Origin of the sequence: Paenibacillus rhizolycopersici, from assembly GCF_014947195.2 — a bacterium.
Lineage (GTDB): Bacteria > Bacillota > Bacilli > Paenibacillales > Paenibacillaceae > Fontibacillus > Fontibacillus rhizolycopersici.
Genome location: NZ_JADCNN020000019.1, coordinates 1 through 88,269, shown reverse-complemented (window position 1 = coordinate 88,269; position 88,269 = coordinate 1). Strand labels below are relative to the sequence as shown.

Below are 88,269 nucleotides of genomic sequence, written 5' to 3'. Positions count from 1 at the left end.
CGCCCGCCCCGAACAGACTCGGGCCGGGCAAAAAAGACCCTCCCTATGAACGCTAGGGAGGGTTAATGTTAACGGAGGTTGCATATCCAAAAGGTTAGAATTAGCTAATTACATGTTTTTGATGACATGGTCGGCAAACTCGGAGCATTTCACTTCCGTTGCCCCATCCATCAAACGGGCGAAGTCGTAAGTGACTGTTTTATTGTTGATTGAAGTTTCCAGACCCTTATAGATCAGGTCCGCCGCTTCTTGCCAGCCCAGATGCTCCAGCATCATAACGCCGGATAAGATAACGGAGCCCGGATTTACCACGTCAAGGTCAGCGTACTTCGGCGCCGTACCATGCGTTGCTTCGAAAATGGCATGCCCCGTTACGTAGTTGATGTTGGCGCCCGGCGCAATACCGATGCCGCCAACTTGCGCTGCCAAAGCGTCGGACAGGTAGTCGCCGTTCAAGTTCAACGTAGCGATAACTTCGAAATCCGTTGGCCGCGTCAACACTTGCTGCAGTGCGATATCGGCAATCGCATCCTTGATGATGATTTTTCCTTCGGCTTCCGCCGCCTTTTGTGCTTGGTTTGCTGCGTCAGCGCCGGATTGTTCCTTGATCCGGTCGTATTCGGCCCATGTGAAGACTTTATCGCCGAATTCCGCTTCCGCGACCTCATAACCCCAGTTCTTGAAAGCACCTTCGGTAAACTTCATGATATTGCCCTTGTGCACTAAAGTGACGCTCTTACGGCTATGTTTGATCGCATATTCGACCGCGGCGCGGACGAGGCGTTTCGAACCTTCTTCTGAAACCGGCTTAATGCCAATCCCGGATGTTTCTGGGAAGCGAATTTTGTTGACGCCCATTTCATTTTGCAAGAATGCCAGGACTTTCTTAACTTCCTCGGAGCCTTCTTTATACTCGATGCCGGCATAGATGTCTTCGGTATTCTCACGGAAAATCACCATATCCACGAGTTCCGGACGTTTAACAGGAGAAGGCACACCTTCGAAATAACGAACTGGACGAAGGCAGACGTACAGGTCTAACTCCTGGCGGAGCGCTACGTTTAGCGAACGGATGCCACCGCCGATCGGCGTAGTCAATGGTCCTTTGATGGCCACAATATATTCGCGAATCGCGGTCAGCGTATCAGCTGGCAGCCATTCCCCGTATGTATTGAAGGCCTTCTCGCCGGCAAACACCTCGTACCAGGCAATTTTCTTTTCCCCGCCGTAGGCTTTGTCCACGGCGGCATCCAATACGCGTTTCGAGGCTTTCCAAATATCGCGGCCCGTACCGTCACCTTCGATAAAAGGAATTACAGGATGGTTAGGCACCTGAAGCTTCCCATCCTGAATCGTAATTTTCTCGCCTTCAGTAGGAAGATCGAACTTTTCCAGTTTCAACATTTTAACGGTTTCCTCCTTCAGTCTGTTTGCTGCATCTCACGGTCTCCATTTTACCACAATGTTCCTTGGAGCTCCCGCATGGCTGTTTATCTTAATTCAATGGGAACGTATTTCTGATTGGTGACGCCCGTATATTCCGCACGCGGACGAATCAAGCGGTTATCTTCCAACTGTTCCAAAATATGCGCCGTCCATCCGGACAACCGGCTGATCGCAAAAATCGGTGTAAACAGGTCGCGCGGAATGCCCAGCATCGTGTAGACGGAAGCGGAATAGAAGTCAACGTTGGGCTTCAGCCCTTTTTGACCTGTGACAAGTTGCTCCACTTTAACGGAAATATCATACAACGTGGAGTCGCCTTTAAGAATGCTCAACTGACGCGACATATTCTGCAGATGTTTCGCGCGTGGATCGCCGTTTTTGTAAACACGGTGACCAAAGCCCATGATTTTCTCCTTGCCGGCCAGCTTCTTCTGAATGTAGGGCTCCGCTTGCTCCAACGTGCCGATCTCAGCCAGCATATTCATCACCGCTTCATTCGCACCGCCGTGAAGGGGTCCCTTCAAGGTGCCGATCGCCGAGGTAACCCCGGAGTAGATATCGGACAACGTCGCAATCGTCACGCGGGCCGAGAACGTCGACGCGTTCAGCTCATGGTCAGCATGCAGAACTAACGCTTGATCCAAGGCACGAACCGCAATCGGATCCGGTTCTAAGCCGGTTAGCATATACAAGAAGTTGTGCGCGATCGATACGTCCTTCAGCGGGGCGATCGGTTCCTGGCCTTCCCGAATTCGGGCAAACGCAGCAATCAGGGTCGGAATTTGAGTCTGGAGCTTAATCGCCTTCAATTGGTTGTTTTCTCGGGAGTTGTCATTGGCGTTCTCATCATACAAAGCAAGAGCCGATACGGCAGTACGAAGCACTGCCATCGTGTTGGCAGTCTGCGGATACAGCTTCATCTGTTTCAGCACCGCATCAGGAACCGCGGCATAATCGCTTAATTGCCGCTGCAAGCGTTCCAGTTCAGCTTGATTGGGCAATTTGCCGTACCATAACAAATAAGCCGTTTCTTCAAAACTCGCACGTTCCGCCAAATCATCGATATTAATACCACGATAGGCGAGTACGCCATCATGAATGGAGCTGATCGAAGAGGTTGCCGCAACAATGCCTTCCAGGCCTTTCGTAGCTGTCATGAACCATCTCTCCTTTGTTAACATTTTGTGAGCAAACAAGCCCCTGAAAACATTTTCAAATTGAAAGTTTTAAATTTTCGAAGTCATGCAATACCGGGCCTATAATTGCAGAAATATTGCTCCACTGCTTACTTCTTCATCATACTGGATTTCCGAAAACATGGGAACCGCTTCAGCACTGCCGGGTACATTAAATGATTTTATCACAACAATAAAGAAATTTTGTAAACGATTGCAGTTGTGCAATGAATTATATCACATTATTCGAAAGATGTTTGAGGCGGAATACTCGCGGCGGACAAATAATAGAGTAGAACTAGGACATGTATTGGGAAAAGGGGAAATGCCACATGGATCACGTGATCGTCAAGCGCGTGCTGCGCGGCAGCTGGATATGCGTCGTCCTCATCAGCTCCATCTTGGCCGTCTACTGGCTGCTCCCGCTGGTTTATCCGTTCTTGATCGCCTGGCTGATCTCCTATGCGATGCATCCGTTTGTCATGTGGCTCCAAAAGAGTCTACGGGTACCAAAGTGGCTGGCTGTAACGCTCTCGCTGCTCATTTACTTTGGAAGTGCAGGGATTATTGTGTCCGCGGCGCTAACGCGCCTCGTTAAAGAGTTAATCCATTTGGCCGAATCCTTCGATTTGCGCATTGCCGAGTGGAGAAACCTGTTTGTTTCATGGACGCAAAGCGAGGGCATCCAATCGATCATTACCGAGATCAACCGATTTATCGCCGATAACCCCGGTTACGAAAATACCATCCATAAAAACATCGACAACACCGCCGAAAGAGTTGGATCCTTTGTTTCTCATTTCGTCAATAATGTGCTGGAAACGATCGTCACCTTGCTCTCCTCCCTCCCCAATTTAGGGGTCATTCTCGGCGTGATCCTATTGGCTACCTTTTTTATCAGCAGCCACTGGGAGCGCGATATGCGGTTCTTGGCTAACTCCATACCTACACCGTTTCGCAAAACCGTAGGCGCGATTTGGCGCGACCTGCAGCGAGCTCTCTCAGGTTATCTGCGCGCCCAATTCATCATGATTTCCATCACCGCGTTTATCGTATTGCTCGGCTTACTTATTTTGGGCGTCGATTCCGCCTTTACCTACGCCCTGCTGATTGGACTTGTCGATTTATTACCTTATCTAGGCGTCGGAACGATCATGATTCCTTGGCTGATTTATGCCTTCGCCACGGGCGACGTCACGCTGGGGATCGGACTTTCCGTGTTGTACGGGGTCATCCTGCTAGCCCGCCAACTGATTGAACCTAAGGTACTGGCCAGTAGCGTTGGACTGGATCCCTTGCCCACGTTGATCGCGATGTTCGTCGGCCTCAAGCTGTTTGGCGTGTTAGGACTGATCATCGGCCCGGTTACGTTGGTCATTCTAGGTGCCGCCGTCCGTGCCGGTGTCGTCCGTGATTTGCGAAACTATATTGTACACGGCCGTTTGAGATAAAAAAAGGGCATCCCGTCTTCCAAGACGAGATGCCTTTCTAAAATAAATCCGTTAACGGCGGAAATACGTGATCGTTCCGTCTTTCATCTTCTTGCTGACCCATTTCATGAGCGGGATCCGATACAGCACACGCGTTAGCGGGAACACCATCGTAAAACCGATGAGATCGGTAATGAAGCCGGGGATCAGCAGCAGGATCCCGCCGGCAAACACGCATAATCCATCCAGGACCATTCGCCCCGGAATTTGTCCGCCGCTCATTTGGGCTTTGGCATCCGCCAACACTTTACGCCCTTCAAATTGCATCATCAACCCGCCGAGCACGGACGTTGCCAGCGTCAGAAAGATCGTTTTACCGACACCCAACCTCTCGCCGACGTACATATACCCCCAAAATTCTACGATCGGAATCAACACAATGAGAGCGGCTATCCATTTACGCATATCAGGACTCCTTTATCACATTCCTGTACTTGTATTTTACCGCCTCCACGCCGGATAATCAAAATTTACGATTTTCGGGCTTCCTCCAGCGCCGCATACCATTCCGGAAATACCTTCTTGAACTGAACCGGTTTGAAGTTCTCGCGGCGAACCACATAGTGGGAAGAAGAACCTTCTACGCAAAGCGTGCCTTCCCCATTGTACACCTCATAACCATAAGCGGTTTTGACGCCGCTGTTCTCGATGACCCGTGTCTTGAGCAACACGGTTTCCCCATAACGGATTCCGCGTTTGTATTCTACCTTCATTTCGTGAACGGGAGAAATATATCCGGCCTGCTCCATCTTGACATAATCAAAGCCAAGATTTCGGCTCAACTGCAGCCTCCCCAGCTCGAACCATTCCAGGTAATGGGCGTGGTAAATAATCCCCATCATATCGAATTCCGAATATTTCGGCTCAATCACCACTTCGCATACGTACACTCGATTCGCTCCTTTCCGGGTTTCCCGCCAATCTATCGCATGATGGTTTTGCGGCAAAAAAAGCAATGGTCCCGAGCGGGCCCCATTGCCTTTTGTTGTGACGATAAGTCAATCTATTTATTCCTATGACTACTTGCGGATTTGCCCGATTTTCACCAGGTTGGTCGAACCGGAACGTCCGAGTGGTACCCCAGCCGTAATCACGACGAGGTCGCCTTCCTTCACGAGTCCGGAATCTAGGCCGCCCTTCATCGCTTTATCGAACATTTCGTCCGTCGTGCTGGCCGTATCGCCTTTCACCGGCGTTACGCCCCAGTTCAGGGCCAGACGGCGCAAGGTTTGATCTTCGGTCGTCACGGCGATGATCGGTGCTTTCGGACGGTATTTGGAGACCATCCGTGCCGTATAACCGGTTTCCGTCGAAGTAATGATCGCTTTGGCATTCAGCTCCAATGCCGAGTTGGCAACCGCTTGGCTGATCGCTTCAGTAACCGTCGTTTGTTGTGCATTACTTTGTTTAACGAAGATTTCACGGTATTCCAAAGCGGATTCCGCTTTCTCGGCGATGCGGGACATCGTCAATACCGATTCCACCGGATATTTCCCGGCAGCCGTTTCGCCGGACAACATGATCGCATCGGTACCGTCGAAGATGGCGTTCGCCACGTCACTTGCTTCGGCGCGAGTAGGTCTAGGGTTGCGTTGCATCGAATCAAGCATTTGCGTCGCCGTGATCACCGGTTTCCCTACGCGGTTACATTTCTCGATCATACGTTTTTGTACGAGAGGCACATCTTCCGCTGGAATTTCTACACCGAGGTCACCGCGGGCAACCATCAGGCCGTCGGAAACTTCCAAGATTTCATCGAGGTTGTCAACGCCTTGTTGGTTTTCGATTTTAGAAATGATTTGGATATGAGCTGCGTTGTGTTTCTCCAGCAATTGACGAATTTCAAGCACGTCGCTCGCTTTACGAACGAAGGAAGCGGCAATAAAATCGATGCCTTGCTCGATCCCGAACTTGATGTCGTTAGCGTCTTTCTCGGTGATGCCTGGCAGGGAAATGTTTACGCCTGGAACGTTAACGCCTTTTTTGCTCTTAATGGTACCGCCATTGACGATACGGCATTTGATTTCCGTACCTTGAATCTCGACGACCGTCAAACCAATCAGACCGTCGTCAATCAGAATCGTCGAACCGACTTCCACGTCTCCAGGAAGTTCTTTGTACGTAATGGAGATCCGTTCCTTGTCGCCGAGAATTTCTTCGGTCGTCAAGGTTAGGAATTCGTCCTGTACCAGCTCGATCGGTTCTTCTTTCAGCTTACCGGTACGGATTTCAGGACCTTTGGTGTCCAACAGTATGGCGATAGATTTCCCCAGCTCTGCACTCGCTTGACGGATCGTCTTGATCCGGTTACCATGCTCCTCAAAATCACCGTGGGAGAAGTTCAGGCGAGACACGTTCATTCCGGCCATAATCAGCTTCTTGATGTTTTCTAACGATTCACTGGAAGGACCGATAGTACATACGATTTTTGTTTTGCGCATTTGGGTTTCCTCCGTTTAAAATAGTTCTCTCTATATAATCTTTTCCAACAACTAAATTTACTACAGTTTTGTCGATTTGTATAGGAAGTTTATCATATTGTAACGAACATTCCTTCAAAGCATGCAAAGTTACTCGATTCACGCATCTCATCTTGGTGCCTAAATTTGCATTATTCCCTGAGTACAGCGAAAATAACCTTGCCGTAGGTCCCCATAGGTTCCACCCGTAAGGTTATCGCTTTGGATCTTAACTTTTCTCGGCGGTATGGGCCTCAGAGGCAGCTGCCGATTCGCCAGACGCATCCACAGGAGCCTCATCCTCGATCACGCCGGCAACTTCAGCCACGCTCTCCGATGCGGCCGGAGCTTCCGTCTTGCTGGCCACTTGAAACTCGCCGATTTTGCGGAATTTCCGGTATCGATCTTCCACGAGTTCATCCGGATGCAAGTTGGATAGTTCCTCCAGGTGTTGGAGCAGCGATTCTTTGATGGCTTCCGCGGTCGATTCGTAATCCCGGTGTGCTCCACCGCGCGGCTCGGGAACGATCTGTTCGATCACCCCCATCTCCAACAGGTCTTGAGCGGTGATCTTCATCGCTTCCGCCGCCTGATCGGCCTTGGAAGCATCCTTCCAGAGAATGGAGGCCGCTCCGTTCGGCGAAATGACGGAGTAAATCGCATTCTCCAGCATCAGCACGCGGTTACCTACGCCAAGTGCAAGCGCCCCCCCACTGCCGCCTTCACCGATGACCACACAAATCACGGGAACCCGCAGCATCGACATATCCCGCAAATTGCGAGCGATCGCTTCCGATTGCCCGCGCTCCTCTGCCGTAATTCCCGGATAAGCGCCTTTTGTGTCAATAAATGTAATGATTGGGCGCCGGAACTTGTCCGCTTGCTGCATGAGCCGCAGCGCCTTGCGGAATCCTTCCGGATGCGCGCTGCCGAAGAAGCGGGCAATATTGTCCTTCGTATCCTTCCCCCGCTGTTGTCCGATCACCGTGACCGGCATTCCGCCAAGCTTGGCCAATCCCCCAACAACGGCAAGATCGTCGCCAAATACCCGGTCCCCGTGGAGCTCAATGAAGTCCTCAAAGATCAGGCCGATCATATCGAGTGACGTCGGGCGTTGATGATGCCGGGCCAGATGCATTTTTTGCGAAGGGGAGATGTTGCTGTAGATCTCTTCCTCCAGCTGCCGATAGCGCTCTTCCAGACGTGCAATTTCTTCCGTAAAATCGATGCCCTTCTCGCTGCCAAACTGCTCCAGTTCCAAAATCTTCTCGCGCAGCTTCACGAGAGGCGTCTCAAAAGGCAATTCGCCTGCCATTTATGCTCCTCCCTTCACGCCGTGCAAATCTAGCAACTTCGCCAGCGTCGACTTCATGTCCTTCCGATGAACGACAAGATCGAGCTGACCGTGTTGCAGGTTGAACTCGGCCGTCTGGAAATCGTCCGGAAGCTTCTGACGGATCGTCTGCTCAATGACGATTCTTCCGGCAAATCCGAATACGGCACCGGGCTCGGCCACAATAATGTCGCCAAGCATGGCAAAGCTAGCCGATACGCCGCCCGTCGTTGGGTCCGTAATGACCGAGATGAATAGTCCGCCATGTTCGCTTAATCTAGCCAACGCAGCGCTCGTCTTGGCCATCTGCATCAAACTGAGGATGCTCTCTTGCATCCGCGCTCCACCCGATGTTGAGAAAATGATCATCGGCAGGCGTTTCTCCGTAGCCGCTTCAATCGCTCGCGTAATTTTCTCCCCGACAACCGAACCCATGCTCCCAGAGAAAAAATCAAAGCTCATCACGGCAACCACGGCAGGAAAGCCCTGAATTGTCCCTTCGCCGGTGACGACCGCTTCGCGTAGACCCGACTTCAGGGTTTGCTGCTCCAACTTGCTGGCGTAGCCCGGGAATTCTAAAGGATCCACGGAAACGAGATCCGCATCATATTCCGTAAAGCTACCTTCATCGAAGGTATAGCGAATCCGCTCCAGCGCGTTTAAGCGCATATGATGTCCGCAAGCCGGGCACACCATATAATTCTTCTCCAGCTCTTTACTGTACTGAATCGCGCCGCAACGGCCGCATTTATTCATCAGACCTTCCGGAATTTCGCGTTTCGGACGATCCGCCTGCGGCGTGCCCTCTTCGCTGCCAGTTCGTCCGGAAGGAATGGTCGCGTACTTCCTCTTCTTCTGAAACAAATCTTTGAACACAACTACACCTCTTCAGCCGTTTATTTATCGTGGCAGATCCAAAAGTCTATAAAGCCCAGTCGACCCTATGAACCCGCACTTCCAGGCCTTATCTGCAACTAGGAATCTCGAATCCCCTGCTAAGGATGCAAAATCGAATTCAACACTTCTTGCACTTCTTCCAATTCCCCGGAAGGAACCAGAATCTCAAACTGCTGTTTGGATAAATTAACAGGACGTGTTTGGACGAGAAAGCCTTCTTCGGTGAGTTTCGTCTTGATCATATCCGCAACTTTCGCGGTAGGCGCGATATACATAACAGTCCACATGCCCTTTTCAAAGCCCCCTAACCTAATCTTTGAGCCCGTATAATAGAGTAATGATAACATAATTTTCAAATTTCCCGCAACAAAAGGAAAACCGCGCCGTAAGCGGCCCGGTGCAGGGAATTGCCGCAGGGCCCGGCGCTTCTTGTAGAAGGAGCGCGGCCTATCGGTGGGGGCTGGGCGCTGTTTTCTTTTTCTTTTTCGCTTAAGAGGAACTAGGAGGGTAGGTAGCGGCTTGCTCGTGCTTATGGGCAATTCGGGCGGAGGCGGCGGCCGCGAGACCCGCAACCAAGTCGTCGAGAAAGACGTGAATGGAATCCCCGCGATGATTCAACTTCCCGATGATTTCCGGTTTGACCTTGTCCAAATAACCAAAGCTTGTAAGTCCGATCATCCCGAACACGCTCGTAATGCCCAGCGCCATCGTCTCATCCACCCCGTAGAGCGGCTCGTCGGCCTCCATGATGGCTTGCAGCGGTTCCGGAAGCTGCTTCTGCTCAGCCAGCTCGTCGAGGGCAATCCCGGTGAATAAAGTATATTGGACTTCTCTTTTTTGCAGTACGGCTTTCACGCTCTCCAAACATTGGTCCAATGTCAGATCATCATGATACGCGGTTTGCAGCGCATGAACAATTTGAGCAATATCCTCCAGCTTCACTCCGCGGCGCAGCAGTTGCGCTTCCGCCAATTCATAAGACATACGCATCTTCCTCCCCTGATTCCGAGTACAACGCCGCTGCCTGTTTAGACTCGATGCCTGACGCGCTGCCGGAATCCGCTCTCGGGCGTTCTTGCCCGGTTCTTGGTTTTTCGTGTTTCTAAGTGTATGCACGATCCTTCGAAAATGTTCGTTCAAACTTGTCCGGAACCGGATACGGTGATCCCCTGGGCCATTTTTAAGTAGGCCGATCGACAATTGTTGGCGGAGGAATATGTGGATAATGAAGGTGTTGGTCGCTGGCGCTAGCGGAAGGGGCCGATCGCTGGTGCTGACGGATGGTACTGATCGCTAGCGCTAACGAACGTGTGGATCATCGAGCTCTAACGGACCGTAGCGACGCTATTTGGCTATTTCCCGGTTATTTCCCAACGTAACGGACTCCACAGCCCTTATTGGGCACGATTCGGGAAAGAGCGGGCGGTTTGCGGGGAAATAACGTCTCTCAGGTCCGTTATTTTGACTAGTCCGACGTATCCAAAGAAATAACGTCGCTGGAGTCCGTTACAGCCATAAAAAAACCGGTCCTGCAACAAGTGCAGAACCGGTTAGGCATGGCGCAAAGCAAATCATCTAATCTTGACCGTGTCGGAGCCAAGCATCCGCTCCATTTCATCGATCAAGGCGGGCGAAGGCTTGATGCTGTAGCGCTCCGTCAAGGCCAGCAGCTTACCGGTGCTTTCGTAGAAGAGCACCGTCGCGACCGGGCCGGGATGCTGCTCCAGCAGCAGCTTGAGCCGCTCGAGCAGGCGCGCGTTCTCCGCCGCGGCCGTGATCTTGATGAAGACGCGCTGCGCCGGCGTCTTCTCCTGCTCGCGCCGCGCGCCCGGCGCAGGCGCGGATGGCGGCGCCGCCGCGGCCGCACCGCGTGCGCCGCCTTTGCCACCGGCAGCGGCGGCGCCTGCCCCGCGCCCGCGCGCCAAGCCGCGGCGCAGCTGGGCCAGGCTTTGCTCGCTCAGCGGTGCCACCTCGTCGGCCAGCAGCTTGAAGCCTTCGTCCTGCTGCTGGACGACGCCGCGCAGCGCGAGCAAAGCCCCTTTACTGACGTGGGCGGCCGAGCGCCGCCACACTTCTGGGAACAACACGACCTCGCAGCGTTCGATCTGGTCTTCCAGCTCCATGAACGCCATCGCTTTGCCCTGCTTGGTCGTGATCGTCTTCACGGACACGACCATCCCCGCCACGACCGCGCGGGACTCATCAGGCGCTTCGGCCAAGTCCATTAGCCGTTCCACGCCGTCTCCTTCCAGAAGCGCGTCGAAATCATCCAGCGGATGGCCGGACAAATACAGCCCCAGCAGCTCACGCTCCAGGTCCAGCTGCTGTCCGGCCGTAAACTTCGGCACGTCCGGATATTCGATATCCCAATTGGGCGACTCTACGAAATCAAACAGTTGAATCTGCAAATCATCCCGTTCTTTCCGCCATTTCAGCGCCGCTTCGACCGTCTCGTCCAGCATCGCCAGCAATTGCGCGCGATGACCCGGCAAGGCATCAAACGCCCCGCCTTGAATCAGCGACTCGATCACCCGCTTATTGCAGGTCCGCAAATCCACCCGCCGGCAAAAATCGAGCAAGCTGTCGAACGGACGCTCTTTCCGTTCTTTCAAAATACTTTCGATCGCCTGGGTCCCGACGTTTTTGATCGCGGCCAGGCCAAAGCGGATCACGCCGAGGCTCGGCGCCTCCTGCCCCGGTTTGGCGGCACCGTCCTGCGAACCGCCGCCGACCTCTACGACCTCAGCAGATCCAACGCTTGCCCCCGCCTGCGGCGTAAACAGCACATTGCTCTCGTTCACGTCCGGCGGAAGCACGACGATGCCCATCCGACGGCATTCCACAATGTATTCCGCTACCTTCCGATGGCTGCCGGTCACGGCGGTCAGCATCGACGCCATAAACTGCACCGGGTAGTGCGACTTGAGGTACGCTGTTTGGAAGGCCAGCACGCCATAAGCAGCCGCATGGGCGCGGGGAAAGCCGTAGTCGGCAAAGCGGACGATCATGTCGTATACCGCGTTCGCCTCGGCTTCACTATAGCCCTGCGCCTCGCTGCCGACGACGAAATGGCTTCGCTGCTCGTCGAGCACCTCGCGTTTTTTCTTGGACACCGCCCGACGCAGCAAATCGGCTTCACCCAGCGAAAAGCCCGCCATTTTGGAAGCGATCTGCATGATTTGCTCCTGGTACACGATGATACCGTACGTATCTTTCAGGATCGGCTCAAGATCCCGGTGCGGATATTCCACGCCGATCTGCCCATGCTTACTGGCGATGAATTTGGGGATGAACTCCATGGGACCCGGACGGTACAGCGCATTGACGGAAATGATGTCCTCGAATGCCGACGGCTTGAGCTCCTTCAGCACCCGCCGCATGCCCGTGGACTCCAGCTGGAACACGCCGGTCGTCTCTCCGCGGCCCAGCATCTCGTACGTTGCCGGATCGTCGTCCGGAACAAGCCGGAAATCGGGTGCGCTGCCCGCCTGCTCCTGGACCCAGTTCATGCAACGCTCGATAATGGACAAGGTGCGCAGCCCCAGAAAATCCATTTTAAGCAGGCCGATCGCTTCCAGGTTCTCCATGGAGTATTGCGTTAGTGCGGTACGCTCGCTGCCCGCCTGCAGCGGGACGGCATCGGTCAACGGGTCTCGCGAAATCACAACACCGGCGGCGTGAGTCGAGGCGTGCCGCGGCATGCCTTCCACTTTTTTCGCCATATCCAGCAGCTCCTTGACCCGCTCGGACCCGTCATACATTGCTTTCAGGTCCGGGCTTTCCTTCAGTGCACGTTCAATGGTCATCCCTAGGTGTCCCGGAATCAGCTTCGCCACTTTATCCACTTCACCAAAAGGCACATTCAGCGCCCGCCCCACGTCGCGGACCGCTGCGCGAGCCGCCATCGTCCCGAAGGTAATAATCTGGGCGACATGCTCTGCCCCGTATTTTTCGACCACATATGCAATGACCTCATCCCGCCGCTCATCGCTGAAGTCGATATCGATATCCGGCATCGTCACCCGCTCCGGGTTCAAGAACCGTTCGAAAAACAGTTTGTATTTGATCGGATCCACATCGGTGATTCGCAGCACGTAAGCGACCAAGCTGCCCGCGGAGGATCCCCGGCCCGGTCCGGTCGCGATCCCATTACGGTGAGCAAACGCGATAAAATCCCATACGATCAAGAAATAATCGGAGAAGCCCATATTGGCAATCGTCTCCAGCTCGTAACGCAGCCGCTGTTCCAGCTTCTCCCGCTCTGCCGGATCTTGCCAAATGTCCAGTTGACCATAACGTTCAACCAATCCTTGCTCACACAACTCCGCCAGGTAACTTCCCGCGGTTTGTCCCTCCGGAATCGGACGGTATGCCGGTAAAATATGCCGGTCAAACTCCAGCTCCAACTCGCAGGAATCGGCAATTTTCGCCGTATTGGCATACGCCTCCGGCAAATGAGGAAACAGCAAGGCCATTTCCGCGGCAGTTTTCAGATAAAGCTGATTGGTATGCATTTTAAGCCGGTCTTCGTCATCCACCGTTTTACCCGTACCCACGCAAATGAGCACGTCCTGCACCTCTGCGTCCTGTTGGCTCAAGTAATGTGCGTCATTGGTGACCACAAGCTGCGCCCCGATTTCCCCGGCCAATTGGACGAGTTGCGGATTCACTTTCTTCTGCTCGGGGATGCCATGGTCCTGAAGCTCCAGGTAAAAATCCTCGCCAAACGCCGCCTGATACCGTAGTGCGGCTTTTTTCGCTTCCTCATAATGGCCTCTCAGCAGATGGAAAGGGACCTCTCCGCCTAAACAGGCACTAAGACAGACCAGGCCTTCACGATGCCGTTCGAGCGCGTCCCAGTCGATTCGCGGCTTGTAATGGAAGCCCTCAAGGTGACCAATGGAGCTGAGCCTCATCAAGTTGCGGTACCCCGTCTCATTTTTGGCCAGCAAAATCAAGTGATGAATCGGCTGGTCCTGCCGGCTTCCCCGTTCCTTGCGCGAGCCTGCCGTAAAATACACCTCGCAGCCGATGATCGGCTTGATGCCGTGCTTTTTACACAATTTATAAAAAGGAACCGCGCCGTACATGACCCCGTGATCCGTCAGCGCCAGCGCCTTCATGCCGGAGGCCGCAGCCTTGGCAACGAGGTCCTCGAGCCGGGCGGCCCCGTCCAGCAAGCTGTATTCACTATGTACGTGCAAATGAACAAAGCTGTCCATGCGATCCCTTCCTTTCGGATTAATTTCACAAAGCTTAATCAGGTTCAACCGTCGGCTTTTCAGCGCCGAGAAGGTTGAATTCAAGATTCGATGTCGCATTCGCTCCCTGAACTGCTTCGCGATCAAAAGTCGACTTTAACACTACCTTTATTGAATATTTTATCATACATGGCTAGGCCTCGCCCATAGACTGGTAGAAAGACCGGACAAACCTCGGAAAGGGGCAAACGCGCATGAGTACGTTTTTGACCAAAGCGGTGATGGATTTCTTTATCGCCTTCGGGATCGTGGTGGGGGGCGCCATGGTGGGCGGCATCGGTGCCGTCGTTTCACTCCAGCCGCCAACGCACACGATGCTGGACATCGCCGACCGCATTAAAATATGGGCGCTCGCCGCTGCCGTAGGCGGCACGATCGACCCGATGCGGGTCATCGAGAGCAATTTTTTTGACGGGAACCTGTCTCCGGCCATCAAACAAATCTTGTACCTGCTGTTTGCCTTTCTCGGTGCGCATATGGGTTCGGAGCTGGTGCGTTGGATGTGCGGGGGAGGCCGGGGATGACCGAAGAGGCGAAACAGCCGAAGCTTACGGGCTTTCGCAGGTTTATGCAGTTTACCGCTGTGTTTATCCTCGGCATGGTCATGGGCAGCATCGTCTACAACGTGATCTATCAGACAAGCTACAATTTGCTTTGGATCCAGAACAAGGATCTCACGATCCAACTGCATCAGGCAGAAGAGGATATCCGGACATTAAAAAAATACAACAACCGCTCGACCGTCATCAAAGAGATTAAGGTTCGCGTGGAGGAACGAGATCCCCCGCTCGATTCGCTCGCGGTTAAAGAGGTGGCCGAGCAGCTTCATAACGAGTTGGAGGTGCTGCGGGGCCGCAATATTTTCGATATCGACTCCGATGCCAAAATGGCTCGAACGCTGTTGAACCGCAAAATCTATGTCGTGCGCGATAAGGAGTATAGTATTCAGATCAAAACGATGTTGGTGAGCGATGGGGTGTTGCAGGTTTGGGTGGATATGAGGCCCTATATTCGTCTCTAGCAAATCATGCTAAAATAGAGGTAATTAAAAAAAAGAATTTTGATCACGAAGCGGATGCATGGAGCGGGTTCGGCGTCGAATCTTGAATTCACCCGGGCTTTCCGCTGCTCACGTAGGCTTCTCCTACGCTCCGCTGCTCAATCCCTAGCTTCATCCAACCTTCTCGGTGCTGAAAATCCTTTTTTTAAATTTGATTGAACCGGTAATTAAAAAAGGATTTTGATCACGAAGCGGATTCACCATTTTATATGATTTTTCATATAGAAATGGGCCAAAATTGTTAAAAAGACCAATTCTATATGAAATTTCATATAGAATATCGATATTTTGGCTTTTGAGCGCGAATATATATGATTTTTCGAACACAATCCTGCGGGGAGGCTATCCCCCTAACATTATGTTTATAAAGGAGCTAGTTGAATCAATGATCCAAACCATCCAATACGTTCTTTACGCTATCCTGATCATCTGCTGCGTGGGCTCGGTCTTCTTCAGCTTCAAGTCGCGGCGTTCGCTCGATCCGCAAACGCGGGGGATGGCGGCCGCCAAAATGAACATCTTTATGGGCGTGATGCTGATCATTCTGGCCCTCATTCAAATGTTCATGTTTAGCGGTTCGACGCTGCGGGTTGTCATCGGCGCCGTGTTTATGGTGCTGGGGGCATTCAACATTTTTGCCGGCATCCGCAACCACGGCTTGTATGCAAGGCAGAAACAGGGATAACCTCGGCCGCTCCGCCGTTAGCTATCCCCGTCCCCTGTCGCTTACCTATCCCAACCTCACGCGTGGTCGATCGACTGCAACGTCATGACCGCCTTGGAGATGAGGGAGTCCTGATACGTCAACATGATCTCCAGCTTACAAGCCCGGCGGCTCATCTCCAGCAGCACAGGAGTGATGACTATCGGGTTTTCAATTTGCACCGGACGCACGAAATAGGTGGTGATATTGTCGACGACAAAGTCGCCGCCGCTGGTGTCCTTGGCCGCGCGAAGCCCCGCCTGGGTCATTAGCGAAGTCAGAACCCCGTGCGAAATCGTCCCCAAATCGGTGGACATCTGCGGCGTAATCATTCCGCGGAAAAATAACTTCCCCTCTTCGTCCCGCTCCTCGGCAAACCCATTCCACATCAAATGCTCAAACGTTTCGCCTAGCTGCGGCTGATTGCGCACGTCCCGCATGGCCTGCAGCACCTCACGACGCGTCACCGACGAGACCAGCTTCCGATTGCGGTCGACAACGGGCAAGAAATCGATTCCTTCCCATACCATGATTTGCGCGGCGGAAGCCAGCGATGTCTGCAGGCCGACGGTAATCGGATGGCGAGTCATACATTTCTCGATGGACTGGTCGCCGCTAAGCTCCTCGACATTCTTTCGGCTGACGATCCCGATGACCCGATTCCATTCATCCACGACCGGAAAATGCTGATTTCCCGTCTCCAATGACAACTGGTCGAAATCGGAAATGTTGCTCGTCGCCTTCAACATATTCACCCGCGGCTTGCGGCTGACGATGTCTTCCACGAGCATGATTTTCTTCTTGATCAAGCGGTCAAACAACGCGCGGTTAATCATGGAAGCGACGGTAAACGTATCATGACGCGATGAAATGATCGGCAAAGACAGCTTGTCCGCCAATGCCTTGACCTCGCGGCTCGTCCCGAAGCCCCCGGTGATCAGCACGCCGGCGCCTTGCTCCAGGGCCAGCGAATGGGCATTGTCGCGGTTCCCGATAATCAACAGGCTGCCGGCGTCGATGTATCTGGCCATGGCATCGATTTTCATCGCACCGATGACGTATTTGTTCAGCGTTTTGTCCAAGCCTTCCCCACCGCCGAGTACATGGCCCTCCACGATGTCCACCACGTCGCCAAAGGTTAACTGGTCGGAGATGTTCCGCGGCTTCTTCTCTACGCGAACGGTGCCGATCCGCTCCTTCGTAATGACGATCCCCAGGTTCTCCGCTTCCTTTACCGCCCGGTAAGCGGTGCCTTCGCTGACGCTCAGCGTTTTGGCCAGCTTGCGTACGGATATTTTCGTCCCGATCTTCAGTCCTTCGATATGCTGGAGCAGCTGTTCGTGTTTTGTGACGCTTTCCTCCGGTCCCTCCAACTGTTATACCCCCCTGCCCGAATCTGTACTATTCTGTATTCATTATACACCTTCAAGCGTAGGTCATCCAGACGGCGGCAAGAACGATAACAGAATAGACAATTTCCAGCATACCGGACGGTTTCGCGGTGATTCCTGTCCGCGGGAACCAGACCGCCCGTGCCAGCAATACCACTGCAGCCAGCCCCAATGCCGGAGACAGAAGCCAGAGCGCCAGAAGCGCCAGGACCAGATGATAGGCTACGGAATAGGAATAGAATCGCTTGTTATTCCGTTCGCGGATAATCGTTTTTACATAAAAGGCGGTTCCGATGAAGTACGCCGTGCTGATCAGGAACAATTCCATAGCCAGCCGGAGATCGGTCCCTCCTCCAAGTTTGTAGGAGATAAATACCATCAGGCTGAATTGCACGATAGCGGCAATATCGTTTAGCAAAGCGCGTTCTCGCTTTCGCTTGGCATAGAGGGCATTGATTGCAAACAGCGGAACGAAGAGGAACGCCATTAGCAGAACGATGGGACGGAACAGAACCAAAGCGGCCGCCGCAGGGACTAACAGCGCACCATAGAACAGCACCGGTTTGCGGAAGCGGGCCGCTTTTCCCGTCCGAATCCACTGCAACAGGGGAAACATCAGCAAATAGATCAGAAGCCAGCAAACAAACAACAGTCCGTGAATCGCCCCGGGGGTAGAGGCGAGCATCCCGAACAGAAACGGAACGACCAGCATCGCCCAGGCTCCGTGCTGATTGGGAATATAATCTCGGATTCGCACGTCATTGGTTCCTCCTTCATCTTCGTGTAAAGCCTAAATTACGGACATTATAATCAGTAGGCCTAAGCATCCCAGTGACAGGAATCACTGGAACCATGGCGTCTTCCGGACAAATCCAAACAGAAATTTTCACCGGCAATTGACTTGTGACTGATATCACAATCATTCTGCTTCCCGTTGATATAATGAGGTCGAATCGTTAAATTTTTAACTTTAGGAGGACTTCACATGAGTCAATTCAAAGCTACTGTCAACGCTACCGAATATCCGCCGCAGCTCAAGCATAAGACGATTTTTGCCGCTTACAATTCCTTGGAGCCGGGGGAAGCCATGCTGCTGATCAACGACCATGACCCGGTGCCGCTCCGTTTTCAGTTCGAAGCGATGCATCCCGGCGGTTTTACTTGGGAGTACATTGAGCAAGGGCCCGAGATGTTCCAGGTGAAAATCGGCAAAAATTAAAGCAGGGGGAATGCCCTATGGCTACGATTACGGTTATCGATGACAAGACGATCCAAATCGCCGTGGAACTGGAGGATGCCTTGCGCATGATTCAGGAAGCGGAGAGCAATCTCGAGCGGTACGCGGGTGAGATCCTCACGATCGCCGAGAAAATGCCGGAATTTCAATACACGTATTTCTGTTTCTACGCCTATGACACCGCCACCTTGTTTGAAAAAATGTTAGGGATCGATCCGAAGCAGTATTTGTCCTTCTCGCTGGATGCGCCGGACTCGTTCTTCTATACTCTTTACGGCGGCATGAAGGGACTTAGCGGTGCGGCACGGCTGTGCCAAGCGTTTGCAACCGAACGGACCGACGTGGAGGTGAATGTGTAAATGGCAGACCGCATTGTTGAACTCGACGTTCGCCCGTTTCTTCGCCGAGGCGAGGAACCGTTCAGTGTGATCATGGACACGGTCGGGAAGCTGGAAAAGGGCGAGACTTTCGTTCTGCACGCCACCATGAATCCCGTCCCGCTTCTAAAGGTGCTTGAAGGTAAGGGCTACAGCCATGCTTCCGAGCAATTGGCTGAGGATCATTGGAAAGTGACATTTGAACCTCTTCCATCCTAATGCCCATCCGTTGGATTTACAAGAATGAAAAGGAGGCCGATCGGCCTCCTTTTTGCATTGCGTGAATTTGCTCACGGTTGATCGTGACTGTTGTAGCCCCGAGGAATATAGGAGCAGTACGGATCGCTTTCCAAATAATCGCCGGTAACCGCATAGGCCCTTGCCCTGGAGCCGCCGCATAGCTCCTTGAATTCGCAGGCTCCGCACTTGCCCTTAAGCAAGGATTTATTTCTTAACTGCTGCAAAATCGGCGAATTTCGATAGATTTCCACCAACGAAGTGTCTCGGACACTTCCGCAATTCACCGGCAGAAAACCACTCGGATACACCTCGCCAATATGGCTGATAAATACGAATCCGTCTCCGTCGTTTACGCCTTTAGGCGATCGGCCGAGTACATCCTTTCGTTTGGGCGTTGCCGAGACCCCCTCTACGGAAGCGGCGATTCGCCTCTGCTGCTGCATGAATACCCGGCGGTAATGGGGCGCTTCCGTCGCTTTAATGCCGTAAGGCATCTCCCGTTGCAGGTCCGCCAGCCAAATCATCACCTGCTCATGCTCTTCCGGTGTAATCATGTCTTTCGTCATTCCCCGCCCCGTTGGTACAAGGAAGAACACGCTCCAGAGCACCGCCCCCATCCCTTTGACCGTTTCCGCGATTCGCGGCAGATCGTTCAGGTTATAACGGGACACCGTCGTGTTGATCTGAATCGGAATCTCCAGCTGTTGTAAATAACCGATCCCTCTGGTCGTCATCTCGAATGAACCCGGTGTGCCGCGGAAATGGTCATGGATCTCCGCCGTCGAGCCGTCTAGGCTAAACGCCCAGCGAGAAAGACCAACCTCCTTGGCTTTGCTTACGGCGGAGAAGGTAACCCTCGGCGTGGCACTTGGGGTCATGGAAACGGGCAATCCCTTCTCATGGATCGCATACCGCGCCAGGTCAAACAAATCCGGTCGCATGAGCGGGTCTCCCCCCGTAAATACAAAAAGCGGATCGTCCATTTCCGCGATTTCGTCGATAAGCTTCTTGCCTTCTTCGAAGGTCAGCTGTCTGGGATCGGGGTGATATTGAGCTTCCGCCCGGCAGTGCAGACATTTCAGCGCACAGGCTCTCGTCAATTCCCAAATGACGATAAAGGGATTCACGTTATAATCTTTATGCTGAATCAGTTGCATTTCGATTCATCTCCCAACCAAGTTAACGCCGCTTCCGCCGCTTCCTTCCCTTGACGAATGCAATCGGGGATCCCCACTCCGCCATACCCCGCTCCGCACACCATAACGCCGGGCATCACCTGCTCCAATTCGGCACGAAGCTCCTTCAGATGCTCCACATGACCAACCGGGTACTGCGGCATCGACTCCGGCAAAGCCGACATTTCGCAAAAGAGCGGTTCGGCTTCGATCCCCATCAGATCCTTAAGTTCAGCAGCCACGCGTCGACGGATCTCCGTCTCCGGCAGCTTCGTCCAGGCCTGGTCTCCCAAGCGGCCGATATACGCACGGAGCAGCACGCGTCCTTCCGGTGCCGTGTGCAGCCACTTGGAGGACGTCCACGTAATTGCCGTAACCATCCGCCCTTCCCCGCGCGGAATCAACACGCCGGAACCGTCCAAATCATGCTGGATCTCTTGTCGCCGGTAGGCAAAAGCCAGATTCGCGACCGAGACGTAACGGATCTTTTCCAAATAGGCCGCTGTTCGAACCTGATCCTGAAGTAGCCGGGCCGAGGCATAGGCCGGGGTTGCCAGGATGACGGCGTCCGCCTCCAAACGTTCGCCCCCAGATAGCTCCAATTCGTAGCGTCCCGCTTTCTTACTCATCCCGTCTACCGCTTGTCCCGTTATGACCTGCTCGCCTTGAAGCGCAGCGGCTAAACCGTAAGTAAGCACGTTCAATCCGCCCTCCAGCGTCAAAAACATGCTGTTATGCCCCCCCTTAGGCATTTCCTCTCGCGGCTTGGGGGAAGGTTGTTTTTTGCTCGCCAAGAGACCGAGAATCAAACTACGATGTTTACGCTCCATCTCCATAAACTGGGGGAACGTTGCTTCCAGGCTAAGCTCCGCCGTATCCCCGGCATAGATGCCAGCTAGCAGCGGCTCGGTCAGGTTCTCCAGCACTTCACGCCCCAACCGTCGATGAATGAAGCCGCCAAGCGATTCATCCCCGCCGCCGCGTCTGGCTGGTAGCACGAGGTCTAACGCGGCGCGCAGCTTGCCGGCCGGCGACAGCAGGCCGGTCTTCACCAATGGCCACATTTGCGTAGGAATACCGAGCATCAGCCCTGGCGGCATCGGGTGAAAGCGGCCATGATGCACAATGTAGTTCTTTTTGGCTAGCGGATTCGTTCCCACCAGCAAATGCTCTAAACCCAATTCCTTCGTCAACTCCAAAACAACGGTTTTCCGCGCGATGAATGAATCGGGGCCTTGCTCTATCGTAAAACCGTCCCGACGCAAGGTGCGAATGTTCCCGCCTAGCCGGTCCGTTTGCTCTATAATCGTTATTCCGGCGTCGATCCCCCGTTCGCGAAGCCACTTCCGGGCGTAATAAGCCGCGCTCAACCCGGAAATCCCCCCGCCGACCACCGCAATGTTTCTGCTCATGATAAGGTTTGCCCTCCTTTGAGCGGCGTGACTCTCCTGCGAGTCCAACCGTCTCATCATTGAATTCCTAGTAATCGTAACCCCTTGATCCGCGCCGTTTTATGACTGGAATCACTCCAAATGCAAACCCCTCGCGATAAAATGGTCAAAATTCCACCGGGAGGTAAGTTTAAATGAACAACATCCATGAAACCAAGTTACCCACCGCCAAAAACGGAGCGGAGCTGCTGATCGAGTGCTTGCGTGCGGAACAGGTCGACACGATCTTCGGATATCCCGGCGGTGCGGTCATTCCGATCTACGATGCGCTGTACGATTGCCTAGAAATCCATCATATTCTAACCCGGCATGAGCAAGCCGCCGTGCATGCGGCGGACGGATATGCCCGAGTCACGGGACAGGCCGGGGTCGCGCTCGTCACCTCCGGGCCAGGGGCGACAAATGCGGTCACGGGTATCGCTAACGCCTATATGGACTCGGTCCCGATGGTTGTGCTGACGGGTCAGGTTTCCACCGACCTGATCGGTCGGGACAGCTTCCAGGAGGTCAATATTTACGGAATGACGATGGACGTGACCAAACATAATTATTCCGTGATGGACATCCGCGATTTGCCTCGAATCGTCAAAGAGGCTTTCCATCTCGCGGTCACCGGGAGACCTGGGCCTGTGCTTATCGATCTGCCCAAAAACATCATGACCGCCCGTACAGACCAAAGGCCCGCCATCGAAGTTCATATTCGCGGATACGAACCCCAATCCGAGATCAGCGAAGAGGCCGTGCGGCTCATTGCCGGCAAGATCGAGTCCTCCCGCCGCCCGGTCCTCGTGGTAGGCGGCGGCGCAGCGGCATCCGGCGCCGCCGAGCAGCTGCGCCAGCTAGCGGAAACTGCGCAAATCCCGGTTGCCACTACGCTGATGGGCATCGGCGCCTTCCCGTCCCGCCATCCGCTCTATCTCGGGATGCTGGGAATGCACGGCACCTATGCCGCGAACCGAGCGGTCCATCATGCGGATTTGCTGATTTGCCTCGGCACGCGGTTAAACGATCGGTTATCCGGCAATGCGAAATCGTTCGCCCCTAACGCCTGGAAGATTCATGTGGACATCGATGATGCCGAGCTGGACAAGAACATTCCCGTGGAGCTTAAGCTCTGCGGGGATATCGGAAAGTTGCTGCGGAGGTTGAACGCTTACGTGAAAGGGCCCGAGAAGACCGATTGGCCGGAGGAAACGGCCGGATGGCAGAGGAAGGTGCCGCATTATAGCGATGAGGCTGCAGGATCGTTGAATCCACAGGAGGTCATTCGGCTGATCGATAAGCATACCCAAGGTAACGCGGTGGTGGCAACCGATGTCGGGCAGCATCAAATCTGGACCGCCCATCACTACCGGTTCTCCCGCCCCCGATCCTTCCTCACTTCGGGAGGTTTAGGTACGATGGGCTTCGGCTTCCCGGCTGCGATTGGCGCGGCCATTGCCCTGGGCGGGCCCGCCGCCCCGCCGGTCGTCTGCATCACTGGGGACGGCAGCTTCCAAATGAATCTGCAGGAGATGATGACGGCCGTCGATTACGGCTTGCCGGTCAAAATCGCCATCCTAAACAATGGCTATTTGGGGATGGTCCGGCAATGGCAGCAGTTGTTCTATGAACGACGATATTCCTCCGTGCACATCACATCCCCCGATTTTGTCGCTTTTGCCGGCGCATACGGGGTTCCCGGGCTCCGGGCGCAGACGCCGGAAGAAGCCGATGCGATCATCCAACAGGCGCTGGCCCTCCCCGGCCCCGTTCTGATGGAATTTAATGTTCGGGAAGAGCAAAACGTGTATCCGATGGTTCCGCCGGGAGCAGGCAACGATCAAATGCTGACCGGCGACGGCGAGAATTAGTGCCCCCGGCAAGTACAAACGTAAAAAGGGACTGTCCTGGAAGAATGGTGATCTTCCAAGACAGTCCCTGTCCATTTTCTGGCCAGCCGTCAGTTCCGTTGCCTGCCACTTATGCATTTTCGCCGCGTTTGCCGTCCTCCTGCCATTGGAGCTCCCATTCACGGTATTTCGCCCGCCGGATTCGATCCAGCTCGCGTTGCTTCTCCTCCCCTACGCCTAAGAGGAAATGCAGGTGCGCCCCGATCACGAGGAACGCAAACCCTGCCCACACCGCGCCAAACAGCGACACCCAACCAGCTCCAGGTTCAAAAGAAATCATAGGCAGCGCATATATGAGCATCGCCAATGCCAGAATCAGATAAACGACATGCTTCCATTTGCTTGGTTTTTTTACGGTTTTCATCTTCCGCAGCTCCTTTATTTCATAGATTACGAGATATGAGATTCGGTTCGTTGTACCTTGTCTCTTCTATCTCTATGAACGGAGCTGAAGGAATATGATAGAAACTTGCAAATGGAGGATACGAACGGAAACGGGGATTTAGATCCCCGAGCCGTACAAGTGAGCTAGACTATCCGTAATAATTTTGTTGACGTCCTGAATGATCACACTTAGGCGACGTTCGGCGTCAAACAAACGACGGATATTAAGGTTCAAACTCAGCACCTCGAACTGTTTCTCCATCCGTTCCATTTCTTCCTGCGACGGCATTTCTCCAGTCATCATTCGTTGCTGCACTTCATTTTGGCGAACCCGGAATTCATCCAGCATCCGTTTGCTCTCGGGATCAGCATCCACCAGCTTCATCGCGGCTGTAATTTCGTTAACCTCTGGGCTGTCCTTCAAGGCAGCCGCCAGTTCATGCGCTTTGTCGTAAATGTTCATTGATAAACCTCCAAATTTTATTTTAGGGTATAAGCAGCCTTAGGGCGGGCCTGCTCCGTACTATATTGGGCGAACGATGTAACACCCTGGGCTAATGTCGCAACAACAACAACTACTACTACTACTACTACTTGCGCTAACGCTGATCAGGATGCTTATTTGCCCAATAATCAAGGGTTTCCACATGTAACGCGGATCAGACACCTTATTGGGTTGGAACGACCCCCGTTTTATGCAAAAATCGGGAAATAAGCCTTACAGCAAGCGTTAGAATTTTCTTTTCCTCTTTTCGGCTCAAATCGCGTTCCTCATAAGCGTTAGACAAAAGATTCGTTGTTGTTACATTGTCACTACTACTACGCACGCGCCATGGCAAGCCCGATCTTGCAGCCCGGGCAGTTCAACAGGCAGTTTTCCGCCCTATCCACCTATCCCATCCACAGCATCAGCAGCGACTGGAATAAACCGATAATTCCGCCAAGCAATACGCCGAGCCAGGTAATGGCGCGAAATTCCTTGCCCGAGACGCTGAGGATAACCTCCTCCAGGCGTTCCACCGGAAATTTCTGCACCTGCTCCTCGACGAGGCCCGGCAAATCAACCGCCTGCATCGCCGCGGGAATTCCCTTGGCGATGAGGCGCAGCAGCCGCTCCGTCAGCACCGGAACCATCGCGATGACCTGCGTTTTCCACGGTTCGATCAACGAGCGGAGCGGCAGATTCTCCGCCTGCTCCAGCCACCGTTCCAGCGGCAGCTGCTCCAGCTTGCCGCCTAACCAATGAAGCGCCTCCTCGCCGGTCAAAGCGGCTAACAGTTCCGCCACCGGCTTCTCGCCGTACAGCTCCAGACGGGATTCGATCGCCCGGGCCGTTTTGCTCACGGCCTCTTCGCCGCGCAGCGCTTGAACGAGCGCCGGGGTCATTTTTTGAACCAATTTATCCTCATCCATAAAGATCGCGGCCATCGTACCGAGGAATCCGCCTGCCTTGTCCATCATCCCCGCCGCCATTCTCGACAGCATTCGCTGTCCGCTGGCAGACAACAATTCCTCCTCAACAACGCCCAATAATGCTCCGGCCAGAGCGGCGCTCCAGGCCTTACGGTTCTCTTCGGACCATCCGGGAACAAGCCGCTTTAGCGGCAGCTCCCCCAGTTCCGAATGTTCCCACAGTCGAGTCAAACCCCGCATGGCCGTTTCTCTAACCCCGGTCGCCAAGCGAGTTTTCAGCGCTTCATATTCCGCCTCGCTCCATACGCGCATCGCGGCTTGCCGCAGCGTCGACTCGCTGGAGCCTAGGCGTTCAACGATGCCGCGCAAGGCGTTATCCGCCTTGCTCCGGAACTCTGGGCGCTGCACCGTTTCCTGCAGCCCTTCGGCTGTCACGAGATACTCCGCCACGACCTGGCCAAGCGACTCGGCGATATCATCGCGGCGTTTCGGAATGAGTCCCGGCGTAAAGGGGACGTGAAACTTACCAATATGTATGGGGTTGCGCGGATGGAACAGCATTTTAATCGCAAAGTGATTGGTGACACCGCCAACAAAAGCTGCCACTGTAACGCTTACCAACACGTAAAGCCAATCGGGCATCCTTCCTCCACCTTCTTTCTCTTAGGCTGCCGCCCTAACTATCTCCCGCGAAATCCGCCCTCGGACCGCGCCCGGCAAGGAAAAGGACGGTTTATCCCTTCGCCTTAGGGCCGCCGAAAACGGGCATAGGTTAATCACCAAGGATTCTATGTCCTCATATGATGCATTACACGCATTTAACGCAGATGATCTTTACTTGCATCCAAGACTCTAGCTTAGCTTGGAAGGAGATCCGCATTCATGCCCTCCAAAAAAATTACGGTACAAATCATGAGTCCGGGCATTCTTGAAGACGACATTCTCGTGCTTGGAGACATGCTGATCAAACAATGGAAAATCCCGACGCATCTTCCGCTTCTGCTCACCTTCGGATCATTCCGGCACCGCGTCAAAGTTATTCCTTTATCCAGATCCGACGGAGTTCGCATGAGTTCCAGTCTAGCAAGCAAAATGGGGATCCCGCCGCGATCGTCGCTGCGTCTCATCTACCGGCCGCATTCCTCCACCCTTCAATTGGGTCCGCTGCTAGGCATACTGCTCAGCCAGGACTTCCCCGGCAATCCGGAAAGGCCGTTTGGCCAGATGACCTTGTTCTGTAAGGAGCTCGTTAACGCCTGCTCGCGCCAAGGGGTTTTCGTTTACTTCTTCACGCCTAAACACATCGGCACAAGCACAGGCCAGGTCTCGGGCTGGGTCTATGGCAACGGGTGGAAGCAAACCCATCTGCCTGCCGCAGACGTCTTCTATAACCGGCTGAATTCGCGGAAATTGGAGAATAAACCTAGCGTACAGCATTTTATGAAAGAAGTAAAATCCCGCTACGGGAGCCATTTTTTCAACGAAAAATATCTCGACAAAACCGAAGTGTTCGACGCCCTGGGTCGAGACACTTCCGTACAGCGCTACTTACCGGAATCCCATCTGTTCCGTAATTACGCCATGCTGAAAGCGATGTGCGCCAAATATCCGGTCGTCTTCCTGAAACCGATTAAAGGAAGCCTAGGCAAGGGGATCATCCGCATTTCGCGGCTCGAAGGCGGAGCCTTTCAGACGTTAACCGCCCAGGTTGGCGGCACGCGGCGGCAGGTTTACCCGAATCTCAACAAAGTATTTACATCGCTCTCCGGCAAAATGAAGGCGACCCGCTACCAGATCCAGCAGGGGCTTCATTTGATCGAGGTGGATCATCGGCCGGTGGATTTTCGTGCGCTGGTTCAGAAGAACATCTCCGGCAAATGGAACACGACCTCCATTGTGGCACGGATTGCCGGAAGTCAGCATTTCGTCTCCAACCTGGCCCGCGGCGGTACCCTCAGCACGGTGAAAGACGCGATCGCCCGCAGTTCGCTGCCGCAAGGGGTTAAAGGTAAAGTCGCCGCGAAGCTGAAGAAAGCGGCCCTGGATATCGCCCAGAGTGTCGATGCGCAAATTCCGGCCCACTTCGGGGAGTTCGGTATCGATTTGGCCGTAGAAACAAGCGGCCGGGTGTGGCTGCTGGAGGTCAACTCCAAGCCATCCAAAAATGACAACACCCCAATGGGCGAAGGCAAAATTCGACCTTCGGTTAAGCAAGTGATTGAATACACCCGTTATTTGTCCGGCTTTTAAACGTAACCCTTAGGGCCTCTTGGAAGGAGGGATTCCGCATGAACAAGACACCACAAGGGACCATTGGGATCCTAGTCGCCGAAAGCGACGGGCCATATCCATTCGCGGAAGCCGCGTTCTGTCGCAGATTATGCCATATCGGTGAAAAGCAGGGCCTCTCTGTAATGGTCTTCTGCTTAGGCTGGATCGCATCAGGGAATGCCGTTGGCATTCCGTCCTACACCTTTGAACATGGGACCTGGATTCGCAAATGGTCCCCCAGGCCGGACATTATTTACGACCGCTGCCTAACCCATGACCGCAAACAACAGCTGCGCAAGCATCGCCTGCTCGAGCGGTTGGCCACCGAGCATCCCTTCGTCTACCTGGCCCGAGGGCTCGCGGGCAAATGGGTGGTCTACCAAGCCCTGCTCGAATGTCCGGAGGTCGCCGAGCATTTGCCAGAGACGGTGCTTTATCAAGGGCAGGTCCAGCTGGACAAATGGCTGCAAACCCATGACGGTGAAGCGTTCTTGAAACCTCGTAACGGAACGCATGGAAAACGGACGATGCTTGTCAAATGGCTTCCCCCCCGCGATGAAGTCAGGGTGATGGGCCGGAGCGGACGAAATACGATGTTTCGGCGCCGTTTTCTCACCAAACAAGCCGGGCTCGATTGGGTTGACCGATTTACCGGAAGACGCCCCTTCCTGATTCAGCCGTATTTGCAGCTGAACAGCTCAGAAGGCGAGCCATTTGACGTGCGTGTCCTCATGCAGAAGAATGCCAAAGGCGAATGGAGCTTGACGGGGATGGCGGCACGCGTCGGTCGTAAAGATTCGCTTACCTCCAATCTGCATGGAGGGGGTACTGCCCACCGGGCGCTGCCTTTTCTCATCCGAGAACTCGGAGACCAGGGCGGCAAAGCCGCTGAAGCAGCGATCCGCAAATTGTCACTCTTGATTCCGGCCTATCTGGAGACCCGTTTCGGCAGGCTGGCGGAACTGGGCCTTGACTTCGGCGTAGACCGCCAAGGCTGCGTTTGGGTGCTGGAGGTCAACTCCAAACCGGGGCGCTCCTCGTTCTTTCGGATCGGCGATCCGGAAACCGCCAGAAGGTCGCTGGAGAATCCGATTGGCTATGCCCGCTATTTACTGCTGAGCAAACCCTGATCACTTTTAGGAGGATAAAATCCATGAGTTTGACTTTTTGCAACGTCCATTTCACGCAAGCCCCCGAACGGGTGGTTTACGTGTCAGGGGCTCTAATGAAGAATCTGAAGCTGTCCGGAAAAAAGTCGCTGCATCTAAGACTCGGCGGAGAACGCGTTCCCGCCACCATCAAACGAATTAATAAAGCGGGAAAACATCTCTATCTGGCCAGCGGCGTACGCAGAGGCATCAAGATCCCCAAGCCCGGCGGCGTCTACCTCCGAAGCCTTCAAGAGGGGGAAGTGCAGATCGGCCCGCTCATCGGCGTCTTGTCCGATGGCCCGGTGTCCTCGCAGACCAATCCGTTCGGTTCACGCACCGGTTTCATTAAACAACTGCTCAGGCAGGGAAGCAAGATCTCTTATATTTTTGCGTTCACCCCGCGGGACATCCATTGGGAGGACGATACCGTGACCGGGTACTTTCTAAACGAGGCCGGCCGATTCACACGGAAACGGGTGCCGCTGCCCGACGTTGTATACAATCGTCTTCCCAGCCGCCGTGCCGAAACAACAAGCTCGATCAATCAGCTGCGGGAACGGTTCGTTCGCCGGAAGATCCCTTTTTTCAACTGGAGCTTCTTCAATAAATCCGATATCTACCGCTTGCTGGAGAAAGACACCAGTGTCGTCCGCTACGTTCCCGAGTCGATCATGAGCCCGACGCCCGAGCAAATTAAGGAGATGCTGGATAGGCACTCCCTCGTTTATTACAAGCCAAACAGCGGCAGCCTTGGCAATGGGATCTACCGCCTTTCCTATATCCCGAGAAGCGGTTACTACGCCAGGTATCGGAAAAACGGACGCAACGCCTTGCTGCGCTTCTCTTCCTTCGCCAGCTTGATGCGTACGCTGCAAGCCAGACACGGCCGGGCGCTCCGCGGTTACGTGGCCCAGCAGGGTATTCGCCTGATCGAAATCGACAGCTGTCCAATCGATTTCCGGTTCCACATGCATAAGAATGGGAGAAACCAATGGGTCGTCGTTGGGATCGGGGCGAAAAAAGCCGGCAAAGGCAGCGTCACGACTCACTTGAAGAACGGGGGCTCCCTGCTTACACCGGATCAAGCGCTCAGCAGAGCGTTTGGGGCGCGCGCCGATGAAGTGCTACGGAACGCCAAGTCCGTTGCGATCACGCTAGCCGAAGCGATCGAATCCCATCAACAGCATCTGATCGGCGAGATTGGTTTTGATATCGGGATCGACCGGGAGGAGAAGATATGGATGTTCGAAGCCAACGCCAAGCCGGGGCGTTCGATCTTCAAGCACCCTTCGCTCCGGGCGGAAGGGAAGGCGTCGGTGGACCATATCTTGGATCATTGTCTCTACTTGAGCAAATTCCGGAGGAGGGATGGCTCATGAGCAATCCGCTCTTGAGCGAGAAGAAGCCGGTCGTCGCCGTGTTAACGGTGGATGATAACGACAAGCTGTTCCGCGGAAACCGCAGCAACTTCAGGGATCTCGTCAAAACCGGGCAGGAGCTGGAATATCCCGTTTATGTCGTAACGGCCAAAGACTTGAAGCTTGGCTCCAAACGTGTTCAAGGCTATTTTTTCCATCCGGAGGACAAAGCGTGGAAGAAACAATGGTTCCCCTTGCCCGATGTCATCTACAACCGCATTCCGCTGCGGGAGGATGAGAAGAAACCGGAGGTGCGCCGTAAAATCGACGAGGTGATCCAGCACGAGTCCATCCATCTCTTTAATCCCTTCTTTTTCAATAAGCGGCGCTTATTTGAATGGCTGAAGAAAGGTCGGTCTACCAAGACGCTTGTGCCGGATACGAAGAAAATGATAGGTCCCAAAACCCTGGCCGCTATGCTGGAGAAATTCGGTAGCCTATACCTTAAGCCGGAAAGCGGCAAAGCCGGCAAGGGCATTATGCTGTTGCGGCTGGATGCCAACGATATCAAGCCATACCGTCTCACGATTCAAGGAAAACGACGCCGAAACGTCGTATATAAGACCGCCAAGCTCCCCCTGTTATGGAGAAGAATCAAGAAGGAGGCCGGCGATACACCGTACATCATGCAGGAAAGCATTGAACTGACGTCCTTTCGGGGCCGCCACTTCGACATGCGCGTGCTCGTGCAAAAAAACGGCAAAGGCATCTGGATGGTGACCGGGATTGGCGCTCGTCTGGCCGGGCCGAAACGGATTACGACTCATGTCCCTCAAGGCGGCAGCATCGAGGATCCGGAAAAGATGCTTCTGCCGGCTTTCGGGCCCGAGATGACGGCACTCCTCCTAAGTCGGATCAAATCCAGTGCCCTCTTGATCGCCAAGCAGATCGAGAAGGAATCCAGCTACCTGCTCGGAGAAATGTCCATGGATTTAGGGGTCGACACAGACGGCCGTCTTTGGTTCTTTGAAGCGAACGCCAAGCCGATGAAGTTTGATGAGCCGCATATCCGCAAAAAATCGCTGGAGAGGATTTTCCAATATAGCCAATATTTGTCCCGCCAGCCGAAATCCAAAGCGTAAACGTGAAAAAATTCTACCTTATAGGAGGTCGGTAGTGGTGGAGATTAGAGCCGTGACGCGGGAAGCCGGAGTCCCTTGGGAGCTGCAGCACGGCGAAATACTGGCTTTCGTTCGCAAATACGGCTCTGGCCGCATCTCGCCCTCCGTCCTCCGGCGGCTTCTCCGGCTGACGCCCAGCGATCTTGACCGACCCGGTTGCTCCCTGTTCGTCGCTCGGATCCGGGCGGAGGACGGGGAGCGATTAGCCGGCATTTCTTGCACTGCGGATTACGGCCGCAAGCTATGCGTGGTTGTCGTGCACCCGTTGTACCGGGGCCGGGGGATCGGCGCGAAGCTGCTTCAGGCCCAGTTGACCCGACTGAAGCAACTAAGCTGCAGGGTTTCGCTAAGCCAGGTCCCGGAGCTGCGCTTGTGCTTTCGTGCTGGGTTGTACGCTTCCGATCTGATTCGGGACCCGAGCGGCAAAACGCTGCTCCTCCTGGAGTCGCGGCCCATTTCCCCAGAGCATAGAGAACCGTCCGCCCATTACAGCAAGGAAGGTGATATCGTTGTCACACCCCGTCCTGGGCATCCTGACCTTGTACCTCAATGATAAGAAGCAGTTGGAGGAACGGCATATCTACCAGCGCATGATCACGGAGGGACAAAAAATCGGCCTGGACATTTTCGTGTTCACCCCGATGGACGTTTTCGATCAGAAAAAACAGATTTTTGCTCTCGAGTATAACCCGAAAGCCAAGAAATGGTTCCGTAAATGGCGCAGCTTCCCGGATTTGATCTTCGATCGTTGCCGGATTCAACGCAGCAAACGGTTCGAACAGCTGCTGCGGTTCCGGGCCCGTTACAGTCATCTAACCTTTCTCAACCGGCCGTTACGGAATAAATGGACGATATATCAAACCTTGTCCCGCAAAAGCCGATTCCGATCCAACCAGCCGGAGACCGTGTTATTTCAAAGCAGCAGCGACGTGATGGGCCTGCTGAAGAAGTATTCCGCCGTTTATGTCAAGCCGATTAACGGTACTGGCGGCCGTGGTATTCTGCGGGTTGAGCGACTGGACGGCGATCAGTTCCTGATCCAGGGACGGCGTCAGAACCGGAGCATCATCGCTCCCCAGAAAATTCACAAATCCCGTCTGAGCGCCTTCCTGCTGGGTTGGAAGGGAAGCGGTCGCTTCATCGCCCAGCAAGGTATTCAGATCAAGCTGCCGAACGGCCGCGTCCACGATTACCGGATGCTCGTGCAGAAGAACGGCCAAGGCAATTGGGAGATGACCGGTTGTGCCGGCCGCGTAGGACCTCCCCGTAGCGTGACTTCCAATCTCCATGGCGGGGGCCATGCAGTGGCCATGAATACCCTGCTGAAGCAATGGATCCCAAGCGAGGAACGGCGTCAAGAGGTTCGCCGATCGGCCGAGAAGCTCAGTCTCGAGGTCGCAGCCTACTTGGAGGATACCTTTGGCGCCTTGTGCGAGCTTGCGCTTGACTTGGCGATCAACCGCCATGGCCAAATATACTTGCTTGAGGTGAACCCCAAGCCCGCCCGCGAGGTGTTCAATCAATCGGGTGATTCGCAAGCGTACCGCGCAGCGATCGTGAAACCGCTGGAATACGCGCTGTGGCTGCATAAGCAAAAAGTCGCTTCCCCCTCCAATTAGGAGGGAAAGCGGCTTTTTTTACGTATCTCAACAACCCAAGTTTATGCTTCCCCCGCCTGATCGTAAAGGGATATCAGCTCGTCAAAGGAGCCGATCAGGACGTCGGAACCAGCCAGTTCGCTGCCATCGCCGAATCCGGCATAGGCACAGCCGATCACCGTTAGCCCGTTCCGCTTGCCGGCTTCAACGTCCGAAGAGCGGTCGCCGACCATCCAGGCGCGGGAGACACCGTGCCGATCCATAAGCAGCTTGACCAAAGCAACTTTCGTTGCCGTTTGGTATTCGCCTGCACTGAATATCCCTTCGAACAGCGGCAAGATCCGATGCGCTTTGGCAACGCCTTTGACGTAATGCTCCAGCCCGTTGCTGGCAACAAACAGCCGTACACCACGCCGCTTCAACTCCTGCAGTGTTTCCTGCACTTGTGGATACAACTCCGTGTTTAGTTGTTGTAACCCTTCCAGTTCAAATTCCAAAAGCAGATCATCGGCACGGCGATGCACGGCTTCGCTTTGGTTTGGGAGAACTCGGCGCCATATATCCGGCAGCAGCATTCCCAAGCAGCCTAAGATCAGCTCTTCCGGCGGCGTTTCCCCGGAATAAAGTCCTTCCTCCCGCAGCTGTTCAAACACCTTATGAAAAACCGGAATCAACAGCGTTTCCGTTTTGAATAGCGTTCCATCCATGTCAAAAATCATCGCTTCTGGCTTAGGAAATTCGTCTGTCCTTCTCTCCATCCCCACATTCCTTCCGTATGTATGATATAGCCCCATGATATGTCAAAGCGGCATCCCTTGTAAACCGAAGTCGTTATCCGGACTTCACCCGGCGGGCCGACCGCACTTTGATCTCAGCAATCAGCAGCAAAAGCACGGGGAACACAACCTGAAATGGAAATGCGTAAAAAGGGTATATTTTTGTGGCGAAAAACTCCATATCCATAATATTGTCGAACAAAGAATAGGCCAAATACGTGGTCAGGAGACCCGTTTGAAGGACCACGCTACGATAATTGCTCAGGCGAAACAACTTCGCGATGCCTTGGCTTGCGGCCAACAAGCATACGCTGAACTTTACGAAGACGCAAATCACGAAGATAATGGCTACCGTACCTTCGATGCGCTGAATAAAATCCCCGACGTTAATCCGTCCTATGGCCGCATAGGAGGGGAAATACACGTTGCTCATCGTATAGGTCCCCAAGACGAAGATGTTACGTAACGAAATGAACAGGATCAAGGCTCCGCCGATCAATAACCCGAAGAGGAAAATGCGAACAAACGACTTGCGGTCCCTCACTCCGCCAAAAATGGCGGTTAACAAAAAGGCTTCGGCAAACGGGAACGAAAAGGTGGAGAAGGCACCTTCCCAAACCGGCCCCCAGTTATGATCCAAGATCGGAAGGACGTTATTGAACTCCATTCTTCCGATGGTGAGGAACAACACGAGCAAAATCGTCACCGTGCAAATGTTAAAGAGCAGCCGCACACTTCGTCCCAACGTTTCAATGCCGTGCAGCACGACGAACACGCTGAGCGCGCACACGAACAGCATCGGTACGAGCATCGGTGTTTCCGGCATCGCTTCGGACGTCATGAATTCCCCATAATTTCTGAGCACCAACGAAGCCAAATGAACGGCATACCAAACGTACAGCAGGATGAACAAGTTCCCCAGGACTTTGCCGAACACGTTCTGGCAAATGTCGAATAGATTTTGCCCGGGATATAGCGTGAGCAGTCTAGCGGAAATCAGAGCGACCGGGATAGCCAGGCCGATCGCGATCAGAATAGCGATCCAAGAGTCTCTTTTGGCCTGCCCAGCCGCTCCCAGGATCATCGTACTCCCCATGATGAACAGGATCAAAATCGTTCTGGCTTCGCCGCCGGTAACCATTTCCTTGTTCATTGCGAATTCCCACCCCCCCGTGTTATAGACCGAATAGCAAACCCACCAATTGTTCGATCGCCTGCGTCGGACTCGGCAGCTTAGCGCCTGTGGCCAGTACCAGAGCTGCCGCGAAGGACGGCAGACCCATGACGCTGCTGATGACAAAATCCTTTTTATATCCGTTTTTGTAGGTTTGGACTTGATCCAACAACACGATGAAGGCATAAGCGATGATCGTAAGCAGGATCACTACTCTTCACCCCCTGTCTTGATCGGTTTTCTAATCGATGCCGTGCCTTTAATATCAACCTTGGCTTGTACGGATACCTTCAACCTGGAAAATTTCTCGTCCCAATCGGGTTCAAGCGACTTCCATACCTTCGGCATCTTCTTATGAATCCGGTCACCAAAGCCGAAGATATCCTGTTTATACCGCTTTTGCGCAATTTCGATCACGTTCTCCATTTCTTTGACCAATATGTCCTCCGCCATTCTCTCGATTTCTGCTTGCCCCTTTGCCGTATAGTAGTCGACATTTTCTTGCACCTCGTCAACCGCCGTAACCGTATGGGTTTTAACCCGGATTTCGACCTGACCGTCCACCAGCACCGGTTCCACTTTGGTTTTGCTCTTAAAAATCTCCAAAGAAATTCCTGGTGGCCGGTTGTACCCGCCCAGCGTCAGAATTCCCCCTTTGATTTCGTCCCGAAGAAACAAAACGAACTTGGTATCGTGGGCATTCATCCTTCCCAGCATCTTGTCGATATCGAAAACGGCCGATCCGCGGATGGAAGCCGTCTTGGCCCCCTTATTCTCCGAAGAATAAACCATCGGCAAGATACTGCTGATGCCGGGGGTATTGATCGTATCCGCGAAATCAAAGATCTCTGTCGTGGGGGAGTTCGATACGCTTGTTTCATTTTTCAGGATATCATCGATCTTGTAAGATAGCGGTTCGCCCGATTTGCCATCGCTGGTGAGCACTTCCTCGGCCGTCTTCTCTCCGGACACCAGAATATGGATATCCGCCCGTGTTTCCGTATCCCTGACATACCAGTCGATAATTTTCGCTGCCCCGTCCCGTGCGATTTCCTCGCTTAAAATGATCGACTTGGCATGAGCCCAATATAATCGGCTACCGGACTCCGTAATCATTCTGCGAACGATTTCAAACATCGTCTTTCCGGATAAACTGATCCGGGACGAACCGACGCTCATCGCGTCCTGCCCCCCCGAGCCGTCGACTACCTCGACGGTCAGTTTGATTTGGCCGTCTTCTACTCCTTTATCGATGGCAATCCCGGCGACGGTCGTCAATTTATCGACTTCCCGGTAATTCCAGCAGCCGGATAACGTGAAAACCGTGAGGCTGCACAGCATGACGGCCAACCGTCTTACGCGTGCTCTCTTATCCATCTAGCGTTACCTCATGACTTTCCGGATCCGCTGTTTGGCCTGCGCCAGGGGAGCCCCGACCTTTTCTCCCCACCAAGGAAGCCGGATCACCGTATCCCTGATGTCGGACTCCTTGAAAGAACCCACCGTCAGCATGTAAGACACCCCGAAGCTACGCAGGCTCATCAAATGAATGACCAATCCGATCATTCCGAACAAGTAACCGTAAAGCCCCATAAAGGAGGACAAAACCAGCAGCATGAAACGCGTAGAGATCGAGGCTGCTTTCATCTTAACGTTAAGCAGCGTTGTAATGCCGGTAATCCCAACGACGATGACCATGGGGGCACTCACGACTCTCGCATCGACCGCGGCTTGTCCCAAGACCAATGCGCCCACGATGCTGACCGCCTGGCCGATCGAATTCGGAATTCGGGTCCCCGCCTCCCGCAGGATTTCGAAGACGACTAGCATGACAAAACATTCCGCCACCGTCGGCAAAGGCACGGATTGCCTTGCCGCGGAAATGCTGAGCAATAGCGGCGTGGGCATCATTTCTTGGTTGTAGGTGACCAAAGAGACGTAAATAGCCGGGACGCTGACGGCCAAAAACTCGCCGAGAAACCGAATCATCCGGTTGAACGAACCAAAAAAGTAATTGCTGTAATAGTCCTCGCTCACTTGAAAATACTCCACGAATAGAAAAGGAACCGTCAGCACAAACGGGCTTCCGTCCACCAACACGGCAATGCGTCCCTCCAAAATCTTGCCAGCCAGGGCGTCGGGACGTTCCGTATTGCCCACCGTTTCGAACGGCGTCAAGGTGTGATCGCGAATCAATTCTTGCAGTTGCCCGGAATCCAGTAAGGCGTCGATCTCCAGACGTTCCAACCGTTTGATAAGCTGGTGCAAAATCTTTTTGGAAACGACATCCTCGACATAACAAAGGCAAACCGATGTGTTGGTCGTTTTCCCGATCTCCAGAAATTCAAATTTCAGATTCTGGCTTCTCACTCTTCGCCGGATGAGAGACAAATTGATGATCAGCGATTCGGTGAACCCTTCCCTTGGTCCGATCACCGACTTTTCCGTGCCCGGTTCCGACACAGCCCGAGTTTGCCACCCCCGCGTCCCAACGATCAGGGCCTGATCATGCCCCTGAAGCAGAAGAACCGTATTGCCGCTCAGAAGTTCATTCAGGATTACATTCATATCATCCGATAAACTGAGTTCGCTGACCTCGATAATGCCATCCATCAACTGCTGCATGAAAGGAATATCATCGGATTCCTTGGATGTCTGGAAGCTTAAGATCGGCCGAATGATGAAGTTGCTTAACGTCTCGGTGCTTACCATGCCTTCAATATGAATGAGGCAGCCGGAAAAGGACTTAACTGAAGGATGCTGGAATTTGCGGAACTTGATGGTGGAATCCCCGGGAAATAATCGTTTGATCAACGCGATGTTTTCATCGATTGATGGGTACAGGCTTTCCTGGATCGGCAAACCATTCCCTCCTCGCTTTATAGCATGTGGATATGTTATTCCCAAAATGGGTAAATTCTATCAGCTGATCCGTTTGAATTTTGGAAAAAAAAACAGCAGGGTCGCTAAACGCTCCCTGCCGCCTTCATTTGATTTTCGGGCGTCTGGCTATTGATTGATCAGCCAAAAAGCCTCCCAGGCGCCCCCGACCTTGTCGCGGTTAGCCACCAGTCCCGCCCCGTTGTCTATCTCTAACTTAAACAATTAATGTAAACGCTGTCAATAAAAAGTTAGTTTCATAGATTCTTCAAATTAAAACCATTTCTTCCAGAATATGCGCAATCTGAGTCGAGTCGTTGGTCTCTATCCATGTCTGCGGAATCGACCTATGCCTGCAATCGCTGCTATGCAAATAACGGTAGATAATTCGGTCTTCGTCGATTTCATCGCGACTTGACTTACCGGCCAAAGGGAGTCCCGCTTTGCCGAAGCAGGCAAGCGCCTTATCGGCAAGTTCCTTGGACAAAGCCGTATGTGTGGCATCGGACAGATCAAATTTCTGGCTATAGAGAATTTGATTCCGCCGCAACAAGAAGCATTTGGCTTCCTGCTCATTCAAATGCTCCAGCACCACAAGGTTCCGGTTCTGCTCAGCGAAATCGGCGATCTCCTCCTGCTTGGCAAACAGATCGATGGCGTTCAACGCATCTCTAACTTTAGCCGCTGCTTCAAAATCAAACCGGTCGGAAGCCTCCTGCATCCGCAGTTCCAACTCCTCCCGCAGGCCGGAATCAGTTCCGTCCAGCAGCGCAGTAATTCGAGTAAGGCTACGATTGTTGATCTCGATCGCTTCCCCACCCAAGCAGGCTCCGAGACATAAACCAAGCGAATGGTTCAAGCAGGGGGTCCCGATGCTGGAGGAACTGCTGCGGCTGCAGGCGATATGCAACGCTTCACGGAGGCTACGGACCGCCTGCTCCACGGTATGCCGACTAGCCGTGTAAGGCCCGTAGACATGGCGAAGCCCCGGATCCCCTGGCTCATCCGCGACTTCCAAGCCCCAAATTCTCTCATTGTCCCGGATGGCTATATACGTATAACCCTGCGGGCTTTTCATTTTCTTGTTATACATCGGTTTCAACTCGCGAATCAGCCTGCACTCCAACATCAAAGCTTCGAATTCAGTGTCGGTGAGTCGGATCTCCAAGTCTTTGATGTTATGCACCAGTCTCTCCACCTTCTTGGAGCGGTTGCGAGAGATGTGGAAATAAGAGCGAACCCGTTGCTGCAGGTTTTTGGACTTACCGACATAAATCACGTTTCCCGCCGCATCCTTCATCAAATAAACCCCCGGTGAAGCTGGGAGCGTCCGCAGCTGATGTTCTATTCGTTCGTTTATCATGGAGCGAATGCAATCCGTTTTACGGTCTCACCGGCGAAATCCTTAACAAGAAACGTTCCCGCCTCCAAAATGCCATAAGAATTCGGGAAATTCTCTTTCGGCAAAGCGATGGATCCCGGGTTCAACACATAAACGCCATCCTTGCGGTCGGCCACCGGGATATGGGTATGCCCCTGAATAAATACGTCGCCGGGCGCCAGCGGCGGAAGCTGCTCCATGTTAAATCCATGCCCGTGGGTGACGTAAATTCGGCGCCCTTCGAAGAAGAGCATGGCGTAATCTGCCATCATCGGAAATTCTAACAGCATTTGGTCTACTTCAGCATCGCAGTTCCCGCGCACGGCGATGATGTGATGCTTATGCCCGTTAAGCGTTGCCGCGACCCGTTTCGGATCGTAACCCTCCGGCAGTGGATTCCTTGGCCCGTGGTACAAAAAATCCCCTAACATGATGATTTGATCAGGCCGCTCTTCTTCCACTTTTGCCATCGCCCGATCCAGCCAAGCGCTCGACCCGTGGATATCCGAAATCAACATCAGTTTCATAGGAACCAACTCCTTGTCCAATTCGTTCTAGTATAATAGAAAGACGCTCAATCGCTTGAACGTCTCTAGCGTGCTATTCTTCGACTAGCGTATATTGCCCGTCCGTCACTTTAAAAGTATCCTTGAGTCCCGATGTGACGTAAATTTTATTGTCCTTCGTGATGAACATCGCTTCCGTCTCATCATTCAAGTCCTCGATATACTTCAAGCCTTCCGTAAGACCCATCACATAAACGAAAGTCGACAGCGCGTCGGCATCCGTTGCATTATCCGCCAGAATCGTCACGCTCTTCAGATTGTTTTGCGACGGTACCCCAGTTCTCGGATCAAGAATGTGATGATACATCACACCGTCCTCGATGAAATATCGTTCATAAATCCCGGAGGTATCGATCACCTGATCGCTTAAGCGAATCGTGCCCATGGTTGTGCCGCGCGAGCTGTCAGGATCCTGAAGGCCCACGTTCCAGCTGTCTCCATTGGGCTTGTTCCCGATAACGATGATGCTGCTACCGCCAAGGTCGACAAGCGCGCTCTTCACGCCTTCCGCCCGTAAATAAGCGGCGACCTCGTCCGCCGCGTAACCTTTCCCGATGCCGCCGAGATCCAGAACCATCCCCGGCCGTTTCAGAAACACGGTGCTTTTGGCCTCGTCCACGACGACATCCTTATAACCGACCAGGCTGAGTTCCCGCTGCAAATCCTCCGGCGCCGGGACATGGGCCCCTTCATGCCCGATATCCCATAGATCAACCAAACCGCCGACGGTGGGATCGAATAGCCCGTCCGTCTCTTTGGCGTAGTCGAGTGAACGTTCCAGAACCTTCATCGTATCCTCTGATACCTCAACCGCCTGTTTGCCGGCTTCCTGATTCACTTTGTAGAGTTGGCTCGTTTCTAACGTACGACTTAGCTCGATATCCAAGGTTTTCAGCATGTTGTCGATATGGTCCAGATGCTCCTCCGCCTTGGGGTCATCAAACAATTTGATGTTAACCACCGTATCAAAAATATAATATTGTTTCGAAACCGGCTCCCCGGCCGTAGGATTCTCCTTCGTTCCCGTGTTCCCCCCGCAGCCGGAAAGAATTGTCATCAGCATCGCCGTCAAGCTTAGGATCACGGCTCTTGTACGCCATTTCTGTGCTCGTTGCATCGTTTCACCTCATTTGAAATTCCACGCATCTAGTGGTTAACATATCGTATTGTATAATTTACACAACCGATTAGTCCAGTAAGTACATCACGATTAGGGTTTTGAGGAGCTTGGGGTACGAATGCAAACGAAATAGAAGCGAGAGCCAAAGATATGTTTTCAATTTTGTGGAAATATTTGTGACTGCAATCACTTTGCCATGAACGTTCCGGCGATATGCTCCTGACATCAACGGAGGTGCAACACCACGTACCTCATCATGTGAAATATTACACAACCCTGAGCGCCTCCCTTATCCCATTCAGATCAAGGAGGTTCCCCCATGAATCAAAGTCATGCCACGACCGACCTACTTCAAGAGACATCCATGTTCTGTTACCAATGCCAAGAGGCAGCCGGCGGAACAGGTTGTACAAATGCCGGTGTTTGCGGAAAGCCGGAGGACGTAGCCAACTTGCAGGACCTGCTCATCTATGTGCTTAAAGGGATGGCATTCCTCGCGCTGGGTAGCGATCTGCCGGAGCACATCGAGCGTCAGCTGTCTGTTTTTACGATGAACTCCTTGTTTGCAACGATTACGAATGCTAATTTCGATCACGACAGCTTCGTCAGCCAAATACGAACCGCCCTTACGATGCGCGACGTCGTACAACACTACTGGTACGAGCGGCATGCAGGCGATGAAGCTTCCTTACCCGATGCCGTACTCTGGAAAGCGGAAGACGAAATCCAATTTGCGATCAAAGCAAAGCAGGTGGGGATCCTCAGCACCGCCAACGAAGACATCCGTTCCTTGCGCGAGTTGCTGACTTACGGACTCAAAGGAATGGCCGCTTATACGTACCATGCTCATCAGTTGGGCTATCCTCATGCGGCAGTCGACCTCTTTCTGCGCCGAGCCCTGGCCGCGACATTGGACGATACCTTAACGGCTGACGATCTCGTCGCCTTGGTTTTAGAGGCCGGCAAGTATGGCGTGGAAGCCATGGGCTTGCTGGATCAGGCCAACACAAGTACCTACGGTCATCCGGAAGTGACTCAAGTCAATATCGGCGTGCGCAATCGCCCCGGCATTTTGATCAGCGGTCATGATTTGAAGGATTTAGAACAATTGCTGGTACAAACCGAAGGAACCGGCGTCGACGTCTACACCCACAGTGAGATGCTGCCCGCCCATTATTATCCGGCTTTCAAGAAATACAGCCACTTTGTTGGCAATTACGGCAACGCCTGGTGGGAGCAAACGAAGGAATTCGCCGCTTTCAACGGCCCGATTCTGATGACAACCAACTGTATCGTTCCGCCAAAAGCCAGTTATATGGATCGAATCTACACGACGGGGAATACCGGTTACCCTGGGGTTCGGCATCTTCCAGACGGTGCCGACGATACGCCGAAGGACTTCTCAGAACTGATCAAGCACGCCAAAAGCTGTCCCCCGCCTACAGAGCTCGAAAGCGGACAGATCGTCGGCGGCTTCGCCCACCACACGGTCACGCAGCTGGCCGACAAGATCGTTCAGGCGGTGGAGACCGGCGCGATTAAACGGTTTATCGTCATGGCCGGATGCGACGGTCGGATGAAATCACGTGATTACTACACGGAATTTGCCAAACAATTACCGCACGATACTGTAATCTTAACGGCTGGTTGCGCCAAGTACAAATATAACAAGCTGGAACTTGGCGATATCGGCGGTATCCCACGTGTTCTGGATGCCGGTCAATGCAACGATTCCTATTCGCTGGCGGTCATCGCGCTCAAGTTGAAGGAATGGTTCGGCCTAGAGGATGTTAACCAGTTACCGATTTCGTACAATATCGCCTGGTATGAACAAAAGGCCGTCATCGTCCTGCTGGCTCTCCTCCATCTCGGCGTCAAGAACATTCATCTCGGGCCCACATTGCCGGCTTTCCTCTCGCCAAACGTAGCCCAGGTCCTGATCGACAAATTCGGCATCGGCGGCATCACGAGTGTAGAGGAAGATATGGCCCTGTTTCTCGGAGCCTAGACGTTACGCCATATAATAAATGGAAGGGACCTCCTACTCCATAAGGAATAGAGGTCCTTTCTTGATCACGATTTAGATATCCGCGTCCTGGCTACGATATACCTGGATTTCGGTCATGGTAGGCGTCCAGTATTCGCTGTCCTTTTGTTTCGTAATGAGCAGCCGCAGCTTGCTGCTGGTCACGCTGCCGAAATCGTCCAATTTCAGATCATGTCCCATCCCATCCGATTTGGATTGGAACGTTACCCACTCCTGCGTCTGTGGATCCAGCTTCTGCAACTCAAATTCCTGGACCCTTAGGTTCGTTCCTCCATCGGTATACTCATCCAGGTAAATCTCATCGAAGGTTGTCGGTTGGCCAAAATCGATCGTAATGACGATCGGATATCCGTCCGTCATCTCGTCCGGATCCGCACTCGCCCAACGGGTCGCGGTATTTCCATCCACCAGCTTATCCGCCTCAAGCCCCGGATTCGGATGGGTATAATTCGCTTCGATCGGTTTGTGGAGCGCCAGGTTAACTCGGTCTGACTTGCCTTCGTCTTCGATCGGATTCGTGTCGATCGGATCCTTCACCTTCTTGCCGATCGGCGATTCATGCAAGCCGATATCGATTCCTTTTCCATAGTATAAGTGCGTACCAAAGAAATCCTCATCGCCAACGTTTCGGTTATAGCGACCGGCATCGATGAGCGGAGAGTTCTTCTTCAGCTTGAAATTCGCCGCCGAGTTCACGATCCGGTCAACCCCGTTATTCTTCTTATAATCTTTCGGATTCTTCACGAACATCGGGTCTGCAAATACGGCATGGGGATCCTTAGGTTGCTGCTCCGAGTAGACGCCTCCCGCTTCGTAGAAGGCGTTATTGGAGAACACGGCTTTGTTCAAGGCGCCCTCTTTCCTGTACCATTTCGTTGGCGTCGTCTCCGACATGTTATAGAAGACGTTGTTCAGGAAATACACCGTATCCTTAAACACCTCGTCGTGGAACCAGTCCATTTGTTCCGCATTATAGACAAAGACATTATTCAGAAAATACGTCGGCGAGTAGTTGGTTGAGAGCATATTTTTTACAATGACGCCATTGTCGTTGACGCTTAAATTATAACGCGCCACGGAATTGGAGCTATTCCCCATGTAGGCCATCCAGCCTGCGGCGTTGTCGTGGGAGTAGTTGTATTGATAGGTCACGTTGAAGTTGGTGTATTCCAAATCCCAAGGGGTGCCGTCGAATTCGCCGTATGGGCCGCCGTAAACCTCGTTGAACTGCATGACGGAGTCGGCCCCGGCCCACAGATATAGCCCGCAGGAGACGGCGTCATATCTTTGCAAATAACCGTTGATTTCGTTGAATTCCACCGTCATGTTTTTGGTGTTCGCCAACTGAATGGCACCTTGCCCGATGTTCTCGGCATAGTTGTGCCCGATGTAGACGTCACGGCTATATAGGTCACGAGTTCTCACCCACAGCTGCTCCCAACCTTCATGGTACTTGCCGGTTTCATCGTATTCCCCGGAGCTGGCGTCGCGATCGTAAAACCAGTTAAAAGCGAATTGGATCGCATGGAGCTCGGTTTTGTAGAAATGGTTATTTTCAATGCGGACATCCTGGAAGTAATAAGCCCCTTCATCGTAGTCTTTATAGCTCTTTTCGCCGAAAACTTGGAATACGATGCCGCCGTAGTGGATTTTCTGCCAATCGGTTGGGCCGTCGATATCGTGGATATATAAATTACTGATGCGGAAATAATTCATGATCTTGTCATCGCCCGGTCCCAGAAGATCGGCGTTAATCGTAATGGACACGCCGTCTCGAACGACGGAATGCTCTTTCGCAGACACGTCGATATCGGTAGCGAAGTCGTCGTCGTTTGAGATCTCCAGGTTATGAATTTCCCAATACTGTTGATTCTGCAGCACGACGGCACCAGTCAGGCCGACTTTGGTTTTGTCCTTTTTGAAGTCCCCGTTTTCATATCGGACAGGATTCACCACGTTGCCGCCCACAGCGATATAAGGTTTCCCATCCTTCGGATTGCCGTACATGTCGATCACGATCGGCTTCCCATTCGCCCCGGATCCCTTTGGCCAAAGCTGTTGGTCATTCCAGGTTTCGCCGGCCTTCAGCAAAATCCGGTCGCCTGGTTGAAACACCTTTTCGTTGACTTTCTGGAACGTCTTCCACGGCGTCTTCTTTGAGGTCCCGTTGTTGGCGTCGTTCCCCAGCGTCGCATCAATGTAATAGTCGGTCCCTCTATGTGGATTCGCCCGGTTCCCCGCAACTTGGGCGGCGTCCTCCGCTTGAACAGCCTTGGATGCGGGCTCCATCTCGGAAGCGATTGCCGCCGGAGGCAGCAACGTAATCACCATGGCAAACAGCGATAGATACAATAGAACAATGCGACTTTTGGTTACGTACATAATTTCCCTCCCATACATTCAGAATGGATGTGGTACATCAGGTTGGCTGTGGGTCAAATCCCCGGAATCGTGACTTTGGCCAGCAATTCCCGGTTAACTTGAACCGGCAGTTCTCCCCTGTATTGCTCGACATACGCTTCAAATCGTTCCTCCAACAGCTGCTGTTTGATCTGATATTCATACCTTTGCAATGCTTTCTGCTCATCGACCTTCACTTCATCCAGACGATACACGGTGAATCCTTCGCCGATTTCCACTGGCGCGGTAAGTTCCCCCGGCTTCATGTCCCTCAGTTGCAACACCACCTGATGAGCAGGCGAGTTGGCATAGGATCCACTCTCTTCCGTCAACGTTTCTGTCCGAATGGAGGCTTCTTCAAACCGGCTGGCAATTCCCTCCAATCCGGCTTGTTCCGCGATGAGTTCCGCCAAGGCGCTGGCTGCGCCCTTCTTCCCTTCTTGCGGGACAGGCACGATCAATTGGGTGACCTCGTAATTGGTCGCATTAGCGGCCCATTCCGAGGCATGCTCCTCGTGATAGCTCTCGACATCCCCCCTTTCCAGATATAGCGGGTCTTCCGGATGTTGACTAAGCATCTGCTTTAATTCGGTTTCCAGGGATGCCAGCCTATGCGCATAGTAAGGCTCCAAGGTGAATCGGGTGAGGCCATATACCACTTCTCCACGTCGGATCGCGGCCTCTCTCTCCCGATTTTCCGTCTCCATCGAGGCAGTTAGCGAATCGAAATCAGGCGAGTCCAGCAAGCCCTGCGCTTGGGCTAGGATGAAAATCACCTTGTCCCGCATCGCTTGTTCCAGCGCACGCTCCTGTAGTACATGAAGCGGAATGAGGTCCCCAACCCGTTGGGTCCAGTCGCCTTTCCCCAGCGTCACTTGGAATTTGACTTGGAACTCGTTCTGCACCGCTGACTTCAGCCGGTCCATTTGAAAGGCGATTTCCTGATCCGTGATGGCGTTTCCGCCTACCTTTGCAACTTCTTCGTGAGAGTCCCTCGCCAACATATAACCGGCAAGCAGAACGCCGGCCACGACGATCAAACCGCTAAGCAGCCATACCCGCCGCCAACCCTTGATTCTCTTGCTCGTTCCCGTCCGTTTGGACATTGCCTCACCTCCGCTTCAACCTACACAATCCATAGAGAAAACGTAGACCCTTGAGCCGGTGGGGGAAATAACTGCAGGCGTGCAGCTAATTTCACCGATGGTTGGTTTTTTCCGGAAACAACTGCAAGAATGCTGTTACCTCCAAGCCAAATGGCCGATATTCTCAAAATGATAGAAATTAACTGTACTTCTGCGGCTATTTAGCCGTAGAGACCAGGCTGTGAGGAAATAACTGCATTTGCGCAGTTATTTCGGTGATCTCGTGCAAGTCAGATTCAGTTCATGCTTGACGATACCGCCTATGGTTACTCGCTCCATAAAGCGAGCTGAAATGCCGCCAATGTCGGATACCCCCTGTACCGCTTAAATACGATCCTCACCCTCCGGGCTGTCGTTAACGGAAGCGGAAGGATTTTCTTGTGGCCGACAATCGTGCCTTCCCCAATCCGTCGCCACTCGTCTGAGTTCTTGGTTTCATCGTCCCGCTCGTTTCCATTCTCTACCGAGACCCACAGCTCGAACGCCTCCACCCGCTGTCCTTGGACAATGTGCTCCTGCAAAATCACCGCGTTAAATGCCCTCGTCTCCGGCAAAACCATTTGTACCCAGGGCTCGGTGTCCGTCCCAGACGGTCTCCAGCCTCGATCCGGAGCGCCGCCGCCAAGGACTTCGGCCGTTTCCTTCTCCGAAGCGGCACTCGATGCAGTCCACTTCGTTCCATGTATCAACCGCAGGTCATTCAACTCGGCGATCCGCGCGCCTAACTCGGCCAATGCTTCACGGTCGGGTGTTGCAATTCTCCCGTCCCGGTCGGGCGGAACGTTGAGCAAGAACATCGCGTTGCCGCCAACCGCCTTTAGGTAGATGTTGAACAGCTCGCGGGCACTCCGAACTTGTCTGTCCTCTTCGGCATGGTAGAACCAGCCCGGCCGGATGGACGTATTCACTTCTGCGGGATACCAGACCCATTCACCGCCGTAGCGGACGATGGCTTCCCTACTGCCCAGATCCTCTTCCATCGAATGGACGGAGCGGGCGAAAGAGGGGTCATCGGTTTGCTGCGATTTCTCTGCCGTTTTCTCGGCATCCTGCAGCGCCCGGGGCACGACACTCCATTCCTCTCGCCGCGTATGGCCTGCCTCGTTGCCCACCCAGCGGATATCCGGGCCGCATACGCTAATCACACATTGCGGCTGAAGACGCCGGACCGTCTCATAATACCGGTCCCAATCGTAGTTCTGCCGTTTACCTGAAGGTCCCTCGCCGTTAGCCCCGTCCAACCAAACGCAGCCGATCTCGCCGTATTGGGTTAGCAACTCCGTTAGTTGGTTCACGTAAAAATCGTCATACGCTTGACCTTCTCCATAACTCCTTTCGGTCCGATCCCAAGGCGACAAATACACCCCGAACTTTAGTCCGAACTTTTGGCAAGCCTCCGAGACTTCACGGACCAAATCCCCCTGCCCGTCTCTCCAGGGACTAGAAGCAACCGAGTGCTTCGTATATTTGCTAGGCCACAAGCAGAAGCCGTCATGATGCTTGCAAGTCAGAATCACGGCTTTCATTCCGGCCTGCTTCAGGATCGTAACCCATTCCGCCGCATCGAGGTGTTGCGGATCGAACAGGGCCGGATCTTCGTGTCCCTCTCCCCACTCCCTGCCGGTCATCGCGTTCATCCCAAAGTGAATAAATCCGTAAAATTCCAGCCGTTGCCAATCAAGCTGCCGAGTTGAAGGTCTGATGTCAAAAATCTTGTTCATGTTCATCCAAGATGTATTCCTTTCTCGTCTCCGCGTCATTCGCGGGCTATTGATATTTGCGGTTGTATTCGTAGAGCAGGCCAAGTAAACCCGCCAAACCTATGATCATCAAACCTAGATTCATGTAACTTGTTCCTTGACTATGTCCGTAGACGACTAGGCAGACGCAGACGAACAATCCAAGCAACCGTAGTAGTATGACTTTCATGGCGTAGCGCTCCCATTCGTTATCTTCCACACGATCCCGCTTGGGCCAAGCTTCATCACGGACGTTTTCCCATCTCCATCGTAAACAACCGTAGTTTGGGGATCGTTACTATTGTTGACGACTGCATATACCCCCTGCTCTGGGTAGGCGTGCACCTCGCATTCCACATTGTCCGCGTACCAACGCTTCAGTTCCGCTTCCTTACCCGCTGCGAAATACAGGCTTCGAAGGAACAGGCGCGCATTTCCCGGGGAATACGGGAGCCCGGCCAGATACACCGCGCGACCCGCCCCCGGCCGATTCGCGGCAAGATGAACCTCCCCGTTCGAATACTCCAGAATCTCAACGCGTTCATGCAAGGCATAGACGTGATTCGTCGTTTCCCCGAAATCGAATGCCGTACCCTCCGTCGTAATGAAATGCTCCTCCGCCGACTGGTTGAAATATTTGTCTGTAGACACGCTGAATCCCCGTTCTTTATCGACTCCAAAACAATCAGCTAATTGGAAAAATCGCCCCTGATGCTGCACCGCCGACGGTTCGCCGACGCCGATCACCCCCCCGCCGCCGTATACCCACCGGCGAAGCCGCTCGACGAACCTCGAATTCTTCCATACCTCGCCGCCAGAGAAAGCGGTGTACGCTTCGCCGGCATTGATCACTACGTCGATGGACGGATCGATGCCCTGCTTCAGCACCTCATCGAAGCTGATGAATACGACGTCCACGCTCATGCCGCTCAAGGCTTCCAGGATCCCATAGTAGGAATAAGCCTGTTTGCTGTAAAGGCTATGGGCAACGGTAAACGCCTGCCACGTCCGCAGCGCTCCCCAGCAGTTTAAGACCGCCACTTTTAGTCCCGTGTACGGCTTACCGCCCCTAATATGGTCATGAAGCTCGCGGAATTCATCGGTAATTTGCTCGACGTAATCAACGAATTTCGGGAACTTGCAAGCCAAGCTGGGGTAACCGCCGTACCCCATGCGATCGATCGGTTTGCGCAGGATCGCGCGCCGCGCCGCAAGCCAGTTCCGGTTCGCCTCAACCACCGGGTCGTTGCCTTCATAGAAGACGTCCGGAAAAAAGTACGGCAGAAACCGCCCTTCCGTGTATTTCACGTGCGGGATATCCGAGATCATCCGAAGCGTCGTGCCGTCCCCCACGCTCCCCACGACGGCATCGAACCCGATCGACCCGAAGTACGGCCCATAAGGCTCCGTGCCGATCCATTGATCGCCGAGGAACATCATCGCTTCCTTCCCGCTCTCATGCACCAGGTCCACCAGTTTCTTCGTCTCCGCGGCGACGAAGCGGGAGACGAAGTCGACATAATCCAGATAAGCCGGTGACGGCACCCGGAAGGAGGAGTTGTAATATCCTTGATCGACGAAATCTTCGGCGGTCAGTTCGTATCCTTTTTCCCGGGCGAAATCCTCGAGCATGGCTACCGATACGCTGGCGCCATATCCGAACCAGTCCACGAATTTCTCTTTGGCCAGCTCGTTAAACACCAGCGTAAATTGATAAAACAACGTGGTGAACCGCACGACATCCACTTCCGGATTGTCCCGGAGCCATTGTTTCATCGTTTCATAGATAAAAGCATTGGAATGGGGCTGCTTCACATCAAATGGAATTTCATGCGGCTTATCGCCCCAGTCGTTGGTGATGTGGTTGTACATCTGCACCGGGTCCCACTGAATGTAGGCGAGGAACGAAACCGTATATTCGTGCCACGGCACCGCATTGTCAATAATCACCGTATCGTCCTGCTGACGTATCCGCCAGTCGGACGGGGGCAGCACCTCACCGGTCGTTCGATCGATCACTTGCCAATAACGATAAGGATCGTGTAAATAATCAACGTCGAGCTGCTCCCGGTAGTAGGTGCGCAGCAGCTCGATCTCCAGCGTAATCGACTGGGCCAGCATGAATTCGGTCATCAAATAGATCTGCGGGCATTCTTCCCTATGCTTTTCGATAAATTCGTTATGTCCTCTGGAGGGAAAATAAGCCGTATAAATCTTCGCAGGAAGCGCTTTGACGGCTGCATCCAGCTTCGTCCCGTCGCTGTCCCGGATCGCGTCCGCGCCCCACCTCTCCATCAGTTCCTTCGTTTCCCGCACGAACCCTTCCTCGCTCGGGAGCGTTACTCTACCTCTCTGTCTGGCCATACCTATCCTCTCCCTCTTCTATTCTCTCGTTCCTCCGGCCGTCATCCCCTCCACTAATCGCCGCTGCACCAGAATGTAAAGAATCAGGGCGGGGACCATCACAATCACCAGGCCGGCGTACAATCGGCCATAATTGGCTGCCGCCTTCTGCGCGGTCATTAGATTCAACAGCCCGACGGGAAGCGTCTTATTCGGCCCCGGCAGCAGCGTCAATGCGATGATATAGTCGTTCCAAAAAGCCAGAAAGTTGAACAAGATCACCGTTACAATGCTGGGACGAACCATCGGCGCCATAATGGATAACATCGTCCGAACATGCGAGCAGCCATCGATGGCCGCCGCCTCCTCGAACACCTCGGGAATCGTCTGGAAATACCCGGACAACAAATAAATCGTAAACGGGATCGCCGTCGCGGCATAAACCACGGATAACACCGCCAAATTGTCGATGAGCAACCCGTCCGGAAACCAACCGCCGAGCAGCCGATCCCCGTCCAGCAGCATCAGGAAGATGGGGACGACAATGTAGTTGACGTTAATGAACAATCCGCCCATAAACAGCAGATTCAGGATCTTGCGCCCACGAAACCGGTACCTTGCCAGCACATAAGCCGCGGGCACGGCGACGACCAACAGGATCGCCAAACCAAGCACGGTCGTAAACAGCGAATTGAGCAAATAAGAACCCATATGGGCGTCGGTAAACGCATCGAGATAGTTTTGCAGGTAAACGCCCGCCGGAAGCCCCCATGGATCTCCATAGAATTCGGACTTCTGTTTCAACGAAGCCAGCAGCACCCAAATCATCGGAACCACGATCGACAAGGCGAGCAGGCTAAGGATGACGTAGATGAACGATTTGTACCCTTTGTCGGCTTTCATCGGCTCTCCGCCAGCTCCTCCCTAATGAGGTTAAACATGCACTAATATTGTAGGGGTTCCCGTTTCGTCGCCCGGCTGACCAACAGCGACAACCCAAAGGAGAACAGGAAGACGACCGAACCGATGGCCATCCCATATCCATAAGAGGAATTGGTATAAGCCTGTTTATACATATAGTTCAGGAACACCTCGGTCGCCCCGTCCGGCCCGCCGTTCGTCATTGCTTTGATTAAGGTAAAACTTAAGTTGATCGAGCTAATGATAAAGAAGGTTAGCGTATTCCTTAGGTTCTGCCAAATCAGGGGCAACGTGATGGAAAAGAACTGCCGCACCTTCCCGCTCCCTTCCAGCGCCGAGGCTTCGTAGAAGCTCTCCGGAATGCTGGACATGCTGGCCATATACATCACCATGTAGTACCCGACCGATTGCCAGATCATCGCCCCGGCGATGCTGTAGATCACAATGCTTTGATCCCCAAGCCACATCCGCTGGAGAAAGTCTAACCGGAGGATGCCCAGCAGTCCGTTCAGCAGTCCTTGCTCCGCATCGTAGATCGCGGAGAAGATGGCCGCGATCACCACGACCGACAAGATGTTAGGAATATAAAAGATAACCCGATAGATGTCCTTCCCCTTGACGTTCTCCCGCGTCATCACCGCCGCGAACAACAGCGCCATCGACATCGTCAGGATCGTCACGATCACCAGGAGCAGCACGGTATTCTGGAACGACTTCACAAATACCGCATCGTCCAGCAAGATTTTGAAGTTGCTGAAGCCTACAAACTGTTTTTCCGCCGAAAAACCACTCCACTTGTACACCGACATCCGGAAGACGTTAAACGTAGGGATGAGCATAAAGAGAACAAACAGCACGAACGCCGGTGTGATGCATAGCCAAATGAAGCGGATTCGTCCTCGGTTACGTTTCACCGTCTCACCTTGCTTCCTGCAGGGAATAAATCGCTACTATTTATTTTGCCGCTCTTAACTTCTCGCTGGCCTCGTTCAGGTCGGCTTGCCAATCGCCGACGGTTTTCTCCCCCGAGATGATGCTGTTAGCCGTATCGAACAAGGTGGTTTTAATATTGACGCCTTCAACCGGGCTGGTGCTGACGAACCCGCCGACCAGTGCCTTCACTTGAGGCTGATCGTAGACGCTGTAGAACGATTGGTTCTCCCCCGTCAATTGGTCCGAAATTCCCTTGATCGGTTGGATCGCGTTGGACTGGGCAAAAATGTCGGCGGCCTTATCGGAGTAAAGGAAAGTGATAAACTGCTTGGCCAGGTCTTTATTTTTCGCTTGGGACGGTACCCAAACTGCCTCCATCGAGGTCACGATGTAACGGTCTCCGCCCTCCTTCACCGTCGGGATCGGAGTGAGTCCCCATGCGAATCCTTCTGTTCTAGGAGCGTCGGCCATTTCCCCGGCAATCCAGGTGCCGTTTGGCATAAACAGAACCTTATTGTCCAGGATCGCTTGCTGATTCTTGGTGAAGTCCTGCTCATTGGCATACGCGACCGTCGTATCCGAGGCATAACTCAGCAGCTTGGCCGCAATGTCCAGCGCCTGTTTAGCTTCGTTGGTATTCCAAATGTCCTGCTCGTAATTCATCACCTTGTCGTAGAATCCGATGCCGCCAACATCCGCCAGTAAGGCGAAGAAAAAGGAATCCATATACCCGGCGGTCGGATAAGTGAACAAGGCGATCCCTTCACTCTTGGCTTGGTCGCCGAGCGCAAACATTTCATCCCAGGTCTTCGGCACCTCCCAGCCTTTCTGTTCAAACAGTCCTTTGTTGTACACCAACCCTGTCGGAGAATAATACATCGGCATCAAATAGGTGCTGTCATCGCCGTAAGGATTCGTGCCGAGCGTCCCGATCAGCCCGTCGACCAACTTATCCTTCAGCTTCTGCTCTTCCCCGGGCACCTGCATCGACAAGACGTCCGTGAGATCTTCCAGCCCTTTGTCTTTGATCAGCGTCTCGGTGAGTCCCGCGCTGCGCCCTTGGCCAAGCACCACAACATCGGGGTATTTCCCGGCTTTCATGCCGGGTGAAATTTCATCTTCGATGCTCTTGCTGATCGTCAGCTCCACGTCAACGTCAAATTGCTCCTCGAATGCTGCGATGACCTGACTGTACATCTCTTTGCCGTAGCCGCCTTCGAGCGCGGCCATTTTCAACACCGGCTTTCCATCTTCCCCGGAGGAAGCTCCGTTTGAACCGGCCCCGCAGGCCGTTAAGGTCAACATCGCTGCCATCGCAATCGCAGCGCCTATCTTTTGGATCCGCATTTGAACGCCTCCCTTTTTATTTATTTTCATTATAGTGAGAAGAAAGCGTTTTTAAATATGTCATTATTGCTATGTTTTTTAGGAATGTTGCTCTATTCGTTAATAAAGATAACATTTTGTGCTATCATTGAACTGTCAGCGGTCAGGCTAAAGCTTGGGAGTTGCTTAAGCGCTTAGCCACCAAGGTGTCATTTTTACTTTGAAAGGAACGGATGTATGACGAAACACCCCACTTCATCGGCGGATCTGCTCGCCAGCCTGAACACCGAGCTGATCTATATCAACAAGTCGGATTCCGATAGCCAAAACTGGATTGGCCTGAAGCATTCTCACCATTTTGCCGAGTTGTTTTACGTGACGGGAGGGACAGGGGAATTTCTCGTCCGGGACGAACGACTCCCCATCAAGAAACACGATGTGATCATCGTAAACCCCAACATCGAGCATACGGAAATCTCCGATTTCAGCGATCCGCTAGAGTATTTTGTCATCGGTTTAAACGGCATTTCCTTTATCTCCGACGAAGACACGGTGCCTTACGTTCGCTTCCGGGATCCGGACAAGAGCATTCTTCTCTATCTGTATAAAGCGTTCGAAGAATATAACGCCAAGCAGGAAGCCTACCTGGAACTCTGCAAGCACCTGGTCCAGGTGATGTTGATTTTGATCTTGCGCAAAAAACACGTATCGATTAACCTCTCTACTACCGAAAAAGTTCCCAAAGAGGTGGCTTTGGTCAAAAATTACATAGACGTCCACTTTAAAAGCAACATCACGCTGGAATCCATGGCAGAGGAAGCGCATATCAACAAGTACTACTTGTCGCATCTTTTCAAAAAGACGTATGGCGTGTCCCCCGTCAAATACTTAAACCAGGTGCGAATGGACACGGCCAAATTCCTGCTGGAGTCCACCAATTACTCCGTGTTGGAAATCTCCGAGATCATCGGCTTCAAATCGCAGTCGTATTTCTCGCAAACGTTTAAACGGGAGATTGGCGTCGCGCCGCTCGACTATCGGAAGGAGAACCGGCAGAAGACGCGGGGACCGCTGTAGTTAGCGGTATCCCTAAAATAAAGCGCAAAAAAAGGGATGTCCCGTAGACATCCCTCATTCATAATCCATCCTTCCTGATACGGCCAACCTCGCGAAATACTGGATGGTAAAATCGCGGAACTGGACCGCGATCTGCTTCAGGTACCGATCCTTTGGCCAGGACAGGGAAATCGATCGTTTGCACCAGCTTTCTTCGAGTCGCAGCAGCCTGACGTCCGGCCCGGTAGATCCGCTCCAAGTGATCGCCGGCAGGAACGCAACGCCCTGTCCCGCACGAATCAATCCTCGTACAGTAGCCGGATCATCGCTCTCGAACCGAATTCGAGGTGTAAACCCGGCCAACCGGCAGAAGGCATCCGTCGTTTCGCGCAAAGACTTGCCGGAAGGTAGCATAATGAAGCGATCCTCCCTTAACTCACTTAAGCGAACTCGTTCCCGGTGTGCGAGAGGATGATCGGCGGGAACCGCAACGAGAATATCCTCTTCGAGCAAGGAGACGGCCTCCGTCCCAGGGGGCGGCACCGCCCCGTCCGAGAGGCATAGATCGAAGTTCGTTCGAGGGTCCAGCGGTGATGCATGCTGCAGCAAGTTGAATTGGGCATTTGGACATTCCGTACGAAAAGCGGCCAGTATGCCCGGAAGCAAATGCGAGGATACCCGAACATCCAGCGTGACCATAGGAGAAGCGGATCCGTTGGTATCCCGCAGTCGCTGCTCGCCATCCTCCAGCGCTTCCAACGCGAGATCCACATGCTGGAGGAACATCCTGCCTTTTTCGTTCAGGCGGATCGTCTTGCGCTCCCGCAGAAACAGCTCGGTCCCTAGCTCGGCTTCCAGCGCCGCAATCATCTTGCTGAGCGCCGGTTGCGAAATATGCAAGCTGTGGGCGGCTTTCGTCATATGCTCCATGCGGGCCACCGTCTGAAAATACTTCAGTTGCAACAACTCCACGCGGAATGTCCTCCTTATTTCATAACCTATAGGTTATGATCTTTATATTCAAATATATATTATGGTTCATGAAATCAAGCAAGATATAATAATCACAACATCGATAGAACAGGAGACGATCATCTTGATTGTGCAGACGTTGTCAGGCAAAGTCGAGGGCTTGAAAATGGAGGGAGCCTACTTATTCCGAGGCATTCCCTACGCCTCAAGTGCGGGGGGATCGCGAAGATTCAAACCGCCGACCCCTCCGCTTCCGTGGGAAGGCGTTAAACGATGCGACCGGTTCGGCGCTATCGCACCTCAGAATCCGGCTCAGGAGGGGATCCTGTCGGAACTGGCGCAGTCCGAGGATTGCCTAAACTTGAACGTATGGACGCCGGAAGACTTGAGCAATGGACCTAAGCCCGTCATGGTCTATATCCACGGCGGGGGATTCGTTGGGGGAACCGGGGCAGAATGCGACGGTCTCAGATACGCATCCGAAGAGGGCATCGTCTTTGTGTCGATCAACTATCGGCTGGGTGCGTTAGGTTTCTTGAATTTAAGAGAGCTACTAGGTGAGGAATACGCGACTTCGGGAAATAATGGAATGCTCGATATTGTCGCAGCTTTGCAGTGGGTTCAGCACAATATCGCCGCCTTTGGCGGCGACCCCTCACGCGTCACGGTCATCGGGAATTCAGCAGGGGCCAAATGCGTGGCGTCCCTTTATCTCATGCCGAAAGCACATGGCCTGTTTCACCGTGCGATTGTGCAGAGCGGAGCCACGCAAGCGGTTCGGGATCCGCAGACCGCAGACGTGACAACTCGGAGGGTGCTGGAGAAGCTGGGACTGTCCCCGGCAAACTCGCGCCGATTGCTCGAGCTTCCCGCAGAGAAGCTGATTGAAGCGCAATCGGCTGTAGGCTTTGATACTTCGCATGGCTTGCATATGTTCGGTCCCGTGGCCGACGGCCTTGTGATCCCTCGGGATCTGCTGGCGGCCCTTAAGCACAGTCAAGGGCTGCCACCGCTCTTGATCGGGTTCAACGAGGAGGAGGCAGCGATCTTTATTCAGAATGATCCGCGGCTTCAGTCCCCGCATCTGGAGGTACTTGAAGGATTCTTCGGGAAGAATGCCGACGCCGTGTGGAACGCTTATCAGCATTACAGCAAATCCATGTCCCCTGACGTTGCTTGGACCCGAACCTTAACGGAGCACTTGTATGGCATCGGGGCGATACAGTTCGCGGAGGCCGTATCCTTCTCCGGTGCACCGGTTTGGATGTATCGGCTTCGATGCGGCGGCAGGCTGGGGGCGATCCACGGATATGAAGGCAGCTTGATTCAAGCGGCACTGGCCGCAGGCGACTCCGGCTTCATGACTACGCCGTCTTTTGATGACCCCTATGCTGTGACGCCTGAAATGAAAGAACTTGCGCGAGGGATGAGGGCAGCCTGGAGCGCATTTATCCGGAGCGGAAATCCGAACACCGAGCTTTTACCGGCTTGGCCTGTCTACGGAGAAGAGCACGCTACCATGGTGCTGGACCTGGCTAGTTCCGTGCGTAGGGACTTACCGGTCCCGGTCGGGGCTCTTGTCCCCCACCAGGTTTGGAGGATGGATTGATCCCGCTCGTTGAAGTTGCCCTGGTCATGGTGGCGCTCGGCTTCCTCCTCGGCTTCGTAGGGGCAGGCGGATCGGGATTTATCATCTCGATTCTTACCGTCGTTTTCGGTTACCCGATTCATACGGCGCTAGGTACTGCGCTGGCCGCCATGTTCTTCTCGTCCTTCTCCGGTTCGATCAGTCATTACCGCGAAGGAAATATGGCGTTGCGTTCCGGGGTGATCGTCGGCTTGACCGGTGCGGCAGGGGCATGGATTAGCTCGGGTTGGTCATCTCTGATCCCCGGAGATCGTCTGGGGTATCTGACCTCCGGCATGCTGTTTGCTTCCGGATTGGCCTTGTGGTTTCGAATGGTATACGTTTCCCGGCGCCCGAAAGCGCCCGACGATACGACGCTCGTCACAGTCAAAGGCGTTCGGTTCTGGTTGCTTGCGCCGCTCATCGGCTTGATTACCGGCTCCTTATCGGGATTGTTCGGCATCGGGTCGACGCCTTTTATCCAACTGGGGCTTATGCTTCTCCTGGGAATGTCGATGCGTTACGCCGCCGGTACAACCATGCTGGTGATCATGCCGATTGCCCTCGCCGGAGGGGCCGGCTACTTCACCATCGGTTACCTGGATGTTCATTTACTCCTCGCGGTTGTGATCGGAACGATGTCCGGCGCTTATGTCGGAGCCAAGTTCACGAGACGTGTGCCTGTTGTCTGGCTAAAAACCTTCATGGTACTCACCCCTATGATGGGCGGCGCGATCCTCTTATTGTAGCTGCCGGTCTTTGCCGACCCCAAAAACGGCCCCTCTGATGAGGGTCCGTCGTTTTTGAGGTGGTTCAGATTAGCTGAGTTGCAACGTCGTGATACACGTTTGATCCCCATCAAACGTGGAGATTTCCGACTCGGCCGTCTTCCCGTCATAGCTAACCTGAACAAGATAAGTTTGCTCGCGCGGCAACCACAAGTCGATAAATCCGTTAGCCTGGGACGTCATTTTTTGGTCCAATACGGTATTTCCGTTCGCATCGGTGACATTCACTTGGAACTCCTGCTCGCTCATTTCGCCGCGGCATCCGGTCAAGCTGTGGATCTCGCAAGGATGCGTTTGGTTCACGTAAGGCGCAATCGAGACGAAAAATTCGTCCTTCGGCAGATCATATGTCTTCGAATCCGCCGTATCGCCGTCCACGATCAGTTGGCTCGAAGTAATCGATGCGGACTTGGCGCTTAATTTTCCAACGCTGTAGTCCTGGGCCATCTGCTTGATGCTCTGAGCGTCTATAGCATTCGATTCTTTTTGCTTATCGGCTTGTCCTGTGATCAGAAAATAACTTCCCAGCGCGGCAACCGCAATGACTCCGATTGCCGTCAAGATGGTTTTCCGTTTCATGCCTGGCACCCTTTCGCACTAGCTTGGTTTCTTCGATACAATCGAACAACCCGATTATAGCATAGGTTCCGGGTGCCTTCATTCATTTAAAGATATTGGAAAGGTTCCTTGGCGTCCACGAAAGAGACCGGGGTACCGCCCACCAGCAGTTGCAGCCAATCTGCCATATGCTTCATGCCCCATTCCTCACTGCGTTCATGCCCGACGACCAGCATTGCCTTGTTCATCCCGAGCATCACGGCATCGTTCACATATGCGCATAACGTCCATTCCAGAATCTCGCCGCAGATCATGACGTCCAGATTTTGGTCCCGCATTAGTTCCATCGGCATTTGCTCTCTTCCGAGTCCCAAGCTCCCACCGCCGACCAACACGCCAATGCGAGAGCAGACCATATCCGGCCGGCCTACCATTTGAAGCACGTTCATCGACAGCTTCTCCTTTAGAACTTCCGCCAGCTCCCCAACGGTTGTCGGCTCGATGACATACACCCACGGCTTGTTCTCCTCCGCCAGGCGATCGCTCCAACCAAGCTGACAGATCAACCCGTCATAGATGCGATCCGTTCCGGCCATATGCATATGATCATGGTATCGCCAAATCGCGATGCTATGGTCGTCAATCAGCTTCTTTTTAGCCAGATAAATCGGATCTTGCTGCAGCCACTCCAGCTCATCATTTCCTGTGAAGTAAGTTGGTTCATGGGTAATAATCAGATTCGCCCCGGCCGCGATTGCCTCTTTCACCACATCAACGGTAGCCATAAAACTCGTGACGATCCCCGTCACTTCCTGGTTCGGATCGCCCGATGCCAATCGATCGCACGTATTTTCGACTCGTGTCTCGCCGCAGGAATCCTCCAGAATCAGATCGATGACTTCTTGCACTTTCATACAGATCACTCCTTTCTGCTTCACCCTTTAACGGCGCCGATGACGACTCCCTTAGTCAAATACTTCTGCAGGAACGGCAGCACGATGACGATCGGCAGGATGCCGATGACCGCCATGGCCATGCGGATGGCCGTGCTTGGAAGCTCGACTGTCCCCGCGCCAATCACGCTGCCCGCCTGCCCCGATTTTAGAAACTGAATGTTGTTCATCAAGCGAATCAACATGTTCTGAATGCCGTAGTATTGCGGTTTCGTGATAAAATACAACGCATTAATCCAGTCGTTCCAATAAGCCAGCCCCATGAACAGTCCGACGGTGGCCATCACCGGAACGGACAACGGTAACATAATCCGGAAGAACGTCCGCAGCTCCGACGCCCCGTCGATTTGAGCGGCTTCGATCAGCTCGGCGGGAATATTGTTTTTATAGTAATTTCGGATCAGCAGCACGTAAAACCCGTTGGTCAACAGATTGGGTACGATCAAGGCGGCCAGCGTATCTTTGATATGCAAGTATTTGGTCCACATGATATAGGACGGAACGATCCCGCCGCTAAACAGCATCGTAAAGAACACGATAAACGCCAGCGCGTTATGATATTTGAAATCTTTCCTGGACATCGGATAAGCCAGCATACTCGAAATCAGAAGTCCGGCCGCCGTCCCTAGAATCGTCACCAAGAAGGACACGCCATACGAACGAAGGAAGGTCGAAGCCGAGGAAACCATATAGGCGTAAGCATCCAAACTCAATTTTGCCGGAAAGAAGCTGTATCCGTCCCGGATCAACATCGATTCATCCGTAAACGAGGCAACCAGAATCAGGATGAACGGGACAAAGGCAAATAACGTTAGCAGCACCATCGCGACTGCGGAGAACAAGACGAAAATTCGTTCGCCTTTCGTTTGAATCATGGTCTTTCCTCCTAAAACAACGCGTTATCCGCGTCGAGCTTTTTGACGATCGCATTCGCCAGCATCACCAGCCCGAACCCGACAAGCGACTGGTACAAGCCGGCTGCCGCCGACATCCCGATATCATTCACCTGCATGAGTGCCCGGTACACATACGTATCGATCGTTTGCGTCGTGCTGTATAAAGCGCCTGCGTTCATCGGGACCTGATAGAAAAGGCCGAAATCCGAATTAAAGATCCGACCAACTGACATCAAGGTCAGAATCACGACGGTAGGCTTCAGAAGAGGCAGCGTTATCGTCCAAATCTGCTTCAATTTGCCCGCACCATCGATTTTTGCAGCCTCATAGATGCTCTTGTCAATTCCGGCGATGAACGCAATATACACGATGGAACCATATCCGGCCGTCTTCCACATCTGAATAATGACGAGCAGATACGGCCAGTACTTCGGTTCGGAGTACCAATTGATTTCCGGCAGGCCCAACGGTCGAAGGATCGAATGGTTAATAAATCCGCTGTCCGCGTTCAAGAACGCAAAGACCAGATAAGACAATACGACCATCGAAATCAAATTTGGCAGCACCAGCCCGGATTGAAACAGCTTGGAGTAAGCCTTGCCGATCAGCTCCGACATAAAGATCGCGATGAGGATCGAAAAAATGGTTCCAAACACGATAAAAGCAACGTTGTACAACAGCGTATTTCTCGTCATGATCCAGGCGTCGGACGTTTGAAACAGGAATCGGAAATTATCGAACCCGATCCAATCGCTCCGAAAGATGCCTTTGGCATAATCGATGTTCTTAAAGGCAATAAACACGCCGGCCATCGGAATATAACTGTTTAGGATAAAATACAGCAGGCCTGGCGCGGCTAACAGCAGCAGCGGGAGATTTTTCTTTAGCCCTCTTGATCTCATCGTCTTGTTTGTCATAGCGGTTCTCTCCTACATTCCCGTTCTACTTCCCGCTATTTTGCGCGGCAATCCATTGATCCAGCTGCTCTTGCTTACTGCGGATAATATCCTCGGCACCCGCGTTGTTCAAAGCATCAACAAACTTCGGAATCGTCGTTTCCGGATCCAGCACACCGCACATGAGTCCTGGCAAGTATTGATTCACGACATTCGTGACGGCGCTCATCTGGGTTTTCACTCCGCTGGGATCAAAGATAAAGCCGAAATACGGAGATTTCTGAGTTTCTTTGTTCTCTTGCAGCTTAAGCTCAACGTCAGACCAGTTGACGCCTTCCAATTGATATTGCAGCGATTCGGAGCCAACGATACCGGTGCTGAGCATGGCGGTGTAACCAACCATGTTGGCATCCTTGCCATCCGGATATTTCACGTGGTGCTCATCCACTTTCACGTAATCTTCGCCTTCAATCCCGTAAAGAATCGTATTGATCAGCGCTTCATCGGTGTACAGCAGGTTCAGGAACTTCACCGCTGCTTCCGGAGCCTTTGTCGTGCTCGACAACATCCAGCTAACCATATTCACGGCCCCGGTTTCAAAATAATAAGGGGCAATCCGCTTCATCTCCAGATTTTTTCCCGTTTGGGCACTTAAGGCTTTGGCTGCTTCCAAACCGCTGTATCCGCCCATAAAGGAGAAGCCGCGCCCAGATGTGATCAGGTCGGAAGCGGTGATTGACGTTGTAGCCGCATCCTTTTCCAGATACCCTTTATTGAACCAATCCCTCATCATCATGGCGCCTTCTTTGAACAAGTCGGTCTCATAGAAGTTGACCACTTTGCCTTCATCGCCAACGACAACCCCAATACCGGTGGTGTCCGACAAGAAGTCCACTTGATGCAAGCCTTTTAACAGGAGAAGTAAGGAAGTATCACTTGGGTTCACGTTAATCGGACCAAACGGAACGGCATCCGGATGCTTTTGCTTGACCGCTTCAAAGATCGCCGGCAAATCTTGAACCGAGTGGATATCGTCTGCCGTGAATCCGGCTTCGTTCAGCATGTCCGCATTGTAAACAAAGTTCGTTGGGATCGACATGCCCTTATTCACCGGGATGCCGTAGATATGTCCATTTAAGGTTGTCGCTTTCAACATATCAGGGCCGAAGTCCTTATCCAGAATGGCGGTGAGTTCTTTGCCATACTCGGGGAGCAACTCCTCCATCGGATAGACCTGGTTTTTGGACACGTAGCTGGTGAATTGCCCCAGCGTCGTAAACAAATCCATCTGCTCTCCGCTCTGCAGCGCCAAATTGACTTTTTGTGCATAATCGACCGGACCGTATACTTTGTAGTCCACCTCAACGCCGATCTTCGGTATCGTGATTTCATTGATCGCATCCGTGATCCGTCCCAGATTATCGGGGATTCGGTTAAAAGAAGGCATGGCGAACACAATCTTCTCCACTTTGGCATCGTTACCGTCGCCTGGAATCGTCTTCGTCTCGTTCGAATCCTTGCCGCACGCTGCCAGGATCGAGCTGCACAGCATGGCGGACAACAACAACAGGACCATTCTCTGTTTTCTCTTCATCACTTCTTACTTCCCCCATTCATGTGGTTTCGTTATCAGTTTATCGTTTTGAACGGGGCTTCTCTTTCAATAAACCGACATCTTCTTTTAAAAAAAAGCTCAGTTCCCTGAGCTTCTTAATCCTCCGGCTTATGTTTGGCCCGATAGGCGTTTGGAGACTCGCCCGTCAGTTTCTTGAACACCGTAGAGAAGTACGAAAGGTTGTCGAATCCGGTATCCGCCGCAATCGTTCCAATGCTGACCAGCCGCTCCGACAGCATTCGCTTGGCCTTTTCAATTCGGTGGGCGTTCAAATATTCGATAATCGACATGCCTGTTTCGGTTTTGAAGGTTTTGGACAAATAATCCGGTGTCAAAAAAACGCTGGCTGCCACATCATCCCGGCTGATATCCCAATGGTAGTTCTCATGAATAAACCGTTTTGCCCGCTCGACAACCCCCTCGGATTGTAACGTTTCCTTCAGCGTATCAATCGCCTTTTCCGTCATCAGATGCGCCCATTTCATGAAATCGAACACACTGTGATCGGACCGTTGAAGCAGGCGTTTGGCGATGTCATCCGAGAATAACTGGTGGGCTTGAATATTATTTTGTGCCAAGAACGCATAAACCACTTGAAGGAAATCCTCACGCATCGAGTGGAGTGTCGCAGCGTCCAATATGTTCTGCGCGGCAAGTCGTTCCAACGTAAGCTTCAAACGCTTGACGATTTGCATTTTATCTTTCTGGGCGAAGAGTAGCGTATACATGTGGGTATCTAGAGCGAACGGCTCCGTCGCATTATATTGGAAGCTGTCGTTTTGAAAGTGGACGATCCCCCTAAAGATTAAATTGGATGCATCCATTTGTTCCAGCTTCCCTTTGCACGGGGCCAATTGGGAAATCTCCATCTCCTCGCTGATGTAACACGTGGCCGTGCATTTGAAATATTGTTTGCATAAGCGGACGAGCCGCTCACCGCTTGCTTTCATTTGGAGCGGTTCTGTCCCGCCATCCAGAATGAACGCATGGTAGATCTGATTGTCCTGTTTATAGGGGATCACGCGGTCAGGGTTTGGACGATTGAAAAGGATCTCGGATCCGAGATTGGACAGCGCGTAGTGAAACACACTAGCGTTCCAATGTTCATCGATCTCGGATGCCGTAACGCTGACCAGAACCAGGATAAACTTTTGATCCACGGTGAAGGACAAGTCCCTCCTTTGGATTTCCCCTTGGATCAAATCCTTCCTCGTAGAAAGCGTGGAGGACAAGACATCGCTCCAGAAGCTCTTCTCCACCAAATCCTTGTTACGCAACCAGGCTAACCCGTGCCTGCTGTATTCACCTAACGTTCTTCGCCGCTTCAGCGATTCAAGTGAACGGTGCAGCGCTTCATCCAGCTTGTACTCATCGAGCGGTTTTATCAGATAAGAGTCTGCATTATAGGTCAAGGCCGTCGAAGCGAAATCGAAGCTCTCGTGGCAGGTAAAGAAGATAAATGCGCAATCGCAACCCTGCTCACGCACCCACTGAATCATTTCGAGCCCCGTCCCCCGTGGCATTTCAATATCGCAAATGATCAGATCCGGCGAGCCGGCTTCGAAACAGGACTTGGCCTCCATAAGGTTATGCGCTTCGATTACCTGGGAGAAGCCATACTCATCCCAGCGAACAATATCCCGGAGCACCTCAACCGTAGGTACGTCGTCATCAATAAGTAAGCAGCGCATCGTTACACCTCTTTTGTGAAGTCATTTTCACCGTCGCCTTGCACTGGGATGAGGATCTCAACCCTAGCTCCCAGCGGTTCGGCGTTGGATAGTTTCAGCAGGTCTTCGCGTTTATACAGCAATTGAAGCGTTCGCCGAATATTGGAGATCCCGACTTGCCCGCTCGCTTCGACCGGCTCCAGGCTTGAATCCTTCGCGGCCTGTAGCACGCTGGATGGAAATCCCCCGCCGTTATCCTCGATCGAGATGTGTAGATAGGGCATGTCCTCGATCTCGATCAGACTGGTCCGGATGAAGATCGATAACATTTCACCGTAGGTCAGGGCGTGCTTGAAGATGTTCTCAACAAAGGTTTGCACTAAGAATTGAGGGATAAGGACTCGCGCCGTGGCCGCATCAATATCCGTCATACAGAAGATCTGGTCGGGATTCCGAATCTCTTGCATGTGCACGTAATTGTCCACGTGCCTCATCTCTTCCTCCAGCGGCACCAGAACAAGTCCGCCCTTAAACATATATCGTAAGTGCTGAGACAGCAGCTGAATCAGCATTCGGATTTCTTCATTTTTATTTTGGTACGTCAAGCTGTTGATCGTGGAGATGGCGTTCAGGAAAAAATGAGGTCTGATCTGCATTTGCAGATACTTGAGTTCCGTACGGCTCCGCTCGATTTTTTCCTCATACGTGTGGATTTTCAGATCGGTAATCTCCCGAATCATGGAATCGAAAGAATGAAACAATTTCATGAACTCGATGGAAAAATGCCCGGACGGTTCCGGGAAGCTCGTTCTCCCTTTTTCGACGTCCTTGGCCGCCTTCACCAACTCCAGCACCGGCTGCAAAATGTCCCTGGCCAGAAGCTTCAACACCAGGGGAATCGCCACCACCGAAATCGCAGCTAAGGAGATAATGAGCCATTGAATCAGCTTGAGTCCTGAGAAAATATTTTGTTTGGCCATCATATGGGTGATTTCGCCAAATTCGGCGATCGGTTCTGAAATAAACAGGTAGCTCTTCTTATCCTGCGCTCTCAAATCCGATAGGGTCGATGCTGTTTCCATTAGACTCTCATCGGTTGAAGCCAGAATGCCACCTTCCCGAGCACTAAGAAGGGTTGGGCCGAGCTCTTGTCCTTCCCCGCTGGCGACGGCAAGCAAGGAATCCGCCTTGACGAACGTGCCAAAGCTGACCTTCTCATAGGTGATGTATCGAAACAAATAATGCGCACCTTGAACATCGAAATCCGTCCATTCGTCGAGGGTCCGGTCAGGATCGGGGAGAAAATCATGCTCCCTCAGGAAGTCGACCAGATCCAGCTTGTCCTCGGATCGGGTGCGATTCCCGAACTGCACGAGCGTCGCCCCATCACCCGGTAGTTTGATAAATACCCCGTCGCTGGAGTCATTGTTCGACGCTTTGGCCTTCAGGGCGTCCAACAGGGCGATTTCTCTGAAGTAGCGGTCGCTCCCTTTAAGGCGATCATACTCGGTCGCCGCATCAATCTGGTTCTCGAACACCTCAGTCAAGTCTTTGGCGTACAAGTTCAACTTACTATGAATGTTCTCCACGTAGATTCCCAAGGTATTGCGTGAATTGCTAATCGATTGGGTACGAACCACTTCCAGCGAATAGATGTTGCTGAGCAATAATACCGTAAACAAAATGGCCAGGATGAGCGTGAATGGAACGAAAAACCTGAATACAATGCTCTTTCTAGTAAACAATCCTCCGGCCTTCATCAAGCATCCTCTTCCTTTATCTGGGCGATGGTTCGAATAAGGGATGCCCCCGAAGAGGAAGCAAACCGGCCGACAGGCCGCAGCTCTCTTCAGGGGCATATGAAGCAGAAGACGATTTTAGGTGACCGAATCTGGATCGGTGACAGCCCACTCTATGGCCGGGCCGATATACTCATTCCAGAAATTCCAGTCATGCGTCCCAGCGCTTTCCTTATAGCGATGAGGAATTTCCTCTTGAGTTAAATAATCATGGAACCGCCGGTTTACGTCAAGCAAAAAGTCCTCGTTCCCGCATGCCATGTAAATCTCCGGAATATGCGCGCCTTGTTCCTTCAATTGCTTAGCTAGCGCTTCCGGATCCTTGTCGCTTCCGAGAAGCTGATTCAGGTCCCCGAAAACGCGCTTGTAGTAATTATAGTCAGCGATGGCATCCTGATAGCCCGGGGACAACCCGGCGATGGTGTACGGAATGAGCGCGGAAGAAAGCGCGATGATCCGGCCAAACTGGTCGGCATATTTCAGACCGTTCCGAATCGCTCCGTACCCGCCCATGGAAAGTCCTCCGATAAACGTATCCTTCCGGTCTTGGGATAACGGGAACATCAGGCGTGTGAATTGAATCAGTTCCCTCCCAAGGAATTCCCCGTATAGCTGACTCTTGTCCTCATCGTCAAGGTAGAAATGGTTTTCCCCCGAAGGCATAAATACGGCGATTTTGTACTTATCGGAGAGTTCCCGGATGCGGGAGAAATGGATCCAATCCGTATGATTTCCGGAATACCCGTGCAACAGATACAACGCCTTTAAGGGCTTGGCCTCCTCCACGGGTTGACCCGGAATCGGCGGCGTGTCCAAGGGAACCAGTGCGCTGAGTGCGACTTCCCTTCTCAACGATCGCGAGAAAAATTGGATCTGTAACATGGCCATGTGTTATTCCTCCTTGATTTTTTGAAGAAATCAAATCCGATATTCGGTCAATAGACCGTGCTCGTCGATGTATTCGATCACCGATTGGTTCGTATTCAAATCTACGATAAGCAAACAGCTCTTGTTTTCCTGGCTCCAGCGCATGCGAATTTCATTGTCCGTCGATCCCGGCACCTGGAACTCTCCGTCAAACGCCGGATAGGTGTTGCGGAAACGAATCAACTGCAGCAGCCGCTGTACAGCTTCTTCCCCCAACGCCAGGTCCATCTCCTCTACGGTATAATTATGACGGTTAATCTCCCTGCCTTCCCCCGTCTCCTTCACGCGGTCCATGTCGTTCGCACCCGCAAACAATCCCGTATAATAGACCTGAGGAATTCCGGGAGTGAAAAATTGAATCGCTCTCGCCGCAAGATAGGCATCATCGTCTTCCCCTAGCGCGCTAAAGTAAGTACAACGGATCTGGTGAACGTCAAAACCATCCTCCGCCTTATGCTCGTCGGACAGGATCAGACTGAGATTCGCGCCTCTTTGCACACAGATCTCCACGAGGTTTCGCGCTGATTTGGTGTCGATCAGCTCATCCAGGTCCGGCTTGACCGGGATCCCGTCATGGCAATCCAGCATGGTAAATTGCTTATGCGGCCGAATGTTCAAATAATGGGTAAGCTCTGCGGCATTCTTCGTAAGAAGCGCTTCAAGAATACGATAAGGCAAGATGAAATCGTAAATCCAGAAGCCGCGCTCCGCCAGTTTGAATTGCGTCGAGTAATGCGCATGAACTTCCGGCAACAGCTCGATGTCGAGCGAATCCGCCAACGCTTTGATCTCGTCGAGAAACTCGTAGATGTCCGGCTCTACGAAGAAACAGCTGGTTCCCAGCTTCTTAATGACATATCCAACCGCGTCCAGTCTAACGATCTTGACGTTCTGCTGCTTGAAATTCTCAAAGAAGGCGCGTAGGAGCTGACGTGTCTGCGGTGAACGAATGTCCAAATCGATTTGCTCCGACGGGTCCGTCTTGCCAAATGTGGTCCACACTCGTTCCTGTTTGCCGCCGGCTTCAAAGGTCGAGTAAGGCAAAGGGCGGCGGAGAAACATTTTGTCGATATCCTCCTGAACCGGCTCCCCATTCTCCCATACTTTATCCAGCGTAAGAAATAAATCGGCATACTCGGACGACCGGCCCTTCACCAGGAAGTCCTGAAAATAGGGCGATTGCCTGGAAATATGATTCACCATCAAGTCGACCAAGACATCGAACTTCTCCCCGATTGCTCGAATGTCCTCCCACGTTCCGAAGTCGGGTTCAATCTCCAGATACGTTAGCGGCGCAAAACCGCGATCTCCGGAGGAGGGGAAAGGGGGCAGGATATGAACGCCGCCCGCAAAGATATCGGAGAAATGCTTCGTCAGCATTTCGCTTAACGTCCGGAGGTTCCCACCCATGGAATCGGGATAGGTGATCAATTGAACTTTATTTTTCAGCGACATGCTTTAAGTCCTCCTATAATCCAAACTGAGCTTTAATGACTTCAAGCTTCGGCAAGTCGACCACAGCACCTAAGTGTTTCAATTTGTAAGCACTCACGGCAAAACCTAAATTCAACGATTCCCTGACGGTGAAATTCTGAAGCAAGGCGGCATAAAATCCGGACCAGAACGCATCCCCGGCTCCCGTTGTATCTACAACCTCAGTAGCGAGTGTCGAGAAGCTGACCGTCTCATTGCCATTCGATACGATCGCCCCTTGTTTCCCGAGCGTCATAATAACCAGCTTAGCACCCAAATCTAAGAATCGGTCGATCTGCTTAAACGGATCTGCCATACCGAACAACCGCTCCGCGTCATCCTCTGAAGGCTTCACGATATCTACTTTAGGGATGATCGATTTCACGTATTCCACACCGTCTTCGCCAGGCTGCCATATCATCCGGTGATAGTTGGGGTCGAAACCGATCAACAACCCCCGCTTCCGGGCCTCCTCCATCACTCGCTCGATGACGCGCCGAGAGGGCTCCCGTGAGATCGGCCAACACGAGAAATGAACCGCTTTGGATTGTTCCAGGGCTTGCCCCAACTTTGCATCATAAGTTAAGCGATAATCAGCATCCCGATAGAAGATCGGGATCGGCGAAGCTTGACTCTTCGTCAGCACGACCAGGCTGGTCGCCGCATCCACTCGCTGAATTCCATCCGTATTCATGCCGGCGGCTTCCAAGCGCTGGGTCAAAAACGTACCCAGGCCATCTTGTCCAACGGCGGAGACAACCCGGGAGCGAATTCCCAGCTTGCTGGCATTCATCGCGATGTTCGAGGGAGAGCCGCCGGGAAACCGGGTATATTCGTCTCCCCGGGCTTCCTCTCCGTATTCATTGGCTATCATGTCCACGAGCAGTTCGCCGATGGTCAAGAGATCATTGGGCGCAGCTTCAAACGTGAATCTATCTTCAAGATGTATCATGCTAGTTCCTCCCTGAGTTCCGTGTTAGCGCCGGAAAGCCCTTGCCAGAGCATTTAGGTAACCGTCCTTGGCGCGCTTGCTTACTTCCGCTTCGGGCACCGAATGTTCAAAAGCGTGGTAACCTCCCGGATACAGCTGGAATTCCACGTCAACGCCGTCCTGGGCCAGACGTTTCACATAATCCAGCGTCTCGTCCCGGAACGGGTCCAACTGGCCGACACAGGTATAAGTCGGAGGGAGACCCGCCAGGCTCTGAGCCCGGCTTGGCGCGGCATAAGGAGAGATCTCCCCGTTTGCATGCTCGCCTAGATACATCTTCCAAGCGGCCTGATTATTCGCTCGATTCCACACGGCCGGATAGGTGATCTCATAGCTGGACGGGGTGACGTTACGGTCATCGATCATCGGGTAAAGCGGCATTTGAAAACAGATCGCAGGACCGCTGCGATCGCGTGCCAAGAGTGCTAACGCTGCCGTCAACCCTCCTCCGGCGCTTGGCCCGCCGATGGCGATTCGCTGAACGTCAATGCCAAGCTCGGCCGCATTCCCGGCGATCCAGACTAGCGCAGCATATCCGTCTTCAATTCCCGCCGGAAACGGATGCTCCGGAGCCAGGCGGTAATCCGGTGAGAAGACGATGCAGCCCGCGGCTTCCACGAAACTTTGGCAGATTCCATCATCCACGCCGGGATCGCCAAGCACATAACCCCCGCCGTGCAGCCACAGCAAGGCGGGGAGGGCTTCCTCGCCTTGCTCCGCCGGCTCGTATACCCGCAATAACATGGATTGCCCATCCGCACCTGGAATTTGACGATCTAGGATCCGTACGTGTTGGGATCGAGGCGCATCGTTCGGAGGAATCATCCGAGCCTTCGCCAGGTCTTCCGGCAATCGAAAGGGCGGATTCAACGTTAACCCCTGCTTCAACTCTGGAGCTACTCTATCTATAAAGTTCATCTTCATCTCTCATTTCTCCTCAACGCCGCTAAATTCGTGTTTCAAAGGGATAAAGCTTAAATGCTCATGCTGCAGGCTTGCGCCGTTCCCTTGGAATTGAAAAGCTAGCCGGTCGTAATGCGGGGAATCGGGAGGGTAGACATAAATTTCAAATCGGCTGCGATCCAACCACACGCCTCGAACCGCTGCTTTATCGCCTCCCCGGTGATTAACATGCCATTCCCCGATGCCGGCGATCAACTGATGCTCCCCTCGATGATCCCTCCATTGGAAGACGCAGCGATTCTCCGTAAACGTCAATCCGATCCGCTGCACACCTTGTTCATTGCTTTGGATCGAATAACGCTTCTGGGGGGGATCCCAAGGCAAACTCTCCAAGCCGCCTTGTTCTCCAAGCTCCAGCGAGTTCAGTTTGCTAGCGAGACGGTTATTTGCGATCGAATCTGATGCCAGGCAAGGTTCATTCATAGAAGGCAGTAAATGCCGCCAGATGGCGTCCATCACCCCCTGCATATCCGGTAAGCCGCCATTTATCGCGATGACGGCGTCCTGATCGGGCAGGACGATGCAATACTGGCCAAATGCCCCATCTCCCCTATAGGCGTTATGGCGGCATCTCCAGAACTGGTATCCATAGCCCTGGATCCAGTCGATATTGATCGGCTGCCCTTCCGGGTTCGCAATCGGCCTGTTATCGACCTGGCGCGAGCCGGCTTGTTCGATCCATTCGGAAGCGATCAGCCTCTGCCCGTTCCATTCGCCCTTGTTCAGAAGAAGTTGGCCGAACTTGGCGATGTCTTCGGTGCATAGCTTGAGACCCCATCCCCCTGTATTTTCGCCGTGAGGCGCTTCCTCCCATGACAGCCGGTCGATCCCTAAAGGCACAAACAGGCGAGGTTGTAAATAGTCAACCAGACGGCTTCCCGTAACCCGCTCCACGATCGCTCCCAACACATGGCTTGCTCCGCTGTTGTATAGGAAATGAGTACCGGGAGCCTTGGTAACGGGATGCTCCATGAACCCTCTTACATAGTCGCGGTCGCTTCGGTCGCCCACTCGTGCCTCCGTGATATGCTGCAGGAAGTCCGGGGTAGCTCCAAATCGAGCCGTGTCGGTCTCATGCCCCGTTGTCATCGTCAATAAATGCCGAATGCTCATATCTCTAATATTTTCGCGAATCGCGCCGTGATCCATCTCCGGAAAATACGCAAGAACCCGTTGATCTAAAGAGAGTCTGCCCTCTTGGACGGCAAACCCCGCCGCGAGCGAAGTAAAGCTCTTGGTCAGCGAGTAGACGGCATGGGGAATCTCCGGATGATACGGTTTCCACCATCCTTCGGCCAGAACATGGCCGTGCCGCAATAACATGAATCCGTGAAGTTCCAGCTTTCGCTGCTCGATCTCCTCTAGGAAAGACAAGATCGCTGAGGAAGATACGCCGTAGCGTTCCGGAATACTTCGCGGTAATGAATTCGTGACTGTCATAGGAGTTTCCTTTCCTGTGCAGATAATATGATAACCGGTTGACACATCGGATGAAATAAAAGCCGCTATCGCAATGGGCGGCTTCATCTAGAATGTTAACTTCTTGCAGAAGATCATGCCCCGCCTAATCAAGTCGTCTCCCGTTCAATCAAATGGACGGGGAACGAATTCACTTTGGGCACTTCCTCCCCTTCCAATTGCTTGGCGACCAACTCGATGGTGCGTTCACCCATCTCACGGATCGGTTGCCGGATGGTGGTTAGCTGCGGCGAAACCAACGTAGCCACTTTAACATCATCGTAGCCGATGATTTTAATGTCATTAGGAATGTTCTTATTTAATTGACGGCAAGCTTGAATCGCCTCGGCCGCGATGACGTCGCTGCTGGCAAAAATCCCGTCAACTTGCGGATGTTCGCTCAAGAAACGAACCACCTCGCTCGGATTACTAGGCTGATCGTCGTCCGTAATTTCCAGTTGCAGATGAATCGGGTTTAGGCCGGCGGCGGCTAATTCCTCATCATACCCTTGCGCTCTCGCATTGGCTAATAAGGCCCCATGATGCGGTCCGCCGATGCCGCGATAAATGTAGACGGGATGGTGGCAGCCCTTGTCGATGAACAACTTGGCGGCGAGCTTCCCTCCGAGGAAATTATCGGAAGTGACGAACGGAATATCTTCAGCCACCGTGCGGTCAAAAGAAACGATGGGCAAATTCAAATTCAAATAATGCTTAATATCCAACACCGAGCTGCCCATGATAATGGCGTCTACCTGATTTTTCTTTAGCATTTCGATATATTTTCGCTCTTTGGCAATATTTCGATTCGAGTTGCAGAGCAGCAGCTTATACCCTTTCTGATCGGCATAATACTCTAAGTAATAAGCCAATTCGCTGAAAAAAGGATGGGAAACCGCCGGAATAATCAACCCGATCATATTCGATTTTCTGCGAAACAAGGCGCGCGCCATTTCATTGGGCTGATAGTTTAACTCTTTCATTACCTGATGCACTTTATCTCGCGTCTTCTCGCTGATATATCCCCGATTATTTAGTACACGGGAGACCGTGGTTACGGAAACCCCCGCTCTTTCCGCAACATCCTCTATTCTGGGCATGAAATCCCACCTTGCCGTTTTTATTAACAATTATAACCGGTTTTTTCCGTTTTTTCAGCCAGGGATTGCCATTCGCCTATTTCAAGGCCCCTTCTGTAATCCCCTTAATGATCTGCTTCTGAAGGAACAGGTAAAGCACCAATACCGGGATGACGGTCATGATCAATCCGGCCATCAGCGGCGCAAAGTCCACGGAATAAGAAGAGAAGAAGTTGAACGTGGAGAGCGGCAATGTCCGGTGCGCCGGAGATAGCAGGACCAAGCTGGGAAGCAGGTAATCGTTCCAGATCCACAGGATGTCCAGGACGATCAACGTGACGAATACGGGCTTCAGCAAAGGCAATACGATTTGGAAGAACGTCCGCAGCCGGGAGCTCCCTTCAATAAATGCGGATTCCTCTAATTCAAAGGGAACGCCTTTGATGAAACCGTGGAACGTGAACACGCCAAACGGTACGCCAAAACCCAAATACATAAACAATAAGGTCACTTTCGAATCTAACAGGTCCATATTTCCGTACAGCATGACCAGCGGAATCATAAGCACCTGAAATGGAAGCGTGAGTGAAGCTAACATCACAAAGAAAATGAATGCGTTCACCTTCCATTTGAATCGGACAAACAAATATCCTGTCATCGACGAGAAGATCAGAATGATAAAGACCGCCACGACCGTGATGATCAGGGAGTTCAAAAAGCCGTGTAAGAAATCCATTTTACCAATCGCGCTCGAATAATTCCCAAAGTGGAATTGGGTCGGCAGGGATAACGGATTTTCGACGAACTTCTGGGTGGTCTTGAACGAATTCATGACAATTAACAGAAATGGCGTCAGAAAGATAAGCAGGAAAATGTAAAGAAGCGCCGTTTTAACCCCTGTGGCTATTGATCGTGCCTTCATTACGATTCCACCTCCAGTTTCTTGAGCAGGTAAGATTGGGTCAACGCAATGATGGCGACCACCGCAAACAACACCACCGCTTCCGCTTGGCCTATCCCGTACTGGTTGGACAGAAAGGCCTTTTGCACAATATGATAAGTCGCCAACTCGGTGGAGTTAAACGGCCCCCCCTTGGTTAAGGCCAAGTTGATATCGTAGGTTAAGAAGGAACGCGAGATGGAGATAAAGATACAGATGATGGTGGCCGGGATAGATAGTGGAAGAATGATCTTCCGAATGACCGCCGACCGACCGGCACCGTCAATATTTGCAGCCTCCAGCACATCTCCCGGTACGCCGGAAAAACCGGCAATGTAAATAATCATCAGATAACCGATCAATTGCCAGGCCGTCGCGATCACCAGCGCCCAAAAGGCGGTATTCGTGTCTGTCAGCCAGGAAGTCGAGAATAAGGACCAGCCATATTTATTGCCTAGATAAGGGAGCACCTGGGAGAATAACGTTTGCCACAAGTAACCTAGGACAATCCCGCCGATCAGATTTGGCGTAAAGAAGCCGGTTCGCAGCCATTGCTCCCCCTTGGCACCGGAAGTCAATGCCAGCGCAATGAAGAACGCCGCCCCGTTGGCAATCAAGACCGTAAAGAACACATACTTCAGCGTAAACCAGAGCTGGCCCAGAAACACTTTGTCACTAAACACTTCGTAGTAATTTGCAAATCCAATGAGCTCACTATTGGCCGTTCGAACATCCCAATTCGTAAACGTCAGATACAAGCCGACGAGAAAAGGAATCACGACGACGGCGGCGAAAGCAAAAATGGAGGGCCCGCCGAACAGCAGGAACGTTCCGGCATTGGATAATACGTTTTTCTTCTTCATGTTGCCGCCCCTTTAAGTAAACCGTTTATTTTTGACCGATAAATGAGGCGGGCCGAGGCTAGGCCTCTTCCCGCCCGTTCTTCTGTCCAATCCAACGATTTGTTATTTTCTTCCTTGATATTCCCAATATTCCTGAACCTCGTCCGCAAGGCCTTTGCGATCGACTTTATCGACGAGGTACTTTTGCATCGCCGCTCCAGTCTTGGCCCAGTAATCCTGCGGCAGGTAATTGATCACGCCGATATTCATCACTTTACCTTGATCGACATATTGAGATACCGCATCGGAGATGATGTTGCTGCCCTTCACTTTGACATCCTTATATGGCATGGACAATCCCATCTGCGAAATGATCGCTTCTTGTCCCTGATCGCTTGTGACCATCCATTCGATAAACGCCTTAGCCGCTTCTTGTTGCTCCGGCGTCGATCCCGCGTTATCGATGGCAAACAATTTTGGTTCACTGTATGCGATTTGGCTGTTGCCGTAGTCGTCCGGATTGTTGCTGATCGGAACCGGAATCACGCCGAATTCCTGATCGCGTCCTTCAAGTGGTCCAACTACCGCCCAGGTCCAATCCCCCATGAAGTAGAAGGCGGCATCGCCTTTAGCGAAATCTGCACTGTCTTTGTTGTAGTCCGCCACGAGCGGGTCACTCTTCCGGGCGTTATATTTTTTCAACAAGTCAAAGGTATCCATCAGGCCATTAAATTGCGGGTTATCCATCAATTTAACTTCGCCACTCTGTAGGGACTCCATGAATTTCCGGTTGTCCTCGACATTAGCGGACTGCAAGGAGTAGGCCAGCCCCAAATAATGCGACCCAAGCGACCAATCTGCTCCATGGATCATAACCGGTGCTTTGCCTGCCGCTTCAATCTTTTGGAACAACGCTTCTAGATCATCGCGGGTTTTGATGGAAGCCGGGTCAAAGGCGCCCCCGATCGCTTCCTCAACCGCCCGTTTGTTGTAAAGCAATCCGTAGCCTTGCGCCGTCCATGGAATGCCGAGGAATTTTCCATCCAGCAGCGCCCCATCTACAGCACCGGGTTTGGTCAGCCCTTCATATTTGGCCTTCTCCGATTCCAAGTCCAAGAAGGAATCTTTATACTGCAAAATAGTTCCTGCATCGAGATTGGCGATGGTTGCCGGATTGCCGGAAGCTAATAGAGATTGGAACTTCTCGATTTGCGCCCCGCCGATCGGCGTAGGAATGAGTTCAACGGTAACGTTCGGGTGAAGCTCATGATACGTTTGGAACAGCTTCTCGAATACTTCATTCACTTCAGCCGATGTGTTAAAGAAGGTTAGCTTGACTTCCTTTTCCGTTTGTTCCGTTGGTTCTCCGCCCTGATTGTTTGTCGCGGCTGGAGTATTGCTGCTTGCGTCGTTGCCCTTCGAACATGCCGCTAATAGAGAAAGCAACAAAACCAGGCATAACGTCATTTTAAACCCTTTCAATTTGTTCAAGATCCTTCCCCCTAGTCATCGTTTTGTATGCGCATTCAGGTTCTGCGCATCTTTATGATAACCGGTTGACATAAAATATGTCAACCGGTTATCATAAATTGTTTTTTTAGTCCCCCTTCATTACAACCCTCCTCACTCCCGCCCTAATAAAGAACCGGCCTAAGCGATATTACCATCACCTAGGCGGTATCATTAAGCTTCGTTCCTTACAACGTTTCCCACTGTGACCTTAGAAACAGCTTATAGAGCCGCTTCCAGGCGATTTTGATCAGCATGTAGACCGGGATGACGACCAGCATGCCAATAATGCCGAACCAATTCCCGCTTCCCAACACAAGCAGGATCGTCGTCACCGGATGGATGTCCAACTTCTTGCCAAACACGTAGGGAGAGATGACATTATCCTGAATCTGCTGCGCCACCAAAATAATGACCAAAGCCCATATGCCGGTAGATGGGGATTCAATGAGGCCGATAATGACAATTGGAATAGCGGAGATGATCGCCCCGAACAATGGGATGAAATTCAGAATCACCGCAATCGTTGTCAACAACAACGCATACGGCAGCCCGATGATTAAGAAGCCGATAAACATCAGCACGCCTAACGCTGCGTTCACGATCACTCGGCCGATAATATAATCGTTTAGCGCTTTGTCCATGTCACTGGCAGCACGATACACTTCCCGCCGATAGCGGATCGGCGAGAGTTTTACTACGCTGCGTTTGAAGCGATGTCCTTCCTTCAGCATATAATAGAGCAGGATCGGGAACGTAAATAACACGATCGCAAATTGGGATAGGAAAGAGAAGAAACCACTTAGGTAATTCGTCAGGAATGAGATCCCCTTGCTTAAATATTCCGTGAAATTCGTGGCTAATCCGGAATCCGATGGAATAATCGACGCGAGGAAAGGCGTTTCTCCCCACTCCTTCAGTTGCGCATCCAGCAGATTCACAAATTGGGGAATATTTTGTACTAAATTGACCAATTGGGTTTGCAACAACGGCCATACCCCGGCAATAAATCCAATGGCCAAAATCGCCATAATGACAAATACAATCAGGATGGCGAATCCCCGCTTGATCTTATGCTGTTCCATGTACTGGACCACGGGGCGGAGCAAATAGTAAAAAAATCCGGCCAACATTAGCGGAATCATAATAGCTCCGATTACGGCCTGCATGGGAAGGAAAAAAGGCCTCACCAACGAAAACACATAAACGATGGCCAGTAGAATCAATACAAACTTCGCTCCACGGGTCCATCTTTCCAGCAAGTTCATTCTCATCATCACCTAACTTTATATATTCGTGTGCATAAATAAGTTCTCATTCTATATTATTGGTTTTCGATCCAAAAATAAAATAGGAGCTAAGCGGCATCCTGCCGTTTCGCTCCTATAGGTTAGCCTCGCTTTGATTTGTACTTCAGCTTACCCGCTGACCCGCCGCATCAATTCTTGCCTGTGAGGCGCTATCGCATTTCTTGCAAACTTTTAGTTGTTGTCCCGTACTCGTGTTTTTGGTATACAGCAGCTTGATGCGTGTGCTTCCGCACACCGGACACGTTCCGCGGCTGCGCGACGGCAGGTGCCAGAGCGATTTTCCACGTTTATTTTTGGCCATAACCTATCACCTTCAACGATAGAATGAGTTCATTTCAACAATTAGAAGAATTTCTTATGCTCCCGATCCTCTTTCAGGATCTCCACCGCTTCGCGGAATCGCAAGCTGTGCACGATCTCGCGCTCGCGAAGGAACTTCAGACTGTCCTGGATATCGACGTCGTCGGTCATGTCGATGAGCCACTGGTATGTAGCCCGCGCCTTCTCCTCGGCCGCGATGTCCTCGTACAGGTCGGCGATCGGATCTCCTTTAGCCTGGATGTACGTCGCCGTAAACGGTACTCCGCCCGCGTTCTCGTAAAAGAGCGCCTTATCGTGGTTCACGTAATACGGATCCATACCCGCTGCCTTCAACATCTCCGGCGTGGCATCTTTGGTCAGCTTATAGACCATGGTTGCGATCATCTCGAGATGGGCGAATTCTTCCGTCCCAATATCGTTCAAAAGCCCGATCACCTTGTCGGGGATCGTATACCTTTGATTCAAATAACGCAGCGCCGCCGCCAACTCGCCGTCCGCGCCGCCGTACTGCTCAATCAGCAGTTTGGCCATCCGCGGATCGCATTTGCTGACGCGAACCGGGTATTGCAGCTTTTTCTCATACACCCACATATCGCCTATTTAACCTCCTTTAGCTTCCCATCACGGATTGAAGGCAGGTTGCTACACCTGCCAAGGCCAAGGGCTCTGCGACCATTCCCACGGGAATTTTGAATAGGCTCGCCCGAAATTTTGTAGCGGTCCGTACAGCTGCTGAAAATGGTTCGCATGTTGCGTCCGTTCCTGGGTCAGCTGATTAAACTGCTGAATTGCCGCCAGATCGTCCGGATGCGTATCGAGATACAAATTCAGCTCCACCAGCGCAAAATCAAGTGCCTGCAGCTTCTCAAGCTTCTCGTAATACTCCTGATCGAACGGTTGATTGTTGGGATTTGTCGTCATGGGATCACCGTCCTTTTCCCCATTTGGATTCATAAGGACTGAACAAAGCCGGCCATAATGTGCCGTGTCTTAAGGCGTCCATCGGGCTAAACTGCGGTAGATTCGGGGGCTGGAAGTGGATAAACAGCTGCGGAGGGGTGCTGTAGGTTTTGTGCGTAATCGGCGGACATGGGTCGAATGGGCCTATAAAAGGGGTCCACACACGTTCCTGAGGATGGCTCAAAGAAACTTCCTCCTTCTTCAAACATGGTCATGCAGGCGGATTCGCCAATTTTTCCCTGCATCCTACCACTAACATATGACAATCGCCCAAATAATGAACCGGAGGAGGCGCAATTTCACAAAAAAATAACGCCGTCCCCCTAACCGGGAGTTGCGGCGTTATGGATCAACGGAACTTGTCCGCCTTATTCTTCTTCGATTTCTTCATCCGGCTCCTCGACTACGAGGCGGATCACTTTGACGCGCGTGATGCGCAAACGGCTGGCTTCCTCGACTTCGAATAAGAAGCGGTCGAGCTGCTTTCTTTTCCCTTTCGCCGGGGTTCCTTCCAATTCCTTAAACAACCAGCCTCCGATCGAATCCACTTCCTCGTCTTCGATTTCGCTACCGACGAGGTCGTTCACCTCTTCGATCCGCAAGCGTCCGTCTACTGAATAGACTTCATCTGATAACTTCTCGATCTCCGAACGTTCGTCCTCGAACTCATCATGGAGATCGCCGACGATTTCCTCGAGAATCTCCTCGGCCGTTAACAAGCCGGCTGTTCCGCCATATTCGTCGACGACCAGCGTCACCTGAGAGTGCTTTTTCTGCATCAAGCGAAGCACCTGACTGATTTCCATGGACTCCGGTACATTCAGGATCGGACGGACCATTTCCTCCAAACGAAGCGGTTTCTCCGGATCAGGCAGCAGCAGGTCGGTAATATGGACGAACCCGATGATCTGATCTTTATCCTCGACCGCAACCGGGTAGCGAGAATGCTTCGTGTTCGCCACAATCTTCATGTTATCTTCCCAGCCGAGATTCGTGTACAAGCAGTCCATATCCGTCCGCGGCAGCATCACCTCACGAGCCAGCATATCGGAAAAATCGAAAATATTGTCTACGAGCTTCATCTCGTCTTTGTCGATAACGCCGCTCTTGGCACTTTGATCCATTAGAATGCGAATTTCTTCCTCGGAATGGGCCGCTTCGCCTTCGCCGGCCGGTTCGATGCCAATCAGCCGTAACATGCTGTTCGCCGCCGTATTCAGTAGCCAGATTACCGGAAGGAATATCCGGTAGAACATCAGCAGCGGCCACGAGAGCCATAGCGACGCCGCTTCCGACTTTTGAATCGCCAATGATTTCGGCGCCAGTTCGCCCATCACGATATGTAAAAAGGTAATAATCGCGAAGCCAACCGCAACCGAGATCGTCGAGATCAGCGTTGGGTCCGTCGCGCCCATCTTATGCATCAGCGGTTCGATTAACAACTCGGACACCGCCGGTTCTCCAACCCATCCTAATCCCAACGAAGCTAGGGTGATGCCCAGCTGCGTCGCCGACAGGTAAGTATCCAACCGCTTATTGACCTTCAGCGCATAATTCGCCCGTCGGTTACCTTCCCGAGCCAACTGGGTAAGCCGAGATTGGCGAACCTTAACGAGCGAAAACTCGGCAGCCACGAAAAACCCGTTCAAGAAGACGAGAATAAGGACGAGCAGCAGATTCCAGACCAGCTTGCCTATTTCAATTTCGGTATGACCATCGGGTGACACAGGCATGCAATACGCCTCTTTCCTATATTAGTTCTACCTTTATAAAGTAGCGGCTTTGCGCGTTTTAAAATTCGTATCCGGATAATACATGTCCGCAACCAGTAGGTTCGGCCCGCAGCAACCGGCTGCGTCACAGTGACAATTCACCTTCTGGTTCAGAGGATGTTCCGTCACCCAGCGGCCGAAAATATCATCCAGCCGTCCTTCCCGCACATTACCGAAAGCCGGGATGGCGGCAAAATCCGTGACGTATACCTCCCCGGTGAACATATTCACATTCACGCGATTGCGTCCGTCCGGGTCATTGCGAACCGTCACATTCGGCTCTCTCCGCAAACGACGCAGCAGTTGCAAGTCCTCCTCATTCCCGTTGCAAGCGAAGAACGGCAGTGTACCGAACAGCATCCAGAGCGCCGGATCTCGTTCGTCCAACAGCGAGTGGATCGCCGCCCGCATATCGCCAAGTGCCAATACCGGCAGCCCTTCGGCAAAATCGGCCGCATACATCGGATGAACCTCATGCCTTTGGCAGCCCATCTCGACGATCATCCGGTGAATGTCCGGCAGCTTCTTGTGCGTGCGGTAATTAATCATCGACTCGGCGGAGATGAACATGCCCGCTTCGCTGAGCCTACGTGTATTCTCCATCATCGTATCGAACATTTGATAGGCGACTTCCGGCTTGACCGGGTGCCCGCTGCGAGCGAATCCGATCTCATGGAAATCGTACCCGCTTGTATAGTTGAACGAGATATGCATGACATCCAAATAAGGAAGCAGCTTCTCGTAACGTTCGTAGTCCAACGTGAGATTGGAATTGATTTGCGTGCGGATTCCCCGTGCCTTGGCATATTTCAGCAACGGGATGATTTTCTCCTCCACGGTTTGGCGACGGAACGTCGGCTCGCCGCCGGTGATGCTGATCGTCTGTAAATACTCGACTTCATCAAGGGATTTTAATATGAGCGGCAGAGGCAGCTGCTCAGGCTCCTTCAGCACAAGGCTATCACCTACCGCACAGTGCTCGCACCGCATATTACACAGATTCGTCACCGTCAACTCCACGCTGGTTAATACGTGGCGTCCGTAATCACGAAGCGATCGGATCGGATCCCACGGATCATAGCTTGGGTTGATCGGACTTCCGGTCCTATCCATCGTTTTTGTCTGTTTATTCATCATTCACATACCACCATTTCCATTCCGTCCACTTCCGCAATCACGATGGAGAGCTGGGCGGACAAATCTACTTCGTAAGGCGATCGGATATCCTCGCCTCGCGGGTCCGTCAGAACCCGAACAACCGGCCGCTGCGGCATATGACCGGGTATCTTCGATACCACGCCCGTCTCGCCCGTACTTAATCTAACGGTCATCCCAATCGGATAGATCGCGACCCGGTCGCGAAACAGCTCCAGCTTCGGCTTCTCGTACCAATGCCCGCAACCGGTATACAGCACCTCCAGCGCTTGATGCGGCAGCATCGCATTGCGATAAACCCGGTGCGTCGTCATCGCGTCGTAAGCATCCGTAATCGCGATCCAGCGAGCGTATTCGTGAATATCGTTGCCGCGAATACCTCTAGGATACCCGCTGCCGTCCATTTTCTCATGGTGCTGGTACGCGCAATGCGCCGACAACAAAGGGATCCCTGGCTCATCTTTCAACATTTTAAATCCAAGGTCCGGATGCCGCTTGATCAATGCAAACTCCTCATCTGTTAGCCGCGACGGTTTAGTCAGCAGCTCAAGGGGGAGCTTGGTTTTTCCGATATCGTGCAATAAGGCACCCAGGCCCAGTACGGTCAATTCGTCTTTCGTATACCCGTGGAGTTGCCCAAGCAGCAGCGTATACACGCAAACGTTCAGGGAATGACGTACCAAATAATGATCCATGCTGTTCATGTTCATCATCATGATCATGGTATCGTCACGGGCGCTAAGATCGTCCAGAATCGATTCGATCAAGCCGGAGAACGTTTTGCCTAAATAAGGGTACGATACGTTCTTCACATTCGGCGCGGCCCATTTACGGAAGTTCGTCCGGATTTCGCCGAGCGCGCGGCGTCGCGTTTCTTCTTCTATCATTTCGGGGATCACCAGATCGTCCGTGCGGGGGTCGGCCACGTAAATAAAATCCAAACCGTGGGATTGCAGCCTGCGGATGATCGCATCGGACAATACCGCATTTTCGGACAACAGAATGATCCCGTCCTCATTATAAATCTTTTTCCCTAATTTCATTCCAGCCTGCAGCGAGGCGACTGGGATTAACCGCATGACTTCCACTTCCGTCTCTGTAAGGTTTCTTTATGTATCTGGAATCAGCGGTCGATACCGAACACCACTTACTTTTGAAGCGGGTTAACGCATGATGAAGATCCAGAACAACGCAGCTAAAATAAAACGATAGTACGCAAAATGGCGAAGCTGCACCTTTTGGATGAGTTTCAAAAACGCCAGTACGACCACATAAGCTACCACGAAAGCAACCACAAATCCAATAAGAAAATAGCCGATCGTATCGGACGTTAAATACCGGTAGGAATCCAACATTTCATAACCCGAAACCGCGCACATGATCGGAATCGCGATCAGGAACGAGAAGTCGGCAGCCGCTTTATAGCTGGCGCCGCTGAGCATCCCCCCAGCGATCGTCGAACCGGACCGGGAGAAGCCGGGCCACAACACGGAAATACACTGATACACACCGATCAGCAAGGCTTGCTTATAGGTGAGCTGGTCCATTTCCTGGGCGGTGATCGTCGCTTTATTCTTATTGAACCACTCGGCGAAGATCATGAAGATACCACCAACTACGAGCGCCCACAACACCGTCTGAGAACTGAACAGGCTTTTGATGTAATCGCGGAAGAAAAAACCGACGCCGAGCGCCGGCACGATCCCGAGTAGAATATGAATCAAATTGAGGCGGCCTCTCGGAGCATTCCGGTCGACCACCGTTACTTTTTTGCTCAATCCGAGAAGATTCAAAATCCGCTCCCGGTAGACCCAGGCCATCGCCAGAATGGCACCTAACTGGATGACGATTTCAAAGGTTTTCATTTCCGGCGACTGATCGTCGTATCCCATCAGCTTGGCCGTTAAAATCATGTGGCCTGTGGACGAAACAGGGATAAACTCGGTTAACCCTTCTACTATGGCTAAAATAATCGAGACAATAAGACTCATTTGTTCCTCCTGATCGAGTGTGACTTTGCGCTATAGCTTATTCTACTTTTTTCCACCGGGATTGAAAACAGGATTCCACTGCGCCGGCGGTTTGCAATTCGATGCGGAGCAGGTCGCGCAAAAATTCAGGAAGCATATAGCGCTTCTCCGTTCCCCGCTTCAACCGTTCGTAACCAACGCCAAACGTAAACATATCCAGCGTGCCGACGAGATAGGTTTGCTCTTCCCGCAATGGCTCGCCTGCCACACTAGCCTGGATGATCCGTTTGTATGGCGGAGCAGAGGGATCGTATTCAATCTCCAAGCCGTCGACGCATATGCCGCCTAGTACCTTCCCCCGAAAGCCAAATCCCATAATGGATTTGCCCATCTTCTCCTCGAGCAGCGACTCCTCCAGGCTGACCAAAATATCTTCGCCGGACAACCGCATCGTACAGGGATTGATCGGCGAAGGGCAACGCTCGTGCAGCATTCCCTCGCTGATATCGCCGGCCGGCAGGCTCGCAAGCAACTGCCCGCTGTTAACCAGAGAGAACTCGCTGCCCGTATGGCGCCGAACCGCCTGAGCAAGCAGATTGCCAAACGGGGATTCGGCTTCATACGATACCAGCAACTCCCGATCCGTCACGACAACGGTACGATTCAGCCGAACCTTAGCTGCTTTCCGCTGTGAGGCGATGGCTGACTCGACCTTCTCCTTCTTGGGTCCCTCCACTACCGGAAGACAAATTCCGTCCATTCTAAAACGGCCGGTAATGGAATCCCGACGAACGACAACCTTCCCCAGGTAATTGCCGAATTTACCCGCTGCCGTTACCATCGTTGATCCGATTTGCAGCGGCTCCTCCAGCAAGTGATGCGTATGGCCGCCGATGATCAAGTCGATGCCCGGTATCTTCTCCGCCAGTTGCCGATCCATCGGAAGCCCTAAATGAGACATGACGATGACGAGATCAACCTCGCTCCGCAGCATTCCTACATCTCTTGCAATCGTGTCCAGCGGGTTGAGTGATTCCAGGCCAAGCAGCTCATAGAACTCGGCAAATGCGGCCGTCGCCGCCACTAGTCCGATCTTGAAGCCCTCTTTATGCACTACCAGCCGGCTTCGCATCCATGCCGGCGGTTGTCCGGACCGTAACTCTACAATATTGCCGCAGACTACGGAGCTATGCAAGCCGGCATAGGCCTGGCTTAGCAATTCCGGCGTAAAGGTCAGCCCTTCATTATTGCCGATCGTGATGGCATCGTACCCCGTCAGGTTCAGCACGTCCACATTAACCTGTCCCAAGGTCCCTTCGGTTTCGATCGCCGCCCGGTCCATATGGTCGCCGATATCGAGAAGGAGTGTGGTGGCCGGTGATTCGGCCCGCAATTCATCCATCATCGCCGCAATGCGCCCCATCGTTTCGAAATGGCTATGGATATCGTTGGTGTATAGTATCGTTAACGTTTCCTGGTTCGTTTCCGGCATCAAGAACTGCCTCCTTGCTCTCTCAATCTATTCGGCCTATTCTAAATTTTAGAGTTCATTGTGTATTATATACCTTAAAATTGATCGTTGTCTTGTTATAATGTATATTACATACAAACCATTCCGAGGAGACTCCTATGAATATTCAAATCGCCCTTTTTGCTGGATTGGCAGACCGAATCGGCACGTCCAGTCTTAGCTTTGCCTACTCGCATCCTGAACGGCCTCTCACCGCCGCTTCATTAAAGGAAGCACTGGCGGAAACCTATCCTTCGGCGGCCAATCTCATCTCTGCTTCTTTCGTCGCCGTGAATCAGGAGTATGCCGCCGGCGATACGCCGATCACCGAGGCAGACGAAGTCGCGTTGATCCCGCCGGTTTCCGGCGGGGAACCAACGTCCGAGCTTGCATCGGGCGGGGCTGACGCGGACCTGTTTATCATCACCGATGAACCTCTGTCCGTGGAGGAGATCACGGCCAAGGTCATCGCCCCCGATCACGGAGCGGCGTTGACGTTCACCGGGACGACCCGGGAATGGACGCAAGGACAGCGCACCGTCCATCTCGAATACGAAGCCTACGTCCCGATGGCCCTAACCAAACTGCGTCAGATCGGTGTTGAGATCGCCGAACGCTGGCCGGGCACGCGCTGCGCCATCAGCCACCGGATCGGTCATGTGGACATCGCCGAGATCAGTGTGGTCATCGCCATATCGGCACCTCACCGGGCCGGATGTTACGAGGCCAGCCGTTATGCGATTGAGCGTCTGAAGCAAATCGTACCGATCTGGAAGAAGGAGATTTGGGAAGACGGCTCCGAGTGGAAGGGCCATGGACTTGGGCCTTGGGACCCTAGCGTTCCAGGAGAACACCTCCTTTCGGATGATTGACATCTAACAAAATTCATTGTCAGTCCAATTATTTCCTGATATGATTAAGGAAAATTGGAAGATTATGAGGTGTCATCGTCCTTGAAAGTACATATTATGGAACTCAGTCCAGGCGACCGTCTCCAACATGACGTATTTAATCATTTCGGCGTTTTCGTTTTGCAGCAAGGCTGCGAGTTGACCAGTGATGCTATCGTCAAATTGATGCAGCACGGAATTGACTATGTTGATATCGAGCCGCAAACCCTTCACGCCGAGTTCCCTACAGATCCTGCCTTCCGTGCCAAGCCTTATTTAAACGAAGCCGTAGACGGATTTGAGGAATTGTTCTTGGAAGCGCTAACTAGCGGGAGTATCGATGAAGCGAAGGTCGATCGGCTCTTAGAGCCTATGATTTCCGAACTCGATACCCAGAAGGACGTTGTCTCCTTGCTGCTGATGATCGGCGACGATGACAATTATACCTACCATCATTCCATGCAAGTCGGCATGCTCTGCTATTATATCGCTTCCTGGATGGGGTATACCAAAGAAGAAGCCTATAAAGCCGGGAAGGCCGGCTATTTGATCGATATCGGCAAAAGCAAGATACCGCAAAACATCCTGACTAAACCCGGCAAGCTGACGCCGGAGGAGTTTGAGGAAGTAAAGCGCCATACCGAATACGGCCATGAGATCATTCTCAGCTCGACCGGGGACGAGCTCTCCGCGCTGGTGGCGCTGCAGCATCACGAACGGGAAGATGGCAGCGGTTATCCGCATGGCCTGCGCGATAAACAAATTCACCCGTTGGCCAAAATCGCCGCCGTGGCAGACGTGTACTCCGCGATGACCTCTAACCGCGTGTACCGCTCGAAGCAAGAGCTTCTGTCGGTCTTGCGCGAGCTCAACAGCCTTAGCTTCGGCAGGCTGAGCCCGGAACCTACGCAAGCGCTAATTCGCCACCTGCTGCCCAACTTCATTGGCAAGAAAGTCATGCTGAATTCCGGCGAGTTAGGTTCCATCGTCATGACCAACCAAACGGACTTCTTCCGGCCGCTCGTCAAAACCGACTCCCGGTTCGTCGACCTGTCCAAAGAGCGCGAAACTTCGATCGAAGAAGTTTATTTATAATCCTGGCATGATTACCGGGTCCGAAAGGGCCCGTTTTTTTATTTCGTCAACCGGTCCGTGACAGCAACCACTCCCACACAGCCCGACTCCCTCCGCCTTCGCCCAGCCACCCCCTGCATATGGGTCATACACTAGCAATAAAACGGAAGGCTGGTGCAGATCATGCCGAATTACCGCATTATCGTTGATTTATCGGATCGAATGCTCTATTTGCTGGACAATAACATCGTCGTCCGCGGATTTCCGGTCGGAATCGGAAAAATGCTCACGCAAACCCCTGAAGGATCGTATACGATCGTCAACAAAGCCCCGAACCCCGGTGGGCCGTTTGGAGCCTATTGGATGGGCTTGTCCAGGCCCCATTACGGGATCCACGGAACCAACGACCCTTCCTCCATCGGCAAGGAAGTATCACACGGCTGTATCCGCATGTACAACACGGATGTCGTCGAATTGGCCCGGATCGTACCGATCGGGACGAGTGTAACGATCCGGAAATAGGCCGGATTCAGTCCGAAGTAAGCGATTCTCTCACTCCTCTTTACTTCCCAATTTGAGAAAAGTGCTGGAGACGTAAAAA

Annotated in this window: 80 protein-coding genes; 21 read left to right on the top strand and 59 right to left on the bottom strand. The window is 52.7% G+C overall.

The annotated features are described in order from the left end of the window. Window positions 1–108: 108 nt before the first annotated feature. Both icd and citZ read right to left on the bottom strand, forming a co-directional pair. The gene (gene icd / locus IM700_RS17960) at window positions 109–1,404 is read right to left on the bottom strand and encodes an NADP-dependent isocitrate dehydrogenase (protein WP_155604949.1); all 1,296 of its coding nucleotides are present in this window, start codon (window positions 1,402–1,404) and stop codon (window positions 109–111) included. An 86-nt stretch (window positions 1,405–1,490) separates the two neighbouring features. Continuing rightward, entirely contained in the window at window positions 1,491–2,603 is a 1,113-nt protein-coding gene (citZ, locus tag IM700_RS17955) for a citrate synthase (protein WP_155604948.1), read from the bottom strand. Between the two features lie 350 nt (window positions 2,604–2,953). Between citZ and ytvI the strand changes: the two genes are divergently transcribed. After that, on the top strand, window positions 2,954–4,072 hold the full coding sequence (gene ytvI, locus IM700_RS17950; RefSeq protein WP_193418180.1) for a sporulation integral membrane protein YtvI: 1,119 nt from the start codon (window positions 2,954–2,956) through the stop codon (window positions 4,070–4,072). A gap of 51 nt (window positions 4,073–4,123) precedes the next feature. On the opposite strand, the gene IM700_RS17945 is transcribed toward ytvI, so the two are convergent. From IM700_RS17945 to IM700_RS17910, 8 genes are all read right to left on the bottom strand, one after another. Next, complete coding sequence (locus IM700_RS17945; protein WP_155604946.1) at window positions 4,124–4,516, bottom strand: FxsA family protein; 393 nt, start codon at window positions 4,514–4,516, stop codon at window positions 4,124–4,126. A gap of 65 nt (window positions 4,517–4,581) precedes the next feature. Next, window positions 4,582–5,001 (bottom strand): acyl-CoA thioesterase, encoded by a 420-nt coding sequence (locus IM700_RS17940; RefSeq protein WP_193418182.1) that lies wholly within the window; start codon window positions 4,999–5,001, stop codon window positions 4,582–4,584. Between the two features lie 129 nt (window positions 5,002–5,130). Continuing rightward, on the bottom strand, window positions 5,131–6,552 hold the full coding sequence (pyk, locus tag IM700_RS17935) for a pyruvate kinase (RefSeq protein WP_155604945.1): 1,422 nt from the start codon (window positions 6,550–6,552) through the stop codon (window positions 5,131–5,133). A 247-nt stretch (window positions 6,553–6,799) separates the two neighbouring features. Next, window positions 6,800–7,885 carry an acetyl-CoA carboxylase carboxyltransferase subunit alpha gene (locus tag IM700_RS17930; RefSeq protein WP_193418184.1) on the bottom strand — a complete coding sequence of 362 codons (1,086 nt, stop codon included), beginning with the start codon at window positions 7,883–7,885 and terminating at the stop codon, window positions 6,800–6,802. Continuing rightward, a complete protein-coding gene (accD, locus tag IM700_RS17925) occupies window positions 7,886–8,779 on the bottom strand; it encodes an acetyl-CoA carboxylase, carboxyltransferase subunit beta (RefSeq protein ID WP_193418186.1) in 894 nt (297 codons plus the stop codon). Window positions 8,780–8,898: 119 nt separating this feature from the next. Next, window positions 8,899–9,087 (bottom strand): hypothetical protein, encoded by a 189-nt coding sequence (locus tag IM700_RS17920; RefSeq protein WP_036624401.1) that lies wholly within the window; start codon window positions 9,085–9,087, stop codon window positions 8,899–8,901. Window positions 9,088–9,289: 202 nt separating this feature from the next. Beyond that, window positions 9,290–9,784: a phosphatidylglycerophosphatase A family protein gene (locus IM700_RS17915; protein WP_155604943.1), complete on the bottom strand. Its 495-nt coding sequence runs from the start codon at window positions 9,782–9,784 to the stop codon at window positions 9,290–9,292. A gap of 587 nt (window positions 9,785–10,371) precedes the next feature. Beyond that, on the bottom strand, window positions 10,372–14,022 hold the full coding sequence (locus tag IM700_RS17910) for a DNA polymerase III subunit alpha (RefSeq protein ID WP_193418188.1): 3,651 nt from the start codon (window positions 14,020–14,022) through the stop codon (window positions 10,372–10,374). A 233-nt stretch (window positions 14,023–14,255) separates the two neighbouring features. On the opposite strand from IM700_RS17910, the gene IM700_RS17905 reads away from it, so the two are divergent. The 3 genes from IM700_RS17905 (at window position 14,256) to IM700_RS17895 (ending at window position 15,806) form a co-directional block, all read left to right on the top strand. Then, entirely contained in the window at window positions 14,256–14,585 is a 330-nt protein-coding gene (locus IM700_RS17905; RefSeq protein WP_059046083.1) for a YtrH family sporulation protein, read from the top strand. Then, window positions 14,582–15,082, top strand: coding sequence for a sporulation membrane protein YtrI (locus tag IM700_RS17900; RefSeq protein ID WP_155607179.1), 501 nt, complete (start codon window positions 14,582–14,584; stop codon window positions 15,080–15,082). Before IM700_RS17905 ends, IM700_RS17900 begins: the two co-directional genes overlap by 4 nt. Before the next feature lie 424 nt (window positions 15,083–15,506). Continuing rightward, on the top strand, window positions 15,507–15,806 hold the full coding sequence (locus IM700_RS17895; protein WP_155607178.1) for a YtpI family protein: 300 nt from the start codon (window positions 15,507–15,509) through the stop codon (window positions 15,804–15,806). 56 nt (window positions 15,807–15,862) lie between these two features. Here IM700_RS17895 and IM700_RS17890 read toward each other — a convergent pair whose 3' ends face one another. Together IM700_RS17890 and IM700_RS17885 are read right to left on the bottom strand one after the other, a co-directional pair. Then, the gene (locus IM700_RS17890) at window positions 15,863–17,197 is read right to left on the bottom strand and encodes a DRTGG domain-containing protein (RefSeq protein WP_155607177.1); all 1,335 of its coding nucleotides are present in this window, start codon (window positions 17,195–17,197) and stop codon (window positions 15,863–15,865) included. Between the two features lie 52 nt (window positions 17,198–17,249). Then, complete coding sequence (locus tag IM700_RS17885; protein WP_193418190.1) at window positions 17,250–17,972, bottom strand: YwiC-like family protein; 723 nt, start codon at window positions 17,970–17,972, stop codon at window positions 17,250–17,252. 228 nt (window positions 17,973–18,200) lie between these two features. Between IM700_RS17885 and IM700_RS17880 the strand changes: the two genes are divergently transcribed. From IM700_RS17880 to IM700_RS17870, 3 genes are read left to right on the top strand one after another with little or no spacing between them, the layout of a single operon-like run. Continuing rightward, window positions 18,201–18,434, top strand: coding sequence for a DUF2249 domain-containing protein (locus tag IM700_RS17880; protein WP_155607176.1), 234 nt, complete (start codon window positions 18,201–18,203; stop codon window positions 18,432–18,434). 17 nt (window positions 18,435–18,451) lie between these two features. Then, on the top strand, window positions 18,452–18,811 hold the full coding sequence (locus IM700_RS17875; RefSeq protein WP_155607175.1) for a hypothetical protein: 360 nt from the start codon (window positions 18,452–18,454) through the stop codon (window positions 18,809–18,811). Continuing rightward, window positions 18,812–19,048, top strand: coding sequence for a DUF2249 domain-containing protein (locus IM700_RS17870; RefSeq protein ID WP_155607174.1), 237 nt, complete (start codon window positions 18,812–18,814; stop codon window positions 19,046–19,048). It abuts the gene before it with no gap. Window positions 19,049–19,119: 71 nt separating this feature from the next. On the opposite strand, the gene IM700_RS17865 is transcribed toward IM700_RS17870, so the two are convergent. Continuing rightward, window positions 19,120–20,226, bottom strand: coding sequence for a TIGR04053 family radical SAM/SPASM domain-containing protein (locus tag IM700_RS17865; RefSeq protein ID WP_193418192.1), 1,107 nt, complete (start codon window positions 20,224–20,226; stop codon window positions 19,120–19,122). Beyond that, on the bottom strand, window positions 20,217–21,656 hold the full coding sequence (hemG, locus tag IM700_RS17860) for a protoporphyrinogen oxidase (protein ID WP_193418194.1): 1,440 nt from the start codon (window positions 21,654–21,656) through the stop codon (window positions 20,217–20,219). The genes IM700_RS17865 and hemG overlap by 10 nt, the downstream gene beginning before the upstream one ends. A gap of 173 nt (window positions 21,657–21,829) precedes the next feature. Between hemG and ilvB the strand changes: the two genes are divergently transcribed. Continuing rightward, the gene (ilvB, locus tag IM700_RS17855; RefSeq protein WP_193418197.1) at window positions 21,830–23,548 is read left to right on the top strand and encodes a biosynthetic-type acetolactate synthase large subunit; all 1,719 of its coding nucleotides are present in this window, start codon (window positions 21,830–21,832) and stop codon (window positions 23,546–23,548) included. A 109-nt stretch (window positions 23,549–23,657) separates the two neighbouring features. On the opposite strand, the gene IM700_RS17850 is transcribed toward ilvB, so the two are convergent. The 3 genes from IM700_RS17850 to IM700_RS17840 all read right to left on the bottom strand — a co-directional run bounded on the left by IM700_RS17850 (window position 23,658) and on the right by IM700_RS17840 (window position 26,026). Further along, window positions 23,658–23,951, bottom strand: coding sequence for a hypothetical protein (locus IM700_RS17850; protein WP_193418199.1), 294 nt, complete (start codon window positions 23,949–23,951; stop codon window positions 23,658–23,660). Between the two features lie 138 nt (window positions 23,952–24,089). Next, window positions 24,090–24,434, bottom strand: coding sequence for a YlbF/YmcA family competence regulator (locus tag IM700_RS17845; protein WP_155607169.1), 345 nt, complete (start codon window positions 24,432–24,434; stop codon window positions 24,090–24,092). Between the two features lie 428 nt (window positions 24,435–24,862). Continuing rightward, window positions 24,863–26,026 carry a DUF445 domain-containing protein gene (locus IM700_RS17840; RefSeq protein ID WP_193418201.1) on the bottom strand — a complete coding sequence of 388 codons (1,164 nt, stop codon included), beginning with the start codon at window positions 26,024–26,026 and terminating at the stop codon, window positions 24,863–24,865. 240 nt (window positions 26,027–26,266) lie between these two features. Here IM700_RS17840 and IM700_RS17835 point away from each other — a divergent pair, with 240 nt between their 5' ends. Genes IM700_RS17835 through IM700_RS17810 form a run of 6 tightly spaced genes read left to right on the top strand, consistent with a single transcriptional unit; the run spans window position 26,267 to window position 32,964 of the window. Beyond that, a complete protein-coding gene (locus tag IM700_RS17835) occupies window positions 26,267–27,634 on the top strand; it encodes a YheC/YheD family endospore coat-associated protein (protein WP_193418203.1) in 1,368 nt (455 codons plus the stop codon). 38 nt (window positions 27,635–27,672) lie between these two features. Next, entirely contained in the window at window positions 27,673–28,785 is a 1,113-nt protein-coding gene (locus tag IM700_RS17830; protein WP_193418205.1) for a YheC/YheD family endospore coat-associated protein, read from the top strand. A gap of 23 nt (window positions 28,786–28,808) precedes the next feature. Continuing rightward, the gene (locus IM700_RS17825) at window positions 28,809–30,185 is read left to right on the top strand and encodes a YheC/YheD family endospore coat-associated protein (RefSeq protein ID WP_155607165.1); all 1,377 of its coding nucleotides are present in this window, start codon (window positions 28,809–28,811) and stop codon (window positions 30,183–30,185) included. Beyond that, on the top strand, window positions 30,182–31,306 hold the full coding sequence (locus IM700_RS17820; RefSeq protein ID WP_193418207.1) for a YheC/YheD family endospore coat-associated protein: 1,125 nt from the start codon (window positions 30,182–30,184) through the stop codon (window positions 31,304–31,306). The genes IM700_RS17825 and IM700_RS17820 overlap by 4 nt, the downstream gene beginning before the upstream one ends. Before the next feature lie 37 nt (window positions 31,307–31,343). Then, window positions 31,344–31,898: a GNAT family N-acetyltransferase gene (locus tag IM700_RS17815; protein WP_193418209.1), complete on the top strand. Its 555-nt coding sequence runs from the start codon at window positions 31,344–31,346 to the stop codon at window positions 31,896–31,898. After that, window positions 31,855–32,964, top strand: a complete 1,110-nt coding sequence (locus IM700_RS17810; RefSeq protein WP_193418211.1) for a YheC/YheD family endospore coat-associated protein — start codon at window positions 31,855–31,857, stop codon at window positions 32,962–32,964. The genes IM700_RS17815 and IM700_RS17810 overlap by 44 nt, the downstream gene beginning before the upstream one ends. Window positions 32,965–33,005: 41 nt before the next feature. On the opposite strand, the gene IM700_RS17805 is transcribed toward IM700_RS17810, so the two are convergent. The 8 genes from IM700_RS17805 to IM700_RS17770 form a co-directional block, all read right to left on the bottom strand. Beyond that, window positions 33,006–33,701, bottom strand: coding sequence for an HAD family hydrolase (locus tag IM700_RS17805; RefSeq protein WP_239484021.1), 696 nt, complete (start codon window positions 33,699–33,701; stop codon window positions 33,006–33,008). Between the two features lie 73 nt (window positions 33,702–33,774). Continuing rightward, window positions 33,775–34,872, bottom strand: a complete 1,098-nt coding sequence (locus IM700_RS17800; protein ID WP_193418213.1) for a GerAB/ArcD/ProY family transporter — start codon at window positions 34,870–34,872, stop codon at window positions 33,775–33,777. 22 nt (window positions 34,873–34,894) lie between these two features. Continuing rightward, a complete protein-coding gene (locus IM700_RS17795; RefSeq protein ID WP_193418214.1) occupies window positions 34,895–35,104 on the bottom strand; it encodes a hypothetical protein in 210 nt (69 codons plus the stop codon). After that, complete coding sequence (locus IM700_RS17790) at window positions 35,104–36,270, bottom strand: Ger(x)C family spore germination protein (RefSeq protein ID WP_193418215.1); 1,167 nt, start codon at window positions 36,268–36,270, stop codon at window positions 35,104–35,106. The genes IM700_RS17795 and IM700_RS17790 overlap by 1 nt, the downstream gene beginning before the upstream one ends. 6 nt (window positions 36,271–36,276) lie before the next feature. Beyond that, on the bottom strand, window positions 36,277–37,755 hold the full coding sequence (locus IM700_RS17785; RefSeq protein ID WP_193418216.1) for a spore germination protein: 1,479 nt from the start codon (window positions 37,753–37,755) through the stop codon (window positions 36,277–36,279). Window positions 37,756–38,041: 286 nt separating this feature from the next. Continuing rightward, window positions 38,042–39,136 carry a GIY-YIG nuclease family protein gene (locus tag IM700_RS17780; RefSeq protein WP_336244915.1) on the bottom strand — a complete coding sequence of 365 codons (1,095 nt, stop codon included), beginning with the start codon at window positions 39,134–39,136 and terminating at the stop codon, window positions 38,042–38,044. Further along, window positions 39,133–39,681 carry a phosphodiesterase gene (yfcE, locus tag IM700_RS17775; RefSeq protein WP_155607155.1) on the bottom strand — a complete coding sequence of 183 codons (549 nt, stop codon included), beginning with the start codon at window positions 39,679–39,681 and terminating at the stop codon, window positions 39,133–39,135. Before yfcE ends, IM700_RS17780 begins: the two co-directional genes overlap by 4 nt. A 73-nt stretch (window positions 39,682–39,754) precedes the next feature. Further along, window positions 39,755–40,837 carry an FAD:protein FMN transferase gene (locus IM700_RS17770; RefSeq protein ID WP_193418218.1) on the bottom strand — a complete coding sequence of 361 codons (1,083 nt, stop codon included), beginning with the start codon at window positions 40,835–40,837 and terminating at the stop codon, window positions 39,755–39,757. A gap of 322 nt (window positions 40,838–41,159) precedes the next feature. On the opposite strand from IM700_RS17770, the gene hcp reads away from it, so the two are divergent. Continuing rightward, window positions 41,160–42,848, top strand: a complete 1,689-nt coding sequence (gene hcp / locus IM700_RS17765) for a hydroxylamine reductase (RefSeq protein WP_239484020.1) — start codon at window positions 41,160–41,162, stop codon at window positions 42,846–42,848. A 72-nt stretch (window positions 42,849–42,920) separates the two neighbouring features. Here the strand turns inward: hcp and IM700_RS17760 are convergent, their stop codons facing one another. The 8 genes from IM700_RS17760 to IM700_RS17725 all read right to left on the bottom strand — a co-directional run bounded on the left by IM700_RS17760 (window position 42,921) and on the right by IM700_RS17725 (window position 53,715). Further along, complete coding sequence (locus tag IM700_RS17760) at window positions 42,921–45,269, bottom strand: discoidin domain-containing protein (protein WP_193418219.1); 2,349 nt, start codon at window positions 45,267–45,269, stop codon at window positions 42,921–42,923. A 53-nt stretch (window positions 45,270–45,322) separates the two neighbouring features. Continuing rightward, entirely contained in the window at window positions 45,323–46,393 is a 1,071-nt protein-coding gene (locus IM700_RS17755) for a peptidyl-prolyl cis-trans isomerase (protein ID WP_193418221.1), read from the bottom strand. Between the two features lie 305 nt (window positions 46,394–46,698). Beyond that, complete coding sequence (locus IM700_RS17750) at window positions 46,699–48,159, bottom strand: alpha-L-fucosidase (protein ID WP_193418223.1); 1,461 nt, start codon at window positions 48,157–48,159, stop codon at window positions 46,699–46,701. A 40-nt stretch (window positions 48,160–48,199) separates the two neighbouring features. Further along, entirely contained in the window at window positions 48,200–48,361 is a 162-nt protein-coding gene (locus tag IM700_RS17745) for a DUF6903 family protein (protein WP_193418225.1), read from the bottom strand. Next, the gene (gene gnpA / locus IM700_RS17740) at window positions 48,358–50,535 is read right to left on the bottom strand and encodes a 1,3-beta-galactosyl-N-acetylhexosamine phosphorylase (RefSeq protein ID WP_193418227.1); all 2,178 of its coding nucleotides are present in this window, start codon (window positions 50,533–50,535) and stop codon (window positions 48,358–48,360) included. The genes IM700_RS17745 and gnpA overlap by 4 nt, the downstream gene beginning before the upstream one ends. Window positions 50,536–50,553: 18 nt before the next feature. After that, window positions 50,554–51,417, bottom strand: coding sequence for a carbohydrate ABC transporter permease (locus tag IM700_RS17735; protein WP_193418229.1), 864 nt, complete (start codon window positions 51,415–51,417; stop codon window positions 50,554–50,556). 41 nt (window positions 51,418–51,458) lie between these two features. Next, window positions 51,459–52,349 (bottom strand): carbohydrate ABC transporter permease, encoded by an 891-nt coding sequence (locus tag IM700_RS17730; protein ID WP_472850236.1) that lies wholly within the window; start codon window positions 52,347–52,349, stop codon window positions 51,459–51,461. Between the two features lie 40 nt (window positions 52,350–52,389). Next, on the bottom strand, window positions 52,390–53,715 hold the full coding sequence (locus tag IM700_RS17725) for a carbohydrate ABC transporter substrate-binding protein (protein ID WP_239484019.1): 1,326 nt from the start codon (window positions 53,713–53,715) through the stop codon (window positions 52,390–52,392). A gap of 216 nt (window positions 53,716–53,931) precedes the next feature. On the opposite strand from IM700_RS17725, the gene IM700_RS17720 reads away from it, so the two are divergent. Next, on the top strand, window positions 53,932–54,771 hold the full coding sequence (locus IM700_RS17720; RefSeq protein WP_155607146.1) for a helix-turn-helix transcriptional regulator: 840 nt from the start codon (window positions 53,932–53,934) through the stop codon (window positions 54,769–54,771). A 54-nt stretch (window positions 54,772–54,825) separates the two neighbouring features. On the opposite strand, the gene IM700_RS17715 is transcribed toward IM700_RS17720, so the two are convergent. Beyond that, a complete protein-coding gene (locus IM700_RS17715; RefSeq protein ID WP_193418231.1) occupies window positions 54,826–55,722 on the bottom strand; it encodes a LysR family transcriptional regulator in 897 nt (298 codons plus the stop codon). A 130-nt stretch (window positions 55,723–55,852) separates the two neighbouring features. On the opposite strand from IM700_RS17715, the gene IM700_RS17710 reads away from it, so the two are divergent. Together IM700_RS17710 and IM700_RS17705 are read left to right on the top strand one after the other, a co-directional pair. Continuing rightward, entirely contained in the window at window positions 55,853–57,331 is a 1,479-nt protein-coding gene (locus tag IM700_RS17710) for a carboxylesterase/lipase family protein (protein WP_336244917.1), read from the top strand. A gap of 26 nt (window positions 57,332–57,357) precedes the next feature. Further along, the gene (locus tag IM700_RS17705) at window positions 57,358–58,098 is read left to right on the top strand and encodes a sulfite exporter TauE/SafE family protein (RefSeq protein ID WP_193418274.1); all 741 of its coding nucleotides are present in this window, start codon (window positions 57,358–57,360) and stop codon (window positions 58,096–58,098) included. 69 nt (window positions 58,099–58,167) lie between these two features. Here the strand turns inward: IM700_RS17705 and IM700_RS17700 are convergent, their stop codons facing one another. The 25 genes from IM700_RS17700 to IM700_RS17580 all read right to left on the bottom strand — a co-directional run bounded on the left by IM700_RS17700 (window position 58,168) and on the right by IM700_RS17580 (window position 85,686). After that, window positions 58,168–58,716 (bottom strand): CueP family metal-binding protein, encoded by a 549-nt coding sequence (locus IM700_RS17700; RefSeq protein WP_193418235.1) that lies wholly within the window; start codon window positions 58,714–58,716, stop codon window positions 58,168–58,170. Window positions 58,717–58,802: 86 nt separating this feature from the next. Then, window positions 58,803–59,609 (bottom strand): Nif3-like dinuclear metal center hexameric protein, encoded by an 807-nt coding sequence (locus IM700_RS17695; protein ID WP_193418237.1) that lies wholly within the window; start codon window positions 59,607–59,609, stop codon window positions 58,803–58,805. A 20-nt stretch (window positions 59,610–59,629) separates the two neighbouring features. Continuing rightward, window positions 59,630–60,523, bottom strand: a complete 894-nt coding sequence (locus IM700_RS17690) for a carbohydrate ABC transporter permease (RefSeq protein WP_155607142.1) — start codon at window positions 60,521–60,523, stop codon at window positions 59,630–59,632. Window positions 60,524–60,534: 11 nt separating this feature from the next. Next, window positions 60,535–61,461: an ABC transporter permease gene (locus IM700_RS17685; protein WP_193418239.1), complete on the bottom strand. Its 927-nt coding sequence runs from the start codon at window positions 61,459–61,461 to the stop codon at window positions 60,535–60,537. Window positions 61,462–61,486: 25 nt separating this feature from the next. Then, window positions 61,487–63,034: an ABC transporter substrate-binding protein gene (locus tag IM700_RS17680; protein ID WP_193418241.1), complete on the bottom strand. Its 1,548-nt coding sequence runs from the start codon at window positions 63,032–63,034 to the stop codon at window positions 61,487–61,489. A gap of 116 nt (window positions 63,035–63,150) precedes the next feature. Continuing rightward, window positions 63,151–64,746, bottom strand: a complete 1,596-nt coding sequence (locus IM700_RS17675; protein WP_193418243.1) for a helix-turn-helix domain-containing protein — start codon at window positions 64,744–64,746, stop codon at window positions 63,151–63,153. Window positions 64,747–64,748: 2 nt separating this feature from the next. After that, a complete protein-coding gene (locus tag IM700_RS17670) occupies window positions 64,749–66,485 on the bottom strand; it encodes a sensor histidine kinase (protein WP_193418245.1) in 1,737 nt (578 codons plus the stop codon). 117 nt (window positions 66,486–66,602) lie between these two features. Further along, the gene (locus tag IM700_RS17665; protein WP_193418247.1) at window positions 66,603–67,412 is read right to left on the bottom strand and encodes an alpha/beta hydrolase; all 810 of its coding nucleotides are present in this window, start codon (window positions 67,410–67,412) and stop codon (window positions 66,603–66,605) included. Between the two features lie 30 nt (window positions 67,413–67,442). Continuing rightward, on the bottom strand, window positions 67,443–68,906 hold the full coding sequence (gene gtfA / locus IM700_RS17660; protein ID WP_193418249.1) for a sucrose phosphorylase: 1,464 nt from the start codon (window positions 68,904–68,906) through the stop codon (window positions 67,443–67,445). Window positions 68,907–68,919: 13 nt separating this feature from the next. Continuing rightward, window positions 68,920–69,876: a carbohydrate kinase family protein gene (locus tag IM700_RS17655; protein WP_193418251.1), complete on the bottom strand. Its 957-nt coding sequence runs from the start codon at window positions 69,874–69,876 to the stop codon at window positions 68,920–68,922. Window positions 69,877–69,900: 24 nt separating this feature from the next. Then, window positions 69,901–70,833, bottom strand: coding sequence for an alpha/beta hydrolase (locus tag IM700_RS17650; protein ID WP_193418276.1), 933 nt, complete (start codon window positions 70,831–70,833; stop codon window positions 69,901–69,903). Window positions 70,834–70,842: 9 nt separating this feature from the next. Beyond that, on the bottom strand, window positions 70,843–72,318 hold the full coding sequence (locus IM700_RS17645; RefSeq protein WP_193418253.1) for a serine hydrolase domain-containing protein: 1,476 nt from the start codon (window positions 72,316–72,318) through the stop codon (window positions 70,843–70,845). A gap of 128 nt (window positions 72,319–72,446) precedes the next feature. Beyond that, window positions 72,447–73,436 (bottom strand): LacI family DNA-binding transcriptional regulator, encoded by a 990-nt coding sequence (locus tag IM700_RS17640; RefSeq protein WP_193418255.1) that lies wholly within the window; start codon window positions 73,434–73,436, stop codon window positions 72,447–72,449. Window positions 73,437–73,512: 76 nt separating this feature from the next. Next, window positions 73,513–74,337, bottom strand: a complete 825-nt coding sequence (locus IM700_RS17635; protein WP_155607132.1) for a carbohydrate ABC transporter permease — start codon at window positions 74,335–74,337, stop codon at window positions 73,513–73,515. Beyond that, window positions 74,337–75,218 (bottom strand): carbohydrate ABC transporter permease, encoded by an 882-nt coding sequence (locus IM700_RS17630; RefSeq protein ID WP_155607131.1) that lies wholly within the window; start codon window positions 75,216–75,218, stop codon window positions 74,337–74,339. Before IM700_RS17630 ends, IM700_RS17635 begins: the two co-directional genes overlap by 1 nt. Window positions 75,219–75,320: 102 nt before the next feature. Then, the gene (locus IM700_RS17625; RefSeq protein WP_239484018.1) at window positions 75,321–76,688 is read right to left on the bottom strand and encodes an ABC transporter substrate-binding protein; all 1,368 of its coding nucleotides are present in this window, start codon (window positions 76,686–76,688) and stop codon (window positions 75,321–75,323) included. A gap of 206 nt (window positions 76,689–76,894) precedes the next feature. Continuing rightward, window positions 76,895–77,983: an AI-2E family transporter gene (locus tag IM700_RS17620; RefSeq protein ID WP_193418257.1), complete on the bottom strand. Its 1,089-nt coding sequence runs from the start codon at window positions 77,981–77,983 to the stop codon at window positions 76,895–76,897. A 375-nt stretch (window positions 77,984–78,358) separates the two neighbouring features. After that, window positions 78,359–78,928 carry a manganese catalase family protein gene (locus tag IM700_RS17615; protein ID WP_009227053.1) on the bottom strand — a complete coding sequence of 190 codons (570 nt, stop codon included), beginning with the start codon at window positions 78,926–78,928 and terminating at the stop codon, window positions 78,359–78,361. 51 nt (window positions 78,929–78,979) lie between these two features. Next, window positions 78,980–79,258, bottom strand: a complete 279-nt coding sequence (locus IM700_RS17610) for a spore coat protein CotJB (protein ID WP_155607128.1) — start codon at window positions 79,256–79,258, stop codon at window positions 78,980–78,982. A gap of 4 nt (window positions 79,259–79,262) precedes the next feature. After that, window positions 79,263–79,481 carry a spore coat associated protein CotJA gene (locus IM700_RS17605; protein WP_155607127.1) on the bottom strand — a complete coding sequence of 73 codons (219 nt, stop codon included), beginning with the start codon at window positions 79,479–79,481 and terminating at the stop codon, window positions 79,263–79,265. 184 nt (window positions 79,482–79,665) lie between these two features. Continuing rightward, the gene (locus IM700_RS17600; protein WP_155607126.1) at window positions 79,666–81,030 is read right to left on the bottom strand and encodes a hemolysin family protein; all 1,365 of its coding nucleotides are present in this window, start codon (window positions 81,028–81,030) and stop codon (window positions 79,666–79,668) included. A 33-nt stretch (window positions 81,031–81,063) separates the two neighbouring features. Next, a complete protein-coding gene (yfkAB, locus tag IM700_RS17595) occupies window positions 81,064–82,203 on the bottom strand; it encodes a radical SAM/CxCxxxxC motif protein YfkAB (protein ID WP_239484016.1) in 1,140 nt (379 codons plus the stop codon). Continuing rightward, on the bottom strand, window positions 82,203–83,303 hold the full coding sequence (locus tag IM700_RS17590; protein WP_193418259.1) for an HD-GYP domain-containing protein: 1,101 nt from the start codon (window positions 83,301–83,303) through the stop codon (window positions 82,203–82,205). The genes yfkAB and IM700_RS17590 overlap by 1 nt, the downstream gene beginning before the upstream one ends. An 84-nt stretch (window positions 83,304–83,387) precedes the next feature. After that, entirely contained in the window at window positions 83,388–84,215 is an 828-nt protein-coding gene (locus IM700_RS17585; RefSeq protein WP_155607123.1) for an undecaprenyl-diphosphate phosphatase, read from the bottom strand. A gap of 37 nt (window positions 84,216–84,252) precedes the next feature. Further along, window positions 84,253–85,686, bottom strand: a complete 1,434-nt coding sequence (locus IM700_RS17580) for a bifunctional metallophosphatase/5'-nucleotidase (protein WP_193418261.1) — start codon at window positions 85,684–85,686, stop codon at window positions 84,253–84,255. Window positions 85,687–85,823: 137 nt separating this feature from the next. Here IM700_RS17580 and IM700_RS17575 point away from each other — a divergent pair, with 137 nt between their 5' ends. From IM700_RS17575 to IM700_RS17565, 3 genes are all read left to right on the top strand, one after another. Continuing rightward, window positions 85,824–86,576: a molybdenum cofactor biosynthesis protein gene (locus IM700_RS17575; RefSeq protein ID WP_193418263.1), complete on the top strand. Its 753-nt coding sequence runs from the start codon at window positions 85,824–85,826 to the stop codon at window positions 86,574–86,576. Between the two features lie 81 nt (window positions 86,577–86,657). Beyond that, a complete protein-coding gene (locus IM700_RS17570; RefSeq protein ID WP_193418265.1) occupies window positions 86,658–87,689 on the top strand; it encodes an HD-GYP domain-containing protein in 1,032 nt (343 codons plus the stop codon). Window positions 87,690–87,851: 162 nt separating this feature from the next. Next, entirely contained in the window at window positions 87,852–88,190 is a 339-nt protein-coding gene (locus IM700_RS17565) for a L,D-transpeptidase (RefSeq protein ID WP_193418268.1), read from the top strand. The last annotated feature ends 79 nt before the right edge of the window (window positions 88,191–88,269 follow it).

What these genes read in the sequence shown, in the direction of transcription:
- icd (WP_155604949.1), bottom strand. Translation starts at nt 1,404, where the DNA reads ATGTTGAAACTGGAAAAGTTCGATCTTCCTACTGAAGGCGAGAAAATT.
- citZ (WP_155604948.1), bottom strand. Translation starts at nt 2,603, where the DNA reads ATGACAGCTACGAAAGGCCTGGAAGGCATTGTTGCGGCAACCTCTTCG.
- ytvI (WP_193418180.1), top strand. Translation starts at nt 2,954, where the DNA reads ATGGATCACGTGATCGTCAAGCGCGTGCTGCGCGGCAGCTGGATATGC.
- IM700_RS17945 (WP_155604946.1), bottom strand. Translation starts at nt 4,516, where the DNA reads ATGCGTAAATGGATAGCCGCTCTCATTGTGTTGATTCCGATCGTAGAA.
- pyk (WP_155604945.1), bottom strand. Translation starts at nt 6,552, where the DNA reads ATGCGCAAAACAAAAATCGTATGTACTATCGGTCCTTCCAGTGAATCG.
- IM700_RS17930 (WP_193418184.1), bottom strand. Translation starts at nt 7,885, where the DNA reads ATGGCAGGCGAATTGCCTTTTGAGACGCCTCTCGTGAAGCTGCGCGAG.
- IM700_RS17920 (WP_036624401.1), bottom strand. Translation starts at nt 9,087, where the DNA reads ATGTGGACTGTTATGTATATCGCGCCTACCGCGAAAGTTGCGGATATG.
- IM700_RS17915 (WP_155604943.1), bottom strand. Translation starts at nt 9,784, where the DNA reads ATGTCTTATGAATTGGCGGAAGCGCAACTGCTGCGCCGCGGAGTGAAG.
- IM700_RS17910 (WP_193418188.1), bottom strand. Translation starts at nt 14,022, where the DNA reads ATGGACAGCTTTGTTCATTTGCACGTACATAGTGAATACAGCTTGCTG.
- IM700_RS17905 (WP_059046083.1), top strand. Translation starts at nt 14,256, where the DNA reads ATGAGTACGTTTTTGACCAAAGCGGTGATGGATTTCTTTATCGCCTTC.
- IM700_RS17900 (WP_155607179.1), top strand. Translation starts at nt 14,582, where the DNA reads ATGACCGAAGAGGCGAAACAGCCGAAGCTTACGGGCTTTCGCAGGTTT.
- IM700_RS17895 (WP_155607178.1), top strand. Translation starts at nt 15,507, where the DNA reads ATGATCCAAACCATCCAATACGTTCTTTACGCTATCCTGATCATCTGC.
- IM700_RS17880 (WP_155607176.1), top strand. Translation starts at nt 18,201, where the DNA reads ATGAGTCAATTCAAAGCTACTGTCAACGCTACCGAATATCCGCCGCAG.
- IM700_RS17875 (WP_155607175.1), top strand. Translation starts at nt 18,452, where the DNA reads ATGGCTACGATTACGGTTATCGATGACAAGACGATCCAAATCGCCGTG.
- IM700_RS17870 (WP_155607174.1), top strand. Translation starts at nt 18,812, where the DNA reads ATGGCAGACCGCATTGTTGAACTCGACGTTCGCCCGTTTCTTCGCCGA.
- IM700_RS17865 (WP_193418192.1), bottom strand. Translation starts at nt 20,226, where the DNA reads ATGCAACTGATTCAGCATAAAGATTATAACGTGAATCCCTTTATCGTC.
- hemG (WP_193418194.1), bottom strand. Translation starts at nt 21,656, where the DNA reads ATGAGCAGAAACATTGCGGTGGTCGGCGGGGGGATTTCCGGGTTGAGC.
- ilvB (WP_193418197.1), top strand. Translation starts at nt 21,830, where the DNA reads ATGAACAACATCCATGAAACCAAGTTACCCACCGCCAAAAACGGAGCG.
- IM700_RS17850 (WP_193418199.1), bottom strand. Translation starts at nt 23,951, where the DNA reads ATGAAAACCGTAAAAAAACCAAGCAAATGGAAGCATGTCGTTTATCTG.
- IM700_RS17845 (WP_155607169.1), bottom strand. Translation starts at nt 24,434, where the DNA reads ATGAACATTTACGACAAAGCGCATGAACTGGCGGCTGCCTTGAAGGAC.
- IM700_RS17840 (WP_193418201.1), bottom strand. Translation starts at nt 26,026, where the DNA reads ATGCCCGATTGGCTTTACGTGTTGGTAAGCGTTACAGTGGCAGCTTTT.
- IM700_RS17835 (WP_193418203.1), top strand. Translation starts at nt 26,267, where the DNA reads ATGCCCTCCAAAAAAATTACGGTACAAATCATGAGTCCGGGCATTCTT.
- IM700_RS17830 (WP_193418205.1), top strand. Translation starts at nt 27,673, where the DNA reads ATGAACAAGACACCACAAGGGACCATTGGGATCCTAGTCGCCGAAAGC.
- IM700_RS17825 (WP_155607165.1), top strand. Translation starts at nt 28,809, where the DNA reads ATGAGTTTGACTTTTTGCAACGTCCATTTCACGCAAGCCCCCGAACGG.
- IM700_RS17820 (WP_193418207.1), top strand. Translation starts at nt 30,182, where the DNA reads ATGAGCAATCCGCTCTTGAGCGAGAAGAAGCCGGTCGTCGCCGTGTTA.
- IM700_RS17805 (WP_239484021.1), bottom strand. Translation starts at nt 33,701, where the DNA reads ATGGAGAGAAGGACAGACGAATTTCCTAAGCCAGAAGCGATGATTTTT.
- IM700_RS17800 (WP_193418213.1), bottom strand. Translation starts at nt 34,872, where the DNA reads ATGAACAAGGAAATGGTTACCGGCGGCGAAGCCAGAACGATTTTGATC.
- IM700_RS17790 (WP_193418215.1), bottom strand. Translation starts at nt 36,270, where the DNA reads ATGGATAAGAGAGCACGCGTAAGACGGTTGGCCGTCATGCTGTGCAGC.
- IM700_RS17780 (WP_336244915.1), bottom strand. Translation starts at nt 39,136, where the DNA reads ATGATAAACGAACGAATAGAACATCAGCTGCGGACGCTCCCAGCTTCA.
- yfcE (WP_155607155.1), bottom strand. Translation starts at nt 39,681, where the DNA reads ATGAAACTGATGTTGATTTCGGATATCCACGGGTCGAGCGCTTGGCTG.
- IM700_RS17770 (WP_193418218.1), bottom strand. Translation starts at nt 40,837, where the DNA reads ATGCAACGAGCACAGAAATGGCGTACAAGAGCCGTGATCCTAAGCTTG.
- hcp (WP_239484020.1), top strand. Translation starts at nt 41,160, where the DNA reads ATGAATCAAAGTCATGCCACGACCGACCTACTTCAAGAGACATCCATG.
- IM700_RS17760 (WP_193418219.1), bottom strand. Translation starts at nt 45,269, where the DNA reads ATGTACGTAACCAAAAGTCGCATTGTTCTATTGTATCTATCGCTGTTT.
- IM700_RS17755 (WP_193418221.1), bottom strand. Translation starts at nt 46,393, where the DNA reads ATGTCCAAACGGACGGGAACGAGCAAGAGAATCAAGGGTTGGCGGCGG.
- IM700_RS17750 (WP_193418223.1), bottom strand. Translation starts at nt 48,159, where the DNA reads ATGAACATGAACAAGATTTTTGACATCAGACCTTCAACTCGGCAGCTT.
- IM700_RS17745 (WP_193418225.1), bottom strand. Translation starts at nt 48,361, where the DNA reads ATGAAAGTCATACTACTACGGTTGCTTGGATTGTTCGTCTGCGTCTGC.
- gnpA (WP_193418227.1), bottom strand. Translation starts at nt 50,535, where the DNA reads ATGGCCAGACAGAGAGGTAGAGTAACGCTCCCGAGCGAGGAAGGGTTC.
- IM700_RS17735 (WP_193418229.1), bottom strand. Translation starts at nt 51,417, where the DNA reads ATGAAAGCCGACAAAGGGTACAAATCGTTCATCTACGTCATCCTTAGC.
- IM700_RS17725 (WP_239484019.1), bottom strand. Translation starts at nt 53,715, where the DNA reads ATGCGGATCCAAAAGATAGGCGCTGCGATTGCGATGGCAGCGATGTTG.
- IM700_RS17720 (WP_155607146.1), top strand. Translation starts at nt 53,932, where the DNA reads ATGACGAAACACCCCACTTCATCGGCGGATCTGCTCGCCAGCCTGAAC.
- IM700_RS17705 (WP_193418274.1), top strand. Translation starts at nt 57,358, where the DNA reads ATGGTGGCGCTCGGCTTCCTCCTCGGCTTCGTAGGGGCAGGCGGATCG.
- IM700_RS17700 (WP_193418235.1), bottom strand. Translation starts at nt 58,716, where the DNA reads ATGAAACGGAAAACCATCTTGACGGCAATCGGAGTCATTGCGGTTGCC.
- IM700_RS17695 (WP_193418237.1), bottom strand. Translation starts at nt 59,609, where the DNA reads ATGAAAGTGCAAGAAGTCATCGATCTGATTCTGGAGGATTCCTGCGGC.
- IM700_RS17690 (WP_155607142.1), bottom strand. Translation starts at nt 60,523, where the DNA reads ATGATTCAAACGAAAGGCGAACGAATTTTCGTCTTGTTCTCCGCAGTC.
- IM700_RS17685 (WP_193418239.1), bottom strand. Translation starts at nt 61,461, where the DNA reads ATGACAAACAAGACGATGAGATCAAGAGGGCTAAAGAAAAATCTCCCG.
- IM700_RS17680 (WP_193418241.1), bottom strand. Translation starts at nt 63,034, where the DNA reads ATGAAGAGAAAACAGAGAATGGTCCTGTTGTTGTTGTCCGCCATGCTG.
- IM700_RS17675 (WP_193418243.1), bottom strand. Translation starts at nt 64,746, where the DNA reads ATGCGCTGCTTACTTATTGATGACGACGTACCTACGGTTGAGGTGCTC.
- IM700_RS17670 (WP_193418245.1), bottom strand. Translation starts at nt 66,485, where the DNA reads ATGAAGGCCGGAGGATTGTTTACTAGAAAGAGCATTGTATTCAGGTTT.
- IM700_RS17665 (WP_193418247.1), bottom strand. Translation starts at nt 67,412, where the DNA reads ATGGCCATGTTACAGATCCAATTTTTCTCGCGATCGTTGAGAAGGGAA.
- gtfA (WP_193418249.1), bottom strand. Translation starts at nt 68,906, where the DNA reads ATGTCGCTGAAAAATAAAGTTCAATTGATCACCTATCCCGATTCCATG.
- IM700_RS17655 (WP_193418251.1), bottom strand. Translation starts at nt 69,876, where the DNA reads ATGATACATCTTGAAGATAGATTCACGTTTGAAGCTGCGCCCAATGAT.
- IM700_RS17650 (WP_193418276.1), bottom strand. Translation starts at nt 70,833, where the DNA reads ATGAACTTTATAGATAGAGTAGCTCCAGAGTTGAAGCAGGGGTTAACG.
- IM700_RS17645 (WP_193418253.1), bottom strand. Translation starts at nt 72,318, where the DNA reads ATGACAGTCACGAATTCATTACCGCGAAGTATTCCGGAACGCTACGGC.
- IM700_RS17640 (WP_193418255.1), bottom strand. Translation starts at nt 73,436, where the DNA reads ATGCCCAGAATAGAGGATGTTGCGGAAAGAGCGGGGGTTTCCGTAACC.
- IM700_RS17635 (WP_155607132.1), bottom strand. Translation starts at nt 74,337, where the DNA reads ATGAAGGCACGATCAATAGCCACAGGGGTTAAAACGGCGCTTCTTTAC.
- IM700_RS17630 (WP_155607131.1), bottom strand. Translation starts at nt 75,218, where the DNA reads ATGAAGAAGAAAAACGTATTATCCAATGCCGGAACGTTCCTGCTGTTC.
- IM700_RS17620 (WP_193418257.1), bottom strand. Translation starts at nt 77,983, where the DNA reads ATGATGAGAATGAACTTGCTGGAAAGATGGACCCGTGGAGCGAAGTTT.
- IM700_RS17615 (WP_009227053.1), bottom strand. Translation starts at nt 78,928, where the DNA reads ATGTGGGTGTATGAGAAAAAGCTGCAATACCCGGTTCGCGTCAGCAAA.
- IM700_RS17610 (WP_155607128.1), bottom strand. Translation starts at nt 79,258, where the DNA reads ATGACGACAAATCCCAACAATCAACCGTTCGATCAGGAGTATTACGAG.
- IM700_RS17600 (WP_155607126.1), bottom strand. Translation starts at nt 81,030, where the DNA reads ATGCCTGTGTCACCCGATGGTCATACCGAAATTGAAATAGGCAAGCTG.
- yfkAB (WP_239484016.1), bottom strand. Translation starts at nt 82,203, where the DNA reads ATGAATAAACAGACAAAAACGATGGATAGGACCGGAAGTCCGATCAAC.
- IM700_RS17590 (WP_193418259.1), bottom strand. Translation starts at nt 83,303, where the DNA reads ATGCGGTTAATCCCAGTCGCCTCGCTGCAGGCTGGAATGAAATTAGGG.
- IM700_RS17585 (WP_155607123.1), bottom strand. Translation starts at nt 84,215, where the DNA reads ATGAGTCTTATTGTCTCGATTATTTTAGCCATAGTAGAAGGGTTAACC.
- IM700_RS17580 (WP_193418261.1), bottom strand. Translation starts at nt 85,686, where the DNA reads ATGCCGGAAACGAACCAGGAAACGTTAACGATACTATACACCAACGAT.
- IM700_RS17575 (WP_193418263.1), top strand. Translation starts at nt 85,824, where the DNA reads ATGAATATTCAAATCGCCCTTTTTGCTGGATTGGCAGACCGAATCGGC.
- IM700_RS17565 (WP_193418268.1), top strand. Translation starts at nt 87,852, where the DNA reads ATGCCGAATTACCGCATTATCGTTGATTTATCGGATCGAATGCTCTAT.